The sequence below is a fragment of the Saccharothrix sp. NRRL B-16348 genome, assembly GCF_001280085.1.
GTDB lineage: Bacteria > Actinomycetota > Actinomycetes > Mycobacteriales > Pseudonocardiaceae > Actinosynnema.
Genome location: NZ_LGED01000211.1, coordinates 1 through 112,541, shown reverse-complemented (window position 1 = coordinate 112,541; position 112,541 = coordinate 1). Strand labels below are relative to the sequence as shown.

Annotated in this window: 109 protein-coding genes, 2 tRNA genes, 2 pseudogenes and 1 riboswitch (1 of these 114 running past the window's edge); of the genes and pseudogenes, 50 read left to right on the top strand and 63 right to left on the bottom strand. The window is 71.7% G+C overall.

Annotated features, from left to right (window positions below):
* From ADK67_RS27095 to pth, 5 genes are all read left to right on the top strand, one after another.
* Positions 1 to 678, top strand: partial view of a ribose-phosphate diphosphokinase gene (locus ADK67_RS27095; protein ID WP_082403879.1) — the 3' portion only. Its footprint begins 294 nt before the window's first position; the window shows 678 of its 972 coding nt (coding positions 295-972); its start codon lies beyond the left edge, outside the window; it ends in the stop codon at positions 676 to 678.
* A gap of 31 nt (positions 679 to 709) precedes the next feature.
* On the top strand, positions 710 to 5,038 hold the full coding sequence (locus ADK67_RS27090) for a hypothetical protein (RefSeq protein WP_053719331.1): 4,329 nt from the start codon (positions 710 to 712) through the stop codon (positions 5,036 to 5,038).
* A gap of 233 nt (positions 5,039 to 5,271) precedes the next feature.
* Complete coding sequence (locus ADK67_RS27085) at positions 5,272 to 5,877, top strand: 50S ribosomal protein L25/general stress protein Ctc (RefSeq protein WP_053719330.1); 606 nt, start codon at positions 5,272 to 5,274, stop codon at positions 5,875 to 5,877.
* Positions 5,840 to 6,448: a DivIVA domain-containing protein gene (locus ADK67_RS27080; RefSeq protein ID WP_231648368.1), complete on the top strand. Its 609-nt coding sequence runs from the start codon at positions 5,840 to 5,842 to the stop codon at positions 6,446 to 6,448. Before ADK67_RS27085 ends, ADK67_RS27080 begins: the two co-directional genes overlap by 38 nt.
* Positions 6,438 to 7,007, top strand: a complete 570-nt coding sequence (pth, locus tag ADK67_RS27075; RefSeq protein ID WP_082403856.1) for an aminoacyl-tRNA hydrolase — start codon at positions 6,438 to 6,440, stop codon at positions 7,005 to 7,007. Before ADK67_RS27080 ends, pth begins: the two co-directional genes overlap by 11 nt.
* Positions 7,008 to 7,022: 15 nt before the next feature.
* On the opposite strand, the gene ADK67_RS27070 is transcribed toward pth, so the two are convergent.
* Together ADK67_RS27070 and ADK67_RS27065 are read right to left on the bottom strand one after the other, a co-directional pair.
* Positions 7,023 to 7,817: a DUF3626 domain-containing protein gene (locus ADK67_RS27070; RefSeq protein ID WP_053719328.1), complete on the bottom strand. Its 795-nt coding sequence runs from the start codon at positions 7,815 to 7,817 to the stop codon at positions 7,023 to 7,025.
* On the bottom strand, positions 7,817 to 9,466 hold the full coding sequence (locus ADK67_RS27065) for a fatty acyl-AMP ligase (RefSeq protein WP_053719327.1): 1,650 nt from the start codon (positions 9,464 to 9,466) through the stop codon (positions 7,817 to 7,819). The genes ADK67_RS27070 and ADK67_RS27065 overlap by 1 nt, the downstream gene beginning before the upstream one ends.
* Positions 9,467 to 9,573: 107 nt before the next feature.
* On the opposite strand from ADK67_RS27065, the gene ADK67_RS54770 reads away from it, so the two are divergent.
* Positions 9,574 to 10,830, top strand: a complete 1,257-nt coding sequence (locus tag ADK67_RS54770) for a DivIVA domain-containing protein (protein ID WP_063797734.1) — start codon at positions 9,574 to 9,576, stop codon at positions 10,828 to 10,830.
* Positions 10,831 to 10,854: 24 nt separating this feature from the next.
* Positions 10,855 to 11,424, top strand: coding sequence for a dienelactone hydrolase family protein (locus tag ADK67_RS27055; RefSeq protein ID WP_053719326.1), 570 nt, complete (start codon positions 10,855 to 10,857; stop codon positions 11,422 to 11,424).
* A gap of 4 nt (positions 11,425 to 11,428) precedes the next feature.
* On the opposite strand, the gene ADK67_RS27050 is transcribed toward ADK67_RS27055, so the two are convergent.
* The 9 genes from ADK67_RS27050 to metG all read right to left on the bottom strand — a co-directional run bounded on the left by ADK67_RS27050 (position 11,429) and on the right by metG (position 23,024).
* Positions 11,429 to 13,198 carry an ABC-F family ATP-binding cassette domain-containing protein gene (locus ADK67_RS27050; protein WP_053719325.1) on the bottom strand — a complete coding sequence of 590 codons (1,770 nt, stop codon included), beginning with the start codon at positions 13,196 to 13,198 and terminating at the stop codon, positions 11,429 to 11,431.
* Positions 13,199 to 13,373: 175 nt separating this feature from the next.
* Positions 13,374 to 14,339, bottom strand: coding sequence for a 4-(cytidine 5'-diphospho)-2-C-methyl-D-erythritol kinase (locus tag ADK67_RS27045; protein ID WP_053719324.1), 966 nt, complete (start codon positions 14,337 to 14,339; stop codon positions 13,374 to 13,376).
* Between the two features lie 515 nt (positions 14,340 to 14,854).
* On the bottom strand, positions 14,855 to 15,661 hold the full coding sequence (locus ADK67_RS27040) for a MetQ/NlpA family ABC transporter substrate-binding protein (protein WP_053719323.1): 807 nt from the start codon (positions 15,659 to 15,661) through the stop codon (positions 14,855 to 14,857).
* Between the two features lie 62 nt (positions 15,662 to 15,723).
* The gene (locus tag ADK67_RS27035) at positions 15,724 to 16,407 is read right to left on the bottom strand and encodes a methionine ABC transporter permease (protein WP_053719322.1); all 684 of its coding nucleotides are present in this window, start codon (positions 16,405 to 16,407) and stop codon (positions 15,724 to 15,726) included.
* Positions 16,404 to 17,414 carry a methionine ABC transporter ATP-binding protein gene (locus tag ADK67_RS27030; protein WP_053719321.1) on the bottom strand — a complete coding sequence of 337 codons (1,011 nt, stop codon included), beginning with the start codon at positions 17,412 to 17,414 and terminating at the stop codon, positions 16,404 to 16,406. Before ADK67_RS27030 ends, ADK67_RS27035 begins: the two co-directional genes overlap by 4 nt.
* 202 nt (positions 17,415 to 17,616) lie before the next feature.
* A riboswitch (SAM riboswitch) is annotated at positions 17,617 to 17,709 on the bottom strand.
* Between the two features lie 86 nt (positions 17,710 to 17,795).
* A complete protein-coding gene (gene rsmA, locus ADK67_RS27025; protein WP_053719320.1) occupies positions 17,796 to 18,674 on the bottom strand; it encodes a 16S rRNA (adenine(1518)-N(6)/adenine(1519)-N(6))-dimethyltransferase RsmA in 879 nt (292 codons plus the stop codon).
* 10 nt (positions 18,675 to 18,684) lie between these two features.
* On the bottom strand, positions 18,685 to 20,121 hold the full coding sequence (locus tag ADK67_RS27020) for a resuscitation-promoting factor (RefSeq protein ID WP_082403854.1): 1,437 nt from the start codon (positions 20,119 to 20,121) through the stop codon (positions 18,685 to 18,687).
* A 279-nt stretch (positions 20,122 to 20,400) separates the two neighbouring features.
* Positions 20,401 to 21,237 (bottom strand): TatD family hydrolase, encoded by an 837-nt coding sequence (locus ADK67_RS27015; RefSeq protein WP_053719319.1) that lies wholly within the window; start codon positions 21,235 to 21,237, stop codon positions 20,401 to 20,403.
* Positions 21,234 to 23,024 (bottom strand): methionine--tRNA ligase, encoded by a 1,791-nt coding sequence (gene metG / locus ADK67_RS27010; RefSeq protein WP_053719318.1) that lies wholly within the window; start codon positions 23,022 to 23,024, stop codon positions 21,234 to 21,236. Before metG ends, ADK67_RS27015 begins: the two co-directional genes overlap by 4 nt.
* A 154-nt stretch (positions 23,025 to 23,178) precedes the next feature.
* On the opposite strand from metG, the gene ADK67_RS27005 reads away from it, so the two are divergent.
* Complete coding sequence (locus tag ADK67_RS27005) at positions 23,179 to 23,526, top strand: DUF4234 domain-containing protein (RefSeq protein WP_053719317.1); 348 nt, start codon at positions 23,179 to 23,181, stop codon at positions 23,524 to 23,526.
* 25 nt (positions 23,527 to 23,551) lie between these two features.
* Here ADK67_RS27005 and rsmI read toward each other — a convergent pair whose 3' ends face one another.
* Positions 23,552 to 24,397, bottom strand: coding sequence for a 16S rRNA (cytidine(1402)-2'-O)-methyltransferase (rsmI, locus tag ADK67_RS27000; protein ID WP_053719316.1), 846 nt, complete (start codon positions 24,395 to 24,397; stop codon positions 23,552 to 23,554).
* A gap of 24 nt (positions 24,398 to 24,421) precedes the next feature.
* Between rsmI and ADK67_RS26995 the strand changes: the two genes are divergently transcribed.
* Positions 24,422 to 25,993: a phospholipid carrier-dependent glycosyltransferase gene (locus tag ADK67_RS26995; RefSeq protein ID WP_053719422.1), complete on the top strand. Its 1,572-nt coding sequence runs from the start codon at positions 24,422 to 24,424 to the stop codon at positions 25,991 to 25,993.
* A gap of 117 nt (positions 25,994 to 26,110) precedes the next feature.
* Entirely contained in the window at positions 26,111 to 26,509 is a 399-nt protein-coding gene (locus ADK67_RS26990; protein ID WP_053719315.1) for a hypothetical protein, read from the top strand.
* Here the strand turns inward: ADK67_RS26990 and ADK67_RS26985 are convergent.
* On the bottom strand, positions 26,490 to 26,948 hold the full coding sequence (locus ADK67_RS26985) for an Lrp/AsnC family transcriptional regulator (RefSeq protein WP_053719314.1): 459 nt from the start codon (positions 26,946 to 26,948) through the stop codon (positions 26,490 to 26,492). The genes ADK67_RS26990 and ADK67_RS26985 overlap by 20 nt on opposite strands.
* A 104-nt stretch (positions 26,949 to 27,052) precedes the next feature.
* Here ADK67_RS26985 and ADK67_RS26980 point away from each other — a divergent pair, with 104 nt between their 5' ends.
* Together ADK67_RS26980 and ADK67_RS26975 are read left to right on the top strand one after the other, a co-directional pair.
* The gene (locus ADK67_RS26980) at positions 27,053 to 27,445 is read left to right on the top strand and encodes a DUF2000 domain-containing protein (RefSeq protein ID WP_157620867.1); all 393 of its coding nucleotides are present in this window, start codon (positions 27,053 to 27,055) and stop codon (positions 27,443 to 27,445) included.
* Between the two features lie 11 nt (positions 27,446 to 27,456).
* On the top strand, positions 27,457 to 28,575 hold the full coding sequence (locus ADK67_RS26975; protein WP_157620866.1) for an APC family permease: 1,119 nt from the start codon (positions 27,457 to 27,459) through the stop codon (positions 28,573 to 28,575).
* Here ADK67_RS26975 and ADK67_RS26970 read toward each other — a convergent pair.
* On the bottom strand, positions 28,526 to 30,448 hold the full coding sequence (locus tag ADK67_RS26970) for a serine/threonine-protein kinase (protein WP_082403852.1): 1,923 nt from the start codon (positions 30,446 to 30,448) through the stop codon (positions 28,526 to 28,528). The genes ADK67_RS26975 and ADK67_RS26970 overlap by 50 nt on opposite strands.
* 16 nt (positions 30,449 to 30,464) lie before the next feature.
* A complete protein-coding gene (locus ADK67_RS26965) occupies positions 30,465 to 31,025 on the bottom strand; it encodes a TetR/AcrR family transcriptional regulator (RefSeq protein ID WP_231648367.1) in 561 nt (186 codons plus the stop codon).
* A gap of 67 nt (positions 31,026 to 31,092) precedes the next feature.
* On the opposite strand from ADK67_RS26965, the gene ADK67_RS26960 reads away from it, so the two are divergent.
* Positions 31,093 to 31,800: an SDR family NAD(P)-dependent oxidoreductase gene (locus ADK67_RS26960; RefSeq protein WP_331459343.1), complete on the top strand. Its 708-nt coding sequence runs from the start codon at positions 31,093 to 31,095 to the stop codon at positions 31,798 to 31,800.
* Between the two features lie 95 nt (positions 31,801 to 31,895).
* On the opposite strand, the gene ADK67_RS26955 is transcribed toward ADK67_RS26960, so the two are convergent.
* The 5 genes from ADK67_RS26955 to ADK67_RS26935 all read right to left on the bottom strand — a co-directional run bounded on the left by ADK67_RS26955 (position 31,896) and on the right by ADK67_RS26935 (position 38,410).
* Positions 31,896 to 33,212, bottom strand: coding sequence for an alpha-lytic protease prodomain-containing protein (locus tag ADK67_RS26955; RefSeq protein ID WP_053719311.1), 1,317 nt, complete (start codon positions 33,210 to 33,212; stop codon positions 31,896 to 31,898).
* Between the two features lie 194 nt (positions 33,213 to 33,406).
* Positions 33,407 to 34,015, bottom strand: a complete 609-nt coding sequence (locus ADK67_RS26950; protein WP_157620865.1) for a hypothetical protein — start codon at positions 34,013 to 34,015, stop codon at positions 33,407 to 33,409.
* 45 nt (positions 34,016 to 34,060) lie between these two features.
* Positions 34,061 to 34,756 (bottom strand): Crp/Fnr family transcriptional regulator, encoded by a 696-nt coding sequence (locus ADK67_RS26945; protein WP_269436033.1) that lies wholly within the window; start codon positions 34,754 to 34,756, stop codon positions 34,061 to 34,063.
* Between the two features lie 220 nt (positions 34,757 to 34,976).
* The gene (locus ADK67_RS26940; RefSeq protein WP_053719308.1) at positions 34,977 to 35,396 is read right to left on the bottom strand and encodes a VOC family protein; all 420 of its coding nucleotides are present in this window, start codon (positions 35,394 to 35,396) and stop codon (positions 34,977 to 34,979) included.
* 44 nt (positions 35,397 to 35,440) lie between these two features.
* Positions 35,441 to 38,410: a UvrD-helicase domain-containing protein gene (locus ADK67_RS26935; protein WP_053719307.1), complete on the bottom strand. Its 2,970-nt coding sequence runs from the start codon at positions 38,408 to 38,410 to the stop codon at positions 35,441 to 35,443.
* 84 nt (positions 38,411 to 38,494) lie between these two features.
* Here ADK67_RS26935 and ADK67_RS26930 point away from each other — a divergent pair, with 84 nt between their 5' ends.
* The 3 genes from ADK67_RS26930 to ADK67_RS26920 are packed head-to-tail and all read left to right on the top strand — an operon-like array spanning position 38,495 to position 42,099.
* Entirely contained in the window at positions 38,495 to 39,181 is a 687-nt protein-coding gene (locus ADK67_RS26930) for a response regulator transcription factor (protein WP_053719306.1), read from the top strand.
* Positions 39,178 to 40,860 carry an ATP-binding protein gene (locus ADK67_RS26925; protein ID WP_053719305.1) on the top strand — a complete coding sequence of 561 codons (1,683 nt, stop codon included), beginning with the start codon at positions 39,178 to 39,180 and terminating at the stop codon, positions 40,858 to 40,860. The genes ADK67_RS26930 and ADK67_RS26925 overlap by 4 nt, the downstream gene beginning before the upstream one ends.
* Positions 40,861 to 40,908: 48 nt before the next feature.
* Positions 40,909 to 42,099: a serine hydrolase domain-containing protein gene (locus ADK67_RS26920; protein WP_053719304.1), complete on the top strand. Its 1,191-nt coding sequence runs from the start codon at positions 40,909 to 40,911 to the stop codon at positions 42,097 to 42,099.
* Positions 42,100 to 42,152: 53 nt separating this feature from the next.
* Here ADK67_RS26920 and ADK67_RS26915 read toward each other — a convergent pair whose 3' ends face one another.
* The 6 genes from ADK67_RS26915 to ADK67_RS26890 all read right to left on the bottom strand — a co-directional run bounded on the left by ADK67_RS26915 (position 42,153) and on the right by ADK67_RS26890 (position 46,867).
* Positions 42,153 to 42,611: a hypothetical protein gene (locus tag ADK67_RS26915; RefSeq protein ID WP_053719303.1), complete on the bottom strand. Its 459-nt coding sequence runs from the start codon at positions 42,609 to 42,611 to the stop codon at positions 42,153 to 42,155.
* Between the two features lie 425 nt (positions 42,612 to 43,036).
* Positions 43,037 to 43,109, bottom strand: a tRNA-Ala gene (locus tag ADK67_RS26910).
* A 63-nt stretch (positions 43,110 to 43,172) separates the two neighbouring features.
* Complete coding sequence (gene sepX / locus ADK67_RS26905; RefSeq protein WP_053719302.1) at positions 43,173 to 43,880, bottom strand: divisome protein SepX/GlpR; 708 nt, start codon at positions 43,878 to 43,880, stop codon at positions 43,173 to 43,175.
* 161 nt (positions 43,881 to 44,041) lie between these two features.
* Positions 44,042 to 44,698: a GNAT family N-acetyltransferase gene (locus ADK67_RS26900; RefSeq protein WP_053719301.1), complete on the bottom strand. Its 657-nt coding sequence runs from the start codon at positions 44,696 to 44,698 to the stop codon at positions 44,042 to 44,044.
* 34 nt (positions 44,699 to 44,732) lie between these two features.
* Positions 44,733 to 45,971 carry a molybdotransferase-like divisome protein Glp gene (glp, locus tag ADK67_RS26895; protein WP_053719300.1) on the bottom strand — a complete coding sequence of 413 codons (1,239 nt, stop codon included), beginning with the start codon at positions 45,969 to 45,971 and terminating at the stop codon, positions 44,733 to 44,735.
* A 14-nt stretch (positions 45,972 to 45,985) separates the two neighbouring features.
* On the bottom strand, positions 45,986 to 46,867 hold the full coding sequence (locus tag ADK67_RS26890; RefSeq protein ID WP_053719299.1) for a UTP--glucose-1-phosphate uridylyltransferase: 882 nt from the start codon (positions 46,865 to 46,867) through the stop codon (positions 45,986 to 45,988).
* 38 nt (positions 46,868 to 46,905) lie between these two features.
* Here ADK67_RS26890 and ADK67_RS26885 point away from each other — a divergent pair, with 38 nt between their 5' ends.
* From ADK67_RS26885 to ADK67_RS26855, 7 genes are all read left to right on the top strand, one after another.
* Positions 46,906 to 47,472: a 5-formyltetrahydrofolate cyclo-ligase gene (locus ADK67_RS26885; protein WP_053719298.1), complete on the top strand. Its 567-nt coding sequence runs from the start codon at positions 46,906 to 46,908 to the stop codon at positions 47,470 to 47,472.
* A gap of 101 nt (positions 47,473 to 47,573) precedes the next feature.
* A complete protein-coding gene (locus ADK67_RS26880; protein ID WP_053719297.1) occupies positions 47,574 to 47,855 on the top strand; it encodes an FmdB family zinc ribbon protein in 282 nt (93 codons plus the stop codon).
* A 91-nt stretch (positions 47,856 to 47,946) separates the two neighbouring features.
* Positions 47,947 to 48,459 (top strand): SAF domain-containing protein, encoded by a 513-nt coding sequence (locus ADK67_RS54765; protein ID WP_157620864.1) that lies wholly within the window; start codon positions 47,947 to 47,949, stop codon positions 48,457 to 48,459.
* A 403-nt stretch (positions 48,460 to 48,862) separates the two neighbouring features.
* Positions 48,863 to 49,282 (top strand): glyoxalase superfamily protein, encoded by a 420-nt coding sequence (locus ADK67_RS26870; RefSeq protein WP_053719295.1) that lies wholly within the window; start codon positions 48,863 to 48,865, stop codon positions 49,280 to 49,282.
* Entirely contained in the window at positions 49,282 to 50,223 is a 942-nt protein-coding gene (locus ADK67_RS26865; protein WP_053719294.1) for an RNA polymerase subunit sigma-70, read from the top strand. The genes ADK67_RS26870 and ADK67_RS26865 overlap by 1 nt, the downstream gene beginning before the upstream one ends.
* Before the next feature lie 52 nt (positions 50,224 to 50,275).
* The gene (gene mscL / locus ADK67_RS26860) at positions 50,276 to 50,674 is read left to right on the top strand and encodes a large-conductance mechanosensitive channel protein MscL (RefSeq protein WP_053719293.1); all 399 of its coding nucleotides are present in this window, start codon (positions 50,276 to 50,278) and stop codon (positions 50,672 to 50,674) included.
* Between the two features lie 176 nt (positions 50,675 to 50,850).
* On the top strand, positions 50,851 to 51,084 hold the full coding sequence (locus ADK67_RS26855; protein ID WP_053719292.1) for a hypothetical protein: 234 nt from the start codon (positions 50,851 to 50,853) through the stop codon (positions 51,082 to 51,084).
* Between the two features lie 12 nt (positions 51,085 to 51,096).
* Here the strand turns inward: ADK67_RS26855 and ADK67_RS26850 are convergent, their stop codons facing one another.
* Positions 51,097 to 51,321: a hypothetical protein gene (locus tag ADK67_RS26850; RefSeq protein ID WP_053719291.1), complete on the bottom strand. Its 225-nt coding sequence runs from the start codon at positions 51,319 to 51,321 to the stop codon at positions 51,097 to 51,099.
* Positions 51,318 to 51,818 (bottom strand): MogA/MoaB family molybdenum cofactor biosynthesis protein, encoded by a 501-nt coding sequence (locus tag ADK67_RS26845; protein WP_053719418.1) that lies wholly within the window; start codon positions 51,816 to 51,818, stop codon positions 51,318 to 51,320. The genes ADK67_RS26850 and ADK67_RS26845 overlap by 4 nt, the downstream gene beginning before the upstream one ends.
* A 95-nt stretch (positions 51,819 to 51,913) precedes the next feature.
* Here ADK67_RS26845 and ADK67_RS26840 point away from each other — a divergent pair, with 95 nt between their 5' ends.
* Positions 51,914 to 52,933 carry an NAD-dependent epimerase/dehydratase family protein gene (locus ADK67_RS26840; protein ID WP_053719290.1) on the top strand — a complete coding sequence of 340 codons (1,020 nt, stop codon included), beginning with the start codon at positions 51,914 to 51,916 and terminating at the stop codon, positions 52,931 to 52,933.
* On the opposite strand, the gene ADK67_RS26835 is transcribed toward ADK67_RS26840, so the two are convergent.
* Genes ADK67_RS26835 through ADK67_RS26825 form a run of 3 tightly spaced genes read right to left on the bottom strand, consistent with a single transcriptional unit; the run spans position 52,902 to position 55,867 of the window.
* Entirely contained in the window at positions 52,902 to 53,921 is a 1,020-nt protein-coding gene (locus ADK67_RS26835; RefSeq protein WP_053719289.1) for a sensor histidine kinase, read from the bottom strand. The two genes, ADK67_RS26840 and ADK67_RS26835, sit on opposite strands and share 32 nt — an antisense overlap.
* The gene (locus ADK67_RS26830; protein WP_197289630.1) at positions 53,921 to 54,616 is read right to left on the bottom strand and encodes a response regulator transcription factor; all 696 of its coding nucleotides are present in this window, start codon (positions 54,614 to 54,616) and stop codon (positions 53,921 to 53,923) included. Before ADK67_RS26830 ends, ADK67_RS26835 begins: the two co-directional genes overlap by 1 nt.
* Positions 54,617 to 54,625: 9 nt before the next feature.
* Positions 54,626 to 55,867 carry a hypothetical protein gene (locus ADK67_RS26825; protein ID WP_197289629.1) on the bottom strand — a complete coding sequence of 414 codons (1,242 nt, stop codon included), beginning with the start codon at positions 55,865 to 55,867 and terminating at the stop codon, positions 54,626 to 54,628.
* Positions 55,868 to 55,998: 131 nt separating this feature from the next.
* Between ADK67_RS26825 and ADK67_RS26820 the strand changes: the two are divergent.
* The 5 genes and pseudogenes from ADK67_RS26820 to ADK67_RS26800 form a co-directional block, all read left to right on the top strand.
* A pseudogene (locus ADK67_RS26820) lies at positions 55,999 to 56,655 on the top strand (glycosyltransferase family 2 protein); the annotation flags it as partial.
* A gap of 131 nt (positions 56,656 to 56,786) precedes the next feature.
* Positions 56,787 to 57,449 carry a TIGR04282 family arsenosugar biosynthesis glycosyltransferase gene (locus ADK67_RS26815; protein WP_053719288.1) on the top strand — a complete coding sequence of 221 codons (663 nt, stop codon included), beginning with the start codon at positions 56,787 to 56,789 and terminating at the stop codon, positions 57,447 to 57,449.
* 88 nt (positions 57,450 to 57,537) lie between these two features.
* Entirely contained in the window at positions 57,538 to 58,158 is a 621-nt protein-coding gene (locus ADK67_RS26810) for a class I SAM-dependent methyltransferase (protein ID WP_053719287.1), read from the top strand.
* Entirely contained in the window at positions 58,155 to 59,201 is a 1,047-nt protein-coding gene (locus tag ADK67_RS26805; protein WP_053719286.1) for a molybdopterin-dependent oxidoreductase, read from the top strand. Before ADK67_RS26810 ends, ADK67_RS26805 begins: the two co-directional genes overlap by 4 nt.
* Positions 59,198 to 59,596, top strand: coding sequence for a hypothetical protein (locus ADK67_RS26800; protein WP_053719285.1), 399 nt, complete (start codon positions 59,198 to 59,200; stop codon positions 59,594 to 59,596). Before ADK67_RS26805 ends, ADK67_RS26800 begins: the two co-directional genes overlap by 4 nt.
* 68 nt (positions 59,597 to 59,664) lie before the next feature.
* Here ADK67_RS26800 and ADK67_RS55120 read toward each other — a convergent pair whose 3' ends face one another.
* The 4 genes from ADK67_RS55120 to ADK67_RS26780 all read right to left on the bottom strand — a co-directional run bounded on the left by ADK67_RS55120 (position 59,665) and on the right by ADK67_RS26780 (position 65,605).
* On the bottom strand, positions 59,665 to 61,644 hold the full coding sequence (locus ADK67_RS55120) for a trypsin-like peptidase domain-containing protein (protein WP_197289628.1): 1,980 nt from the start codon (positions 61,642 to 61,644) through the stop codon (positions 59,665 to 59,667).
* An 88-nt stretch (positions 61,645 to 61,732) separates the two neighbouring features.
* A complete protein-coding gene (gene galT, locus ADK67_RS26790; protein WP_053719284.1) occupies positions 61,733 to 62,812 on the bottom strand; it encodes a galactose-1-phosphate uridylyltransferase in 1,080 nt (359 codons plus the stop codon).
* Positions 62,809 to 63,606, bottom strand: coding sequence for a DeoR/GlpR family DNA-binding transcription regulator (locus ADK67_RS26785; protein ID WP_053719283.1), 798 nt, complete (start codon positions 63,604 to 63,606; stop codon positions 62,809 to 62,811). The genes galT and ADK67_RS26785 overlap by 4 nt, the downstream gene beginning before the upstream one ends.
* A 1-nt stretch (position 63,607) precedes the next feature.
* Positions 63,608 to 65,605 carry a beta-galactosidase gene (locus ADK67_RS26780; protein WP_053719282.1) on the bottom strand — a complete coding sequence of 666 codons (1,998 nt, stop codon included), beginning with the start codon at positions 65,603 to 65,605 and terminating at the stop codon, positions 63,608 to 63,610.
* 157 nt (positions 65,606 to 65,762) lie between these two features.
* Here ADK67_RS26780 and ADK67_RS26775 point away from each other — a divergent pair, with 157 nt between their 5' ends.
* The 4 genes from ADK67_RS26775 (at position 65,763) to ADK67_RS26760 (ending at position 69,805) form a co-directional block, all read left to right on the top strand.
* Positions 65,763 to 67,061, top strand: coding sequence for an ABC transporter substrate-binding protein (locus ADK67_RS26775; protein ID WP_053719281.1), 1,299 nt, complete (start codon positions 65,763 to 65,765; stop codon positions 67,059 to 67,061).
* A 4-nt stretch (positions 67,062 to 67,065) separates the two neighbouring features.
* A complete protein-coding gene (locus ADK67_RS26770) occupies positions 67,066 to 68,052 on the top strand; it encodes a carbohydrate ABC transporter permease (protein WP_082403847.1) in 987 nt (328 codons plus the stop codon).
* On the top strand, positions 68,049 to 68,912 hold the full coding sequence (locus tag ADK67_RS26765) for a carbohydrate ABC transporter permease (protein ID WP_053719279.1): 864 nt from the start codon (positions 68,049 to 68,051) through the stop codon (positions 68,910 to 68,912). Before ADK67_RS26770 ends, ADK67_RS26765 begins: the two co-directional genes overlap by 4 nt.
* An 83-nt stretch (positions 68,913 to 68,995) precedes the next feature.
* Positions 68,996 to 69,805 (top strand): hypothetical protein, encoded by an 810-nt coding sequence (locus ADK67_RS26760; protein WP_053719278.1) that lies wholly within the window; start codon positions 68,996 to 68,998, stop codon positions 69,803 to 69,805.
* A gap of 216 nt (positions 69,806 to 70,021) precedes the next feature.
* Here ADK67_RS26760 and ADK67_RS26755 read toward each other — a convergent pair whose 3' ends face one another.
* From ADK67_RS26755 to ADK67_RS26730, 6 genes are read right to left on the bottom strand one after another with little or no spacing between them, the layout of a single operon-like run.
* Entirely contained in the window at positions 70,022 to 71,428 is a 1,407-nt protein-coding gene (locus ADK67_RS26755; RefSeq protein WP_053719277.1) for a sensor histidine kinase, read from the bottom strand.
* Positions 71,425 to 72,114 (bottom strand): response regulator transcription factor, encoded by a 690-nt coding sequence (locus tag ADK67_RS26750; RefSeq protein ID WP_053719276.1) that lies wholly within the window; start codon positions 72,112 to 72,114, stop codon positions 71,425 to 71,427. The genes ADK67_RS26755 and ADK67_RS26750 overlap by 4 nt, the downstream gene beginning before the upstream one ends.
* 58 nt (positions 72,115 to 72,172) lie before the next feature.
* On the bottom strand, positions 72,173 to 72,787 hold the full coding sequence (locus ADK67_RS26745; RefSeq protein ID WP_053719275.1) for a trimeric intracellular cation channel family protein: 615 nt from the start codon (positions 72,785 to 72,787) through the stop codon (positions 72,173 to 72,175).
* Between the two features lie 11 nt (positions 72,788 to 72,798).
* Positions 72,799 to 73,929, bottom strand: coding sequence for a GNAT family N-acetyltransferase (locus tag ADK67_RS26740; protein ID WP_053719274.1), 1,131 nt, complete (start codon positions 73,927 to 73,929; stop codon positions 72,799 to 72,801).
* 10 nt (positions 73,930 to 73,939) lie between these two features.
* Entirely contained in the window at positions 73,940 to 74,773 is an 834-nt protein-coding gene (locus ADK67_RS26735; protein WP_053719273.1) for a 3-hydroxyacyl-CoA dehydrogenase family protein, read from the bottom strand.
* Complete coding sequence (locus tag ADK67_RS26730; RefSeq protein WP_053719272.1) at positions 74,770 to 75,090, bottom strand: EthD family reductase; 321 nt, start codon at positions 75,088 to 75,090, stop codon at positions 74,770 to 74,772. Before ADK67_RS26730 ends, ADK67_RS26735 begins: the two co-directional genes overlap by 4 nt.
* Positions 75,091 to 75,144: 54 nt before the next feature.
* Here ADK67_RS26730 and ADK67_RS26725 point away from each other — a divergent pair, with 54 nt between their 5' ends.
* Positions 75,145 to 75,798 carry a histidine phosphatase family protein gene (locus ADK67_RS26725; RefSeq protein WP_053719271.1) on the top strand — a complete coding sequence of 218 codons (654 nt, stop codon included), beginning with the start codon at positions 75,145 to 75,147 and terminating at the stop codon, positions 75,796 to 75,798.
* Here the strand turns inward: ADK67_RS26725 and ADK67_RS26720 are convergent.
* Complete coding sequence (locus ADK67_RS26720; RefSeq protein WP_053719270.1) at positions 75,795 to 76,847, bottom strand: MerR family transcriptional regulator; 1,053 nt, start codon at positions 76,845 to 76,847, stop codon at positions 75,795 to 75,797. The two genes, ADK67_RS26725 and ADK67_RS26720, sit on opposite strands and share 4 nt — an antisense overlap.
* A gap of 72 nt (positions 76,848 to 76,919) precedes the next feature.
* Positions 76,920 to 77,237: a hypothetical protein gene (locus ADK67_RS26715; protein ID WP_053719269.1), complete on the bottom strand. Its 318-nt coding sequence runs from the start codon at positions 77,235 to 77,237 to the stop codon at positions 76,920 to 76,922.
* An 85-nt stretch (positions 77,238 to 77,322) separates the two neighbouring features.
* Between ADK67_RS26715 and bluB the strand changes: the two genes are divergently transcribed.
* Both bluB and ADK67_RS26705 read left to right on the top strand, forming a co-directional pair.
* The gene (gene bluB / locus ADK67_RS26710; RefSeq protein ID WP_053719268.1) at positions 77,323 to 77,955 is read left to right on the top strand and encodes a 5,6-dimethylbenzimidazole synthase; all 633 of its coding nucleotides are present in this window, start codon (positions 77,323 to 77,325) and stop codon (positions 77,953 to 77,955) included.
* A 73-nt stretch (positions 77,956 to 78,028) separates the two neighbouring features.
* The gene (locus tag ADK67_RS26705) at positions 78,029 to 79,543 is read left to right on the top strand and encodes a GGDEF domain-containing protein (protein WP_053719267.1); all 1,515 of its coding nucleotides are present in this window, start codon (positions 78,029 to 78,031) and stop codon (positions 79,541 to 79,543) included.
* A 403-nt stretch (positions 79,544 to 79,946) separates the two neighbouring features.
* On the opposite strand, the gene ADK67_RS26700 is transcribed toward ADK67_RS26705, so the two are convergent.
* Both ADK67_RS26700 and ADK67_RS26695 read right to left on the bottom strand, forming a co-directional pair.
* The gene (locus tag ADK67_RS26700) at positions 79,947 to 80,594 is read right to left on the bottom strand and encodes a response regulator (protein WP_053719266.1); all 648 of its coding nucleotides are present in this window, start codon (positions 80,592 to 80,594) and stop codon (positions 79,947 to 79,949) included.
* A gap of 141 nt (positions 80,595 to 80,735) precedes the next feature.
* The gene (locus ADK67_RS26695) at positions 80,736 to 81,365 is read right to left on the bottom strand and encodes a peptidoglycan recognition protein family protein (RefSeq protein ID WP_082403868.1); all 630 of its coding nucleotides are present in this window, start codon (positions 81,363 to 81,365) and stop codon (positions 80,736 to 80,738) included.
* A gap of 163 nt (positions 81,366 to 81,528) precedes the next feature.
* Here ADK67_RS26695 and ADK67_RS26690 point away from each other — a divergent pair, with 163 nt between their 5' ends.
* Complete coding sequence (locus ADK67_RS26690) at positions 81,529 to 84,732, top strand: penicillin acylase family protein (RefSeq protein WP_053719264.1); 3,204 nt, start codon at positions 81,529 to 81,531, stop codon at positions 84,730 to 84,732.
* A 107-nt stretch (positions 84,733 to 84,839) separates the two neighbouring features.
* Here the strand turns inward: ADK67_RS26690 and ADK67_RS26685 are convergent, their stop codons facing one another.
* Positions 84,840 to 85,586: an FkbM family methyltransferase gene (locus tag ADK67_RS26685; RefSeq protein WP_053719414.1), complete on the bottom strand. Its 747-nt coding sequence runs from the start codon at positions 85,584 to 85,586 to the stop codon at positions 84,840 to 84,842.
* An 18-nt stretch (positions 85,587 to 85,604) separates the two neighbouring features.
* Positions 85,605 to 86,459 carry a hypothetical protein gene (locus ADK67_RS26680; protein WP_053719263.1) on the bottom strand — a complete coding sequence of 285 codons (855 nt, stop codon included), beginning with the start codon at positions 86,457 to 86,459 and terminating at the stop codon, positions 85,605 to 85,607.
* 200 nt (positions 86,460 to 86,659) lie between these two features.
* Here ADK67_RS26680 and ADK67_RS26675 point away from each other — a divergent pair.
* A tRNA-Arg gene (locus ADK67_RS26675) sits at positions 86,660 to 86,732 on the top strand.
* Positions 86,733 to 86,856: 124 nt separating this feature from the next.
* Here ADK67_RS26675 and ADK67_RS26670 read toward each other — a convergent pair.
* Both ADK67_RS26670 and ADK67_RS26665 read right to left on the bottom strand, forming a co-directional pair.
* Positions 86,857 to 87,150, bottom strand: a complete 294-nt coding sequence (locus tag ADK67_RS26670; protein WP_157620862.1) for a hypothetical protein — start codon at positions 87,148 to 87,150, stop codon at positions 86,857 to 86,859.
* Between the two features lie 58 nt (positions 87,151 to 87,208).
* Positions 87,209 to 87,541, bottom strand: a complete 333-nt coding sequence (locus ADK67_RS26665; RefSeq protein ID WP_197289627.1) for a helix-turn-helix domain-containing protein — start codon at positions 87,539 to 87,541, stop codon at positions 87,209 to 87,211.
* Between the two features lie 165 nt (positions 87,542 to 87,706).
* Between ADK67_RS26665 and ADK67_RS26660 the strand changes: the two genes are divergently transcribed.
* Both ADK67_RS26660 and ADK67_RS26655 read left to right on the top strand, forming a co-directional pair.
* Complete coding sequence (locus tag ADK67_RS26660) at positions 87,707 to 87,937, top strand: hypothetical protein (protein ID WP_053719260.1); 231 nt, start codon at positions 87,707 to 87,709, stop codon at positions 87,935 to 87,937.
* Positions 87,938 to 88,045: 108 nt separating this feature from the next.
* A complete protein-coding gene (locus ADK67_RS26655; protein ID WP_157620861.1) occupies positions 88,046 to 88,939 on the top strand; it encodes a tetratricopeptide repeat protein in 894 nt (297 codons plus the stop codon).
* 105 nt (positions 88,940 to 89,044) lie between these two features.
* Here the strand turns inward: ADK67_RS26655 and ADK67_RS26650 are convergent, their stop codons facing one another.
* Positions 89,045 to 90,223 carry a Fic family protein gene (locus ADK67_RS26650; protein ID WP_082403843.1) on the bottom strand — a complete coding sequence of 393 codons (1,179 nt, stop codon included), beginning with the start codon at positions 90,221 to 90,223 and terminating at the stop codon, positions 89,045 to 89,047.
* Between the two features lie 432 nt (positions 90,224 to 90,655).
* Between ADK67_RS26650 and ADK67_RS26645 the strand changes: the two genes are divergently transcribed.
* The 5 genes from ADK67_RS26645 to ADK67_RS26625 are packed head-to-tail and all read left to right on the top strand — an operon-like array spanning position 90,656 to position 94,950.
* Complete coding sequence (locus ADK67_RS26645) at positions 90,656 to 91,147, top strand: toxin-antitoxin system HicB family antitoxin (protein ID WP_053719257.1); 492 nt, start codon at positions 90,656 to 90,658, stop codon at positions 91,145 to 91,147.
* A 56-nt stretch (positions 91,148 to 91,203) separates the two neighbouring features.
* Positions 91,204 to 92,043, top strand: a complete 840-nt coding sequence (locus ADK67_RS26640; protein ID WP_053719256.1) for a DUF4097 family beta strand repeat-containing protein — start codon at positions 91,204 to 91,206, stop codon at positions 92,041 to 92,043.
* Between the two features lie 27 nt (positions 92,044 to 92,070).
* Complete coding sequence (locus ADK67_RS26635; RefSeq protein WP_053719255.1) at positions 92,071 to 93,240, top strand: cytochrome P450; 1,170 nt, start codon at positions 92,071 to 92,073, stop codon at positions 93,238 to 93,240.
* 13 nt (positions 93,241 to 93,253) lie between these two features.
* Positions 93,254 to 94,180 carry an ATP-binding cassette domain-containing protein gene (locus tag ADK67_RS26630; RefSeq protein WP_053719254.1) on the top strand — a complete coding sequence of 309 codons (927 nt, stop codon included), beginning with the start codon at positions 93,254 to 93,256 and terminating at the stop codon, positions 94,178 to 94,180.
* Positions 94,177 to 94,950, top strand: coding sequence for an ABC transporter permease (locus ADK67_RS26625; protein WP_053719253.1), 774 nt, complete (start codon positions 94,177 to 94,179; stop codon positions 94,948 to 94,950). The genes ADK67_RS26630 and ADK67_RS26625 overlap by 4 nt, the downstream gene beginning before the upstream one ends.
* A gap of 128 nt (positions 94,951 to 95,078) precedes the next feature.
* Here the strand turns inward: ADK67_RS26625 and ADK67_RS26620 are convergent, their stop codons facing one another.
* On the bottom strand, positions 95,079 to 95,621 hold the full coding sequence (locus ADK67_RS26620) for a peroxiredoxin-like family protein (RefSeq protein ID WP_053719252.1): 543 nt from the start codon (positions 95,619 to 95,621) through the stop codon (positions 95,079 to 95,081).
* A 78-nt stretch (positions 95,622 to 95,699) separates the two neighbouring features.
* On the opposite strand from ADK67_RS26620, the gene ADK67_RS26615 reads away from it, so the two are divergent.
* Entirely contained in the window at positions 95,700 to 96,308 is a 609-nt protein-coding gene (locus tag ADK67_RS26615) for a TetR/AcrR family transcriptional regulator (RefSeq protein WP_053719251.1), read from the top strand.
* A 216-nt stretch (positions 96,309 to 96,524) separates the two neighbouring features.
* Here the strand turns inward: ADK67_RS26615 and ADK67_RS26610 are convergent, their stop codons facing one another.
* From ADK67_RS26610 to ADK67_RS26600, 3 genes are all read right to left on the bottom strand, one after another.
* Complete coding sequence (locus ADK67_RS26610) at positions 96,525 to 96,836, bottom strand: hypothetical protein (RefSeq protein ID WP_053719250.1); 312 nt, start codon at positions 96,834 to 96,836, stop codon at positions 96,525 to 96,527.
* A complete protein-coding gene (locus ADK67_RS26605; protein ID WP_053719249.1) occupies positions 96,820 to 97,059 on the bottom strand; it encodes a DUF397 domain-containing protein in 240 nt (79 codons plus the stop codon). Before ADK67_RS26605 ends, ADK67_RS26610 begins: the two co-directional genes overlap by 17 nt.
* A 129-nt stretch (positions 97,060 to 97,188) precedes the next feature.
* A complete protein-coding gene (locus tag ADK67_RS26600) occupies positions 97,189 to 98,064 on the bottom strand; it encodes a helix-turn-helix domain-containing protein (protein WP_053719248.1) in 876 nt (291 codons plus the stop codon).
* Between the two features lie 213 nt (positions 98,065 to 98,277).
* Between ADK67_RS26600 and ADK67_RS26595 the strand changes: the two genes are divergently transcribed.
* Positions 98,278 to 99,111, top strand: coding sequence for an SAM-dependent methyltransferase (locus tag ADK67_RS26595; protein WP_053719247.1), 834 nt, complete (start codon positions 98,278 to 98,280; stop codon positions 99,109 to 99,111).
* 63 nt (positions 99,112 to 99,174) lie between these two features.
* Here ADK67_RS26595 and ADK67_RS26590 read toward each other — a convergent pair whose 3' ends face one another.
* From ADK67_RS26590 to ADK67_RS51215, 7 genes are all read right to left on the bottom strand, one after another.
* Complete coding sequence (locus ADK67_RS26590) at positions 99,175 to 99,969, bottom strand: alpha/beta fold hydrolase (RefSeq protein ID WP_053719246.1); 795 nt, start codon at positions 99,967 to 99,969, stop codon at positions 99,175 to 99,177.
* A 15-nt stretch (positions 99,970 to 99,984) separates the two neighbouring features.
* A complete protein-coding gene (locus tag ADK67_RS26585) occupies positions 99,985 to 100,617 on the bottom strand; it encodes a DUF998 domain-containing protein (RefSeq protein WP_053719245.1) in 633 nt (210 codons plus the stop codon).
* Positions 100,614 to 101,330 (bottom strand): SRPBCC family protein, encoded by a 717-nt coding sequence (locus ADK67_RS26580; protein WP_053719244.1) that lies wholly within the window; start codon positions 101,328 to 101,330, stop codon positions 100,614 to 100,616. Before ADK67_RS26580 ends, ADK67_RS26585 begins: the two co-directional genes overlap by 4 nt.
* 2 nt (positions 101,331 to 101,332) lie before the next feature.
* Complete coding sequence (locus ADK67_RS26575) at positions 101,333 to 101,917, bottom strand: ArsR/SmtB family transcription factor (protein ID WP_197289626.1); 585 nt, start codon at positions 101,915 to 101,917, stop codon at positions 101,333 to 101,335.
* Between the two features lie 244 nt (positions 101,918 to 102,161).
* A complete protein-coding gene (locus ADK67_RS26570) occupies positions 102,162 to 102,653 on the bottom strand; it encodes a methylated-DNA--[protein]-cysteine S-methyltransferase (RefSeq protein WP_053719243.1) in 492 nt (163 codons plus the stop codon).
* A 15-nt stretch (positions 102,654 to 102,668) separates the two neighbouring features.
* Positions 102,669 to 104,126, bottom strand: a complete 1,458-nt coding sequence (locus ADK67_RS26565; protein ID WP_053719242.1) for a DNA-3-methyladenine glycosylase 2 — start codon at positions 104,124 to 104,126, stop codon at positions 102,669 to 102,671.
* Positions 104,127 to 104,264: 138 nt separating this feature from the next.
* A complete protein-coding gene (locus ADK67_RS51215) occupies positions 104,265 to 104,450 on the bottom strand; it encodes a hypothetical protein (protein ID WP_157620860.1) in 186 nt (61 codons plus the stop codon).
* Positions 104,451 to 104,744: 294 nt separating this feature from the next.
* Here ADK67_RS51215 and ADK67_RS26560 point away from each other — a divergent pair, with 294 nt between their 5' ends.
* Both ADK67_RS26560 and ADK67_RS26555 read left to right on the top strand, forming a co-directional pair.
* A complete protein-coding gene (locus ADK67_RS26560) occupies positions 104,745 to 108,803 on the top strand; it encodes a WD40 repeat domain-containing protein (RefSeq protein ID WP_053719241.1) in 4,059 nt (1,352 codons plus the stop codon).
* A 222-nt stretch (positions 108,804 to 109,025) separates the two neighbouring features.
* Positions 109,026 to 109,505, top strand: coding sequence for a DUF2165 domain-containing protein (locus tag ADK67_RS26555; protein ID WP_231648365.1), 480 nt, complete (start codon positions 109,026 to 109,028; stop codon positions 109,503 to 109,505).
* A 66-nt stretch (positions 109,506 to 109,571) separates the two neighbouring features.
* On the opposite strand, the gene ADK67_RS26550 is transcribed toward ADK67_RS26555, so the two are convergent.
* Together ADK67_RS26550 and ADK67_RS26545 are read right to left on the bottom strand one after the other, a co-directional pair.
* Positions 109,572 to 111,026, bottom strand: a complete 1,455-nt coding sequence (locus ADK67_RS26550) for a carboxylesterase/lipase family protein (RefSeq protein WP_053719239.1) — start codon at positions 111,024 to 111,026, stop codon at positions 109,572 to 109,574.
* Between the two features lie 75 nt (positions 111,027 to 111,101).
* Positions 111,102 to 111,677 carry a TetR/AcrR family transcriptional regulator gene (locus ADK67_RS26545; protein WP_063797740.1) on the bottom strand — a complete coding sequence of 192 codons (576 nt, stop codon included), beginning with the start codon at positions 111,675 to 111,677 and terminating at the stop codon, positions 111,102 to 111,104.
* Between the two features lie 90 nt (positions 111,678 to 111,767).
* Here ADK67_RS26545 and ADK67_RS26540 point away from each other — a divergent pair.
* Positions 111,768 to 112,541: pseudogene (locus ADK67_RS26540) on the top strand (IS481 family transposase); the annotation flags it as partial.

Below are 112,541 nucleotides of genomic sequence, written 5' to 3'. Positions count from 1 at the left end.
TACGCGCGGCAGGACAAGAAGCACCGCGGCCGTGAGCCGATCTCGGCGCGCCTGGTGGCGGACATGTTCAAGACCGCGGGCGCGGACCGGCTGGTGTCGGTGGACCTGCACACCTCGCAGATCCAGGGCTTCTTCGACGGCCCGGTGGACCACCTGTGGGCCATGCCGCTGCTGGCCGAGCACATCCGGGGCAAGTACGCGGGCCGCGAGATCACCGTCGTGTCGCCCGACGCCGGCCGCACCAAGCTGGCCGAGAAGTGGGCGGACACTCTGGGCGGCACGCCGATCGCGTTCATCCACAAGACCCGCGACCCGCTGCGGCCGAACGAGGTCGTGGCCAACCGGGTGGTCGGCCAGGTCGAGGGCAGGCTGTGCGTCGTCATCGACGACATGATCGACACCGGCGGCACGATCACCAAGGCGGTGGACCAGCTCCTCTCCGAGGGCGCGTCGGACGTCGTCATCGCCGCCACCCACCCGGTGCTCTCGGGCCCGGCCGTCGACCGCCTGCGCGACTGCGGCGCCCGCGAGGTCGTCTTCACCGACACCCTCCCGATCCCGGCCGAGAAGCGCTTCGACGCGATGACCGTCCTGCCGATCGCCCCCCTCCTGGCCCGCGTGATCCAGGAGGTCTTCGAGGACGGCTCGGTGACCTCCCTGTTCGACGGCAACGCCTGACACCTCGCGCGCTCTGCGGGATGATCCCCGGATGGCGCTCGACTCCGAAGGGCCCGGCACGCGTGACGTGCCGGGCCCTTCGACGTCCAACTCGGTGTCAGGCACCGTGCACGGCCCGGTCGCGCAGATCGGCGTCGTGCACGGCGACGTGAACCTCGTGACCGGCGCACCGGTGAAGACCCGGTACCGCGAGCAGGTGCGCCGGATCGCGCCACCGAGGTTGATCGGCCGCGAGACGGAGCTGGCCGACCTGGCGGACTTCTGCACGTCGTCGCCCAGTCCTTACCGCTGGTGGAGGGCACCGGCGTGGTCGGGCAAGTCAGCCCTCATGTCGACGTTCGTGCTGTCCCCACCGACGGGTGTCCGCGTGGTGTCGTTCTTCATCACCGCCCGGCTGGCCGCCCAGAACGACCGCAACGCGTTCATCGAGAACGTGCTGGAGCAACTGGTCACGATCCTCGGGCAGGACCTGCCCCCGTTGCTGACCGAGTCGACCCGCGAGGCCCACCTGCTCGGCCTGCTGACCGAGGCCGCCGAGGCGTGCCGCGACCGCGGCGAGCACTTCGTGCTGCTGGTGGACGGCCTCGACGAGGACCGCGGCGTGACGACCGGCCCGGACGCCCACAGCATCGCGGCACTGCTGCCGGTCGACCCGCCGGCGGGTCTGCGGGTGGTCGTCGCCGGACGCCCGAACCCGCCGATCCCGACCGACGTCCCCGACCACCACCCGCTGCGCGACCCGGATGTCGTCCGGCCGCTGACCACATCACCGGCGGCGCAGGCGGAACGCGCCGACATGGAACGCGAACTCAAGCGCCTCGTGCACGGCACACCAACCGAACAGGACCTGCTCGGCCTGCTCACCGCGGCGGGCGGCGGCCTCACCGCGCCTGACCTGGCCGAGCTGACGGGCTGGTCGGCGTGGGACGTGGACGACCACCTGCGCACCGTGACGGGCCGCAGCTTCAGCAGGCGCAACGCCCACTACGCGCCGGACCGGTCACCGGACGTATACCTCCTCGGCCACGAGGACCTGCACGTGAAGGCCATCGACATGCTCGGCCCCGGCCGCATGCGCGAGTACCGCGACCGCATCCACGACTGGGCCGGGCGCTATCACGACCGGCAGTGGCCCGCCGATACCCCGGAGTACCTGCTCCGCGGCTACTTCGCGATGCTGAGCGCCACCGGTGACCTGGACTCGATGATCCGGTGCTGCACTGACCCCCACCGGCACGACCGCATGCTGGAAGTGTCCGGTGGCGACAGCGCGGCGCTGGCCGAGATCGCCGCCACGCAGCAGGTCGTGCTGGCCGCCGAGGAGCCGGATCTGGTCACGATGAGCAGGCTGGCCGTGCACCGCGACCACCTCACCGGCCGCAACAAGTGGCTGCCCCTCGACCTGCCCTCGCTCTGGGCCGGCGTCGGTCACGTCGACCGGGCCGAGGCGCTGGCGACCTCGTTCAGCGACGGCAACCAACGTGACCGCGCGTTGCGGACCACCGTCGAAGCGGTGATCCGACTCGGTGACCTGGACCGCGCCGTCGACCTGGCCTCGGCCATCAGTGGGATCGACTACTACGGTGACGCTTTGGAGTCGATCACCAAGGCGGCCGTAGAAGGTGGCGACCTCGATCAGGCCCGAACGCTGGTCGCACGGGCCGAAGGGACCTTCCGGCTGGTGAAGGACGCCCGTCGGCAAGGCAGGGCGATGGCGGCTCTGGCCCGGTCGATGATCCGTCTGGGAGATCACCTCGGCGCCGAACGGCTGGCCGCGTCGATCGCGGACCGCCGGTTCCGAGGCGAAGCGCTCCGTGCCGTGGTCGAGGCCGAGCGGGGTGACCTGGCGCGGGCAACCGACGTGGCCCGCTCGATCGAGGACACCCGCAGCCGTGGACGAGCTCTGCAAGCCGTGGCCGAGGCCGACGACCTCGACCGTGCGCGGGCCCTGGCGTTGTCGATCGCCGACTCCGCGGCTCAGGGGCGGGCGCTGGACACGGTGGTCCGCCGCCTTGTCGAGCGTGGCGAACTACAGAGGGCTTTGGCCGCGGCGCAGCAGATCGTGGACACCGCGCGGCGCGGCTACGCCCTGGTCCGCGTGGCCGGGGCGGCGTCCGGGCACGTCTTGGCCGCTCGGGTGTTCGACCTGGTCCTGACGACCGCGCGGTCGACCACCGACGCCACCGCCCCGGGTCAGTCGCTCACCACCGCAGTGCGCGAGGTGATCCGCAACGACGACCCGGAAGAAGAGGCCGACTTCCTCACCCACACCGGCAGCCTGGGCACCGAGGTGGCCGCTATGCACCAGGGCCGCGTGCTGCTCGCAGCGGTCTACGCGGCGATCACAGCCAGCGACCTCGACCGCGCCGACGCGCTGGCCGACAGCATCACCGAGGTGCGGCACCGCAGCCGGGCGTTGCACGCCCTGACGGAGGCGGCGCTCCGCCTCGGGGCCGCCGACCGGGCCGCCGGCTACCTCGACCGGGCCGAGGCGCTCGTCGAGTTCACCGGTAACCCGATCCGCCACGGCCAGGCGTTGGCGTGGGCGCTGCGCGCGGCGATCACCGCCGACGACCGGGATCGGGTCGAACGGCTCTTCGCGCGGGCCGAGAGCTCCGCCCGCGCCCTGCCGGACGCGAGTGCGCAGAGCCAGGCGCTCCACGCCGTGGTCCAGGCCGCAATCGCGGTGGGAGAGGCCGACCGCGCCCGACGCCTGGCCGGTTCGATCATCGACGCCGACTCCCGGGACCAGGCATTCGTCCTGGTGACGCGTGCCTTGGTCGACGGCGCCCCCGACCTGGCCGAATCGCTCGCCGAGTCGATCCTGACGCCCGCCTACCGGAATCGGGCCCTCGTCGCCGTCATCAGGGCGGCGACCGGGCGCGGCGACGTGAAGACAGCGCGACGGGCGCTGCGCCAGGCCATCGCCGTCGCGCGACACGCCGCCGACGCCACCCGTCAGAGCCGGGTGCTGGCCGCGCTGATCGACGAAGTGGTCCGGACCGGCGACATCGGGCAGGCCGAGGCCATGGCGGACTCCATCGCTGAGCCGGACAGGCGCAGCGAAGTGCTGGCCAACCTGTCCGCCGCCACGCGTCAGAACGATCCCGAACGTGCCGACGTACTGCTCGACAAGGCCAAGGCCGCCGCGTTGGGCATCACCAACCTATTCGGACGCGACGCCGCGATCTCCGCTCTCATCCGGCACCTCGGCGCGGCGGGCAGGGGCGCCGAAGCGGAAGCGCTCGCCTACTCAGTGATCCAACCCATCTTCCGCAGCGGGGCACTCGCGCGAACGTCGGACACATCCCGCCTGCGGGCTCGACGGCGCGGTTCGGCAGAACCGGAGCCGGACAACCGGGCGGCCGCGTCACAGGTCCATGCCGCGGCGGCCGAAGGCGACTTCGAACACGCCGAGGAACTGGCCCTCTCCATCCCGGACCCGGACTACCGCAGCCACCTGCTGGAGTCGCTCGTGCGGGACGTGATCCGCGACGGTGACCTGGAGCGGGCGGTGAGCCTGATCGCCCGGATCCCCCAGCCAGCCCGTCAGCGGTTCGCGGTCGCCAACGTGGTCCGCGCGGTGGTCGCCACCGGCGACCTGGCCCGGGCGGCGGAACTCGTCACCGGTTGGGAGGCCGACCACCGGGAGACAGCGGCCGAGCTGACCGTCGAGATCGCGATCGCGTCCGGCGACCTCGATCGGGCCGAGGCGCTGGTCGGCTCCATCGCCACGCGCTACTCCCGCGACGACATGACCGGCCGGGTGGCGGATGCCGCCATCAGAGCCGGTGACCTCGACCGTGCCGAGGCGATCGTCCTCTCGCTGATCGGGTCCGGGCGCTCCAGCTGGCAGATCAAAAGGGTGATCACCGCGATGGTGGCCGCGGGCAACCCCGACCGGGCAGGACGGTTGCTGGACCGTTCCGAACTCGCAGCCCGTTCAGCGGGCGAGGCGCATGCCGAAGCGATAGCGCTCATGGCGGTGACCGAAGCCGTCATAGCGTTCGGCGACCACGACCGGGCGCTCGAACTCGCCCGGTCGATCGTGTATCCGTGGTGGCGCGGCAACGCACTCGCCGCCGTCGCCTCGGCGTTGCTCAAGTCTGGCGACCCGGACCGCGCGGGTGCCCTCGTCGACTCGATCACCACAGCCGACGAGCCGGCCAGGGCGTTGCACCTGGTTGACGCCGTCGAACCAGGGCCGGGTCGACGCCTGCTGGCCCGCGTCCTCGCGTCCGAGGGACGGGTGTCGGACTGGACGTCAAGCATCCGCGTCCTCTGCCGGGTGGCTCCGGAAGCGCTCCCGGCCATGCTCGGGGAACTCACCGCCATCGAGCGGGCAAGTGGCCCGGCCTAGTGCCGGATCGGCGCGTTGGCAACCCCGATTAGGCCTCGTCCCCGAGGTCGGCCTACACTGGCCAGGTTGCCTCGGCGAGGGCGAGCATCACGCTCGGCGTGATCGACGCGGCGGTTGTGATGCCGCGCGTGTTCACCCTCCGCGCCGCCCGCCGCCGCAGGCCAACCCCCGCTTCGCCCCGCCCGACGTACCCGCCGACGTTTACCAGGCCAGACCGTTAGGAGAGCCCCACCGTGTCCGAGGTCCGTCTCGCCGCAGAGCAGCGCACCGAGTTCGGCAAGGGCGCCGCCCGCCGCACCCGCCGCGCCGGCAAGATCCCCGCGGTGCTCTACGGCCACGGTTCCGACCCGAAGCACCTGGCCCTGCCGGCGCTCGAGTTCGCCCGTGTTGTCCGCGAGCACGGTCAGAACGCAGTTCTCACGCTGGACATCGAGTCCTCCACCGAGCTGGCGCTGACCAAGACCGTCACCACGCACCCCATCAAGAACTACATCGAGCACGTCGACCTGCTGCTCGTGCAGCGGGGCGAGAAGGTCACCGTCGAGGTGCCGATCGTCCTCACGGGCGACGCCGCCGCGGCGACCCTGCTCACGCAGGACCTCACCACCGTCCAGGTGGAGGCCGACGCGCTCAACATCCCCGAGCAGGTCGAGTACTCCATCGCGGGTCTGGGTGCCGGCACCCAGGTGCACGCGTCCGACCTGGTCCTGCCCGCCGGCACCACCCTGGTGACCGACGGTGAGGCGATGGTCCTCGCGATCAACGCCGCGCCGACCGCCGCCGAGGTGGCCGGAGACACCGGTGAGGCCGTCGAGGCCGAGGCCACCGAAGAAGGCTGAGCCCATCACGTCGGGCAACTCGGACGGCACGCCTCCCCCGCCGCACGGCTGGGGCGGCGTGCCGTTCCCGTTTCTGAGCCCGGCGCAGGTGCGCGCCACCCGCTTCCCCCGCAAGAAGGGCAAGGGCTACGACCCCGCGCAGGTCGACGCGTTCGTGGTGCGCATCGCCGACGCGCTCGCCGGACGCGCGCCGCTGCCACCCGACCGGGTGCGCACGATCGTGTTCACGGAGATCGCCGGCGGGTACGACCAGCGGACCGTGGACGACTTCCTGGCCGCGTGCGAGCACCAGCTGCGGTCCGGGCACGTGCCGCCGACGACGTTGCAGACCGGCGAGGCGGTGCTGGCGGTGAAGCTGCCGCGCTCCCCGAACGGCTACGATCGCGGCGAAGTCGACGCGTTCCTCGGCCGGGCCGCCGCGGCGCTGGACGGCCGGGGGCGGATGACCTCCAGCGAGGTGCGCCACACCAGGTTCACCACCACGTCCGGACTGCGGCGGGGCTACCAGGTGCGCGCGGTGGACGCCTTGTTGGACGAGCTTGAGCAGGAGTTGCGGTTCCGTGGTCGATGACGTCGCCCTGGTCGTCGGGCTGGGCAACTCCGGCCCCAAGTACGAGGGCAACCGGCACAACGTCGGCTTCCTCGTGCTGGACGAGCTGGCCGCGCGCGTGGGCGGGAAGTTCAAGGCGCACAAGGGCGGCGCCGAGGTGGTGGAGGGCCGGTTGGCCGGACGCCGGGTCGTGCTGGCGAAGCCGCGCGGCTACATGAACACCTCCGGTGGCCCGGTGGCGGGCACGGCGAACTTCTACAAGGTGCCGCCGGCGTCGATCATCGTCGTGCACGACGAGCTGGACCTGCCGTTCGGCACGGTGCGGCTCAAGATCGGCGGCGGCGAGAACGGGCACAACGGGCTGCGGTCGATCACGAAGTCGTTGGGCACGAAGGACTACCACCGGGTGCGGTTCGGGGTGGACCGGCCGCCGGGCCGGATGGACCCCGCCGACTACGTGCTGCGCGACTTCTCGCTGGTGGAGCGCAAGCAGCTGGCGCTGGAACTGGACCGGACGGCGGACGCCGTGGAGGCGTTGCTGGAACTCGGGCTGGAAGCGGCCCAGAACAAGTTCCACTGAGCCTCACGGAGCCCTTCAAGCACGGCCGAAGCGGGCGAGCAGGTGCCAGACCTTCTTCAGGTCCTGCTGGTCGTGGTGGTCGTGGGCGTCGCCGATGACCTTCGGCGTGAGCACGCCGTCCACCGCGACCTCCACGCCGAGGTCGACGTACTCGGGGCCCCGGAAGTCCGGGTGACGGCGCAGCTCGTCCACGTGCAGCCGGAACCCGGCGTGCCACTCGACGGCGCACGGCAGGCGGTAGGCCGCCTCCTCCACGTCCGTGCCCCGGTAGCCGGGGTCGAGCACGAGCGCCTCCACGTCGGCCTCCACCGACACGGGACCGTGCACGTGCGCCTCGATGTAGTCGTCCAACAGGTCGCGGTGGTCCGCGCGGGCGATCTCGATCAACGCCATCCGGTCGGCCGTGCCGAACGTTTCCGGCTCCAGCACGCTGTCCGGATAGCAGAACGTGGTCCGGTCCAGGACGTCCTCGGTCAGCCGCAGGTGCGACGACCCGAACCGCGGTGACGCGCCGTAAGGGCTGAGGCGGAAGTTCAGCCCGCCGTACACCGGCCTGTCGTGCGGCGACGCGTCGTCGTACACGCCGCCGAACATCCGGTTCTCCCACCGCCACCGGTCACCACCGGCGAACGCGGTCAAGCCGCCGTTGCCCGTCCCGGTGACGAACTGCGAGACGTAACGGCCGGAGTCCGCGAGGGCGGCGACCACTCGTTCGGGGTGGAAGTTCAGGGTGACGCGCAGGGCGCGGTCGAGCGGCACACCGGTCGACCGCGCCCTCACGTGCTCCAGCGCGCGCTCTGCCGGTGACATCACACGGTGGGCACCAGGCCCGCGGCGGCGGAGCGGCGGAGCTTGCCGGACGGCGTCTTCGGCAGGCTGCCCGGCTTGAGCACGACCACGGAGAACGGCCGCAGCCCGACCGCGTCCACGACCCGCGCGCTGATCTCCTTGCTCAACGCGCGCACCGCGTCCTCCTCCCCCGCCAGCTTCGACTCGACCACCACGGCGAACCGCTCACGGCGCGTCCCCGCGTCCAGCCGCACGGCCACCGCGTTGCCCGCGCGCACGCCCTCGACGGCGGTCGCGGCGCGCTCGATGTCCGTGGGGTAGATGTTGCGCCCACCCATGATGATCACGTCCTTGCGCCGCCCGCAGACGACGACCTGGCCGTCCACCACGTACCCCTCGTCGCCGGTGTCCAGCCAGCCCTCGGCGTCCTGGGTGTCCCGCGGCCCGGTCACGGTGAGGTAGCCGGGCGTCACGGCCTCGCCGCGCACCCGCAGCTGACCGACCTCGCGTTCACCGAGCACCTTGCCCGACTCGTCCACCACCTGCACCTCAAGTCCCGGCAACGGCGGCCCGAGCAGCGGGAACGCCCGCGCGTTGGGGCTGTCCGCCGCCACGGGCACGGCGCGGTGGCCCGCCTCCAGCTGCTCCGGGTCGACCACGTCGACCGAGAGGCCGGTGAACACCGGCGCGAACGCCACGCCCAACGTCGTCTCGGCCATGCCGTACGCGCACAGCACGCACTCCGGGCGCAGCCCGAACCGCGCGCCCGCGTCGGTGAACGTCTTCACCGCGGCCGGGTCGATGGGCTCGGCGCCGTTCAGCGCGATCCGCAGCGTGGACAGGTCGAACGCGCCGTCGTCCACGCCCTGCATCCGGCGGGCGGCGATGGCGTAGGCGAAGTTCGGGGCGGCCGTGATGGTGCCCTGGTAGCGGCTGATCAGGTCCGGCCACAGGGTGGGCCGGCCGAGGAAGTCGGGCGGCGTGACCTTGACCAGGTCGATGCCGAACAGCATGGGCACGGTCAGGAACCCGACCATCCCCATGTCGTGGAACAGCGGCAGCCAGGAGACCATCCGGTCGGTCTCCGGGTCGAGCTCGGCGGCGATCTCCATCGCCTTCGCGTTGGACCACAGGTTGCCGTGCGTGATGCGGACGGCCTTCGGGTCGGCCGTGGAACCGCTGGTGAGCTGCAGCAGCGCGGGCAGGTCCTCGTCCACGTCGACGGGCGCCGCCAGCGGCTCGCCGTCCAGCTCGGCCAGCCTCCGGTAGGAGACGCCGTGCTCGTCCAGCACGCCCGACAGCGCGTCGAACGGCGCGCCGAGCAGCACCAGCTTCGCGCCGATCATGGTGAGCACGCGCAACGTGTCACCGGCCCACTCGGCCAGGTCGGTGCGCGCCGTCGGCTGGTGCAGCATGGTCGTGCTGCCGCCGGCCAGCCACACCGCCTGCACGGCGGGCGCGATCTCGGCCGGGTCGCCCGCGAGGACCGCGATCGACTCGCCGCGCGCCACCCCGTCCGCCACGAGCGCGCCGGCCATGCGGGTGGCCTGCTGGTGTACCTCCGCCCACGACCTGCGGACCGGGGCGTTCGGCTCCCCCGTGGTCATGCCTCGCGTCTGTCCCCCGGCGCCCGAAGCGGTTGCCACCATCGTGTCCACGAACCGGCTCATGTCCGCCAGGGTAGAGCGATCTTCCGGCGCATTGAGCCGATAGGGCGAAACATCGGGCGCATCATCCGGCGATACTCCCCGGTACACCACACGAAGGAGGTAATTGGGTGGCCGGGTTCGAGGCTCGCCAGCACATGCCGGCACATCCGGCGCCGCTGTTGGGCGCGCAGGATCTGCGGCAGGTCGCCTTCCACCGCCCCCCGCCCGGCCAGCCCGGGTACGACGAGGGTCAGGTGGACGCCTTCCTGGACCGCATCGAGGCAACGCTGCTCGGCCGGGACGACGTGAGCGAGCAGGACGTGCGAGAGGTGCGGTTCAGACCCTCGCGGCCGGGCTACTACGCGGCCGAGGTCGACGCGTTCATGGACCTGGTGGCCGAGACGCTCGGCTCGACGCCCCAGCGGCGCCAGGCCACCGCTCCCGCGCAGGGCGCGCACGCCACGTCGACCGGGATGCGCCCGGCGGCCAGGCTGACGCCGCAGGACGTGCGCGGTGTGCGGTTCCACAAGCCCAGACCGGGGAACCGGGGCTACCACGAGGGCGAGATCGACGCGTTCCTCGACCGGATCGAGAACACCCTGGCGGGCCGTGACGACCTGACCGCCCGGGAAGTGCAGGACTACGAGTTCAGCTTCGCCCCGCCGGGTCGGGCCGGGTACGACGAGGACGACGTGGACACGTTCCTCGACCTCGTCGTGGTGACGTTGGAGCGGATGCCGGCCCGGCCCGTGGCCACGCCGCCCGTCTCCCTCGTTCCCCCCGCTCCTCCCGCCTCTCCCGCTTCTCCCGCGCCGCCTCCCCTGCGCCCCCGCCCGGGCCCCGGCACGCGCCCGTTGACCGCCCGTGACGTCCGCACCGCAGCGTTCGGCAAGCCGCCGCGCGGCCGGCGCGGCTACCAGGAGTCGCAGGTCGACAAGTTCCTCGACCGGATCGAGAACACCCTGCTCGGCCAGGACGACCTGACCGCCCGCGAGGTCCGCGAGGTCCGCTTCAGCCGCCCCATGTTCGGCAGGCGCGGGTACGACGAGACCGAGGTGGACGCGTTCCTGGCACGGGTGGAGAAGCAGCTGGGCGACGGGCCGCCGCGGCCGAGCGCGATCCCGCCGATCACGTCGTGGAAGCAGCTGCGGTTGATCAAGATCCCGGTGGCGGGGCCGGCGCAGCGCGGGTACCGGACGTCCCAGGTGGACCGGGTGCTGGAGGAGGTCGGCATCGCGCTCGACGGCATGGTCGGCGCGTCGTCGGCGGAGGTGGCGAAGACGAAGTTCGCCTCGTCGTTGATGGCGGGGCAGGGCTACGACTGCGCGTTCGTGGACGAGCTGATGCCGTTGCTGGTGGCCGAGCTGCGGCGGCGCGGCCGTTAGGGTGATCGTGCGATTGGAGGAGAGATGGCCGGTGTCCTGCTGTTCCACCACGTGCAAGGGCTGACGCCCGGTGTGCGCGAGTTCGCCGAGCAGCTGAGGGCGGCCGGCCACACCGTGCACACACCCGATCTGTTCGACGGACGGGTCTTCGACAAGTTCGAGGACGGTGTGGCGCACGCCGAGGAGATCGGTTTCGGCACGATCCTCGACCGCGGCCGGGCCGCCGCCGACAACCTCCCGCCCGACCTCTTCTACGCCGGTTTCTCGCTGGGCGTGCTGCCGGCGCAGATGCTGGCCCAGACCCGGCCCGGCGCCAAGGGCGCGCTCCTGTGCGGCGCGTGCATCCCGGTGTCGGAGTTCGGCTCGGGGTGGCCCGCGGACGTTCCGGTGCAGGTGCACGCCATGGAGGACGACGCGGTCTTCGTCGGCGACGGCGACTTGGAAGCGGCCCGCGCCCTCGTCACGGCCACCCCGGCCGCCGAGCTGTTCCTCTACCCCGGCGACCAGCACCTCTTCGCCGACCCCGGCCTCCCCGGCTACACGCCTGCCGCCGCCGACCTCCTCCTGACCCGCACCCGGACTTTCCTGTCCTGACGGGTCAGGCTTCGGCGGACTCGGCGGCGGCCAGCCACTGCGCCTCGACGTCCTCGGCCTCGGCCAGCACGGCCTTCAGCTCGGCGTCCAGCGCCAGCAGGCGTTCCGGGTCGGTGGCGGCCTCGGCCAGCGCCGCGTGCAGCTGCGCTTCCTTCTTCTGCAACGTCTCCAGGCGGCGTTCCAGGCGGGACAGCTCCTTGCGCGCGGCGCGCTGGTCCGCGGCGGACGACGGGGCGGACGTGGCCTTCGCGGTCGGCACGGCGTCGGCTTCCTTCTGCCGGTCGCGCCGCCGCAGGTACTCCTCGATCCCGCCGGGCAGGTCGGTCAGCCCGCCGTCGCCGAACAGCGCCACCACCTGGTCGCACACCCGTTCCACCAGGTAGCGGTCGTGCGAGATCACCACCAGCGTGCCCGGCCACGAGTCGAGCAGGTCCTCCAGCTGCTGGAGCGTGTCGATGTCCAGGTCGTTCGTCGGCTCGTCCAGCAGCAGCACGTTCGGCTCGGCCATCAGCAGCCGGCACAGCTGCAACCGCCGCCGCTCACCGCCGGACAGGTCGCCCACCGGCGTCCACTGCTTCTGCGACGAGAACCCGAACCGCTCGGCCAGCTGCGACGCCGACATCTCCTGCTTGCCCAGCACCACCCGCCGCGCGATCTCCTCCACGGCCTCCAGCACCCGCATCGACCCGTCCAGGTCGTGCAGCTCCTGGCTGAGGTGCGCGAGCTTCACCGTCTGCCCCTGCACGCGCTTGCCGCTCTCCAGCTCGCGCTCACCGGCCAACGCCCGCAGCAACGTCGTCTTGCCCGACCCGTTCACGCCCACGATGCCGACCCGGTCGCCCGGCCCGATCCGCCACGTCAGGTCGCGCACCAGCACCCGGTCGGGCACGGTCAGCGTCGCGTCCTCCAGCTCCAGCACCGTGCGCCCGAGCCGGCGCTTCGCGAACGCCAGCAGCTCCACCGAGTCGCGCGGCGGCGGCACGTCGGAGATCAACGCCTCGGCGGCGTCGATGCGGTAGCGGGGCTTGGACGTGCGGGCGGGCGCGCCGCGGCGCAGCCACGCCAGCTCCTTGCGGGCCAGGTTGCGGCGCTTCTCCTCGATCGTGTCGGCCAGTCGGGCGCGCTCGGCGCGGGCGAAGATCCAGTCCGCGTAACCGCCCTCGTACTGCTCGACCTTGCCGTTCACGACCTCCCACGTGCGGCTGCACACCGTGTCCAGGAACCACCGGTCGTGTGTCACCACGACGAGTGCCGTGCGACGGGCCAGCAGGTGCTCGGCCAGCCACCGCACGCCCTCCACGTCGAGGTGGTTGGTCGGCTCGTCCAGCACGACCAGGTCCAGGTCCTGCACGAGCGCCGCCGCCAACGCCACCCGCCGCCGCTCGCCACCGGACATCGTGCCGACCGGCGAGTCCAGCCCGAACCCGGTGATGCCGAGGCCGTCCAGGATCGACCGCACCCGTGCGTCGGCGGCCCACTCGTGCTCGGCGTCGAACCCGAGCGGGTCGATCACGGCGTTGCGCACCGTCGACCCCTCGGCCAACTCGGTGCGCTGCGTGACCACGGCCATGCGCAGCCCTCGGTTCTGGCTGACGCGCCCCTCGTCCGGCTCGGCGAGCCCGGCCAGCACTTCCAGCAACGTCGTCTTGCCGCCGCCGTTGAGGCCGACGACCCCGATGCGGTCGCCTTCGCCGACGCCGAGGGACACGCCGTCGAGCAGCGGACGCACGCCGAACGACTTGGAAACGCTCTCCAAGTTGACCAAGTTGGCCATGTACCAGCACCTTCATCGAGAACGGGGTGACAACGCAGTACGCCAGCCTAGCTATCGCGCCGACGACAACCGCCCGCCCGTGCTCGACGCACCAGCCCTCACCACCCCAGCGAGTCCGACGTCACAGCTCAAACAGACCCTCACCGCGCCGAAGCCACCACGGAACGTGACCGGGTCAGGCGTGCACTTCGGGCGGAATGGGCCGGGGCGCTTCCTCGGTGCCGATGACGCGTGCCCCGTGCACCGGCCCCTGCGCCACGCGCACCGTCCGGCAGACGCCCGCACCCGCCAACTCGGCCGCCACCCGCACCGCCGAGTCACCGTCCGTGCAGAGGAACGCGCAGGTCGGCCCCGAACCGGACACCATCCCGGCCAACGCACCCGCGTTCACGCCCGCGCGCAACGTGCGGCGCAGGTTCGGCCTCAGCGACACGGCCGCCGCCTGCAGGTCGTTGCCCAGCAGCAGCGCGAGCTGACGCGGATCACCGGACGACAGGCCCTCCAGCACGGCCTCCGCCTCGCCGACCCGGGGCGGGTCACCGTCGGCGCGCAGCCGGTCCAACTCGTCGAACACCTCGGGCGTGGACAGCCCGCGCCGGTCGAACGCCAGCACCCAGTGGAACGTGTGGCGGGACAGCACGGGCACGATCCGGTCACCCCGGTCCGTGCCCAGGGCCGTGCCGCCGTAGATGGCGAACGGCACGTCCGCCCCGATCTTGCCCGCGATGCCGGCCAACTCGTCCCGGCTGATCTCCAACCGCCACAGCGAGGCCAACCCGACGAGCGTCGCCGCCGCGTCCGCGCTGCCACCCGCCATGCCACCGGCCACCGGGATCGACTTTCGGATGACTACCCGGACCTTCGGGTCGTCCGGATCGCGGCCGACGTGCTCGGCCAACACCCGCACCGCCCGCCACGCCAGGTTGGACGGCCCGGTGGGCACCGCGTCGGCACCCTCGCCGTGCACCTCGACTCCGGGATCCTCGGCGATGGCGACCGTCACCTCGTCGGTCAACGACAAGGCCTGGAAGATCGTCACCAGGTCGTGGTAGCCGTCCGCGCGGGAGTCGCCTACGGCCAGGTGGAGGTTGACCTTGGCCGGGACGCGGACGGTGACCGGGGGTGGGACGACAGCGAGCACGCCATGAAGCGTACGGGCGATCCCGGGTTGCTCGCTCCTACCAACCCCTGACCTGCGACGGAACCCACTTCACCCCCGCACCTTCCCCCAAATAAAGGAGGGCTTCGTGTCATCCCGCCGACCTGGCGCAGCCCTACCGCAATCCCGCCGACCTGGCGCAGCCCTACCGCACGTGTCAAGGGGGCGGCGTTCACCAATGCCTGCCACATCCACTGTTGTCGCCCCCTTGACACGTGTGGTCGCCCTTGTGGAGGTCGGCGGGATGACACGAAACCCGGACCGACAACGGACCCGGCGCTGAACCACCAAACCAGGCGTCATCCTGCTGATCTGCCCGTCCGGCGAGGACTCTTTGCTCTTTCTCGGGCTTTGCTCTTTCTTGGGCTTTTCTCGTCCTCGACGTCCCGAACGTTGAACTCACCCGTCCTGAACGTAGGACACGCGCGTTCCGAACGTAGGACACGCGCGACCTGAAGGTAGGACTCTCGCGACTTGAACGTAGGACTCTCGGTGGTTCAGACGGACAGGACCGAGCCCGCGAAGGTCTCCTTGATGTAGTCTTTGACCTCCTGCGACTGGAGCAGTGCCAGCAGGTCGCGCACCCGCGGGTCGTCCTTCAGCTCCGCCCGCGTGACCAGGCCGTTCGCGTTCGGGTTGCCCTCGGCCTTCTCCAGCGCCAACGCGTCGGACGCGGGCTTCAGCCCGGCGTCGATGGCGTAGTTGCCGTTCACCACGGACGCGTCCGTGTCGTCCAGCGAGCGCGGCAGCTGCGCCGCCTCCAGCTCGACGAACTCCAGCCCGCGCGGGTTCTCCGCGATGTCCCGGATGGTCGCCGTCTTCTCCGCGCCCGGCGTGAGCTTGATCAGCCCGTTGTCCTGCAGCAGCTTCAGCCCGCGCGCCTCGTTCGTCGCGTCGTTCGCCACGGCCACCTTCGCGCCGGACGGCAGGTCGGCCAGCGACTTGTGCTTCTTCGAGTACACGCCGAGCGGTTCGAGGTGCACCGGCCCGATCCACTCCAGCGACGCGCCGCTCTCCGCCTTGAACGTGTCCAGGTACGGCACGGTCTGGAAGTAGTTGGCGTCCAGCGACCCGTCCACCAGCGCCGTGTTCGGCTGCACGTAGTCAGTGAACTCGACGACCTCGATCTTGAGGCCCTTCGCCGCGGCCAGATTGTCGGCCACGTACCGCAGCACCTGGGCGTGCGGGACCGGGCTCACCCCGACCTTCAACGGCGCGTTCGGGTCGGACGCGGCGCCGTTGTCGCCACTACCGCAGCCCACTGCGGTCAGCAGCACGGCCAGCAGGGCAGCACGAATACGCATTTCATTCCTTAGCTGAGGTGCGAACGATCAGACAGAAACAATCAAACAGAAACCAAGAACGATCACACAGACGCAGTACGGCGCCGGTCGACACCACGGGCCACCCGGTTGGTGGTGAACTGGATCGCGGTGGCGATGATCGCCAGCACGACGACCGTGCTCCACAGGTACCGGTCGTTGAACCGCTGGTAGCCCATGCGCACGGCCAGGTCGCCGAGCCCACCACCACCGACCACCCCGGCCATCGCCGAGTACCCGAGCAGCGCGATCGCGGTCACGCCCACGGCGTTGACCAGCGCGGGCGACGACTCGCGCAGCAGCACGCTGCGCACGATCCGCACCGTGGACGACCCGGTGGTGACGGCGGCCTCGACCACCGACACGTGCACCTCGGCCAGCACGTTCTGGACCAGCCTGCCGACGAACGGGATGGCTCCGACGGCGAGCGGCACGATGGCCGCCGTGGGTCCGATGGTGCTGCCCAACAACAGCCTGGTCAGCGAGGTGAGCACCACCAGCAGGACCAGGAACGGCATGGAACGGCCCAGGTCCACGACGAACCCGAGCACCTTGTGCAGCACCGGCCGGGGCTTCAGCCCACCGGGGGCGGTGAGCTGAAGCCAGATGCCGACGGGCGCGCCGAGCAGCACAGCGATCAGGGTCGAGACGACCACCATGTACAACGTCTCGCCGGTCGCGACCAGCACGTCGTCGAACACGATGGACCAGGGTGTGGCAGACCTCACGCAGCTACTCCCTGCGGACCCGAGAGGGTCCGGCGCACCGAGCCGCCCGCCTCCGAGATCCACTCCAGCGCCGAGTCGGCGCGCTCGCCCTTCAGGCCGACGCGGAAGCGCGCCACCGGGGTCTCGCCGAGCCTGGTCAGGCCGCCGCCGAGCAGGTTCAGCTCCACGCCGAACCGGCTGGTGGCCTCGGGCAGCAGCGCGCCGACGGCGGCGAAGCCGATCAGCACGACGTCCGCGACCCGGTCGAACGAGCCCTCCAGGGCCGGGTTCTGGTCCACGCCGGGCAGCAGCGACGCGGCCGTGCGGCTCGCGGCGTCCGACACCAGGTCGAGCACCTTGCCGTGCTCCACCACGCGGCCGTCCTCCAGCACCGCGACGTCGTCGCAGATCTTCCGGACCACGCCCATGTCGTGCGTGACCACGAGCACCGTCACGCCGAGTTCGGCGCGCGCCCGGTCGAGCACGGCGAGCACCGAGCCGGTGGTGTCGGGGTCGAGCGCGGACGTCGGCTCGTCGGCCAGCAGCACGGACGGTGACGCGGCGAGCGCCCGCGCGACCGCGATCCGCTGGCGCTGGCCGCCGGAGAGCTGGTCGGGGTACGAGCCCGCCTTGTCGGTCAGGCCGACGAGGTCGAGGAGTTCGGCGACGCGGGTGCGGCGCTGCGGCCCGGCCACGCCCGCGGCCTCCAGCGGCAGCGCGACGTTGCCCGCGGCGGTGCGCTGGCGCAGCAGGGAATCCCCTTGCGGCACGACGCCGATCTGCCGGCGGGCGGCACGCAGCGCGGTGCCGTCGAGGGAGACGAGGTCGGTGCCGTCGACGCGGATCGCGCCGCTGTCGGGGCGCTCCAGGAGCGCGACGCACCGGGCCAGGGTGGACTTGCCCGCCCCGCTGGGGCCGACGACGCCGAGCACGGTGCCCGCGGCGACGTCCAGGTTCACGCCGTCCAGCGCGCGAACCTGCCCGGTACTCCCGGGGAAGGTCTTGGTGAGGTTCTCGACAGTGATCACGTTTCGCTCCACGACGGCATGCGGCGGCACACGCTCAGGGCGTGCGCGACCGACGGCTCAGCTCGGAAAGGTGTCCTCGACGGAGGACGCGGGGACTCGGCGGCGCCTGGGGCTGCTCAGCAGCTGCGACAGGCTGACGACGTGCGACGGCCGTGGTCGACGACCCGCCGGCGGGTGAGCGTTCGCATCCTGGGCACGTGATCCTCCATCGTTCCTGGCGGAAGCACCTGCCCCCGTGGAGGGGTGGTTGCTGCGGCGTCGTGGAGCCAGGTCTCTCGGCCGCTCGGGATGGCACCACGAGTAGACCTGACCAGGACCGGCTGACGCAAGCCCGAAACAGGATCGTCCGGCAAATCACACTTTCGGCCGAAAGATCAACGACTATCGAGTGGACGCGGCCTCGGCTATCCGGATGAAGTCCCCGACGGCCAGTTGTTCGCCGCGCACCGCCGGGTCGACGCCCGCGGCGACGAGCAGCCGCTGCGCCTCGGCGGCCGAACCCGCCCAGCCGGACAGCGCCCCGCGCAGCATCTTGCGGCGTTGCGCGAAAGCCGCGTCCACCAAGGCGAACAGCCGCTTCGGGTCCACAGTGGACAGCGGTTCGTGCCGGTCGAACGCGACCAGCGCCGAGTCCACGTTGGGCACGGGCCAGAACACCGAGCGCGGCACGGGACCGGCGCGGCGGGCGTCGGCGTACCAGGCGAGCTTCACGCTGGGCACGCCGTAGACCTTGCTGCCGGGGCCCGCGGCCATCCGGTCGGCCACCTCGGACTGCACCATCACCAACCCGGTGCGCAACGACGGCAGCACGGCCAACAGGTGCAGCACCACGGGCACGGCCACGTTGTACGGCAGGTTCGCCACCAGGGCGGTCGGCTCGACCGGGAGCTGGTCCGGGGTGACGCGCATCGCGTCCGCGTGCACGACGCTCAGCCGGTCGGCCAGCCGAGGCGCCCGCTCGGCCACCGTGACGGGCAGGCGGTCCGCGAGCACCCCGTCGATCTCCACGGCCACCAGCGCGCGACAGGAGGGCAGCAACGCCAACGTCAGCGAGCCGAGGCCGGGCCCCACTTCGAGCACGACGTCGTCGGGGCGCAGGTCGGCCGCCGACACGATGCGCCGCACCGTGTTCGGGTCGTGCACGAAGTTCTGCCCCAGCTTCTTCGTGGGGCGGATGTCCAGCTCGGCGGCCAGCCGACGGACGTCGGCCGGACCGAGGAGCTGGCTCCCCGACCCGGCCGACGTCGAATCCTCAGTCACCCGTGCATTCTTACGGCAGGCCCAGCTTCTGCTGGCAGTGGGGCCACGCCGAGTAGCCGCCGCGCGCGTCGCGGAGCTTGGTGGCGATGGCGATCTGCTGCTCGCGGGTCGCCTGGTGCGGGTACGCGGCGTACTGGCTGCCTCCGTAGGAGTCCCAGGTGCCCTTGGCGAACTGGAGGCCGCCGTAGTAGCCGTTGCCGGTGTTGATGGCCCAGTTGCCGGTCGCCTCGCACTGCGCCAGCGCGTCCCAGACCGCGCCGTCGGGCGGGAGCTTCGTGCCGACCTTGACCTTCTTCGGCTTCGGCTCCTTGGTGACCTTCGCGCCCAGCTTCTCGCGGCCGATCTCGGCGCCGTTCTTCACCGTGACGCGGTAGGTGACGATCTGCTCGCCGGCCTCGCCCGGGTCCAGGACCTCCTTCTGGCCCTTCATCATCGTGTCGTCCTTGACCTCTTCGACGGGCGGCTGGATGGCCTCCGTCGCGTTGATCACCGACACGCCGGTGCGCGTGATGTGGACCTCGGCGCCGTTCGTGACGCGCAGGTCGATCGCCGTCTCGAGCTTGTCGTCGGCGCCGAGCGTGAGGTTCTCGGTCTTCAGCAGCTCTTCGACGGTCACGGCCGTCGTCTGGATCTGCCGGGGCGCGTTGCCGCCGTCGTAGAGCGTGATGGTCTTGAGGCTCTTGACCTCGAGCGAGAGGCCGTTGAGGGGGACGTCCATGCCGCGGTCGTGGGAGAGCCACGCGCCCTCGTCGTTCACCTGCAGCTGGTCCAGCGCCTCGTCCACGGTGACCGAGCGGACCCAGCCCTCGCGCTGCTCGCCGTCGACCGTCATCTTCACCAGCCGGCCGCGGTCCAGCGAGATCTTCCCGCCGTCGCTCACCTTCGCCTGGGGTGACGGGCTCAGCGCGTCGTGCTCGCCGATCGCGATGCCCTCGTCGGCGAGGATCTCGCCGACGGTCGACTCGTACGTGCGGACGGTCGTGGCCTCGCCGTCGACGTCGACCGTGACGGACTTGTCCATCGCGATCGCGGTGGCGCCGCCGCCGGAGATGGTCACCAGCACGGTGAGCACCGCGGCCTTGAGGAAACGCCGCTTCCACTTCCCCGCGGCTTCGACCAGCGCGGCGGGCGGGGCGCTCGGCCGCTCGGCGGCCAGGCTGCCCGCGACCCGGTCCTGGGAGACCTCGTCGGGGATGATGATCGGGGGTAGGAGCGTGGTCTCGGCGTTGATGAGCCGGATCAGCTCGTCGACGTCGACGTTCGCCCCTGCGAGCAGTTCGTCGGCGTCCGGGCCCAGCACTTCCAGCACGTCGTCCGGGGTGATGGTGAACACCGCGGTGTCCCATTCGGACGGCGGCAGCCCGGGTCTGTCCAGGACGTCGACACCCGCCGCGGGTGTCGACTGCACGGGCGTAAACCAGTCGGTGTCCTCGTTGAACGAGTTCACGGGGTGCCATACCTCCTGAAGGCGCGAAGTCCGGCGACGCGCACGATCGGTGTCGGTGGTCAGCTGGTGATCTCCGGCAACTCCTGTGCGTGTTCGGCTTCTCGCTTCTGGTGTCAACGTGACCCGCCCCGACTGCGGGTGCGCCCCGAATCACGACTCGGGGCACGGTCACGGGACCGTAACGGGTTCACGGGGGTTGTGCCAACACCCCGACAACCCTTGTGAGTTCAGTCACTCCGTCAGGGGAGCAAGTCTGTCCGCCATTCGTCGTAAGTGGTATTACGACTTCACCGCGTCACGAAGGCCGAAGACACGTTCGGCGTTTCGGGTGATCTCCGTGGCCAACTCACCCAGGTCGATCTCACGCAGCGTCGCTATGTCGCGGAGGGTGTAGTTCGCGCAATACGGCTCGTTCGGGCGACCTCGGTACGGGTGGGGCGTGAGGAACGGCGCGTCCGTCTCGACGAGCATGTGGTCCTCCGGCACCCACAGTGCGGCTTCCCGCAGGGCGTGGGCGTTGCGGAACGTCGCCGTGCCCGCGAACGAGAGCACGAACCCGCGTTCCACGCACGCGCGCGCGAAGGAGAGATCGCCGGAGAAGCAGTGGAAGACCACAGTGGACGGCGCGCCCTCGGCGTCGAGCACCGCGAGGATGTCGTCGTGCGCGTCCCGGTCGTGGATCATCAACGGCTTGCCGACCCGTTTGGCCAGGTCGATGTGCCAGCGGAAGGCCTCGTGCTGGGCCGGTTTCGGCGCGTAGTCCCAGTAGTAGTCCAGGCCGGTCTCGCCGATCGCGACGACCCTGGGCTGCTCGGCGAGCCGGGCCAGCTCGGTCTGCTCGACCTCGCCGAACGTCGACGTGCGCGTGGGGTGCAGGGCGACGGCCGCGAACACCCGGTCGTCCCACGTGGCGGCTTCGGCGGCCCACCGCGCGGCGTCGAGGTCGTCGGCGACCGTGATCACGCGGTCCACGCCCGCCTGCGCGGCCCGGTCGACGATCGCGCGGACCTCGTCGGGCGTCCGCGCGCCGCACGCGTCGAGGTGGGTGTGGGCGTCGACCACCGGCGCCGGAAGGGTTTCCGGGACCGGTGGCCGCTCGCCGCGACGCTTGGTCACTTGACGATCGGGGCCCACTCGGGGCCGGTCTCACCCAGTTCGGGGTCGAGCTTCGCGAACAGCGGCGCCGGCTTGGCCAGCGGCCTGCCGACCTCGATCGGGGTCGACGCCCACGTCGCCTGCTCGGCCGCGTAGTCGCCGGTCAGCACCGGGTACTCGCGGTCGGGCACGTCCAGGTCGGCGACGTCGGTCAGCTGCGGCTGCGCCGCCCACACGCCCGTGCCGCCGAGCGCCTCGTGCACCTTCTGCGCCGAGTGCGGCAGGAACGGCGTCAGCAGGGCGTTGGCGTCCTGCACGACCTGCAACGCGGTGTGCAGCACGGTGTCGCGGCGCTCCGGGTCGTCCTTGAGCTTCCACGGCTCCTGGTCGGACAGGTAGCGGTTGGCCGCGCCGACCACCTTCATGGCCTCGGACGACGCCTGCTTGAACCGGGAGCGGCGCAGGTTCGCGCCCACCACGTCGAACGCCTTGCGGGACAGCTCCAGCAGCTCGTGGTCGGCCTGCGTGGGGCTCGTCGGCCGCGGCACCGCGCCCACGTTCTTGTGCGCCATCGAGATGGACCGGTTGACCAGGTTGCCCCACTCGTTGGCCAGCTCGAAGTTCGTCCGGCGGACGAACTCCTCCCAGGTGAAGTCGGTGTCCTGGTTCTCGGGGCCGGCGACGGAGATGAAGTAGCGCAGCGCGTCCGGCCCGAACTCCTTGAGGAAGTCCGTGACGTAGATGACGGTGCCGCGCGAGGTGGAGAACTTCGAGCCGCTCATGGTCAGGAACTCGCTGGAGACCACTTCGGTGGGCAGGTTCAGCGTGCCGAACGAGCCGGGCTCGCCGCCCTTCGCGCCCTGGCCGTTCTGCCCGAGGAGCAGGGAGGGCCAGATCAGCGAGTGGAAGACGATGTTGTCCTTGCCCATGAAGTAGTAGCCCTGGGCGTCGCCGGTCCAGAACTCCTTCCAGGCGTCGGCGTCGCCCGTGCGGCGGGCCCACTCGACCGACGCGCTCAGGTAGCCGATGACCGCGTCGAACCACACGTAGAAGCGCTTCATCGGCTGCTCGCTCCAGCCGTCGAGCGGGATGGGGATGCCCCAGTCCAGGTCGCGGGTGATGGCGCGCGGGCGCAGGTCGCTGATGAGGTTCTGGCTGAACTTGAGCACGTTCGGCCGCCACTCGGTGCGGGTCTGGAGCCAGCCGCCGAGCGCGTCGATGAACTGCGGCAGGTCCAGGAACAGGTGCTCGGTCTCGACGAACTTCGGCGTCTCGCCGTTGATCCGGCTGCGCGGGTTCTTCAGGTCGACGGGGTCCAGCTGGTTGCCGCAGTTGTCGCACTGGTCGCCGCGGGCGCCGTCGTAGCCGCAGATCGGGCAGGTGCCCTCGATGTAGCGGTCGGGCAGCGTGCGGCCGGTGGAGGGGCTGATCGCGCCCATCTCGGTCTTCGGGATGACGTAGCCGTTGCGCCAGAGGGCGAGGAACAGCTCCTGGACCACCTTGTAGTGGTTGCCGGTGGTGGTCCGGGTGAACAGGTCGTAGGACAGGCCGAGGCCGTGCAGGTCGTTCGCGATCACGCGGTGGTACTTGTCCACGAGCTCGCGGGTGGACATGCCCTCCTTCTCGGCCTGCACCGAGATGGGTGTGCCGTGCTCGTCCGAGCCGGAGACCATCAGCACCCGGTTGCCCGACATGCGCATGTAGCGGGAGAACACGTCGGAGGGGACACCGAAACCGGAGACGTGACCGATGTGGCGGGGGCCGTTGGCGTAGGGCCACGCCACCGCGGTCAGCACGGAGGCACTCATGGGCCAAGCCTACGGAGCCGCTCCCAGCGGGTTTCCGCGGGTTGGGCAGTGCCGGGGCAGGCTGCGGATCTCCGTTCGGAGTCGGCGGTTAACGATCTACGGCGGCGGCTCGATGCACAGCGGTACCCACCGCCCAGCCTTCCCGGAGCGCCCCGTGTCGAACCCCCACCAGCCGCCGTTCCCCGCCGACGACCAGGCCGCTCAGGGGTGGCACGACCCGGCCGGCCCGCAGTCCGGTCCCTACCCGGTGCAGCCGTACCAGCAGCCGACCCAGCCGTACGCCCCGCCGCCGTACGCCCAGCCCTACCCCCCGCAGCAGCCCTACGCCCAGCCCTACCCGCCACCGCCCTACGTCCAGCACGTGATGCCGCAGCAGAACGTGCAGGTCAACGTCATCGCCGGCCGACGCGGCGTCAACCACGGGCTGCACCTGATCCTGACGATCCTGACGTGCGGCCTGTGGGCGATCGTCTGGATCATCGTGGCGATCTCGAACAGCTGACCGCCGGGCGTGCGGCTCGTGCGGGTCAAGAACCGCTGATCACGGCGTCGTACAGGGCCTTCTTGCTCACCCCCGCCGCCTCGGCGACCTCGGCCGCCGCCGTCTTCGTCCGCTCGCCGGCGGCCACGCGCTGCCTCACCTCGGCCACCAGCGCCTCGATCGGCGGGGCCTCGCGGGCCTCGGCGGGCGCCAGCACGACGGTGACCTCGCCGCGCACGCCCTCCGCCGCCCACTCGGCCAGCTCGCCGAGCCCACCCCGCTTGACCTCCTCGTACGTCTTCGTCAGCTCCCGGCACACGGCGGCACGGCGGTCCGCACCGAGCTCGTGGGCGGCGTCGGCGAGGGTGTCCGCGAGCCGATGGGGTGATTCGAAGAAGACGCACGTGCGGGGCTCGTTCGCCAGCGCCGCGAACCACCGCCGCCGTTCGCCCTGCTTGCGCGGCGGGAAGCCGTCGAAGCAGAAGCGGTCCGACGGCAGGCCCGACACGGCCAGCGCGGTCGTCACCGCGGACGGCCCGGGCAGGCACGTGACCTGGATCCCCTCCTCGACGCACGCCGCCACGAGGCGGTAGCCGGGGTCGGACACGCTCGGCATGCCGGCGTCGGTCACCAGCACCACCGTCCGACCGTCCCGCAGCGCCTCCAGCAGGCCGGGCAGCCTGGCCGTCTCGACCTGGTCGTAGAAGCTGACCACCCGGCCCTTCGGGGTCACGTCCAGGGCCGAAGCGAGCGACCGCAGCCGTCTGGTGTCCTCGGCCGCGATCACCTCGGCCGTGCCCAGGGCCTCGACCAGGCGCGGTGAAGCGTCCCGGACGTCGCCGAGCGGAGTAGCCGCCAGCACCAAACGGCCTGATCCAGATACAGGTCTCACGTGTCTCACCCTACGATCGTGCGCGTGAGCCTGATCGCACCGCAGTCCGCAGACGACGTGGTCGACGCCGGCGAGGTCCCGCCGACGAGCCCGCCACCGGGCAACGACCGCGAACAGCGGGCCCGCCAGCTCGAACCCGGCACGATGAGCGACGCCCTGAGGGGCTGGCTCATCACGTTGACCGTGGCGTTGATCGGCGGTGTGGTCCGGTTCTGGAACCTGGGGTTCCCGACCGACAAGGGCACGCCGGTCTTCGACGAGAAGCACTACGTGCCGCAGGGCGCGCAGGTGCTGCGCAACGGCGGGTACGAGGACAACCCCGGCTACGAGCTGATCGTCCACCCGCCGCTGGGCAAGCAGCTCATCGCGGTCGGCGAGTGGCTGTTCGGCTACGACGGCGTGGGCTGGCGGTTCGCGTCGGCGCTCGCGGGCACGCTGACGATCCTGCTGGTGATCCGGATCGCGCGGCGGATGACGCGGTCGGACCTGATCGGCGCCATCGCGGGCGTGTTGCTGATCGCGGACGGCATGAGCCACGTGCAGTCGCGGATGGGGATGCTGGACGCGTTCCTGACGTTCTTCGTGGTGGTGGCGTTCGCGTGCCTGGTGGTGGACCGGGACCAGGTGCGGTCGCGGCTGGCCGTCGCGGTGCGCGAGGGCTGGGTGACGAACTCGCCGTTCGGCCCGTGGCTGGGTTTCCGCTGGTGGCGGTTCGCGGGCGGGGTCGCGTTGGGCCTCGCGTGCGGCGTGAAGTGGTCCGGCCTGTGGTACATCGCGTTCTTCGGCGTGCTGTCGGTGTTCTGGAGCGCGCTGGCCCGTCGTTCGGCGGGCGTGGAGCGGCCGTGGGCGGGGGCGTTCGCGAAGGACCTGCTGCCGTCGCTGTTCGCGCTGCTGGTGATCCCGCTGCTGGCGTACCTGGCGACGTGGTGGGCGTGGTTCGCGTCCGAGACGGCCATCGACCGGCACATCGCGGGCACCAAGATCCCCGAGGACGGCTGGATCCCGGCGCCGCTGCGGGCGCTCTGGTACTACAGCGGCAACGTGCTGGAGTTCCACACCAAGCTGGTGACGCCGGAGTCCAACCCGCACCCGTGGGAGTCGAAGCCGTGGACGTGGCCGATGGGCCTGCGGCCGATGCTCTACTACTTCGAGGGCGCCGTGCAGGGCTGCGGCGGGCCGAGCTGCGTGGGCGCGATCATGCTGATCGGGACGCCCGCCCTGTGGTGGCTGGCGTTCCCGGTGCTGGCGTGGGCGATGTGGCAGTCGATCGCCAAGCTGGACTGGCGGTACGCGGCGGTGCTGGTCGGCTACGGCGCGGGCTTCCTGCCGTGGTTCATCAACGTCGACCGGCAGATGTACTACTTCTACGCCATGCCGATGGCGCCGTTCCTGGTGCTGGGCATCGCGCTGGCGCTGGGCGAGATGCTGGGCAGGCGGACCGACGGCAAGGAACGCCGGGGCACCGGCCTGCTCGCGGTGTCGCTGTACGTGGGCCTGGTCGTGGCCAACTTCGTGTGGCTGTGGCCGATCCTCAACGGCATCCCGATCACCCCGGAAGTGTGGGACGCCCAGAAGTGGCTGCCGTCCTGGAACTGATGTCCGGGCCGTCCCGGAACTGACCCGCGGTAACGGACAGCACCACGACGGGGATGACAGGTGAACGGCGGAGAACACCTCTCCGACCCGGTTCGCCTGGATAGCCGTGGGGGTTCGATGGGACTGTTCAACAAGACGCCCGAGGAATTGGCCGCGAAATCGGCAGCCGCCGCCGTGGCGAAAGCCCGGCAGGACGCGGCCCGCTTCGCGGCCTCACCGGCGGGGCAGGCGCGGACGGCGAAGGAGGAAGGAGCGCAGCTCTTCCAGATCTCGATCGACCTGGAGAGCACGTCGGCGCGTTCGAGCCTCGGCGCCGCCACGGTCCAGCGGCGCAGCAACGACCACACGCAGATCTTGAACGAGGTCGTGGCCGAGGGCTGGAAGTTCGAGGCGATCTCGACGACGTTCATCCCGACCACCACGACCACCACCGAACGCTGGTACACGAACGGCACCCGGGAAGCCACGGCCGGGGTCGTCCTAGCCACCTACGTGTTCAGTGCGGCAGTTCGGTGAGCACCGGGTTGCGGATGCTCTCGTAGATCACCGAGCTGCGGAAGCTGATGACTTCGCGGCGTTCGCTCAGGCGGTCGATGAGGAACGCGTGCAGGTGTTCCAGGTCGGGCACGGCGAGGTGGATGAGGAAGTCGTCGTCGCCCGCCACGACGTACATCGCGGTCACCTCGGGCAGGGCGCCGATCGCCGCTTTGAAGTTGGCGATCACGGCACGGCTCATCGGGCGCAGGCGGGCGGCGACGAAGGCTTGGACGGGGCGGTTGAGGGCGCTCAGGTCGACGTCCGCGTGGTAGCCCCGGATCACGCCGCGTTCGCGTAGCGCGCGCACGCGTTCCAGGCACGTCGACGGCGCGACGCCGAGGCGCCGGGCCAGTTCGCGGTTGGTCAGCCGCGCATCCAGTTGCAGATTCCTGATGATCGCCGAATCAAGTTCGTCCACGTCCCGATCATGCCAAACCCTGCCGAACGAAGTTCGGCGACGCTGGATCAGGCCGTTCAGGTGGGTAATTCTGAGTCCAATCCACCGAACGAACGGACCGGAACGTGCTGCCCACCAAACTCGCGTTGATCCTGCGTGACGACCTGCCGCCCAACCTCGCCGCCAACGCCGCCGTCGTCCTCGGCCTCACCCTCGGCGCCCGCCTGCCCGACCTGCTCGGCGAGGACGCCAAGGACGCCGACGGCACCCTCCACCTCGGCCTGAACACCCACCCGGTGCCGGTGCTGACCACGTCCGCGGACCACCTCAAGGCCCTGCACCGCGCCGACGGCGTGCTGAAGATCGGCTTCACCGAGGTCGCCCGCCGCTCCCGCGCCTACCCCGAGTACCTGGAAGCCCTCGCCCTCGCCGAGGACCCGGAGTTCGTCGCCGTCGCCCTCTACGGCCCGCGCGCGGAGGTCACCCGGTTGACCCGCAAGCTCCCGTTGATGTCGTGAGGCTCGACGGCATGAGGCTCACCGCGATGTACGTCGGCGCGGTGCTCGGTCCCGGCGTGCTGGTGCTGCCCGCCCTGGCCAACGACGCCGCCGGGCCCGCGTCCGTGCTGGCGTGGGCCGCGTTGCTGGTGTTGAGCGTCCCGATCGCGGTGTCGTTCGCCCGGCTCGGTGAACGGCACCGCGGCGGGGTGGTCGGGTTCGTGCGCACCGCGTTCGGCAGCCGCGCGGCACGGCCGGTCGCGTGGTGGTTCTACCTGGTCGGGGTGCCGTTCGGGGTGCTCGGCGGTGCGCTGGTCGGCGGTCGGTACATCGCCTACGCGCTCGGTGGCGGGGACCCCGTGGTGATCGGGGTCGTGCTGCTGGCCGCCGCGTTCGCCGCCAACTACGCGGGGCTGCGGGTGTCCGCGGTCGCCCAGGTGCTGCTGGTCGGGCTGCTGGCGGTGCTCCTGGCCGTGGCGATCGCGGGCAACGCGCCGAACGTGGCGCGAGACGACTTCGAGCCGTTCGCGCCGCACGGGTGGCTCGCCGTCGGGCACGCCGCCGTGGTGCTGTTCTTCGCGTTCTCCGGCTGGGAGGCGGCGAGCAACCTCGCCGACGAGTTCGGCGACGTCCGCCGGGCGACGTGGCGGACGCTGGCCGTCGTCGCGGTGCTGTACCTCGGTCTGGCGGTCACGACGGCGGGCACGACGAGCGACGTCCCGCTCGCCGACCTGCTGGAGCGCGTGTTCGGCCCGTCCGCCCGGCTGGTCACGGCGGTGGCCGCGACGCTGCTGACGTTCGGCGCGATCAACACCTACCTGGCGGGCGGCGCACGCCTGGGCGGACGGCACGGCCTGACCGGCTTGCTGGTGCTGTGCGCGCTGGTCACGGCCGTCACGCTGCGCCTGCACGTCGAGCTGGACACCTTGATGCGCGTCGCGTCGACCACGTTGGCGGCGGTGACGGCGGCGGGACTGGCCGCCGCCGTCAAGCTCCTCCGCAGCCGCACGGCCGCGTTCGCCCTCGGCTGCACGTCGCTGGTGCTGGCGTTCTCGGGCGTGCTGCTGGCCGTGCCACTGGTGATCGGGGTCGCGGCGCTGGTCAGCGCACGGGTCGGGTCGGCGGTTCCGGCCGGTCGATCATCCTCGTGACCGGGCCTTCCTTGCTCAACCCCGCCTGCGAGAGCCACGTGCTCAGCTCGGTGCGGATCGCGGCCAGCGCGGGCCGCTTGGCCGGGTCGGCGTCCAACGCGCTGGTGAGCAGCCGGGCGTGGGCGCTGTGCTGGGGCAGCTTCACGCACGGTTCGCCCTGCGCGGCGGCCATCAGCGACGAGATCGGGTTCTCCCGCGAGCCGCGCGGCGGGTGGCCGGTGAGCGCGTAGCTGACCGTCGCGGCCAGCTGCCAGGCGTCCGACGCGGGGCTCGCGGCCTCGCCGCGGGCGGTCTCCGGCGCCAGGAAGTCGGGCGTGCCGACCATCATCCCGGTGGCGGTGAGCGTGCTGTCGCCCTTCGACCGGGCGATGCCGAAGTCGATCAGGTGCGCGGTGCCCTGGGTGTCCACGATGACGTTGGACGGCTTCACGTCCCGGTGCAGCACGCCCTGCTCGTGCGCGGCGGCCAGCGCGTCCGCCATGTTCACCCAGAGCCGGGCGGCGAGCGTGTCGGCGAGCAGACCGCTGGTGAGCACGACGTCGGACAGCGGTTGGCCGTCGATGTACTCCATGACGATGGCCAGGCCGTCCGGGTCCTGCACGATGTCGAACACGCGCACGCAGTTCGGGTGGCGCACGGCCGCCAGAGCGCGCGCTTCACGCAGCATGCGCTGCTCGGTGTCGTTGTCGGGCGCGTGCGCGAGCTTCACCGCGACCGTGCGCGCCAACTGCTCGTCCACGGCCAGCCACACCGTGCCGAACCCGCCGCGGCCGAGCTGGCGGATCCGCCGGAACCGACCGCCCGCCGGGTTCCAGACCTTGCCGGAGTCGGGCGCGGGCGTCGGCGCGCTGGAGCCGCCGCTGCCCGGGCCGAACGGCAGCGGGCCGGGCGTGTCGGCCAACGGCGCCGGCTGCTCGGGCCTGGTCGGCCTCGGCGACTCGACGGGCACGTCGGCGACCCGCGTCGGCGGGTAGTGCCGGGCGGGCGGCGTCGGCCGGTAGGGCGGCACCGGCTGGTACGGCGGGATCTGCGCGGGCTGGTAGGGCGGCGGCTTCTCCACCTTGTAGGGCGGCGGCTTGTGCGGCTGGTGCGGTGGCGGCTGCTGCTGGGACGACTGCGGCAGCGACTGGTGCGGCTGCTGCGACGGCGAGGGCGGTGGCGTTCTCGACACCGCGGGTTGCGGGCTCGGGTTCCCGCGATCGCGACCGGGGCGGTTCAGCATGGCGGTAGTCAACCCGAAAACCCGCACGACGAGGGAGCCCAACACCGCGATCGGGAAGAACCCGAGCAGCAGGTGGCCCACGAACGCGACCGGCAGCGCGGACGTCGCCAGCAGCAGGACCAGGAACGGCGGCCAGAACACCCGGCGCGGCCAGCTCGGGCCGAGCCGGAACGCCGAGCCCGCCTGGAGCATCACGAACAGCAGGCACAGCAGCGCGAGCAGCGCCGCGGCGCCGGCCGCGATCACCTCCGCCACCCCGGCGCTGCCGGAGATCGCGGTGACGAACGAGCCCGAGGTGACCAGGTAGTCGTACTGGCTCAACGCCAGGCACGGCGACTCGTCCAGCGTCTCCATGCCCGGCAGCGCGCGGGTGCGCAGCAGCTTGTAGGCGGCCGAGAACGCCACCCACGGCAGCACCAGCGTGCTGACCACGCCGAGCACCGCGAAGATCGCGCCGGTGAACGGGCCGTAGGAGTTGCCGACGACGCGGCGGACGGTGATCGACAGCAGCGCGGCGATCGTCGGCAGCACGCCGATCAGGGCGCCGAACGCGGTGACGGTCCAGGCCCAGTCGCCGGGGCAGAGGGGCACACCGGACCAGCCGTGCAGCCACGCCAGCAGCGACTCGGCCAGCTCCACGACCCGCACCACCCCTTCTCGTCGCCTCTCAGGGTACGGGTGCGGGCCACACCGACAGCGCCGTCCGGGCAACATCGTGCAGTTCAGCCCGCGTGGCGCCGTCCCGGGCCAGCGACGACATGCCCCGGACGGTGGCGGCGACGAACACGGCGAGGCGGTGCGCGTCCGTGCCCGCGGGGAGCGCGCCGGTCGCGACGTCGTGCCGGATCTTGTTCTCGACGGCCTGTCTGGCCTGGTCACGCAGGCCGTCCAGCTCGGGGGCGCTGAGCACCAGGCAGCCCTTGGGCCGGTCGGGGGTCGTGTACTCGACGGCGGCTTCGGTGAGGATCCGCTCGACGGCCTGGCGCGCGGTGGGTTCCTCGTCGAGGGCTCGCGCGGTGAACGCGCCGTAGGTCTGCTGGTAGCGGGCGACGGCTTCGGTGAAGAGGGCCCGCTTGTCGCCGAACGCGGCGTAGAGGCTCGGCGGGTTGACCCCGGTGGTCGCGGTCAGGTCGGCGACGGAGGTCGCTTGGTAGCCGTCGCGCCAGAAGGCGCGCGTGACCTGGTCCAGCACGTCGTCCCGGTCGAACCCGCGTTTGCGCCCCACCATGGCGCTCATTTTATAACGTCCGCTACAGTTCGCGCTTGTGTAGTGGTCGTTACAGATTGGAGCGCTGGTGAAGACGGCATTGGTGACCGGGGCGAGTCGTGGGATCGGGCGGGCGATCGCACTGCGGCTGGCGGCAGACGGGATGCGGGTGGTCGTGCACTACGCGCGGGACGCCGACGCGGCGGAGGCCGTGGTGGAGGAGGCCGGCGGTGGGGCTTTCGCGGTGCGGGCGTCGTTGCCCGCCGAGCTGGACGAGTTGGTGGCCGCCCTGCCGCCGTTGGACGTGCTGGTGAACAACGCCGGGATCGGGCTGCCGGCACCGATCGAGGAGGTGACGCCCGCGGCGTTCGACGAGGTGTTCGCGGTGAACGTGCGGGCGCCGTTCTTCCTGGTGCAGCGCGCGCTTCCGTTGCTGCGGGACGGCGGGCGGATCGTGAACATCTCGTCCGGGGCGACGCGCATCGCCATGCCGGTGGGCATCGCGTACTCGATGACGAAGGGCGCGCTGGACACGTTCACGCGCACCCTGGCCCAACACCTGGGGCCGCGCGGGATCACGGTGAACACCGTCGCGCCGGGCGTGGTCGACACCGATCAGAACGCGTCCTGGCTGCGCGGGAACCCGGCGGCGGAGGCGGCGATGGCGGCGCGTTCGGCATTGGGCCGGATCGGTTATGCCGGCGATATAGCCGATGTGGTCTCGTTCGTGGCATCGGACAAGGCGCGGTGGATGACGGGGGCGTGGCTCGATGCGACCGGAGGAGCGCACTTGTGACCGCACTACTACACCGGTAGGTCGGCACGGCGTCGAGGGGAAGGGTCCGGCTCACAGGGTGCGAGCCGGACCCCGCGCGTGCGCTCGCCGCTAGCTCACACGCGCTCCCACAAGGCGGGCACCGTCGGCGGATCCCAGCCTGGTTGGGACGTGTGCCCCTGCAAGCACCTGTACCCGACGCCGTCGTACGTCACGAGGGAGCCGGTCGCGTACGCGACGCCTGGCTGCCAGGTGGTCTGGCCGGGGTCCGTGGAGGTCGTCGTGGTCGGCGAGGTGGTGCTGGTTGGCGTGCCGCCACTGACGATCAACTGGAGGCCGTAGACCTGGAGGATCTCGTTGACCGGCTGGAAGTAGATCGTCCCGCCGGACGTGCAGTTCCCGGAGCCACCGGAGGTGACGCCCTGCGCCTGGTCACCGGTCAGCCACGAGCCGCCGGAGTCGCCGGGTTCGGCGCAGGCGTTCGTGCGGGTCAGGCCGGTGATCGTGCCTTCGGGGTAGGTCACGGAGGTGTTCTTCTGCTGGATGGTGCCGCAGCGCCAGCCCGTGGTGGAGCCGGAGCGGCAGACGGAGGCGCCCACCGGCGCCTCGGTGGAACCGGCGACCGGCACCGTGCCGGGGTAGCGGTTGACGAGGGCGCGGCCGGTGTTGCCGGCGGCCGTGCGGACCCAGGCGTAGTCGTTGCCGGGGAAGCTGGAGCCGGCGAACGTGCCGCTGGGCTGGGTGGTGCTCGCGCCCGTCCGGCCGCAGTGCCCTGCGGTGACGAAGCCGCCGTTGACCGCGAACCCGACCGAACACCGCGAGCCGCTGCCGATGTAGTAGGCGTTGCCGCCGATCACGTCGATCAGCGGGCGCGGCTCCTCGGTGGACGGCTCGATCCGGACGTCGGTGGTGGTGAGGCCGCTGGCGTGCGCGAACGCGGTCGCGGCGGCGACGTCGCGGGCGAGGACGACCACGGTGTTGGTGGGCGCGTCGACGTACCAGCCGGGCACGGACCGCGGCGCGTTGCGCGCGTTCCGGTCGAGCTTCACCTTGAGGGCGTCGAGCTGGGCGAGGGACCGTGGCACCAGCTCCGCCCGCGCGCCGGCCGCTTCGACGGCCTGGATCTGCGACGCGGCCGTGACGCCGACGACGAGTTCGGTGGCGTCGGAGTTCAGCCAGGCGCCCGCGAAACCGGGGCCGAGCCGTGCCTTGAGCGTGCTCTCGGTCCGCGCCGCGCCCGCTTCGCGCTCGATGCGGGCGCGGGCTTCGTCGGGGGTGAGATGGAGGTCGCGCGCCATCGCGGCGACCATGCCGCCGTCAACGGCGAGCTGGGGCGGTGGTGGACCCGCGGTCGCGGTGGTGGCCAGCGCAGCTGCCAATCCGGCAGCGCTCAGGACCGCCACGGCGACCGCGGCGACACTACGTCGGGTCATCCGCTGTCTCCTTGCAGGGGTGGTGACACGGGATGCGGGGCCGTGCACCCGACGCTAGCCGGCGGAAACGTCCGGCGGATATGCCAGTCCAGTCATAACGCCACGTTATGGTCCAGTCCACTTCCGATCTTGAGCACGACGGAACGGCAGGTCAGGCCCATGCCTGCCGACGACCGACACCGGGCACCGGTCCGTCAGGCGACCCGGCGCTCCGGACTGACGTCGGGCTGGAACAGCCACCCGACCTGGCGGAAGTCCTTGACCTCGACCTCGACCCGGTCGAACACCAGCCGGTCGAGGCCGCGGACGCCGCTCGTCACCACGTCCTGGTAGTAACGGTCGGAGATGATCAGGGCGAGATCCCGCGCGGGGTGGCGCTCGACGAACTCCCGGAGCGGTCCGGCGTCGACCAGCCTCGCCGTGGTGACCACGGCCGGTCCGCCGAGGTGCGGCGCGTTGACCGTGATCTCGCCGTGGTCCAGTGCCGCCCGCACCTGGAGCCGGTGCTCGGGGTCGGCACGGCGGTTCACGTCGTGCAGGGCGATGGCCAGTTCGCGGAGCACGAAGTCCGCCAGCAGCCACGCCTTCGGCACCTCGGGCCCGATGAGCAGGGTCATGCTGTCACCGTCGGGACGGGTGTGCATGGCGGCGTTCGGGAACAACAGGTGCAGCCCGCTTTCGGACGCCCTCTCCACGACGGACTTCAGCTGCGCGTCCAGGAAGGTCTGCCGATCGGGTCCGCGGGAACTGGAGCGGACGATGTCCACCCGCAGGACGCTGCGGGGTACGGGAAGTGAGTCCACGTGCGTCTCCGACGTTCAGGTGTCGAGTGTGCGGCTTGTGCGCACTCACCCTCGGGGACAGACGCCAGAACCACCACATCCGATGATGATTTGTCCGTAGATTTGCGTTGACATGACGTCGTCGGCCGCCGCGCGCAGGCACCGGACGCACGGCACCACCACCTTGCGGTACTGGGAGAACGCCAGCCGCCACTCCTTCAGGTCGACCAGGACCCGGTGCGCGGTCATGGGTGACACGTGGGCGAAGCCGGCGATCGTGTGCTGCGTGTACGGCACGATCGCGCCACGAGCCCCGTTCGAGTGCCGGTCCGTCAGCGTGGCCACGGCGCGCAGCACCCGGATCGACTTCCGGTCCGTCTGCCCTTCGGCGGCCCGCAGCAGCGCGGTCACCCGTCGCATGATGCCCAGCCACAACGCCGGGTGGTCGTGGAGGAAGCGGACGAACGCGTCCTTGGCGATCCTGATCGCCGCCACGGAACTCTGGGCGACCACCGAGGCGGAGCGGCGCCCGTTCTCCTCGACGCAGGCGATCTCACCGAGCAGTTCACCGCTGCCGCAGATGTTGAGCAGGTGCTCCTTCCCGTCGACGTCGCTCTTCACGATCTTGACGTCACCGGAGTCGATCACGAGCACGTGATCTCCCCGATCGCCCTCCCTCATCAGCATTTCGCCGGTTCGGTAGGACACCTTCCTCCCGGTCCGGTACAGCTCGTTCCGTTCAGCAGTGCTGAGTTGTGCCATGAAGTTGGTCATGCCCCGCCGACTCCCTGACGCATTCCACCCGAGCGGTGAAAACCGCCCGACCACCCCGGACGTAAAGATCGAATTCCATGCGAGCCAGCCTGCCGAATGGCATCCGATTGGGCTACTTTGCCTCGTCACTGACGAATTTTCCAGTGAGGGAGACGGATGGTCGCCAGGCGTCGCCGAACGGCCGCGCGGCGACGGTGTGCGGCCGGGATCAGCAGACGCAGAACTCGTTGCCCTCCGGGTCGGCCATCACCACGTGGTGTTCCGGGTACTCCTGCATCACGCTCCCACCCGCCGCCAGCAGCAGTCCCACCTTGGCCTTGACCGCCGACCAGCGCTCCTCCGCCGGCACCTCCAGGCTCACCCGGACATCCAGGTGCAGCCGGATCTTCTCGGTCTTCGGCTCCCGCACCTGCTGCAGGAACAGCTTCGGGCCCACGCCGGCCGGGTCGTGCAGCCAGGCGCCGTCGTCCTGGTCGTCGTCGGGGTCGTCGTAGTGGGCCACCCACTCCGCCCTCGTCTTGAACGGCGGCGGCGGTGGTTCGTCCTCGTAGCCCAGGGCGAGTTTCCAGAACTCCGCGAGCTGCGTCGGGTGGTGGCAGTCGAGTGCCAAGCCGATGGTGTGCGCCATGCCGCCGACCGTAGCCGGCAGGTCCGACAATGTCCGGGCGAGCGTCACAGCAGGCTGAGCTGGGTGCCCTTGCGCTTCCGGCGCGGCTGGGCGTCGCCCCATTGCTCGTAAGCCTTCAGCGCCGCCAGGAACGGCGACTTCGGTCGCCCGGTCGTGTGACTCAGGAACAGGTGCCGCTGAGCCCTGGTCATCCCGACGAAGAACAGCCGGCGCTCCTCGTCCACCGCCTCCGCGTCGTCCGACCCCGGCCAGCGCAGCGGCAGCAACCCGTCCTCGCACCCGACGATGAACACGACCGGGAACTCCAGGCCCTTCGACGCGTGCAGCGTGAGCAGCGAGATCCGGTCCGCCCGCGGGTCCCACGTGTCCACCTCCACCCCCAGCGCGAGAGCCGTGTGGAAGCGCTCGAAGTCCGTCCCGCACTCGGCGGCCAGAGGTTTCAGCAGCTCATAGGCAGTGTGGTCGTCGCCCGCCACGGCACGCACGCGCTCCAGGACCGTGTCGCCGGCGGTGAACTTCAGGTCGTGCGCGATCCGCGCCACGCCGGGCCGATCCGCCAACCGATCGTGTGAACGCTTCTGGAACGGCAGACCGGACTGCGTCAACGCCTCGACCAGCGCCCGCGACTGCCGATCCGTCCGGTACAGCACGGCGAAGTCCGAGAACCCCAGACCCTGCGTGCCGTCGCCCACCACCCGACCGCTGTCGAACGCGTGGAACGACGCCCCGCCCAGCACCTGCTCGATCGTCCGCGCCACGAACCCCGCCTCGGCCGCCTCCGACGACGCGTGGTGCACCCCGATCGGCGCGGCACCGTGGTCGATCATCGGCCGCAGCTCCCGCCCCGGCACGAGCGACGACGGCGCGATCACCTCCAGCGCACCCGTCACGACCGCCGCCGACGACCGGTAGTTCCTGGTCAGCTGCACGGTCCGGGCCCCGGGGAAGTCCTCCCGGAACCGCAGGAAGAACCCGACGTCGGCGCCGCGGAACCGGTAGATCGCCTGGTCGGGGTCGCCGATCGCGGTCAGGTTGCCGTCCGGCGGCACCAGCAGCCGCAGCAGCCGGTACTGCTGCTCGTCCACGTCCTGGTACTCGTCCACCGACACCCACCGCCACCGCGCCCGGTAGCCGTCGACCAGCGCGGGCGACTCGGCCAGCAACGACAGCGGCAACGAGATCAGGTCGTCGAAGTCCACCAAGTCCTGCGCCCGCAACGCCTTCTTGTACCGCGCGTCCCCGGCGACGATCAGCTCGCGCGCCTCCTTCTCGTCCGCGACGACGGACAGCGCCACCTCCAACTGCCGATCCGGGTCCGCCACCCCGAACGACGCCGACAGCCCGAAGTGCGCGCTGTGCTCACGCAGGATCAGCACCCCGAGCGAGTGGAACGTCGCGATCGTCAGCTCGCCGACGGCGTCGGGCGCCAGCCGCGCCAGCCGTTCCGCCATCTCCTCCGCCGCACGCCGGGTGAACGTGATCGCCAGGCACTCCGACGCCGGCACGCCCCGTGACGTCACCAGGTCCGCGATCCGGTGCGTCAACGTCCGAGTCTTCCCCGTGCCCGGCCCGGCGATGATCAGCAACGGCCCGCCGGCCACCTCCGCCGCCGCCCGCTGCTCCGGGTCGAGACCGTCCAGCAACGACGACCCGGCCGGCTCCACGACGGGCGCCGGCACGGCGACCGGAGCGGGCGCGGGCCGAGGACGCTCCACAGTGGACGGAACAGGGGCGGCGTAGTCGAACAGCGCGAACGCCGAACGCCGACGCTCCAGCTCACCAGGCTCGAACACCCGGATCACGCCGTACTCTCCGTCGTACCCCGAGTCGCGCACCACCTCGCCGCGCCGCAGCCGGGTCACCGCCTCGGCCAGCAACGGCGAGTGCACGCCGATGTCGTCCACCGGCACGTCCCGCAGGATCACCAGCTCCGGCCCCAGCGCCGCGGTCAGCTTGTCGATCTCCGCCAGCACCTTCTTGCTCTTCGGCCCGGTGCCCACGATCTCGCTGACGATCTCCGGCAACGGCACCAGGCTGGTGAACCCGGCCGCGCCCGAGGGCCGCGCGCCGTGCGGCCGGTCGGCCAGCTCCTCCACCCGGCTGAGCACACCGACCGTCAACGGCTTGCCGCACTCCGGGCAGATGCCGTGGTGCGCCAACGTCTCCTCGGGCTCCATCCGCACACCGCACTTGCGGTGCCCGTCGACGTGGTACTTGCCCTCCTCCGGGAAGAACTCCAACGACCCGGCGAACCCGTCGCCGGTCTCCAGCGCCGCCCGCACCGAGTAGTAGTCCAGCTCCGTGTCGAACAGGGTCGCCTCACGCCCCAGCGCCGGCGGCGAGTGCGCGTCCGAGTTGCTGACCAGCCGGTACTTGTCGAGGCTCGACACCCGCCAGTTCATCCCGGGGTCCGAGGACAGCCCGGTCTCCACCGCGAACACGTGGGACGCGAGGTCGGCGTAGCAGTCCTCGATGGCGTCGAACCCCGACTTCGACCCGAGCACCGCGAACCACGGCGTCCACACGTGCGCGGGCACGAGGTAACCGCCGCACTCCAGCGTGATCTCCAGCAGGTCGCGCGAGTCGAGCCCGAGGATCGGCCGCCCGTCCGACCCGAGGTTGCCGATCTTGGCGAGCCGGGCGTTGAACCGCGCCGCGGACGACAGGTCGGGCATGTAGATGAGGTGGTGCACCTTGCGCGTGCGGTCGCCGCGCTTGTAGATGGTGGAGATCTCCACCGAGAGCATGAACCGCACCGGCGCGGTGGCCAACGACGGCGGCAGCGTCCGGTCGATCTCGCGGTCGAGGTCGTCGCGCAGCCGGAACAGGCCCGGCGAGGCCTCGACCAGGTTCTCGCTGAGGTGGTCGTACCAGGCGGGGTAGGTGAAGTCGCCCGTGCCGACCAGCGAGATCCCCTTGCGGCGGGCCCACCAGGTCAGGTGTTCGAGGTCGCAGTCACGGCTGCAGGCCCGGGAGTACTTGGAGTGGATGTGGAGATCCGCCACAAAGCGCACCGGCCACAGGGTAGTGAGTGATCGACTCGTGCCCCGCGCGAGGTCTCACAAGGAATCCACAGCCGAGCGGTCCACACTTCCGCCATGCCCGCCCGGATCCTCATCGCCGAAGACGACCCCAAGCAGGCGGACGTGCTGCGGCGCTACCTCGAACGCGACGGCCACATCACGGCGGTCGTGCACGACGGCCGCACCGCGCTCGAGCTGGCCCGTCGCCGCTCGCCCGACCTGCTGGTGCTGGACTTGGCCCTCCCGGGCGTGGACGGCCTGGACGTGTGCCGCGCGCTGAGGTCCGAGACCGCCGTCCCCGTCATCATGCTCACCGCCCGGACCAGCGAGGACGACCTGCTGCTCGGCCTGGCCGTCGGCGCGGACGACTACGTCACCAAGCCGTACAGCCCGCGTGAGCTGGTCGCCCGGGTGCGCACGGTGCTGCGGCGGGCCGCGCCGGTGCCGCCGGGGCTGTACCGGGTCGGCGGCCTGGTGGTCGACGTGGCGCGGCACGAGGTGCACGTCGACGGCGTGCCGGTGGACACCACGCCGGCCGAGTTCACCGTGCTGAGCTGCCTGGCCGCCGCGCCGGGCCGGGTGTTCACGCGTCAACTGCTGCTGGAACGCGCCACCGGCTTCGGCCGGGAGGCCACCGCGCGCACGATCGACATGCACGTGCTGAACCTGCGCCGCAAGATCGAGCCGGAGCCGACCCGGCCGCGCCGCCTGCTCACCGTCTACGGCGTCGGCTACAAGCTCGCCGAGCCCGGTGAGCCGTGAGCCTCCTGGCCCGGCTGCTCGGCCTTTCGCTGGCGGTCGCGGCGGTCGCGGTGGTGGCGACCGCGTTGCTCGCCGTGCACGACACCGGGAGCCGGTTGCGGGACGAGGTCCCGCTGCTGGAAACCGACGGCGACATCCGCGCCGCCCTGCTGGGTCACGCCCGGCAGCACCGCGACTGGACCGGCGTCGGACCGCTGGTGCGGGACCTGGCCGAACGCACCGGCCGCCGCATCGCCCTGACCACCCCGGACGGCACGCCGATCGTCGACTCGGCCGTGCTGCTCGGGCAGGGTGACGTCGGCCTGCCGTCCGTGCCGTCGGTCGGGATCGACGCGACCGAGCCGGTCACCGCCGCCCTGGAGCCGACCGGCGGTCCGGGCCTGCGCTACCGGGGCTGGCGGCTGACCGACGAAGAACGGGCGCACCGGGACGCGCTCGTCGCCGAGGCCGTCGACTGCCTGCGCCACCAGGGCGACCTGCCCCGTCAGGTGGGCGTCAACGGCCCGTTCGCGACCGGGCCGAGCCGGCACGGTGACAGCTGCGTGCCCGCGGAGCTGTCCGCGCCGAGCGCCGCCGCACGCGAGGTGAACGACCGTGCCGCCGAACGCACCGCCGCCTGCCTCGACCACCTCGGACTGGCCCGCGAAACGTCCACGAGCACCCGCAAGGGTCCTGAGTGGACACAGTGCGAAGAGGACGGACGCAAGGACGCGCTGCGGCCTCACGTCGCGCCGGTCGCCGACCTCTACCTGGGCACCAGCGACCGGTTCGACCCGCTGTCGGCCGACGCCTGGTGGCGCACGGCGGGCACCGTCGCGGTGGTCCTGCTGGTCGCGGCGGCCGTCACGGTGCTCGCCGGACGTCGCCTGGTCCGGCCGATCCTCACCCTCACGACCGCCGCGCGGCGTATGGCGGCGGGCGACCGGGGCACGCGGGTGCCGGTGCGCGGCAACGACGAGGTGACCCGGCTCGCGCACGCGTTCAACGCCATGGCGCAGGCCGTCGGCGCCGGTGAACGCCAACGCCGTGACCTGATCGGGGACGTCGCCCACGAGCTGCGCGCGCCGCTGGCGAACGTCCGCAGCAGCCTGGAAGCGGCCGAGGACGGCGTGCTGCCGCTGGACGCCGCGCTGCTCCGGTCGCTGCACGAGGAAGCCGCGTTGCTGGAACGCCTGGTCGCCGACCTCCAGGACCTGGCCCTCGCCGACGCGGGCGAGCTGCGCGTGCACCCGGAGGACCGTGACGCGGCCGACCTCGCCCGCCAGGCCGTGACCGCGCACCAGGCACGCGCCGAGGCCGCCGGGATCACCCTGCGCGTCGACGCGCCGCGGCCGGTCACCGTGTTCGCCGACCCCGCGCGACTGCGCCAGGCGTTGGGCAACCTGGTGTCCAACGCCGTGCGGCACACCCCGCCGGGCGGGCTGGTGGAGGTGACCGTGCGCGGCGACGGCGGCGAAGTCGTCCTGACCGTCACCGACACCGGCCCGGGCATCGCCGCCGAGCACCTGCCGCACGTGTTCGACCGGTTCTACCGGGCCGGACCGTCCCGCGGCAGCGGTCTGGGCCTCGCCATCACGAAGCACCTGGTCGAGGCGCACGGCGGCACGGTCGAGGTGACGTCCGGCGGCGGGTCGACGTTCACCGTCCGCCTGCAAAGCGCGAGGCTGACAGGATCTTGACCGCTCCTCGGCACGCTGGCGGCACCCGACCCCTTCGAGGAGCCTCCGATGACCCCAGCCTCCCGTTCCCGCCGTGACGTCCTCGGCCTGCTCGCCGCCACCCCCGTGGCCACCGTGCTGGCGTTCCCCGAGCCCGCCCGCGCGGACGCCGACACCGCCGTCGTCGTGCCGAAGGACCTGCGCCCCGGCGGCGCGTTCGACCGGTACGTCGCCGACCAGGCCGCGCAGGGCCGGTTCACCGGCACCGTCCTGCTGGCCCACCGCGGCCGCCCGGTGCTGAGCCGGTCGCACGGCCTGGCCAACACCCGGCCCGAGATCGCCAACGGCCCGGACACGATCTTCGCCCTGGCGTCCGTCGGCAAGATGATCACGGCCGTCGCCGCGGTCCAGCTCGCGCAGCAGGGCAAGTTGCGGCTCCACGACAAGCTCGGCACGTACGTGGACGGCTTCCCGGCGCAGGCCGCCGACACCATCACCGTCCACCAGCTGATCACGCACCGCGCCGGCCTCGGCGAGTACCAGCACACCGACGCCTACCGGCAGGAATCGCCGAAGTGGGCGAGCGCCGAGGAGGTCATGGCCGGCATCACGGCGATCATCAGGCAGCTGCCGCCCGCGTTCGTCCCGGACGCGAAGACCGCGTACAGCAATTCCGGGTACCACCTCCTCGGCGAGGTCGTGGCCCGCGCGTCCGGGATGCCCTACCACGACTACGTCCGCCGGCACGTCTTCGCGCCGGCCGGGATGACCACCGCGGACTTCTGCACCAAGGCGCAGTGGCGCGACGACCCACGGATCGCGCACCCGTTCACCGTCACGCCGACCGGCGAACGGGTGGACGTCGTGGAGCAGAAGAACTTCATCGGCACGCCGGCGGGCAACTCGTTCGCCTCGGCGCCGGACATGGTGGCGTTCATGCGCGCCCTGGTGGGCGAGAAACTGCTGAACCGGGCCCACACCGCGCTCGCGCTGAGCGGGAAATGGGCGTCACGGTGGACCGACTCGCGCGAAGTGCCCGCGATGGACGTCTTCGGCGGCTATGGACCCAACAACGCGATCGTGAACAACCACCGGATCCTCTTCCACAACGGCGGGATCATCGGCCAGTCGACATTCGTGGAGCACTACCCCGACCTCGACCTGACGACGGTCGTCCTGGGCAACTCCGACGCCCTCGGCACCTCACCGATCGTCCACTTCGCCCGCCGAATCATCACCGCCGAACCGGCCCGGCACTGAAAGGACCGGTCGGCGGCTAACTGGTCGTGAACCCACAAGAGGCCTGTTCACCGTTAAGGATTGTGCGAAACGGTGACCGGGAACTGCTGCAGTTGCGCGACGACCTGATCGGGGGAGCCCACCGGCGCGAGATCCACCGGCTCCTGCAGCTGGTACACGTCGCCCTGCGGCGGGAAGTTCGTCAACCTGGGGCTCACCAGCGCCGCGGTCTTGGTGTTCGACAGCACCAGCGGCCCGTCCCCGGCCGGCGGCCTTTCCACGGTGACCGTGAAATCGAGGAACATCGTCTGCCGGAACACCGGCGAGTTCCCGACGATCTCCAGCAGGCTCAACGGGGTGACGTCGATGTCGGCCTGGGAGATCGTGACCTTGCCGAAAACCGGGGAGTCGGCACTCACCTCGTGGCCGATCACCTTCAGCCGGACACCACCGAGCCCCGCGCTGATGTTCCCCTCGACCCTGACCTTGATACCACCCTTGAAATCCAGGGTGACCAGACCGAAACCCTCCACGCGCAACGGCGTATCGGCAGCATGGCAGCTACACGGAATCTCCAGGCCGACCGACGGCAAGTAACGGCTTCCGGGATAAGTCACGAATCAGCCTTCCCTGTACGACAACCGAACTCGGTCAACGTATCCAGCGGACTGCCGTTCGGATCAGATCCAACAGGGCGTCACCCACCGTCACCCACATGGGCTCACCCGATGACATTCCGTCAAGACCAGCCCGAAGCCACCGCTCGTCACGGAACCGGCCTTGGTCTTCGGTGGAGCCGACCACCGACTACTCCAACCCGGACCACCCGACGCAACCACGTACGGATGGGGGTCCGGGGGCGAAGCCCGCCCGGGCGGGGCGTGGGGGTTGCACCCCCCACAAAAAACAACGGACGAGGCGGTCGACGCTTTCCGTCGACACACCTCGCCCGAGTCCGTGGAGCTGAGGGGAATCGAACCCCTGACCTACTCGATGCGAACGAGTCGCGCTACCAACTGCGCTACAGCCCCGTGTTCTGTTGTCGTGCGGGAGGAAGCATATCAGTAGTCGGGGGGTGGTTTTGCCACCCCCCTCTACTCGCCCGACGCCCGTCGGTACGGGAGGGCCTCGGGGCCGTCCAGCTCGACGAACAGCGGGTCCTCGTCGTCCGCGTCCACCACGACGGTGCCGGGGCGGAGCTGGTGCTGGAACCTCGGCTGCGGGGGCAGGCCCGCCTGGTCACGGGACGTCTCGGCCTCGGACGAGGGCGACGGCCCGGACGACGGCGTGGCGGCGGTGTGCGGCTGCGCGTCCGGCGCCTGCCGGGCGGTGGCGCGGCGGCGGGACTGGGAGTGCCTGGCCAGGCGGCGCGCGCGGATCTCCTCCTCGATCCGCACCTGGCGGCGCAGGTAACCGAGGTAGGAGACGAGCGTCACGTCGACCGCGGCGTGGCCCCACCAGACGAGCGGGTAGAGCACGCCCGCGACGACGCCCGTGACCAGGGCGAGCAGCAGCAGCGCGCCGACGACGCGGCGGCGGAAGGCGTACTTCGCCTGCGCCACGATCGCCGCCGTCTCCGGGTCGTAGCCACCCCGTCCCGGGCGGAACGGCCGGTGGTCGACGAAGTCGTCCGGCTCGTCGTAGTCGTCGTACTCCTCGAAGTCCGTGTCTGCCTCGGGCATGGCGTCGTACTCCTCCTCCATGCTGCCGCGCGACGCGTCGGCGCGCTTGCGCGCGACCATCGGCACGAGGACGACCAACCAGGCCACGACCAGTCCCACGACGATCAGCGAGCTCGGCATCCCCGTCACCTCCCCCTACCCCGCGGCGCGCTCGGTGGTGCACATGCCACGCTAGTCACAACAGTCACACCTGTGTCGGAGGCACGCCGACCGGCGTACGTACCAAAGTGTGGTGTATCACCCACTTTCGGGTGATCCGAATAAGCCGCTCGGCGTGCAGATCAGGCAGTTCGGGCGTATCCCTGTGCGACCAAACGGCGTACGAGACCTTCCGGCGAGGTCTCCTCGGCGGTCATCGCGAAGCACAGGTGGTCGCGCCAGTCGCCCGCCACGTCGAGGTACCGCAGGAACAGGCCCTCCTCCCGGAAGCCGGCCTTGGTGAGCACCCGGAGGCTGGCCCGGTTCTCCGGCCGGACGGTCGCCTCCAGCCGGTGCAGGCCGCCGTCGCCGAAGCAGTGGTCGACCACGAGCGCCAGCGCCGCCGTGGCCACGCCGCCGCGCGCCCGGTCGGCCGCCACCCAGTAGCCGACCCACGCCGAGCGCAGCGAGCCGCGCACGATGTTGCCCACGGTGATCTGCCCGGCCAGCTCGCCGTCCACGGTGATCACGAACGGCAGCGCCTGGCCGCGCCGGGCCAGCGACTTCAGCGACGACCACTGCGGCGGCCACGCCAGCGGCGCGTTGCGCTCGTGCCACCCCTCGGCCGCGGTGGGTTCCCAGTCCTCCAGGTACGCCCGGTCGCGGAGCCTGGCCCGCGACCACGCCGACGCGTCGAGCAGCTTCGGCGGCCGCAACGCCACCAGGCCCGCGTCGACCCTCAGCGGTCCGAGCCGCGCGGGCCAGCCGGGGTGCCGACCGCCGTCACCCGCGAAACTCATCCATCCCCACCGTGCCCCATTCCCCGTCGGGGTCTCATCCCCGTTGGGCGAGGAAGCTGACCACGACCTCTTCGCCCGCCGCCACGTCCGTCACGTCCTCGTCGACCATGACCAGGCAGTTCGCCTCGGCCAACGACGCCAGCAAGTGCGACCCGGAGGTACCCAGCGGCTGCACCAGGTACTCGCCGTTGTCCGCGTCGCGCAGCAGCTGGCCGCGCAGGTAGCCGCGCCGGCCTTTCGTGGACGTCAGCGGCGACAGCAGCCGCGCGCCGACCGCCCGCCGGTACGGGTTGCGCTTGCCGAGCGCGGCCCGGATCAGCGGACGCACCAGCACTTCGAAAACGACCAAGGCGCTCATCGGGTTCGCGGGCAGCAGGAACGTCGGCACCGCGTCCGGTCCGAGCCGGCCGAAGCCCTGCACCGAACCGGGGTGCATGGCGACCCTGGTCACGTCCACGTCGCCGAGGTCGGCCAGCGCGGCGCGCACCTCGTCGCCGATGACGCCCCCGACGCCACCCGCGACGACCACGATCTCCGACAACAGCAACCTGCCCTCGACGACCTCGCGCAGCCGGCGCGGGTCCGACGACTGGATGCCGACCCGGCTGACCTCGGCGCCCGCGTCCCGCGCGGCGGCGGCCAGCGCGTAGGAGTTGACGTCGTAGACCTGGCCCTGGCCGGGGGTGCGGTCGACGTCGACCAGCTCCTCGCCGATCGAGATCACCGACACCCGCGGCCGGGGGTGGACCAGCACCTTGTTGCGGCCGACCGCGGCGAGCAGGCCGACCTGGGCGGCGCCGATGGACGCGCCGCGGCGCACCGCGACGTCACCGGTCTGCACGTCCTCGCCGGTGCGCCGCACGAACGCCGCGGACGGCACCGAGCGGTGCACGGTCACCTTGGCCGCGTGCCGGTCGGTGTCGCCCCGGTTGGTGTAGGCGCTGGGCACCACGGCGTCGGCCAGCGTGGGTAGCGGCGCGCCGGTCGCGACCCGGACCGCCTGGCCGGGTTGCAGCCGTCTGGGCTGGCGGGACCCCGCGGGGATCTCGCCGACCACCGGGAGCGTGACCGGTTCCTCGTTGGCGGCCTGCACGTCGACGCTGCGCACCGCGTAGCCGTCGACAGCCGCCTGGTCGAACCCGGGCAACGCGCGCTCGGCGACGACCTCCTCGGCGCAGAGCAGGCCCTGCGACTCGGAGATCGCCACCCGCACGGGGGCGGGCCGCACGGCGGCGGCGACCACCCTGGCGAGCTGCTCGTCCACTGACCTCATGTGTTGACCTCGTTTTAGGAGTTGGCGAGGCGTGCCCGCAACCACTCCCCCAGCTCGGGCCCGTAGTCGGGGTGCTCCAGTGCGAAGTCAACCGCAGCTTTGAGGAATCCTCCCGGATTGCCCAGGTCGTGTCGTCCACCGCGGTGGACGACGACGTGCACCGGGTGACCCTCGTTGATCAGCAGCGCGATGGCGTCGGTGAGCTGGAGCTCGCCTCCCGCGCCCGGCGTGATGCGCTTGAGGGCGTCGAAGATCGCCCGGTCGAGCAGGTAGCGGCCGGCCGCGGCGAACGTGGACGGCGCGTCCTCGGCCTTGGGCTTCTCGACCATGCCGACGACCCGCTTGACGTCGTCGTCACCGGTGTCCCGGACGTCGAAGACGCCGTAGGCGGAGATCTGGTCCTTGGGGATGTCGAACGCGCACAGCACGCTGCCGCCGAGCTTCTCGCGGACCGCGGCCATCTTCGTCAGCACGCCCGTCGGCAGCACGAGGTCGTCCGGCAGCAGGACGGCGACGGCCTCGTCCGCGCCGGTCAGGTTGCCCTCGGCGCAGGCGACCGCGTGGCCGAGGCCCAGCGCCTTGTCCTGGATCGCGGTCTCGACGGTGAGCAGGTTCGACGCGCGGCGGACCTTGGCGAGCAGGTCGGTCTTGCCGCGCTCTTCCAGGGTCGCCTCCAGCTCGGGCTGCGGGCGGAAGTACTCGGCGACCGCGTCCTTGCCGGGTGACGTCACGATGACGAGCTTCGTCGCGCCCGCCTCGGCGGCTTCGGTGGCGACGAGCTCGATGCCCGGGGTGTCGACGACCGGCAGCAGCTCCTTGGGCACCGCTTTGGTGGTGGGGAGGAAGCGCGTGCCCAGGCCTGCCGCCGGCACGATTGCTGTCTGGAAGGCGCTCATGGGCTGCGAGCGTAACGGCGCGCTTAGGGTGACCTGCCATGACGTCCGGTGAACGTGATCGGAAGACGACTCTGCGCACACGGCTGCGGGCCGGGCGGCGCGGCGCGGTGATGCCCTCGATGGCGGCCGAGGTGCTGTCGGCCGTCGACGATTTCGGCGTTTCCGCTGGTGAGATTGTGTGTGCCTATGTCGCTTCGGCGGCGGAGCCGGGGTCGTTGGCGATGGTGGAGGCGTTGCGGGCGCGCGGGTTGCGGGTGCTGCTGCCGGTGGTGGTCGGGGACGGGTTGGACTGGGCTCCGTACGACGGGCGGTTGCGGGTGGGCGCGTTCGGGCTGCGGGAGCCGGTGGGGCCGCTGCTGGGCGCGGAGGCGGTGGGGTCGGCGGCGTTGGTGCTGGTGCCGGCGTTGGCGGTGGATCACTCCGGGGTGCGGTTGGGCAAGGGTGGCGGCTACTACGACCGGGCGTTGGGGTTGTCCACAGGTCCGGTGGTGGCGGTGGTGCGGGACGAGGAGTTCGTGCCGTCGTTGCCGGCGGAACCGCACGACGTGCGGGTGGACGCGGTGCTGACGCCCGGGCGGGGTGTCGTGCGGCTGCCGTTGTTGTGACTTTGACCTGTGATGTTTGCGCCACATATGCCGGGTGGCGCATCATCGGTGTTGGCACTCGTGACGGAGGAGTGCCAACCAGGACTCGTGGAGGGCTCACCGTGCCGACCTACCAGTACGCCTGCACCGAGTGCGATCACCGGTTCGAGGCGGTGCAGTCCTTCTCGGACTCCGCGTTGTCCGAGTGCCCCGAGTGCTCCGGCAGGCTGCGCAAGCTCTACGGCGCGGTCGGTGTCGTGTTCAAGGGCAGCGGCTTCTACCGGACCGACAGCCGTTCGTCTTCTTCCGCCGCTCCGGCGTCGTCGAAGTCGGAGTCGACGGCTGCTCCCGCTCCTTCTACGTCTTCCTCCACGCCGAGCGCTCCGGCAGCCGCCGCTTCCTGAGCCGGCGGGAGTTGTCCACAGGCCCCCGAGTTGTCCACAGCTCGGGGGTTCCTGCTGTCCGGAGGCGGGTTCCGTCCCTACCGTCGGAACCATGCTCCTCCACCTCAGAAGGATCCTGGCGGGCCTGTTGGCCCTGGTAGCCGTGGGTGTGGCCGTGCTGCCGGACGGCTCGACGGTCGCCGTCCTGGTGGCGTCGCGCGATCTCGCCCCCGGCGTGCCGCTCGGTGCGGATGACGTGCGCTCAGTCGCCGTGCCACCGGCTCTCGCGCCGGCGGGAGCTCTCGCGCGGGGTGACGACGCGTTAGGCCGCAGCTTGGTGAGCGCGGCCCGTTCCGGCGAACCCCTGACCGACGCCCGCCTGACGTCGGCCGACCCGGGCGTGTCGTCGGTGGCCGTGCGCCTGGCCGACGCGGGGGTGGCCGGTCTGCTGCGACCGGGGAGCCGGGTCGACGTCGTGGGCACGGAGTCGGCCGTACTGGCGGCGGACGCCTCAGTGGTCGCCGTGCGCGAGGGCGAAGTGGTCATCCTCTCCGCCGACCGTGCCGCAGCCCACCGCCTGGCCGCCGAATCCCTGGCCGGCCCCGTCGCCGTGATCTTGCGCTAACCCACCTCACCTCGGGCGGCCAGGCGGGCACCCCACCGCCGCCTCGCTGCCCCGCCCGCCAACCCGAATCCGTTCCAAGCTGGTGCGAGCCGGCCGCGCGGTCCCGCCACCTTGCTGACAGCAGCCCGCCAGCCCTGCCCGCCCTCACGCCGGTCGCTCTCGTGTGGCCCAGCTCCGACCTGCCGACCCAACCCAGCCGACCCGAATGCCGCCGGGCTCGCCTGGCCATCGCGAGGCCGTCGTGAGGCCGTCGCCGGGGCGTCTGCGGTGGAGGTGGTGGGTGGTGAGCTGGGAGGACCGGGTTTTCATCGGGGGACCGATGAGTTTTCGGCGCGCCTGTCGTTCCACCCGACACAAGGCAATGCAGGGTGGGCCGGTTGGCCCCGTCACAAAGGAGAGCACCGTGGACTGGAAGCTGGAAGTCGTGATCGTCCCCGTGTCCGACGTCGAACGCGCCAAGACCTTCTACACCGACACGTTGGGCTTCACGCTCGACACCGACCACAGCTCCGGCGACGCCTTCCGGGTCGTCCAGGTCACCCCGCCCGGCTCGGCGTGCTCGCTCGTCTTCGGCAAAGGCCTCGGCGACAGCGGCGCGCCCGGCTCGCTCAAGGGCTGCCAGCTGGTCGTCTCCGACATCCAGGCAGCCCACGCGCACCTCGAAGCGAACGGTGTCGTGAACTCGGGGCCGCAGCACTTCGAGAACGGCGCGATGACGCCCGGGCCGGATCCCGCCGGGGCCGACTACAACTCCTTCATCTTCTTCGACGACCCCGACGGCAACACGTGGGCCGTGCAGCAGGTCGGGAAGTCCGAGCGCTGATGTTCGAGCAGGCCACCCGGCAGCACCGCCGAGAGCTGCACGTCCACTGCTACCGGATGCTCGCCTCCTACGAAGAAGCCGAGGACGCCGTGCAGGAGGTGTTCCTGCGCGCCTGGCGGGCGTGGGACACCTTCGACGGCGGCAACGTCCGCGCCTGGCTCTACAAGATCGCCACCAACACGTGCGTCGACCTGATCCGGGCCAAGGCACGCACGCCCAGGACCCAACCGGAGGTCAGCTGGCTCACCCCGTACCCGGACCGCCTGCTGGACCAGGTGGCGCCGACCGACGACGAACCGGACGTGGTCGCCGTCGCACGGGAGACCGTGGAACTCGCCTTCCTGGCCGCCCTCCAAGTCCTCCCCGCGCGGCAGCGGGCGGCGTTGCTCGCGCGGGAGGTGCTGGGCATGACGGCGCAGGAGACGGCCGGCCTGCTCGACATCAGCGTGGCCGCCGCCAACAGCGCGCTCCAACGCGCCCGCGCCACGATGCGGCAGCACCTGCCCTCCCACCGCAACGACTGGACGGCGCCGGAGCCGAGCCCCCGGGAACGCGAGCTGCTGAGCCGGTTCATCGACGCCCACCAGCGGTGTGACGCGGCGGCGGCCGTGGCGATCGCCGCCGAGGACCTGAGGGTCACCATGCCGCCCGCGCCGCTGTGCTTCGACGGCCTGGACCAGGTCGCCACGCTGCTGGAACGCGCCCTCGGTCCCGACCGGGAAGGCGACTGGCTGCTCGTGCCGACCCGCGCCAACCGGATGCCGTCCGCGGCCAGTTACCTGCGCCGACACGGCGACACGGTGTTCCGGGCGTTCAAGTTGGACGTCCTGCGCGTCGAAGACGACCGGATCGTGGAGATCACCACGTTCGGGCCGGGGATGTTCGAGCTGTTCGGCCTTCCCGCGACACACGTACCCGGAGCGTCACCGACGCGGCCCTGAGCGGTTACCCTCCGCTGGCCCCCACCCATACCCCCGAACGGAGGAGCCAACCGTGATCAAGGGCTTCAAGGACTTCCTCATGCGCGGCAACGTGATCGACCTCGCCGTGGCGGTGGTCATCGGCGCCGCGTTCACCGCGATCGTCACCGCGTTCACCACGAACCTGATCAACCCGATCATCGCGTTGTTCGGCGGCAACAACGTCAACGGCCTGGCCGTGCAGCTGGGCAGCAGCGACAAGACGATCATCGACTTCGGCGCGATCATCACCGCGGTGATCAACTTCCTGATCGTGGCCGGGATCGTCTACTTCATCTTCGTGCTGCCGATGAACAAGCTGAAGGAACGGCGCAAGCGCGGCCAGGAGCCCGGCCCCTCGGAGCCGACCGACGTCGAGCTGCTCAAGGAGATCCGCGACCTCCTCGCCTCCCAGCGCCAGCGCCAGGAGTGACGGCCCGGGCCGCGAGCACGAGCGCCGAGAAGTGACGGACCGCCGGCCCCGACACCCCGGACCGACGGCACGAGTCCCGGCGTCGGTGCCGGAAAAGGGGTTGTCCGACCGACAGCGGGTGTGACCGGGCGTGCCTAGCATCACCCGGTCATCCGCCGACGATCCCGGAGGTCCTCATGTCCATCACCGTGCGCGGCGCGGCAGCCGCCCTGGCTGTCGCCGCCGGGCTCTCGCTGGCCGCCGCGCCCGCCGCCCAGGGCGCCGTGAGGGTCCTGCACTTCTACGACCTCGACCGGTGTCGGGTGGCGCAGCTCAACTACGCCCGCGTCGGCACGCCGATCATCCAGGGATGCACCGCCGACGTGTACACCGACGGCCAACCGTCGCGCTGGCGGCTGATGCTCGGCTGACCCGCGAAGGCGCTACCCGCCGTGGTGCGGCGGCCGGTTCTCCTCGTACCACCGGTCGTCGCGCCCGGTCGGGTGCGGCTCGTCCGACGAGCCCTCCGGCAGCACCTCGCCGAACACCTCGGCCAGCCGACGACGCCGCGCCGCCTCCTCCGCGGCCGACGCGGCAGCGGCCGGAGCAGCTGGTGCGGCGGCAGCCGAGGTGGAGGCGTCGTCGGCGTCGTCAGCCGGCTCGGTCATGACTCATCCAACCCCGAGAGCTGCTCGATCACGTACGGCACCAGCGCCGACAACGTCGCCATGCCGTCGCGCACCGCCGACCGCGACCCGGCCAGGTTCACCACGAGGGTGCTGCCGGACACGCCGACCAGCCCCCGCGAGATGCCCGCGTCCACCGCTCCCGCCGCCAGCCCCGAGGCCCGGAGCGCCTCGGCGATGCCGCTGATCGGCCGGTCGAGCACGCCCTGTGTGGCGTCCGGCGTCACGTCGCGCGGCGACACCCCTGTGCCGCCGACGGTGACGACCAGGTCGACACCGCCGATCACCGCGGTGTTCAGCGCGGCGCGGATGCCCACGACCTCACCCTCCACCGCGACCGTGCCGTCGACGATGAACCCTGCTTCCTCCAGCAACTCGGTGACCAGCGGTCCTGTGCTGTCGTCGTGCTCACCGTGCGCCACCCGGTCGTCCACGATCACGACAAGGGCGCGTCCCAGTCGCTGCGCGCTGCGTTCCATGAGCGTCACCGTAGCCAATCGGAGGATCTGACGGTTCCGTGACGTCACGCTGTCGCACCGCCCGTTCCCGCCGAACCACCCCTAACTTCGGTGACGTGCGCGTTCTCCTCACCGGCGGAGCCGGGTTCATCGGCTCACACATCGCCGACCAACTGACCGCCCGGGGCGACGACGTGGTCGTGCTCGACGCCTACCTGCCCCAGGCCCACCGCGACCGGCCGCCGGACGTTCACGACGTCACCGATCTCGACACGGTGAAAAATCTCCTCGATGGAGTGGACGTGGTCTGCCACCAGGCCGCTGTCGTCGGCCACGGCCTCGACCCGTCCGACGCACCGCTGTACGCCCGCAACAACGACCTCGGCACCGCCGTGCTGCTCGCCGCGATGCACGAGCGGGGCGTGGAGCACCTGGTCATGGCATCCTCGATGGTCGTCTACGGCGAGGGCCGGTACGAGTGCGCCGAGCACGGCGTCGTCCGGGCCGCGCCACGCCGCCAGGCCGATCTCGACCAGGGCCGCTACGAACCGCCGTGCCCGCACTGCGGCAGCCCCCTGGAGCCGCGCCTGGTCCCCGAGGACGCCCCGCTGGACCCCCGCAGCACGTACGCCGCCAGCAAGCTCGCCCAAGAGCACTACGCGGCGGCGTGGGCGCGCCAGACGGGCGGCACGGTGTGGGCGCTGCGCTACCACAACGTGTACGGCCCGATGATGCCCAAGGACACCCCGTACGCGGGCGTGGCGAGCCTGTTCCGCAGCGCGCTCGAACGCGGCGAGGCGCCCACGGTCCTCGAAGACGGCCGGCAGCGCCGCGACTTCGTGCACGTCACGGACGTGGCGCGGGCCAACGTGCTGGCCATCGGTCGACCGGGCGAACCCGGCACGTTCACGCCGCTCAACGTCTGCTCCGGCGAGCCGCACACCGTCGGCGACCTGGCCGCCCACCTGGCCGAGGCGTGCGGCGGCCCCCAGCCGCGCATCGTCGGCGGCGCACGGCCCGCGGACGTCCGGCACGTCGTCGCCGATCCCGCCCGAGCCCGCGACCTCCTCGGCTTCCGGGCCGAGACGACCTTCGCGGCCGGGGTCAAGCAGTTCGCAACGGACCGCCTGCGCTGAGCGGCAGCCGCACCTCGAACCGGCAGCCGCGCCCGTGGTTGCGGGCGTCGATCGTGCCCTGGTGCGCCTCCACCAGGCCGCGCGCGATCGCCAGCCCCAACCCGCCGCCGACCGGCTGCCGGTGCGGCGTGCCGCGGAACGCCACGTCGAACACCCTGGGCAGGTCGGCTTCCGGGATCCCGCCGCAGCCGTCGTCCACGCGCAGCAGCGCCGACGGGCCGTCCACGTCCACCTGCACGGCCACCGTGCCGTCCGGCGGGGTGTGGCGGATCGCGTTGGACAGCAGGTTGCGCACCACCCTGGCCAGCTCGGGGTCGCTGCCCAGCACCACGGGCCACGTCGCCGCGTCCGCCCGCAGCCGCACGCCCTTGCGCGACGCCACCGGGCTCTCCGCCGCCACCACCTCGCTGACCACGTCCGCCAACGGCACCTCGGACAACGTGAGCCGGAGCGCGCCGGCGGTGATGCGGGACAGCTCGAACAGGTCGTCCACCATCCCGGACAACGCCTCCGCCTCGGTCGAGATCCGCCCCGCGTACTCGGAGACCTCGTCCCGCCGCGACACCACGCCGTCCGCCAACGCCTCGGCCATCGCCCGGATCCCGGCGAGCGGCGTGCGCAGGTCGTGGCTGATCCACGCGACCAGCTCGCGCCGGGACGCCTCGGCCGCGCGTTCCCGTTCCCGCGCCTCGCTCTCCCACACGCTGCGACGCGCCAGCGCCCGACCCAGCAGCACCGCCGTCGGCACCGTCACCAGCGCCACGAGCAGGCACACCAGCACGGTCGTGGTGAGGATCGGGGTGAACATGAACCCGCTCACCGCGAGCACGCCGCCGATGGTCGCCACCACCGGCACGATCGCCAGCACGGTCAGCGCCGTGGCCAGCGACCCGTTCTGCAACCGCCGCAGCAGCACCGCGCCGAGCAGCGCCAGCGGCAGCGAGAACAGCACCGCGTAGGGCAGGATGTGGTAGATCTCGATCAGCATCACGCACCGCCGTCGTACCGGTAGCCCACGCCCCACACGGTCGCGATCCGCACCGGCCGGGCCGAGTCGACCTCCACCTTCTCCCGCAACCGTCGCACGTGGACGGTCACGGTGGACTGGTCGCCGAACTCCCAGCCCCACACCCGCGACAGCAGCTCGCCGCGGCTGAACGCGGTGCCCCGGTGGGTCAGGAAGAACACCAGCAGGTCGAACTCGCGGGTGGTCAGCGACATCTCGCGCCCGTCGAGCCACGCCGACCGCGCGCCCACGTCCACCCGCAGCCCGCCGTCGGTCAGCACGGACGGCGACCGCGACGCCGCCACCCGCGACCGGCGCAGCACCGACGTCACCCGCAGCGCCAGCTCACGCGGGCTGAACGGCTTGGTCACGTAGTCGTCCGCGCCGAGCTGGAGCCCGGCGATCCGGTCCTCCTCCTCGCCCAGCGCGGTCAGCATCACGACCGGCACGGCGCTGCGCACGCGCAGCCGGCGGCACACCTCCAGCCCGTCGACGCCGGGCAGCATCAGGTCGAGCACCACCAGGTCCGGCTCACGTTCGGCGAACCGGCGCAGCGCGCTCTCGCCGTCGCCGACCAGCTCGACCTCGTGCCCGGCCAGTTCCAGGTACCGGCGCACCACGTCGCGCACGGTCACGTCGTCGTCCACGACGAGGACCCGCCCGGTCGTCTCACCCATGTCCGCGCCTCACCAGTCGCCCAGCAGGAGGTGGTTGACCGCGAGCGCGGTCACCGCTTGCGCCGCCAGCCACAGCCGCCGCCGGTCCGGCACGAGCACGACCAGCCACACGGTGAACGGCAGCCAGATCCGTTCCACCTCGGCCTTGCTCAAGCCCGACACGTCGGCCACCAGGATGGCCACCGCGGCCGCCGCGGCCAGTGTGACCGCACCGCGGGCCGTTTCGGGCAGTTTTCGCCACCGCGCGGCGAACGGCGCGAACCCGCAGGCGAACACGGCGGCGGCCAGGTTCGCCCACACCCAGTAAGAGTAGGCGCGGGGTGTCGCGATGCCCTGGTAGTACCGCTCGACGACCAGGTGGTAGCCGTCCAGCCACCAGAACCCGAGCGCCGCGAACACCGCCACCACCGCGGACGCGCCCAGCACGGCCACGCCGACGCCCCGCCAGTCGCGTCCCCGCGGACCGGACAGCAGCACCGCGAGGGCGAGCACGCCCATCAGCACCAGCCCGTACGACAGGAACACGCTGAACCCGAGCACCACCCCGCCGGCCAGCGCGCGTCTCGTCGCCAGCAACGCGATGCCGCACGCCGCGACGGCCGCGAACAGCCCGTCCGCGGACACGCCGATCCACACCGCGCCGGGGAACAGCGCCACGAACGGCAGCACGGCCCGCGCGTGCTCCTCGGAGACGTACGCACGCACCGCCACCGGCACCGCGACCGCCGTCAACGCGCCGACGAGCACCACGAACGCCGAGGCCCACGCGCCGCCGGACAGCCCGATCCGGTCCAGCCCGATGAACACCAGGAACGCGCCCGGCGGGTGCGCGGAGACGTGCGTGGCCCACGAGTCGGGCTGGTAGTCCAGGATGCGGGAGGTGAACTCGCGCAGCATCGCGCCGACGTCCGTCACGCCGGGCACCTCGTCCAGGTACTCGTGCTCGGTGGTCAGCCGGCCGGCGAAGCCGCGTTCCCAGCCGTCCACCAGGGCCAGCGAGAACGTCCACGCCAGGGCGGTCCCGTAACCCGCGCCGAGCGCCGCGCGCCACGACAGCCGCCCGGCCAGGCTCGGGCCCCACACGACGACCGACAACGCCACCAGCACGGCCAGTGGCGTGCCGATGCCGACGTGCGGCAGCCAGTGCGCGAACAGCGGCGGGGTGGGCGCGTGCGTTCTGTCTTCGGGGAGGAGCACGCCGGCCACGAAGGCCGAGGCGACCAGGGCCGCGGCGGCCAGGACACGGAGCACACGCCCACCGTAAGGCCGGTGAGGGGCGTGCCGCGCGGTCGCGGCGGTATCCGTCAGAGGTCCGTAAGAACTGGCGCACACGTCATGATTCGGTAAGCGGCACAACGGTTTTCGACCGTCCACGACGGCCCATGCTGTGGTGCGTGGACGAAATCGACGTGGTGCTCCCCTGCCTCGACGAGGCGGCGGCGTTGCCGGGCGTGCTGCGGGCCATGCCCGCCGGCTACCGGCCCTTGGTGGTGGACAACGGATCGCGTGACGGCTCGCCGGAGATCGCCCGCTCGTTGGGCGCGGAGGTCGTGCACGAGCCCCGGCCCGGGTATGGCGCGGCCGTGCACACGGGCATCGAGCGCGCGCGCTCCGAGGTGGTGTGCGTGCTCGACGCGGACGGTTCGCTGGACCCGCGCGAGCTGCCGGAGCTGGTGACGTTGCTCGGGCGGGCCGAGTTGGCCGTGGGGCGGCGGGTGCCAGAGGCGGGCAGTTGGCCGTGGCACGCGCGGGCGGGCAACGCGGTGCTGGCCGGGTTGCTGCGGCGCAAGGGGCTGCCGGTGCGGGACATCGCGCCGATGCGGGCGTTCCGCCGGCGGGAGCTGCTGGAGCTGGGGGTCGAGGACCGGGCGTTCGGCTACCCGTTGGAGCTGCTGCTGCGCGCGGCGGCGGCCGGGTGGCGGGTGGTCGAGCGGGACGTGCGGTACGGGCCGCGCGCGGCGGGCACGAAGTCGAAGGTGTCGGGCTCGGTGCGCGGGACCGTGCGGGCGGTGCGGGACATGGCGGCGGTCGTCCAGCGGGGCGTCACCCGGCCGGACGTGGCTGAGCAGGACGTGGCCGAGCAGGACGTGGCTCGACGGGACGTGGCTCGGCGGCACGTGGCTGAGCAGGACGTGGCCCGGCAGGACGTGACTCGGAGGAACGTGCGCTGATGACTCACTCGGCAAGCCTGCTGGTGGTGGCCAAGGCGCCGGTGCCGGGCCTGGCCAAGACCCGCCTCTGCCCGCCCGCGACCCCGGAGGAGGCGGCCGACATCGCCGCCGCCGCACTGCTCGACACGCTCGACGCCGTGCTCGGCACGCCGCGCGTCCGGCCGGTGGTGGCGTTGACCGGGTCGCTCGGCGACGCGCGCCGGTCGGCCGAGCTGCGCGCCGTGCTGCGGCACGTCACCGTGCTGCCGCAGCGGGGCGGGTCGTTCGCCGACCGGCTGGCCAACGCGCACGCCGACTCGCACCGCGCGCACGGCCTGCCGGTGTTCCAGATCGGCATGGACACGCCCCAGCTCACGCCGGCGTTGCTGGCCGAGTCGGTCGACCGGCTGGCCGCGCACGACGCCGTGCTGGGGCCGGCGGCCGACGGCGGCTGGTGGGCGCTCGGCCTCGTCGACCCGGCGGTGGCCGCGAACCTCCGGGCGGTGCCGATGTCCCGGTCCGACACGGGCGCGCTGACGCTGCGGGCCTTGGGCGACCTGGACACCGGCCTGCTGCCCGTGCTGTCCGATGTGGACGACATGACGACGGCACGCGAGGTCGCCGCCACCGTGCCGCACACGCGGTTCGCCGCAGCGCTCGCGCACCTGGGAGCCCTGCGATGACCGTCGGCACGCGACTCGGCACGCGACACCGGCCCGACCCGGCCCGCACCCGCCCAGCCGCCGCGCCCACCCGTCCCGGAGCACTGCGATGACCGCGTTCGACCTCGGCCTCAGCGGCGCGGAGTGCCGGCTCGACCTGGCCGACGGCAGCCACCTGCCGCTGCCGGTCGACCGGTGGCACGAGGACGCCGACGACGCCGACCACGTGCTCCTCGACGCCTGCCACGGCCCGACCGTCGACCTCGGCTGCGGGCCGGGGCGGTTGGTCGCGGCGCTCGTCCGGCGCGGGGTGGTGGCGTTGGGGGTGGACAACTCGCCGCTCGCCGTCGCCCTCACCCGGGCCAAGGGCGGGCCCGCGCTGCACCGCGACGTGTTCGGCCGGTTGCCCGGCGTGGGCCGGTGGGCGCACGTGCTGCTCGCCGACGGCAACATCGGCATCGGCGGCGACCCCGTCGCGCTGCTCCGCCGTGCCCGGCACCTCCTGCGCCGGCACGGCAGCGTGCTGGTCGAGGTGGAGCCGCCCGGCTGCGGGGTGCGCCGGGAACGCGCGCGGGTCGCCGGCGGTCCTTGGTCCGCCGGCGGTCCTTGGTTCGACTGGGCGCGGGTCGACGCGCGGGCCGTGGGGCGGACCGCCGAACGGGCCGGCCTGACGCCGCGGTGGGTGGTCGAGCGCGACGGGCGCTGGTTCGCCGAGTTGGTGCGGTCGTGAAGCGCACGTCCAGCCCGCACACCGCCACCCGCCTCGGCCTGTGGCTGGGCGTCGCGTTCGGCCTGTGCTTCGTGACCGGGCTGCTCAGCCACTACCTCCAGCACCCGCCCGGCTGGTTCGCCTGGCCCACCCGCCCGGTCTGGCTCTACCGGTTCACGCAGGGCGTGCACGTCACCTCGGGCGTGGCCGCGATCCCGCTGCTGCTGGCGAAGCTGTGGACGGTGTACCCGAAGCTGTTCGAACGGCCCGTGGTGAAGTCACTGCCGCACGCGCTGGAACGCGGTTCGGTCCTCGTGCTGGTCGGCGCGTCGTTCTTCGAGCTGGTCACCGGCCTGTTCAACGCCACCCAGAACTACCCGTGGCAGTTCTTCTTCCCGTCCGCGCACCACGCCGTGGCCTGGATCGCGGTCGGCGCGCTGCTCGTGCACGTCGCGGTCAAGCTGCCGCTCATGCGCACACCCGCCGAAGAGGTCCGCCGCGGCACGCTCAGCAGGCGCGGGTTCCTGCTCACCACGGGCGGCGCGGCGGCGGTCGCGGTGCTGGCCACGGCGGGCGGCACGGTGCCGTGGCTGCGGACGGTCTCCGTCCTCGGCACGCGGTCGGCCGCGCTGCCCGTCAACCGCACCGCGGCGGCAGCCCAAGTGTCCACTGTGGACGACGGTTGGCGGCTGACCGTCGGCGGACGCCGGTTCTCCCTCCGCGAGCTCGAAGCGCTGCCCCAGACCACGGCCGAGCTGCCGATCGCGTGCGTCGAGGGCTGGAGCGCGTCGGCGCGCTGGACGGGCGTGCCCGTGCGCGACCTGCTGGCGCTGGCGGGCGTCGAGGACGGCGACGTGCGGGTGGAGTCGTTGGAACGCGACGGCCTCTACCGCGCGAGCACGCTGCCCGCCGCCCACGCCCGCGACCCGTTGACGCTGCTCGCGCTCCGGGTGAACGGCGAGACCCTGCCCCTGGACCACGGCTACCCGTGCCGGCTGATCGCACCGAGCCGACCGGGCGTGACGCAGACCAAGTGGGTCACCCGACTGGAGGTCATCCGATGAGGTGGGCGATCGGCGCGGTGGGGGTCGTGATGGGCCTGTGGGGCGCGGTCCTCGTGCTGCCGGTGGTCTCGGTGGACCTGCTGCTGTGGTTCGTCGCGGGCCCGATCGTGCACGACGTCCTGCTCGCGCCCCTCTTCGCCGGCCTCGGCCTGCTGATCGCCCGCTGGGTGCCGCAGCCGTGGCGTGCGGCGGTACAGGTCGGCGGCACGTTCACCGGCGTGCTCGTGCTGCTCGCCGTGCCGCTGCTCTGGCGCCCGTTCGCGGGCGGGCCCAACCCCGGCCTGGTCGACCGGGACTACTGGACCGGGCTCCTGGTGGCGGTCGGCGTGGTCTGGCTGGGCGTGCTCGTGACGACCCTGGCGGGACGGCGCAAGAGACCGCACGCCGACAGGTGAGGGGCGGTCACCTGCCGGTATGCGGCCTCCACAACCGGCTCTGGCACGGGAGCCGGTGGTTCCCGGGGCTAGCGGACCTCGACGGGCTGGCTGCCGAGCGTCACCTCGACCGTGCGGTCCTCGCCGATGGTGAGCTGCACCTTCTCGCCCGGAGCGCGGGACCGAACGGCCGCGACCAGCGAGTCGGAGGCCTCGATGGGCCGGTCGCCGAACTTGGTGATCACGTCGCCGGACTTGACGCCCGCCGCCTCGGCCGCGCCGCCGGCGGTCACGTCGCGGACCACCGCGCCGCCCTCCGGCGCGTCGCCCACCTGGACGCCGAGCACGGTCTGGTTGGCCTTGCCGGTCTCCGACAGCTCCTTGGCCGTGCGGCGGGCCTGGTCGATCGGGATCGCGAAGCCGATGCCGACCGAGCCGCCCTGCGCGGACTGGCCGGAGTTCGGGCTGTAGATGGCCGAGTTGATGCCGACGACCTGGCCGCGCATGTTCACCAGCGGGCCGCCCGAGTTGCCGGGGTTGATCGCGGCGTCGGTCTGGATGGCGTTGAGCACGGTGTCCACGCCGCCCTGCTGCCCACCGGCGCGCACCGGGCGGTTGAGCGAGCTGACGATGCCGGACGTGACCGTGCCGTTGAGGTCGAACGGCGAGCCGACGGCGACGACGTCCTGGCCGATCCGCAGGTCGCCGGAGTTGCCCAGCTCGGCCGTGGGCAGGCCGGAGACGTCCTCCATCTTCAGCACGGCCAGGTCGGACGTCGGGTCGCGGCCCACGATCTTCGCGTCGAACGAGCGGCCGCCCTGGAGCTGGACCTTGATCGGCCCGCCGTCCGCGGCGCTCTCGACGACGTGGTTGTTGGTCAGCACGAGGCCGTCGGAGCTGAGCGTGAACCCGGACCCGGCGCCGCCGTTGACCTGCACCTGCACCACGGTCGGCAGCACCTTCTGGGCCACCTGCTCGATCGAGCCCGCCGGGGCGTCGGAGCTCTGCTGGGCGGGCGGTGTCTGGTCGAGGGCGTTGGTCACGGGCCGGGAGTCCTCGGCGGCCTGGAAGCCGACGTACCCGCCGACACCGCCCGCGACGCCGCCGACGGCGAGCACGAGCGCGGCGACGCCCGCCACGACCTTGCCGCGGCCCCGTGGCGGACGGGGTGCGGCGGAGACCGATCCGGGCGGCGCGTAGTACGGGCCCGGCACACCAGGCTGCGCCGACCCTGAAGGGGAGTGGGCCGGCGAGCCCGGGTAGTCCGCGGCGCCGGTCTGCGGAGCGCCGTGCGGACCGGTGTGCTCCGGGCGGTGGAAGCCTCCCTGCCAGGCCCCCGGCCCGGATCCCGGTAGTCCGGCGCCGCCCTGCACGGCGCCGGGACCACCGGTTCCGGTCTGACCGGCGCCGCCCTGCACAGCGCCGGCCACACCTGCTCCGATCGGGCCGGGGCCGCCCTGCACGGCACCCGCCTGACCGGTTCCCGGCACGCCGGCGGCACCCTGCGAGGCGGCCGGCGAACCGAAGTCATCCGAGTGGCCGGGGCGCTTCCACGCGTCCGACGACCCGGGCACGGGCTCGGCGCCGCTCACAGCTGAGGCGGGCGCGGAGCCGAAGTCATCCGGGTGGCCGGAGCGCGACGGCGCGTCCGACGACCCGGGCACGGACCCGGCGGCGCTCGCGTGCGGAGCGGCCGGCGAGCCGGGGTTCGAGGTGGCAGCGGTGGGCGTCACGCTGTCCGGGTACAAGTCGGCCGGGTGGCCGGTGCTCCCCCGCGGAGCACCCGCCGACCCCGCCTCCGGCCGGTCGGCCCCTACAGCCGACCCGCCGGTCACGTCCTCCGGGCGCGCCGAGGCTCCCTGCCAGGCACCTCCCGCGCCGGTGGACTGCGACGACGCACCGGTGCCGCCCTGCACGGCACCGGTGTCGCCGCCGTCCGGCCGACCAGCACCCTGCTGCTGGAAGCCGGCGTCGTCATGACCGGGCCCGGCGCCCCCACGCGCCCACGGGCTCTGCGGCTGAGGCGGCTGCGACTGCGAGGGCTGCTTCGGCTGCTCGTCTTCGGTCATGTCCACCACTCTGCGGTGCCCGCCTGAGAGCAGCCTTAAACGAAACTGGGCATCACTTGTGAGTAAGCCCGAATTTCGGCCGGGGGGCTCAGCCGCGCAACCGCTCGGCGATCTGCTCCGGCGTGGCGTCGTTCACCCACACGCCCATGCCCGACTCGGAGCCCGCCAGGTACTTGAGCTTGTCCGCGGCGCGCAGCACCGAGAACACCTCCAGGTGCAGCCAGGCCAGGTCACGGCCGGTGCGCACGGGCGCCTGGTGCCACGCCGCGATGTACGGCAGCGGGCGGTCGTAGAGCGCGTCCAGTCGGTGCAGCACGGTCAGGTAGAGGCCCGCGAAGTCGTCCCGCTCGACGTCGGAGAGCGCGGGCAGGTCCGGCACCTGGCGGTGCGGGACCAGGTGCACCTCGACCGGCCAGCGGGCCGCGGCGGGCACGAACGCCGTCCAGTGCTCACTTTCCGCGATGACGCGCGTGCCGACCGCACGTTCAGCGGCCAGGATGTCACCCATCAGCGGACGACCGTGTGACGCCTGGTAGTCCGCCGCGACGGCGAGCATCCGTTCCGTCTTCGGGGTCACGAAGGGGTAGCCGTAGATCTGCCCGTGCGGGTGGGACAGCGTCACGCCGATCTCTTCGCCCCGGTTCTCGAACGGGAAGACCTGCTCGACGCCCGGTGTCGCGTTCAACGCCGCCGTGCGGTCCGCCCACGCGTCCACGACCGTGCGCACCCGCGACGCGGGCAGCGAGCCGAACGACGTGTCGTGGTCGGACGTGAAGCACATGACCTCGCACCGGCCGCGCCCGGCCGCCCGCGCCACCATCGGCATACCGTCCACAGTGGACGGCAGCTCCGGCACGCCCTGTGCGAACGACGGGAACCGGTTCTCGAACACCACCACGTCGTACGACGACTCGGGGACCTCGGTCGGCTTGCCGGGCGTGGACGGGCACAGCGGGCACAGGTCGGCGGGCGGCTTGTACGTGCGGGTCTGCCGGTGCGCGGCCATCGCCACCCACTCGCCGGTCAACGGGTCGCGCCGCACCTCCGACAGCGGCTGCGTGCGCGGCAGGTCGCGGGTGTCGACCGCGTCGCGCGGCGGCGCGTCCGGGGTGTCGTCGAAGTAGATGATCTCGCGACCATCGGCAAGCTTCCCCGCCGTGCGCCTCACGCCAGTTCCTCTCCGCGGCCCGGCACGTGCGCCAGGACCAGTTCGCCGACCTGCTCGCCGAGCACCGTCCGCGCGGGCTCGGCCAATCCCTCGTCCGTCACCAGCACGTCCGCCTCGTCCAGCGCGGCGATGGTGGAGATGCCGACGGTGCCCCACTTGGTGTGGTCGGCGACCACGACGACCCGCCCGGCCGCGTCGACCAGCGCGCGGTCGGTCTCGCTCTCGTTCAGGTTGGGCGTGGTGAAGCCGGAGCGCTCGGCCATGCCGTGCACGCCCAGGAACACCACGTCCAGGTGCAGCGACCGCAGCGCCTGCACGGCCACCGGCCCGACCAGCGCGTCCGACGGCGTGCGCACCCCGCCGGTGAGCACCACCGTGCGGTCCGTGCGCCCGCTCTGCTGCAGCACGTCGGCGATCCGGATCGAGTTGGTCACCACGGTCAGGTCCGGGATGTCGTCCAGGAACCGGGCCAGCGTCCACGTGGTGGTGCCCGCCGACAGGCCGATCGCGGTGCCGGGGCGCACCAGGCCCGCGGCGAACGCGGCGATGGCCTCCTTCTCCGGCAGCTGGCGCACCGACTTGGCCTCGAAGCCCGGCTCGTCGGTGCTGCGGCCGACCACGGACGTGGCGCCGCCGTACACCTTCTCCACCAGGCCGCGGGCGGCCAGCACGTCGAGGTCGCGGCGCACGGTCATGTCCGAGACGCCCAGCCGGACGACCAGGTCGCTCACCCGCACCGCGCCGGTGCGGCGGACCTCTTCCAGGATCACCGCTTGTCGCTGGCGTGCCAGCACGTCACACCTCTTCTTCCCGGATCACGACCACGCCGCCGGCGGGCACGACCACGCTGCCGGACGCACGCGCGCCGGACAGCAGCTCGACACCCGCCGCGGGCAGCTCGGCGTCGCCGTCGCCGTGGTTGACCGCGACCAGCCACGATACGGCGGAGCCCGCCACCTCACCGCGCCGGCGCACCACCTCGACGTCACCGCCCGGCCCGACCGGGACGCCCGCCTGGTCGAGCGCGGTCCGCAGCAGCCGCTCCAGCCCGTCGCCGGCCAGGCCGCACGCCACGTACCAGGCGACGCCCTCGCCGCGCTCGTTGCGGGTCACGGCGGGCACGCCGGGCAGCGGGCCGTCGGAGTAGGAGGCGAGCACCTTCGCGCCGTCGACGTGCAGGTGCTCGGTCCAGACGGCGGCCGACGAGCCGTCGTCCAACGCCACGGTCCGGCCCGCGCCCAGCGGGTGGAACTCCTCGGTCCGCACGCCGAGCAGCTCGCGGAACGCGCCCGGGTAGCCGCCGAGGTGCACGTGGCCGCGCGTGTCCGTGACGCCGGACAGGTACGTGACCAGCAGGTGGCCGCCGCCGGCGACGTGCTCCTCGTACGGCGTCGCGTCGTCCACCGCGTACAGCGCGGGCACGACGACCAGCCGGTAGGGGGACAGGTCCGCGCCGGGCGGCACGAAGTCGACCGTCACCCCGGCCCGCCACAGCGCCCGGTAGTACGCGAAGACGTGCTCGGGGTAGACGAAGTCGCTGGTCGGGTGGCCGGACTGGCTCAGCGCCCACCACGACTCCCAGTCGAAGACGACGGCGACCGCGGCGTCCACGGTGGAGCCGACCAGCTCGGCGATCCGCTGGTACTCGGCCCCGACCTGCTCGACCTCGCGGAACACCTTCGTGTCCGGACCGGCGTGCGGCACCATCGCGGAGTGGTAGCGCTCCGCGCCCGCCCGCGACTGCCGCCACTGGAAGAACAGCGTGCCGTCCGCGCCGCGGGCCATGTGCGCGTAGGAGTTGCGGCGCAGCTCGCCGGGCAGCTTGGCGATGTTGCGCGGCTGCCAGTTCACCGCGGACGTGGAGTGCTCCATCAGCAGCCACGGCCGGCCGGCCGCGAGCCCGCGCACCAGGTCGGCGGAGTACGCCAGGTCGACGTGCCGCTCGGCGTCCTCGCCGCGGGTGTAGTGGTCGTTGGAGACGAAGTCGACCTCGGCGGCCCACTTCCAGTAGTCCAGCGCGGAGAACGAGGCGGCCATGAAGTTCGTGGTCACCGGCACGTCCGGGGTGACCTCGCGCAGCACGTCCCGCTCGGCCTTGAACAGCTCCAGCAGCGCGTCCGAGGAGAACCGGTCGAAGTCGAGCACCTGGCCGGGGTTGTGCAGCGCGGGCGTCGCCCGCGGCGGCAGGACCTGCTCCCACGAGGTGTAGCGCTGGCTCCAGAACGCCGTGCCCCACGCCTCGTTCAGCACGTCGAGCGTCCCGTGGCGGGCGCGCAGCCACTCCCGGAACGCCACCGCGCACCGGTCGCAGTAGCAGCGCTGGACGTGGCAGCCGTACTCGTTGTTGACGTGCCACGCGGCCAGCGCCGGGTGGTCGCGGTACCGCTCGGCGAGCGCGCGGGCGAGCGCGACGGCCTTGGTCCGGTAGACCGGCGAGCTGGGGCAGTACGACTGGCGCGAGCCGTGCGCGAGCCGGACGCCGTCGGCGGTCTCCGGCAGCATCTCGGGGTGCGCGGTGGTCAGCCACGGCGGCGGCGCGGCGGTCGCGGTGGCCAGGTCGACCCGGATGCCGCCCGCGTGCAAACGGTCGAGCACGCGGTCCAACCAGCCGAACTCGTAGCGCCCCTCTTCCACTTCCAGCAGTGCCCAGGAGAAGATCCCCACGCTCACCAGGTTCACCCCGGCCCGGCGCATCAGCTCGACGTCGTCGTCCCAGACGTCCTCCGGCCACTGCTCGGGGTTGTAGTCGGCGCCCCAGGCGAGGCCGCGCACACGGGTGGGCCAAGTCGTCATGTCACAAGAGTGGTCGATTTGCCACGCAAACGTCAACACAGTCCAACAACAACCGTCGGATAGCTTGACTTTTGATGTGTCTCACACCACATTGTGAGTCCTCTTGTTGACTCTTTGTTCACTTGGTTGCGGCCGAGTGTCACCCGGAGGAGCGACGATGACGAGGTTCTCCGCCAGTCCTCACCCCCTGCTGGGCCGCCGCGCGCTGTTGAGGGCGATGGTCGCGGGCGCGGGCATCGCGGCCCTGCCCGGCCTGGCCGCCTGCGGCTCCGACGGCGGAGGCGCCGTCACCGACACGGTGTCGTTCGGCAACAACCAGTCCGACCAGGTGCCGAAGGACGCGATCACCGCCGTGCTGAAGGCGTTCGAGGGCGAGTCGGGCCTCAAGGTCGCGATCAACACCAAGCAGCACGAGCAGTACCAGGAGCAGATCAACAACTACCTGCAGGGCAAGCCGGACGACGTGCTGTCGTGGTTCGCGGGCTACCGCATGCGGTTCTTCGCCGAGAAGGGCCTGACCGGCGACCTGAGCGAGGTGTGGTCGAAGGTCTCCGGCGGCTACGAGCCCGCGCTGAAGGAGGCGTCCACCGCCTCGGACGGCAAGCAGTACCTGATCCCGTTCGTCCAGTACCCGTGGGGCGTGTTCTACCGCAAGAGCGTCTGGCAGCAGCGCGGGTACGAGCAGCCGAAGACGCTGGACCAGCTCGTCGCCCTGTCCACCAAGATGCAGGCCGACGGGCTCGTGCCCATCGCGTTCGCGCAGAAGCAGGGCTGGCCCGGCATGGGCACGTTCGACCAGCTGAACTTCCGGATCAACGGCTACCAGTTCCACGTCGACCTGATGGCCGGCAAGGAGGACTGGCAGGGGCCCAAGGTGCGCGAGGTGTTCGACACCTGGAAGCGGCTGCTGCCGTTCCACCAGGAGAACGCGCTGGGCCGGGAGTGGCAGGAGGCCGCGCAGGCGTTGCAGCAGGGCAAGGCGGGCATGTACCTGCTCGGCTCGTTCGTGGCGCAGCAGTTCAAGGGCCCCGACGTGGACGACCTGGACTTCTTCCCGTACCCGGAGATCAACCCCGAGCACGGCCAGGACACCGTGGAGGCGCCGATCGACGGCTTCATGATGTCCCGCAAACCGGGCAATCCCGAAGGCGCGCGCAAGCTGCTGGAGTACCTGTCCACGCCCGCCGCGCAGCTCGCCTACGTCAAGGCCGACCCGAGCCAGGTCGCCGCGTCGAACAAGGCCGAGACCACCGGCTACAACGCGTTGCAGAAGAAGTCGGCGCAGGTGATCAAGGAAGCCGCGCACATCACGCAGTTCCTCGACCGCGACACCGACCCGCGCTTCGCCAGCGACGCGGCGACCAACGGGCTCAACGCGTTCATCCAGAACCCCGACGACCTCGACACGATCCTCAAGGGCATGGCCGACCAGGCGAAGACGATCTTCACGGGGTGACGGCGTGACCGCGTTGCAGTCCCCCCAGTCCCCTCGTTCTCCCGCGGAGCCCGCCGGGACGTCGGCCCCCTCCCCGACGTCCCGGCGCGGCAGGCGTCGCCGTGCCACCGCGTTGGCGCCACGCGACAAGCTCGTGCTCGGGCTGATGCTCGGCATCCCGTCGCTGGTGCACATCGCGCTGGTGTGGGTGCCCGCGCTCGGCTCGGTCGGGCTGTCGTTCAGCTCGTGGGACGGGATCGGCGGGTTCGCCGACATCGAGTGGGTCGGCTTCCAGAACTACGTCGACATCCTCACCCGGTACCCCCGGTTCTGGCCCGCGTTCCGGCACAACCTGATCTGGCTGCTGTTCCTGCTCGTCGTGCCGACCGTGGCGGGGCTGCTGCTGGCCGTGCTGCTGGACCGCCAACTGCGGTTCGGGCGGATCTACCAGAGCGCGCTGTACCTGCCGATGGTGCTGTCGCTGGCGTTGGTCGGGTTCATCTGGCAGCTGATCTACCAGCCCGAGCAGGGGCTGCTGAACAACGTGCTCGGCACCGCGTCGACGGACCCGGTGAACTGGCTGGGCGATCCCGACATCAACCTGTACGCGGTGCTGGTCGCGGCCGGGTGGCGGCACACCGGCTACATCATGCTGCTGTACCTGGCCGGGCTGAAGTCGGTCGACCCGGCGTTGAAGGAAGCCGCCGCGCTGGACGGCGCGAACGCGTGGCAGACGTTCTTCCGGGTGACGTTCCCGGTGCTCAAGCCGGTGAACGTGGTCGTGCTCGTGGTCACCGTGATCGAGGGCCTGCGGGCGTTCGACATCGTGTACGTGATCAACAAGGGCCGCAACGGGCTGGAGCTGCTGTCCGTGCTGGTGACCGACAACATCATCGGCGAGTCGAGCCGGATCGGGTGGGGCTCGGCGCTGGCCGTCGTCCTGCTGCTGATCTCGCTCGGGTTCATCATCACCTACCTGTTCCAGGTGTTCCGCGAGGAGGACCGGGCGTGACGGCCGCTTTCCGACCTGGGCGCATCGCCCTGCACGTGTTCCTGGTCCTGACGTGCCTGGTGACGTTGTCGCCGCTGCTGTGGGCGTTGTACGCGTCGCTGCGGACGTACGACGACACGGCGCGCAACGGGTACTTCTCGATCGCCGAGAGCCTGACGTTCGACAACTTCACGTCGGCGTGGACGACGGCCGACCTGCCGCACTACTACCTGAACACGTTGATCGTGACGGTGCCGGCGCTGGTGCTGGTGCTGCTGCTCAGCTCGATGGTGGCGTACGGGGTGTCGCGGTACAGCTTCAGGTTCAACCTCGTGCTGCTGATGCTGTTCACGGCGGGGAACCTGCTGCCGCAGCAGGTGATCGTGACGCCGCTGTACCGGCTGTACCTGCTGACGCCGTTGCCCGCGTGGCTCAGCGACAGCGAGTTGCTGCTCGACTCGCAGCTCGGGCTGGTGCTGATCCACGTGGCGTTCCAGTCGGGGTTCTGCGTGTTCGTGCTGAGCAACTACATGAAGACGATCCCGGCGGAGCTGGGTGAGGCGGCGCGCGTGGACGGCGCGGGCGTCTTCCGCCAGTACTGGCAGGTGATCCTGCCGCTGTGCCGACCCGCGCTGGCCGCGTTGGCGACGCTGGAGTTCACGTGGATCTACAACGACTTCCTGTGGGCGCTGGTGCTGATCCAGACCGGCGACAAGATGCCGATCACGTCGGCCCTGCAGAACCTGAAGGGCACCTTCTTCGTGGACAACAACCTCGTCGCCGCCGGTTCGCTGCTGGTCGCCCTCCCCACGCTGGTGGTCTTCTTCACCCTGCAACGCCAGTTCATCGGCGGCCTGACCCTGGGGTCCACCAAGGGTTAGGCGTGACGGCGGTCATAGGGCGGTATCAGCGGGGCGCGGGCGTGATCCGACAGAGCAGAAGGCCCCGCTGAGAGGACGCCCCGATGCCCATCCGTCGCACCTTGGTCGCCTGCACCGCCGCGGTCGTCGCCGCACTCGTGGTGGCCCCGTCCGCGCAGGCGAGTCCGGCCACGCTGTACGCCGAGGTGGCCGAACTCGCCGACGAGCTGAACGCCCTGGCGTGGCCGGGGCAGGACACCTACAACTACTACCCGGGCGAGCTGGGGCACCCGGACGGCGCGTCGACCGTCGTGTGGGGCACGCCCGGCAGCCCCACCACGTACGAGAACAAGGCCAAGTGCGCGCCCCTGCTCACCCACGCGCTCAAGCACACGTTCGCGTGGGCGACCGACGGCTACCTGACCACCGAGTTCGGCAGCACCAGCCCCACGTCCGGGCAGTACTACGACGGGTTCCAGGCGGGCGCCGACCACTTCACCGCCAAGTCGACCGTGCCCAGCCTCGTGCAGGGCGACGTCATCGCGGTCAAGTACACCGACTCCGCGGGCGGCACCGGCGACGCGACCGGGCACATGATGGTCGTCGCCGGCGCACCGCAGCCGTACAACCGCGACGGCAACGCCTCGACCCGCGAGTACGCCGTGCCGGTGATCGACAGCACCAAGGAGCCGCACGGCGTGCCCAGCACGTGGGCCGGGTCGCCGGTCCACCTGTTCCCGGACACGCGCCGGACGGGCACCACCGAGTACACCGGCGTCGGCCGCGGCTGGATCTTCATCAGCACGGGCTCCGACGACGTCCCGACCGGCCACTGGTGGGGCGCGAACGAGAACCTGACCGGCGAGTACAAGCCCACCACCACCCGCCCGATGACCTTCCGCACCCCCACCTGACCAACCCGCGTGTCGAACCTCCAAGTCGCGCGTGTCGAACGCTCAAGACGCGCGTGTCGAACCTTCGGGTCCCGCGTGTCGAACCTCCAGGACTCCCGAGTTCAACGTTCGCGTTCTCGACCGAGCCGACGCGAGTGGTGAACCCGGGGGTCCTGAGCGTTCGACACGCGGGACCCGAGCGTTCGACACGCGGGACCTGAGCGTTCGACACGCCGGTTAGTGGTGGTGGGGGTTCGGGGGGACGGGGGCGGGGCGGCCCGGGAGGCGGATGCTGAACATGGCGCCGCCCTCCGGGGCACGGCCCACGTAGGCCAGGCCGCCGTGGCGTTCCGCCACCTGCTTGACGATCGCCAGGCCGAGGCCGGAGCCGGGGAGGGTGCGGGCCTCGGAGGAGCGGTAGAAGCGCTCGAAGACGTGCGGCAGGTCGGCGTCGGCGATGCCGGGACCGGAGTCGGCCACCTCGACCACCGCGCTGCCGTCGCCCAACTGCTTGAGCGAGAGGCGCACGACGCCGCGTGCCGGGCTGAACTTCACCGCGTTGTCCAGAAGGTTGAGGACAGCACGTTCCAAAGCGCTGGAGTCACCCAGAAGAGACCACGGCTGCACCTCGACCACGAAGTCCACGTCGGTCGCCCGCCGCTTCGCCCGGTCCAGGGCGCGTTCCACCACCTCGACCAGGTCCACCGGCTCGTGCACGACCTGCGGCGCGTCCTCACGCGCCAGCTCGACCAGGTCGCCGATCAACGTCGTCAGCTCGTCCAGCTGCGCCCGCACGTCGGCGTTGATCTCCGCCTTGTCCTCGTCGGACAACGTCGGCGCGTCCGGCCGCTCCGAGGCCAGCAGCAGCTCCAGGTTCGTGCGCATGGACGTCAACGGCGTCCGCAGCTCGTGCCCCGCGTCCGCGACCAGCCGCCGCTGCCGCTCCTGCGACTCCGCCACCGCGCCCAGCATCGCGTTGAACCGCTGCGACAACAACGCCAGCTCGTCGTCACCCGACACCGGGATCGGCCGCAGGTCACCGGTCAGCGCGACCCGCTCGGTGGCCTCCGTCAGCCGCTGCACGGGCCGCAGCCCGGTCCGCGCCACCGCCGTCCCCGCCGCCGCCGCGACCAGCACACCGAGCCCGCTGATCACGAACAGCACCACGGACAGCTTGCCCAGCGTGACGTTCAACGGCTTGGTGGACTGCGCGATCACCATCGCCTGACCGTCGCCGTACGGCACCGCGATCACCCGGAAGTCGGTGCGCAGGTCGGTCCAGATGTTCTCCAACCGCGACCCGCGCGCCACGTCCAGGTCCGCGGGTTGGGTCGGCGGCGCGATCGTGCCCTTCGGGTACAGGATCTGCCCGCTCACGTCCAGCACGCCGATCCGGATGTCGCCCGCCGCCAGGAACGCGCCGGGGATCTCGGTGACGTCGTAGTTGACCTTCGGCGCGTTGACCGCGGCCTGGGCGCGCTGCCGCAGGTTCTCGTCCATCTGGTCGTGCAGGTTCTGGCTCACCGTCATGTACGCGCCGAGCGACACGACGGCGACGGCTCCGGCCACGCAGAACGCGGCCAGCAGGGTCACCCTGGCCCGCAGCGACACCCGCTGGAGCCGCCCGTTGGCGGCACCGATCACGGAGGGGTCTCCCGCAGCACGTAGCCGACACCGCGCACCGTGTGCAGCAGCCTGGTCTCGCCCTCCGCCTCGGTCTTGCGGCGCAGGTAGCCGACGTAGACCTCCAGCGCGTTGCCCGAGGTGGGGAAGTCGTAGCCCCAGACGTCCTCGAGGATCCGGCCGCGGGTCAGCACCTGCTTCGGGTGCGCCAGGAACAGCTCCAGGAGGGCGAACTCGGTCCGGGTGAGGCTGATCGCGCGCTCGCCGCGGCGCACGTCCCGGGTGCTCGGGTCGAGCTCCAGGTCCGCGAACCGCAGCACGGCGCCCGCGGGCTCCTCGGCGTCCGACGCCGCCCGCCGCAGCAGCGCGCGCAGCCGGGCCAGCAGCTCCTCCAGCGCGAACGGCTTGGGCAGGTAGTCGTCGGCGCCCGCGTCGAGCCCGGACACCCGGTCGGACACCGCGTCACGGGCGGTGAGCACGAGGATCGGCAGGTCGTCGCCGGTGCTGCGCAGCCGGCGGCACACCTCCAACCCGTCGAGTCGGGGCATCATCACGTCCAGCACCATGGCGTCGGGGCGCTGGGAGACGACGGACTCGAGGGCCTGCTGGCCGTCGCCGGCAAGGTCGACCTGGTAGCCGTTGAACTGCAGTGAGCGACGAAGCGACTCACGCACGGCCCGGTCGTCGTCGACAACGAGGATGCGCATGCGGTCAGTCTTGCCGCTGGTCCTGAGAGCCGCCTGAGAAGCCGGTGTGAGCTACCCGTCAAGTTTCCGGGCCGTTGCGGGCCACCGGGGCGTTCCAGCGACGCCACAGCGCCAGCAGCCGCAGCCCGACGATGACCACCGACCCGACCAGCGTCACCGGCACGGCGGGCAGGCCGAGGTAGTCCCCGAACGCCACCACGACCGCGCCGCACAACGCCGCCACCGCGTAGATCTCCCGGCGCAGGACCAGCGGGATCTCCCGCAGCAGCACGTCGCGCAGCGCGCCGCCGCCGATGCCGGTGGTCATCCCGACCAGGCACGCCGCGTACGGCGGTGCGCCGAGCGCGAGCGCCGTCGTGGTGCCCGCCGTGACGAACAGGCCGAGCCCGATCGCGTCCAGCAGCAGGACCGCCCGCCACAGCTTCGCCACGGTCGGGTGAAACCAGAAGACCACCAATCCGGTGACACCGGCCACCGCCAGGTACGGCCAGCTCACCAGCGCCGCCGGCGGGTGCACGCCCAGCAGCACGTCCCGGATGATCCCGCCGCCGAGCGCCGTGGTCAGCGCCAGCACGATGACCCCGAACACGTCGAGCCGCGCGCGCACCGCCGCGACCGCCCCGGAGGCGGCGAACGCGGCGATGCCGACCAGTTCCAGCGCGGCGAGCAGCACGGCTGGTCAGGTTAGAAGTAGTCCGCCAGCCGCGGCACGCCAGGTGCGCCGACCAGCCGGTCGAGCAGCGCGGCGTCACCGTCGAGCAGGCCGGCGCGGCGCAGCGCGTGGCTGTTCTGCATCCCGCTGAACCACGGCCCGAGCGCACGCGCGTGCAGCCGCACGGCCCCGCTGCCACCGGCTTCGACGCGCACCGCGCCGTCCTCGACCACCAGCCGGCACCGTCCCGCGTGCCACGGCGCGTGCTCGTCGATCACCTCGAGGTCCACCGCCGCGGGTTTCAGCCACGCCGCCGCGGGCCAGCCGCGCGCCGCCACCGCCGCCGGCAGGTCCACCACGCGCAGCAGCCACGACGACGTGGTCACGGTGTACTCGATCGCCTGGTTCGTCAGCAGGCCCGTCACGGCCGGGTCGGTGACGAGCAGCCGCGCCTTGTCGAGCACGCCGGCCCAGCCGCCCAGCTCCCGCAGCAGCCCCAGCTGGGTCGTCACGTCCCGGCCGACGAGGTCGTGCACCCGCAGCCCGGCGGCGTCGCGCTCGGCCGCGAGGTACCCGCGCACCTCGCCGTCGTGGCCGGGCGCCACCGACACCACGGCCTCCTTGAGCAGGTCGTCCGCGGCGATGGTCGGCGGGCTGCGGTCCACGAGCCCGTCCACGGTGGACGCGACGTCCAGGTAGCACGCCTGCAACGCCGGGAGGTCGCCCTCGACCACGGGCCGGGTGGCGATCCGCGCGCCGGCTGGCATCCGGTCCAGCGGGAACTCCAGCCACTCGAACACCCCGGACCGCTCCCACCCGCGCGACCGGTACACCGCGGGCACGGTCGCGTACAGCGCGGACAGCGCCTGGCCGCGTTCCCGCATGTCCCGCAACGCCGCTTCGAGCAGCGCGCCGGCCACGCCGCGGCCCCGTGCCCAGGAGTCGACGGCCACGCCGCCGACACCGCCCATCGGCACGGTCGAGCCGCCCCAGAACTGGTGGAAGTCCTTGATCGTGAGCAGGCCCGCCGCGTGCCCGTCCACCTCGGCGAGCAGCCCCCGCCGACCGGGCCGCAACGACGGCTCGCCGATGCCGCCGAACGCCACCCGGCGCAGCCGGTCGGCCTCGCCGACGTCGTCCTGGGTCAGCTCCCGGATCCGCACACCGTCCTGCTTACCAGGTGAAGAAGCCCTGACCGGTCTTCCGGCCGAGGTGTCCCGCCGCGACCTTCTCCCGCAGCAACGACGGCGGCGCGAAGCGCGGGCCCAGCTCCGCCGCCAGGTGCTCGGCGATGGCCAGCCGGACGTCCAGCCCGACCAGGTCGGTCAGCCGCAGCGGACCCATCGGCCACCCGTACCCGAGCCGCATCCCGGTGTCGATGTCCTCGGCGCTCGCCACACCTTCTTCGAGCATCCGGATGGCCTCCATGCCGACCGCGACCCCGAGCCGCGACGTGGCGAACCCCGGCGCGTCCCGCACCTCGATCACGGTCTTGCCCAGCTCCTCGGCCCAGCCGCGGACCCGCGCCACCACGTCGGCGGCCACCCCGGCGTGGTGCACCAGCTCGACCAGCTGCTGCACGGGCACGGGGTTGAAGAAGTGCATCCCGAGCACGCGTTCACCGGGCAGCCCTTCGGCCAACGCCGAGATCGACAACGACGACGTGTTCGACGCCAGCACCGCGTCCGGGCAGGCCCGGGCCGCGTCGCCGAGCACCCGCCGCTTCAGCTCGACGTCCTCGGGCACGGCCTCGACCACGAGCGCCGCGCCCCGCCCTACCTGCGTGTCGAGCCGCTCGACCACGGTCAGGCGCGTCAGCAGCTCGGACGGCGCCGCGTCCAGCTTGCCCCGGTCGGCGGCCTTGGCCAGCGACGCCTCGACCGCGCGCCGCGCCGCCGCCACCCGGTCGGCGCCCGCCTCCACCAGCACCACGTCGTGCCCGCCGGCGAGGAACAGGTGGGCCACCCCGGCGCCCATCGTGCCGCCGCCGATCACCACCGTGATCATCGGTCGACGACCTCCGCGGCGAACATCGCGACCAGCTCGACGCCGCCGATCTCGGACAGGTTCGCGCCCGCGGCCTGCCACTCGGGCGTGCGGAAGGCGTCCTTCATGGCCTCGGCGGACTCGAAGTACATCTCGGCCACGATGTGCAGCTCGTGCTCGCCGAGGAAACCGGGCACGAAGACGCGTGAGACCTTCGCCACCTCGGCGCGCAGCAAACCGGGCGTCTGCTCGACCAGCGGCAGGTGCGAGGCGAAGTAGGCCTCGTCGAACGCCTCGACGTCGGCCGGTTTCCGGTACAGGGCGACGTACTTGACCATGTGACACCTTCCGTCCGGTTTCGCCTGCGAATGTAACACCGGCACCATGGAGCGGTGCGGATCATCCTGCTGCGCCACGGACAGAGCCTGGGCAACGTCGACGAGTTGGCGTACTGCCGCGTCCCCGACCACGCCCTCCCGTTGACCGAGCTGGGCGAACAACAGGCCCGGGACGCCGGGCCGCGGATCAAGGCGCTCCTCGACGGCGACCCGGCGGCGGTCTACGTCAGCCCGTACGTGCGGACCAAGGCCACCCTGCGCAACCTCGACCTCGGCGACCAGCTGGAGCGCACGGTCGCCGAGCCGAGGCTGCGCGAACAGGACTGGGGCAACCTCCAGGACCCCGTGCAGCAGGAGGTGCTCAAGCACCAGCGGCACGCGTTCGGGCACTTCTTCTTCCGGCTGCCCAACGGCGAGTCCGGCGCGGACGTGGACGACCGCCTGGCCGCGTTCCTGACCGACCTGGAGACCCGGATGAAGGACCCGGCGCACCCGGGCACGGCCCTGGTGGTCTCGCACGGCCTCACCATCCGGCTGCTGTGCCGTCGCCTGTTCGGGTGGAGCATCGAGCTGTTCGAGTCCCTGTCGAACCTGGAGACGTGCGAGCACCGGGTCCTCACCCACGACGGCCAGGCGTGGCGCCTCGACCGGCCGTTCGACCAGTGGCGGGCGTCCCCGGACGGCGAGACCCAGGGACCGCTCGCCTAGCCGGGCACCACGTCCGCGACCACGCACACCACGTTGTCCGGCCCGCCACCGGCGTTGGCCAGGTCGACCAGCCGCCGCGTCGCCTCCTCCGGCTCGTCCACGGACCTCAGCACCTCCCGCAGCTCCTCTTCCGGCACCACGGTGTGCAGCCCGTCCGAGCACAGCAGATAACGATCACCGGGCACCGCGTCGTGCAGCGCCAGGTCCGGCTCCACCTCCTTGCCGTGCAGGGCCCGCACCAGCATCGACCGCTGCGGGTGGCTGACCACCTCCTCCTCCGTCAGCCGCCCCTCCGCGATCAGCGACCGCACCACCGTGTGGTCGTGCGTGATGCGGAACAGCGCGCCGCCGCGCAGCAGGTACACCCGCGCGTCGCCGACGTGCACCAGGCCCAGCCGCGACCCGGACAGCACCAGCGCCGTCAACGTCGTCCCGCTGCACTCGTCGGCCGGGTTCGCCGCGAGGTACTCCCCCACCGCCGTCCCGGCCCGCCGCACGGCGTCCGCCAGCGCGTTGAGCAGCTCGCCCGCCGGTATCGCGGTGTCCAGCCGCGCGAGCGCGTCGATGGCCACCGAGCTGAGCGGCTCGCCCCGCGCGCCGAACCCGTCGGCCACGGCCAGCAGCCGATCGCCCGCGTAGCCGACGTCCTGGTTGGACTCGCGGACGAGCCCGCGATCGGTCCTCAGCGCGTACCGCAGCGTCACGGTCATGGTGGTGTCCTCCCCGGAGAGTTGCTCCACGAGGAAGGAGGCGAGGCTCCGCCGTGCCGCGGTGTCAGCCTCGACCTGCGCCCAGTAGGCGCGCACCTCGGCCGCCGCGTCCGCCGGCGCCAGCTCGCACACCCCTCGGATGCGGGCCAGCGGCATCCCGAGCCGGCGCAGCCACGCCACCAGCCGGGCCCGCTCGACCTGGTCCGGCGAGTACAGCCGGTACCCCGACAGCGGGTCGACCCGGGCGGGCGTCAGCAGGCCCAGCTCGTCGTAGAGCCGCAACGCCTTCGGCGACAGCCGGACGGCCCGCGCGAACGCACCGATGGTCAGCAGTTCCACGCCTGCCCCCTCCCTCGGCCGGACCACGCGGCCCGACCGGGGACCACCGTGCGGCTTCACCCAGGGTGAAGGTCAACCCACCGCGGAATCCACAATGGAGGCGCGATCGCGCACCAGTCCGCTGAGCGACACCGTGCCCGCCACGGCCAGCACCGCCAACGCCGGCCAGTCCGCCACGAGGTGGCCCTCGTCGCCGACCACGAAGCTCCCGTACAGGCCCCAGCACTGCACGGCGGTCAGCGCCGCGCCGAGCACCGTCGTCCACCACGAGACGACCACCACGACCACCACCAGCAGGAGCAGGGCGAACACCGGCCAACTCCCCGCCAGCGCGGTCACCACCACTCCGCCCGCGAAACCCAGCGCGGACCCGTGCACCGTTCCGACCATGACCGGCCATTCAACGCCCAGCTGAGACGCACACCACCCCTCTCCCGGCCAGGTTCACCGGAACGCGTGAGGCACGATCGTCCGAATGAGCTTCTACGACGTCCTGCACCGCCGACGGGACACCCGGGGTGAGTTCACCGGCGCCCCGATCCCGCCGGACGTGCTGCGCCGGGTGCTCACCGCCGCGCACGCCGCGCCCAGCGTGGGACTGTCCCAGCCGTGGGACTTCATCGTCGTGCGCGACGAGCACACCCGCCGCGCGTTCCGCGACCACGTCCACGCCGAGCGCAGCGTCTTCGCGTCCGAACTCGACGCGCCGCAGGCCGAGCTGTTCTCCCGGATCAAGGTCGAGGGCATCCTGGAGTCCACCGTCGGCATCGTCGTGACCTACGACCCGGACCGCGGCTCGCCCGCCGTGCTCGGCAGGCACGCCATCGCCGACGCCGGCCTGTACTCGGTGTGCCTGGCCATCCAGAACCTGTGGCTGGCCGCCACCGCCGAGGGCCTGGGCGTCGGCTGGGTCAGCTTCTACCGCGAGGACGTGCTGCGGCGGATGCTGGACGTCCCGCAACCCCTGCGCCCGGTGGCCTGGCTGTGCGTCGGACCGGTCGAGTGCCTACCGGACACCCCGGACCTGGAGCGGCACGGTTGGCGCAACCGGCTGCCCCTGGAGGAAGTCCTGCACGAGGACCGGTACACACGGCGTTCCGGCCGGTAGCCTGTGGTAGCCGTGCCGGCGGCGAGCGGTCCCGCGTACCGCATCGCCGAGTCGGAATGGAGTGTCAGCACGAGTGGAGCAGCGCGACCGGCTGGTAGCCGGACAGGTCCCGCAACTCGACCTTGAGGTCAAGGCGTTGCTGAACGCTGGCCGCCTGCCGGAGGCCAACACCCTGTTCGACCAGGTCGTGAGCCGCGTGCCACCGGGCGCCGACCGCTGGCAGCGCTCCGCCGTCCTGGTCAACCGCGCCAAGCTCGCGTGGCGCCTCGGCCGCATCCCGCTCGCGCTCGAACTGGCCGCCGAGGGCTGGACCGACCTGGAGGGCGAGCACAGCGACAACCCGGCCGCGGCCCAGGCGATGCACGCCCTGGCCTACCTCTTGGAGGGCATCGGCAACCGCCGTGCGGCCGTGGACATGCTCCGCCTGTCCGTCCAGGTGGCACGCCGCGCCGCCGAGCACTCGCCGTCCGCCGTCGAGATCCTGGGCCACTGCCTGCAAGGCCTGGGCGGCACGCTGAACTTCCGCGCGATCTCCTCACCCCCCGACCACGCCCGCGCGATCTTCGAAGAAGCCCGCGGCTACCTCAAAGAAGGCCTTGACCTGGCCGAAGAGAAGCAGATGCGCCGTGCCCTGCTCGCCGCCTACAGCCGTTCGCTGGCCGGCGTCGGCGAACTGGACGAAGCCGAGGAGAACGCCCAAGAGGCACTGCGCCAAGCCCACGAGACCGGCGACAAGTGGACCTCGGCGGTGGCCGGCTGGGTCCTCGCCGTCGTCCGACGCGAACAAGGCGACCTCGTCCAGGCCCGCACCCTCGCCAGCCGCGCCGTCGCCGCCTCGGAGTCCATCAACGACCCGTCCCTGCTGCTCCGCTTCTCCCTCGACCTGGCCGACATCTGCGCCGAGATGGGCGACCACGTGGGCGAGGCCACCGCACTCCGCTGCTCCGTGGCCGCCGGCCGCACCGCCACCGAGACCCTCCAGGAAGGACTCGGCCAGGCCCTGGAACAACGCCGCGTCGCCGTCCAAGCCCAACGCCTCGCCGTCGCCGCCCAGGAAGCCGCCGCCCGCGACCCCCTCACCGGCCTCGCCAACCGCCTGGGCCTCGAACGCGCCGCCGCCGGCCTACTGGAAAGCACCGCCGCCCGCGGCCGCGTGCCGTGGCTCGTCCTGGTCGACGTGGACCGCTTCAAAGGCGTGAACGACGACGCCGGCCACGCCGCGGGCGACGCCACCCTGCGCGAGATCGCCCAACTACTCCGCCGCGAGTGCCGCGCCGCCGACCTGGTCGCCCGCTGGGCCGGCGACGAGTTCGTAGTCCTCCTCGGCGACGCCGACGGCAACACCCTCGAAGTGGGCCCGACCGTCGCCGAACGCATCCGCGCCGCCGTGGACAGCCACGACTGGACCGTCGTCCTGGGCACCACCCGCCGCCCCACCGTGAGCATCGGCGTCGCCGCCGGCCCCGCCAAACTGGACCAACTCTTCGCCGCCGCCGACATGGCCCTCTACCGCGCCAAACGCCACGGCCGCAACCGCGTCGAAGTCGAACCCCACCTGGTCGTCCCAGAAGCCGTCTCCGGCAACTGACAACCACCACGACCACTACACAAACCCACCGCCCACAACGGACCCGCAACCCGCCGCCCAGCCCTTCGCCCAACGGCCGCACATCGGACCCGTAGCCGATGCACCGAGGCCCGATTTGACATGGGTTCGGGTGCCTTAGGCTGGTCGAAGCCGGGCAGGCTTGGCGGATTGGCGGACGCTCTTCCCGCCAGGCCTGCCCGGCTTTGGCCTGCCTGGGGTGCCCGTAAGGGCCCCATGTCAAATCGAGCCGGAAGTGACCACCGCGCCTAGCTCAGGTCACCTGAGCGTTGAACTCACCAGCTCCGAACGTAGGACTCTCGCACCGCGAACGTAGGACTCTCGCGCCCTGAACGTTCGACACGCACGACCCGAACGTTCGACACGCGCGGCCCGAACGCGGGGCTCAGGCGATCAGCCCACCCCGGAACGCGACCAACGCCGCCTGCACCCGGTTCACCGCCCCGATCTTGCCCAACACCGACGACACGTACCCCTTGACCGTCGCCTCCGACAGGTGCAACGTCCCACCGATCTCGGCGTTGGACATCCCCTGTCCGATCAGGACCAACACCTCGCGCTCCCGTTCGGACAACGAGGCCAGCAACCGCCGCGCGGGCTCAGCCGCCCGTTCACCGTCGGCCACCGCCGCCAGCACCCGCGCCGCCACACCGGGGTCGAGCACCGCGCCACCCACCGCGAGGTCGCGCACGGCCCGGACCAGCTGCTCCGGCTCGGTGTCCTTGAGCAGGAAACCCGAGGCGCCCAGCCGCAGCGCCTCCGAGACGTACTCGTCCACGTCGAACGTGGTCAGCATGGCGATCTTCGGCGGGTCGGGAATGGCGCGCAGCCTGCGCAGCGCCATCAACCCGTCGGACGACCGCATCCGGATGTCCAGCAGCACGACATGCGGGCGGTGCCTGCGTGCCAGGTCGGCCACCAGGTGCCCGTCGTCACACTCGGCCACGACCTCCATGTCGCCTGCGCTGCTGAGGATCATGCGAAGGCCGGACCGGACGAGGTCTTCGTCATCGGCCAGCATCACCTTGATCACGACGCCTCCCCGCGTTGGCGTTTCGTGTTCGTACCCGCCCAGCCTCGTGCACGAACACGCAAGCTGACGTTAATTCCCCGTTATCTCACCACGGAAGGACGCGGGTTCCGCCTGTTCACAGTTGCCAGGAAATAACCGAGGTCAGCTCAGGACCTGCGCCACTTCCTGTCGCAAGCGCGGCAGCAGGGCGTAGAGCTTGTCGCCCGGGCAGAGGGTGTCCCGGTAGTCCCGGTGGCCCTGGATCGCCGTGGGCGGGATGCCGTACTGCTCGCACGTGTACACGCAGAACGACACCAGCGAGTCCCACTGCGACTTGGGCGGCTCCACGTCCATGTAGAGGCCTTCGTTCTCGATTCCGATGGCCGCGGTGTTCTGGCCGGGGCAGTGCGCGCCGACCACGACCCGGTCGCCGGCGCGCAACGCGGCCAGGCTGCCGTGCCTGCCTTCCATGAGGAATCCGCCGCGGCTGTTGGTGAAGTGCTGGCCGGAGTCGATCCAGCCGTTGGTGTCCATGTGGAGGTTCTGGATCCACCGGGCGTTGGCGTACGCCGCCGCCTGCGAGTAGTCGGTGACGTTCGCCGACGCGGTGTGGTGGATCAGGATCCGGACCGGCCGCTCGTTCACGACGGTCGTCGGCTGCGCCGGCGGCCTCGCGCCCCAGTCGGCGCAACTGCGGATGGGCAGGATGGGCGAGCCCGAAGCCGGCGAGGCGCCCAGACCAACGAGCACCCCCGCGCCGGCGAGACCGGTGAGCAGCGATCGACGTCGCATCATGTTGACTGTTTTCCCAATATCAACCCAATAGGTCAAGCTTCCACACTCGAACGGCTGAAGCCGACGACCACCCCGCAGCCAAACGCGAAGGTCTTTCGCGAATCCGCAACCTGCCAGTAACGTGCGTCACACGATCCCTGCCTGGAAGGAGCTTCGCGTCATGCGGAGAGCCGCCCGATCGCTAGCCGTGGTCGCACTCCTCGCCACCGCGGCCATCACCGTCCCAGCCACCGCCCCGGCCCCCGCCGCAGCCGCCCCTGCCGAGGTCAGGACCACCGCGTTCACCCCGGACGACCACTGCCTCGGCCAGTGCCACGACGTGCTGCCACCCGGCCAGAACGGCAACGCCACCCTCGCCGAGATCCTGGCCCACCGCGCGCTCGGCACCCGTCCGGCGCACTCCGCCGACCAGCTGGGCCGCTACGACTCGCTCGTCTCCGGCTACGGCGGCCTGACCAACGAGCAGCTGGGCGCGTTCTTCAACGACGCCTCCTTCGGCGTCCCGGCCGACCAGGTCGAGAGCACGATCAAGCCGCGCGCGGACGTCACGATCGTCCGCGACAAGACCCTCGGCATGCCGCACATCTACGGGACGACCCGGTCCGGCACCGAGTTCGGCGCCGGGTACGCCGCCGCGCAGGACCGGCTCTGGCTGATGGACCTGTTCCGCCACCTCGGCCGCGGCCAGTTGTCCGGGTTCGCGGGCGGCGCCGAGGGCAACCGGGTGCTGGAGCAGAGCTTCTACAACCAGATCCCCTACACCGAGGCCGACCTCCAGGCGCAGATCGACCAGGTGGCCACGCAGGGTCCGCGCGGCGCTCAGGCGTTGCAGGACGTCAAGGACTACATCGCGGGCATCAACGCCTACCTCGCCACCGCCGTGTCGAACCGGACGTTCCCCGGCGAGTACGTGCTGACCGGGCACGCCGACGCGATCACCAACTGGAACGACATCAAGCCGTTCCAGTCGACCGACCTGGTCGCGATCGCCGCCGTCGTGGGCGGGCTGTTCGGCGCCGGCGGTGGCGGCGAGGTGCAGAACGCGCTGGTCAAGCTCGCCGCCCAGAACAAGTACGGCGCCACCCTCGGCGACCAGGTCTGGCGGTCGTTCCGCGAGCAGAACGACCCCGAAGCCGTGCTGACCCTGCACGACGGCCGGCGCTTCCCGTACGGCACGACGCCCGCCGCACCCCAGGGCGTGGCGCTGCCCGACAACGGCGCCGTGACGCCGGAACCGATGGTGCACGACCAAACGTCCACCGCGCACTCCACAGTGGACACACCGTCCGACCTCAAGCCGTTGGAAGGCCTCTTCGCCGACGGCGTCCTCCCGCCCGACCTCCTCACCAGGAAGCAGGGCATGTCGAACGCGCTGGCGGTCTCCGGCCGGCACACCGACACCGGCAACCCGATCGCCGTGTGGGGCCCGCAGACCGGCTACTTCGCCCCGCAACTCCTGATGCTGCAAGAACTCCACGGCCCCGGTCTGCGCGCTCGCGGCGTGTCGTTCGCCGGCGTGTCGATGTACGTGCAGCTGGGCCGCGGCGTCGACTACTCGTGGAGCGCGACGTCCGCCGGCCAGGACATCACCGACACCTACGCCGTCGAACTGTGCGAACCGAGCGGCGGCACGCCCACCGCGAACTCCCTCCACTACCGCTACCACGGCCAGTGCCTGCCGATGGAACGCCTGGAGCGCAAGAACTCCTGGAAGCCGACCGTCGCCGACCCCACGCCCGCCGGCTCGTACGCGCTCGTCATGCACCGCACCAAGTACGGCCTGGTGCAGAGCCGCGCGAAGGTCGGCGGCAAGTTCGTCGCGTACACCTCGCTCCGCTCCACCTACCTGCACGAGGTCGACTCGATCATCGGGTTCCAGGAGTTCAACGACCCCGACGCGATCAAGTCGGCCGCCGACTTCCAGCGCGCCGCCGAGCACGTCGGCTACGCGTTCAACTGGTTCTACGCGGACTCCCGCGACACCGCGTACTTCAACTCCGGCGCGAACCCCGTGCGCAAGGCGACCGTCGACCCGCACCTGCCCGTCAAGGCCGAGCCCGCGTACGAGTGGGAGGGCTGGAACGCCGACCGCAACACGGCCACGTACACGCCGTTCGCGCAGCACCCGAACTCGATCAACCAGGACTACTACGTCAGCTGGAACAACAAGCAGGCGCTGGACTACTCCGCGTCCGGCTACGGCATGGGCTCGGTGCACCGCGGCGACCTGCTGGACGACCGGGTGCGGGCGCTCATCGCCCGCAGCAAGGTCACCCGGTCCTCCCTCACGCAGGCCATGGCCGAGGCGGGCGTCGCCGACCTCCGCGCCGAACAGGTGCTGCCAGACCTGCTCCGCGTCCTCGACACGACACCGGTCACCGACCCGGCGCTCGCCGCCGCCGTGACCAAGCTCCGCGACTGGCAGCGATCCGGCTCGCTGCGCAAGGAGACCTCGCGCGGCAGCAAGACCTACGCGCACGCCGACGCCATCCGGCTGCTCGACGCGTGGTGGCCGCGGCTCGTCGAGGCGCAGTTCAAGCCCGGCCTCGGTGACGCCCTCTACGGACAGCTCACCCGTGCCGTCCAGGTCGACGAGCCGCCGTCGGACGCGCACGGCGCGGCACCGCACAAGGGCTCGTCGTTCCAGTACGGCTGGTGGAGCTACGTCGACAAGGACCTGCGGGCCGTGCTCGGCGATCGCGTGGACGGCGCGCTGGGCGCCCGCTACTGCGGCAACGGGAACCTGGTGTCCTGCCGCCAGGCACTGCTCGACACCCTCGCCACCGCCGCGGCGACACCACCGTCCACCGTCTACCCCGGTGACGACTCGTGCGCGGCCGGCGACCAGTGGTGCGCGGACACCATCGTCCACCGCGCCATGGGCGGCATCACGCACGACAAGGTGCACTGGCAGAACCGGCCCACCTACCAGCAGGTCGTGCAGTTCCCGTCCCGCCGCGGTACGGACCTGACGAACCTCGCCGCCGGCGCCACGGCCACCGCCAGCAGCCACGAACGCGGCTGGTACAGCTCACCGCCGTCGCACGTCGTGGACGGCAAGCCGGACACCCGCTGGGCCAGCGACTGGTCGGACCAGCAGTGGGTGCAGGTGGACCTGGGCGCGACGCGCACGGTCGGCCGGGTCGTGCTGTCGTGGGAAGCGGCTTATGCCAAGGCGTATCGCATAGAGCTGTCCACCGACGGCAGCACGTGGCGGACGGCCTACGCGACTTCCGAAGGAGATGGTGGCCGGGATCTTGCGTCGTTCCCACCTGATGCGGCACGATTCGTACGAATGACGGGTATCCAACGGGCCACCGGATACGGATACTCGATTTACGAACTTGAGGTCTACGTCTCGTAGACCGGCCCACAGGAAGACCCCGGTCCACCCCCAGGGACCGGGGTCTTCCGCTGTTCCGGGGTTCTTCGGCGGTACCGGGCCTGACCTGGCCCTACGGCGAGCCGCCGCTACCGCGCGACGAACAGGTAGTTGCGCACGCGATCGTCGATCCGGTCGACCTGCCGCCAGGTGTTGCGGTGCCAGGCGTGCATCCGATAGCCGCGTTCGGCCAACCAGTCCTGCACGTCGTGCGCCCGGTAGCCGAACCGCAGCACGTGCCGTTCCTCGATCTCCAGGAGAAGTTTCGGTCGAAACCTCTCGATCGTCTCCGCACCGCCTTGCAGCACGCGCAGTTCCGCGCCTTCCACGTCGGCCTTGACGAAGTCGACGCGGTCGATGGCGTTGGCCGCGCAGAACCGGTCCAGCGTGTCCGTGCGGACCAGGACTTCGAGGTGCTCGGCGAACTCGGCGTTCGAGCCGAGCCCGTCCGCGCCCGACGTGAGGAACGAGCGGCCGGTGACCGGTGTGCCGTGCCGGACCGGGACGCTCATCACCTCACGGCCTTCGCTCACCCCCAGCGCGACGGAGTGGCGGACGACGTTGCGGCCCTCGCGCGGGCGGAGCAGGTAGGACAGCGCGGGGTGCGCGAACACGAGCGGCTCGATGCTGTGCACTGTCCCGTGTGGACCGACCAGGCGGGACAGCGAGACGGTGTAGAGGCCGAGCGCGGCGCCGATGTCGACGCACACGTCACCGGGCCGCACCACCTCGCGCAGGCCGATCAACTCGGGTTCGACGAACGGCGTGAGCCGGGCGAGGACGCGCAACGCGCCAGCCACGGCCGCGCCGCGCACCTCGGTCAGGTTGTGGGTCACGATCACCACATTAGGGAATCACGTCAGGGGCTTGGCGCCGTTCTGGTTCTGCTGCAGCTGGGGTGGCAGGCCCACCTGCTCGGCGAACTCCGCGGCGACCGTCGAGCCGCCGTAGATGCCGAGCGCCTTGGCCAGGTGGAGGCGGACGTCGGCGCGGTGCCCGTCGTCCAGGCGGGGCAGCGCGCTCTCGAAGGAGGTGACGAGCGTGTCGGCCCAGTGCTGGTCGCGGCGCTGCGAGGCGATGCCGACGAGTTCGGCCAGGTGCCGGCTCAGCACCACCGCCTGCTCGACCTCGTAGCCGTTGCGGACGAGCCACCAGATGGTCGCGGTGGACAGGTCGGTCAGCACCTCGTCGCGCAGGTACTTGATCTCGGCGCGTTCGGCGTCCCGTTCGGCCTGGCGCATCGTGGTGGTCTGGAGCAGTTCGATGTGCTTGCGCGCCATCGCCAGGTCGTTCTCGTCCACGGTCAACTCGACCCCGTCCGCGCGTGCCCACACGTGCGTGCCCTCGACCTGCCGTTCCGCCGCCAGTTCCGCGCCGAGCTGGTGCTGGAGCGGGGCGTGGTGGACGAGCATCGCCCGTTCGGTGAGGGCTTTGGCCCGGTGGATGATGTCGTTGACCGCGGCGCTGCGCGGCGCGTTGTGCCGCGCGCCCGTCGTCAGGTCCACGCGCCAGTGGATCGTCATCTTGGCGTGGAAGTCGAGCCCGTAGACGGCGCTGGGCAGCGGCGACTCGAACGGGTGTTGGTGGGAAGTCGAGGCCGGCACGAACGTGTACTGCTCGGCGTTGGGGCGGGCGCGGAGCCGCCGCCACCACGCGCCGACGGAGCCCAGGGGGCCGGGACGGAAGTCAGGCCAGGGTCGGCTGCTCATGGGATGGCTTTCGTCGGAGGGGGATATGGCCCCTTCTGTACCTCACTGGACCGATCCGGAACAGGTGTGGTCGCCCACTTCGCCCGTACAGCCGACCCGAGGGGCCCCACCCCCTAACCCAAGGTGCACGTTCCTAGGCCCACCGAGTGACAACCCCACCACCGGAAGCCCGACCCCCGACCCGGTAGGCTCACCCCCGCGCCCTCGTAGCTCAGGGGATAGAGCATCGGTTTCCTAAACCGTGTGTCGCAGGTTCGAATCCTGCCGGGGGCACTCACCTTTCGCCGGGTGAATCAGGCCCTGAGCAGCGGCAACGCGCTCGGGGCCTGATCTTTTACCTCAGTCGCCGGCAGTCGCCGTTCCCGGCCGCGAGAGCGGTCGAGACCCGGCCATGTGGTCACTCCTCGCCCCAGAGCATGAACGGCACCTCGCGAGCCCGCTGGGCGTGTCCGTTCTCTCCCGACGTCTCCGCGATCCGCTCCAGGACCAGCCGGAACTCCGCCCGGTCGGCTTGGCTCAAGGCGTCCAGCTCATGACCGATTACCTCGATGCCGCGCACGGCCGCGTCAGGGTCGATCTCGTCGTCCCCGGCGTGTTCGAGGAACATCAGGGCCTCGACGATCGCCCGAACGAGCGGCGTGTTGTCCATACCGGGATTGAACCCTTCCTCCGCATGCGGCGACGTGATCACGTGCCCGGCGGTGCCGCGGTCGACCGGCCCGTGGGGTTGCCGCGGGCCGGTCGTGGGGTCAGGGCTGGAGTTTCAAGCGGCGGCTCAGTTCGGACACCAGTTGTTGATCTGTCAGGGCGCTCGGGTCGGGGCTGGAGACGCCGCGCAGGTCCGCTTCGTCCGCGGTGATCAGTTTGGCGGCCACCATGACTTCCAGTGGGCTCATGCCGAACGCCTTGGCGACCACGCGGGCGGTGTCCAGGTTCGGACGTTCGCCCTTGCGCCACGCCGTCAGCCGGCTCCGGTCGAATCCGGTCTTCTCGGTCAGTTCTCCTGTGCTCATCCCGCGGTCGTCCATTTGCTTCTGGACGAAGTCCGACCAGGACGAGTCCGCACTCTCGGCTTTGGTCACGCCGCACATGGTACGTGTGCGCACGCAACGTTCGTTGGGCACTCCCCCCAGGTGGCGGCTGACCTGCACGTTGTCTGTACACAACGTTAGTTGCGCGTACAAAACAAACTGCCTAGCGTTGTGACCACACAACATGCGTTGGGCGTGCACAACACGAGGCAGGCCATGCCGAACACGATCAAGCTCCGCGCCGACGTCTTCGCGAAAGCCGCCCGGCTCGCCGGGTTCCGCTCGGACTACGCGCTGGCCAAGGCGATGGACGTCAACCGCTCCACCGTCGCGCGCGTCCTCAGCGGGGAACTCCAACCCGGCCCGGCCTTCATCGGCGGCGCGTTGACGGCGCTCGCGCCGATGCAGTTCGACGACCTCTTCGAGATCGTCACCACCCAGCGGTGATGACGGTCCGTGGCGCCGCCGTCCCGCGCTCGTGTGACCCGGTCCGCCGGCAGTCGGCCACTTCCAGCGGTGTGCGGGCTCACCCGTCTGGTTGACACTCGTGATCAAGTGACGACGAGACCAGACGACCACGGGGACGCGGAAGGGCGGCACGAGGTGAGCGACGAGCCACGGCACGCGGTCGCGCGGTTGCGCCAGGAGCTGCGGACCACCGGGCACGAGTGGTTCGACGCGCACCGGGACGGGCTGCCGGCGACCCTCCGCGCCGCCGAGCCGGAGGCCGCCGTCGCGCTGTTCGCCGACGTGTGGCCCGCCCTCCCCGCCGACGTGGACGAGACGTGGGCGCGCGACCTGCTCGACGTCGGCGCCGAACTCGCCACCGCGCTGCCGACGTCCTTGTTGCTGGCCACCGGTTTCCGCCGGGCCGCGGAGCACTTACGCGGGCAAGGGGCGCTCCGCCTCGCCACCGTCGCGGGCATGCGCGAGCTGGCGATCCACCGCCTCCGCGACGACGACCCGGACGCCGCGGCCGACGCGTTGCACGACCTGGCCGCCACCTACCGCGCCCAGGGCCGGATGCACAAGGTCGTCGGGTGCGCCGACGAGGCGCTGGAGTTGTACCTGCTGCACGACGACCGGCCCGGCGCCGCACGCGCGCTGGCCCACCTCGGTGAGTTGATGATCGAGGTCGGCCGGTACGACTCCGCGATCAAGTACCTGTCCCGGGCGGACAAGCTGTCCGAGGACTCCGCCGACCCCGCCGCACGGGCGCGCACCCTGACGTCGCTCGGCCGGGCGCTGTGGCTGTCCGGCGACCGCGCCGTCGCCTACCGGCGGTTCAACAGGGCGCTCGCGCTGCTCATCGGGACCGACGACGCCGCGGCACAACGAGTGCGCGACCTCGTCGCCGAACTGGAGTCAGTCGCGGAACCAGTGCAGCAGCGCCACGCCGACCTGGATCAGCAGGCCGACCACGAGGCGGACCCGCGGCAGGCTCCCTGAGCGGTGGCGGCAGTGGCGTCGGCGGCAGCCGGCACGCCGGCAGCGGGAAGACGGGGACGGTCGGTCGGGGGAGGTGCTCATCGTCGTCGCGTTCTTTCCGGGTAGTCACACGGTGGTGTCGGGGTGGTCGGCCAGCAGGCGCAGCACGTCCCGGCACAGGAACACCCGGCGGTAGCCGAGGAACTCCCACGGGACGAGCACGCCCAGCTCGACCAGGCGGGCGGTGAGGTCGGTGGCGGCCTTCGCGGACACGCCGTAACGCTCGCGCAACGACCGGTTGTCCACCACGGGCAGGCCGATCAGCTCGGCCGCCACCAGGGGCAGCTTCCCCTTACGTGGCAACCGGACCGCGTAGTCGGCGGCCAACTTCTCCAGGTGGCCGATCAGCCGCAGCTGCGCCAACGCCTGGTCGCGGACAGCGGTGGCGAAGAACTCGACCCAGCGGTCCACCCGGCCGGTGTCGACCACGGCGCGGATCTGCCGCTCGTACTCGGCCAACGCGGTGTCCAGCCACGCGGACAGCGGCAGCACCTGGTCGCGCACCAGCCCGGACCGCACCATCTCCAACGTCGAGAACGTGCGCGCGACGTGCCCGTTGGCCGTGGGGAACGGCTGCAGCACCTCCAGCTGGTAGTGCGCGAGCGCGATCTTGGCGATCCTCGGCTGCTCGTCCTCCTCGCGCACCCACGTCGACCACTGCTCCACCAGCGCCACGAGGTGCGCGCCGGTCGCGGTCAGCAGGTAGGCCCGCTCGGAGCTGACGCCCAACCGGCCGGGCGCGTCGCGCAGCACGTCCGACAGGCGGCGTCCGGGCGTGCCGCCGGTCATGATCGCGGCGACCTCGCCGACCAGCTCGGCGTCGACCGCGGCGCCGGCGCGGACCCGTGCCAGACCGTGGTCGCACGCCCGCAGGAACGGCGCCACCAACTGGGACGGCGCGGCGCTGTCCGTGGGCGGCGGACCTTCCTGTGCCGCCAGCAGATCCGCCGCGAACGTCTCGCGCAGACCGACGGCGAGGCCGGACAGCCCTGCCGAGCTGTTCGCGTCGCGGACCTGCGTCGCCCGGACGAGCGCGGGTCGCACGCCCAACCGGTCGGCCGCCTCGTCCAGCCGGCCGAGCGCGTGCTCGGCCTCGGCGCACCGGCGGTAGGTCGACACCGGCAGCGCCAGGTCCGAGGGCAGCGGCGGTGGCAGGTAGGCGCCTTCGCGCCGGAGTGCTGCGGGGATGCCGGGCAGGTCGGGCACCGGCGACCACTGCCCGTCGGGCAGAGGGCGAAAATTCATGGGCGAACATTGGCACGGCCGCCGACGCGTTGGCAAGGCATTCCCAAGTCGATGTGAAGCGATCGCACCCTTCACTATACATCTGTCCACATAGCTCCACTAGACCATTCGAGTCACCACCCCGGTAGCGATCCGCAAATTACGGTTGCGCCACCAGATCACCACATATGCCCAGCTCAGCGGCTATCTTGACACCATTCGACCACCATCGCCCATGATTCCCCCACCCACGGCCCCGAGCTGCGTTATTCCACTCGAAGCTAACACCGCGAGAAATGATCACGACACCACGTCACGGTCCGAAATGGACCACTGGTCTCATCGAAGCGCAATTTCATACGAACGAGTGATGCACCGACCCCGGACCGCCACCCGCCACCGTGGCACCACGACCGGGTTGCGGTGGTGCCACCGTAGTGCCATAGTGGTGCCATGGACTTGACGCCGTACGTCGACAACCTCCGCCGGGAGCTCGCCACCGCCGCCGAGGCGGGCGGCGCGGAGGCACGGGCACTGGCCGAACGACTCGTCGCCCCGCTGGAGTCGGCGGTGCGGTTGACGCTGTTGGAAGCCCTTTCCACGGCCGTGGACGAGATCACGCGCGACCTCGCGCCGGGATCGGTCGACGTGCGGTTGCGCGGCCGTGACCCCGAGTTCGTCGTCTCGGTGCCGGACGACGCCACGTCGAGCCAGGATGATGCCATCGAGGTGCCACCGGTGGTGTCCGAAGAGGGCGCGGTGGCGCGGATCAACCTGCGCCTGCCCGAGCACCTGAAGCTCCGGGTCGAGGAGGCCGCGGCCCGCGAAGGCGTCTCCGTCAACGCCTGGCTGGTGCGGGCCGCCGCGGCCGGGCTCGGCCACGGCGGCGGCCGGGCGACCGGACGGGGCTCCTCCGCCCAGCGCTACACCGGCTGGGTCCGCTAGCCCGCAACACCGCTACCAGCACAAACACCGATCAGACTCACTCCGAGGGGACAGCCATGCCTTCTTTCGCCACGCCCGGACCCATCACGCTCGACGTCGACATCGCCGCCGGCAGCGTCCTCATCGCCGCCTCCGACCGGGACGACACCGTGGTCGAGGTCCAGCCCGCCGACCCGGACAACACCAAGGACGTCACGACCGCCGAGGGCACCTCGGTCGACTTCGCCGCGGGCCGCCTCACCATCAAGACACCCCGATCACGCGGCATCTTCGGGAAAACCGGCACCGTCGACGTCGTGGTGCGGCTGCCGACCCGCTCCCAGGTCGTCGCGAACGGCGGGCTCGCGGACTTCCGCGCCGAGGGCACGTTGGGCGAGTGCCGCCTCAAGACGTCCGCCGGCCACATCAGGCTCCAGGACACGGCCGCGCTCAAGGCCTCCACCTCGCACGGTGACGTGGCGGTCGAGCTGGTCGCCGGTCGCGCCGAGCTGACGACCGGCTCGGGCGAGCTGCGCGTCGACCGGCTCGACGGCTCCGGCACGGTGAAGAACTCGAACGGCGCGACCCGGATCGGCGAGGTCACCGGCGACCTGAAGGTCGGCGCCGCCAACGGCGACATCTTCGTCGGCCACGCCGGCGGGGACGTGCACGCCAAGACGGCCAACGGCCGCATCCGCGTCGACGAGGTCGTGCGCGGCTCCGTGGTCATGGAGACCTCGGCCGGCGAGCTGGCGGTCGGCATCCGCGAGGGCACGGCCGCCTGGCTGGACGTGCGCGCCATCGCCGGCCGCGTGCGCAACGAGCTGACCAGCGCCGACGCGCCGGGCGAGGCCGAGGAGCGGGTCGAGGTGCGCGCCCGCACGTCCCTGGGGGACATCGTCATCCACCGCGCGTAAACACAACACCATTGGGGGAAAACAACAATGTGGGACACCAACCCGCAGCAGTTCTGGCTGCGCGGAGAACGGCCGGAGCACGTCGTGTCGTACGACGAGCAGCTCGGCTTCTGGAACGTCTACGGCCACCCGGAGTCCGTCGAGGTCCTCGGCGACTGGGCCCGGTTCTCGTCCGACACGACGCGGCTGCTCCCGGCGACCGACGAGTCGCTGACCGAGGGCAACATCATCCAGCTCGACCCGCCGACGCACCGCAAGCTGCGCCGCCTGGTCACGCACGCGTTCACGCCGAAGGTCGTGGCCGACCTCGAAACCCGCATCACGGAACTCACCGGCGAACTGCTCGACGACGTCACGGAGCACGACTTCGAGCTGGTCCGCGACCTCGCCTACCCGTTGCCGGTGATCGTGATCGCCGAACTGCTGGGCGTGCCGAGCAGCGACCGCGGCCTGTTCAAGCTGTGGGTGGACAAGATGTTCGAGAGCACCAACCAGTTCTCGCTCAAGGACGACGAGGCCAAGCAGCAGGAGGAGTTGCGCGACAGCGTCGAAGCCATCCGACCGCTGCTCGACTACCTGGGCGAGCACGCCGCGCAGTGCCGTCGCACGCCGCGCCCCGGCCTGCTCAGCGACCTCGTCCACGCCGAAGTGGACGGTGAGCGCCTGACCGACGCGCAGGTGGTGAACTTCGCGGCCGTCCTGCTGGTGGCGGGCCACATCACCACCACCATGCTGCTCGGCAACACCGTGCTGGCGCTCGACGCCCACCCGGACCAGTTCGCGATGGTCCGCCGGGACCGCGCGCTCGTCCCGGCCGCCATCGAGGAGTCGCTGAGGTTCCTCACCCCGTTCGCGGCGGTCGCCCGCGTCACGAACAAGCCGGAGACGCTCGGCGGCGTCGAGATCCCCGCCGACCAGATGCTGTTGCTGTGGGTGGGCGCGGCCAACCGGGACGCGCGCCAGTTCGCGAACCCGGACGTCCTCGACATCACCCGCGATCCCAACCCCCACCTGGGCTTCGGCCGCGGCATCCACTTCTGCCTCGGCGCGCCGCTGGCCCGGTTAGAGGGTCGGCTCGCGCTGAACGTCCTGTTCGACCGCTTCCCGAAGCTGCGCACGGACCCCGACCGGCGGCCGACGTTCATGCCCTCGCCGAACCTCACCGGCGTGCAGTCCCTGCCGCTGCTCACCGACTAGAAGGAGACGACCCATGGCGATCACCGCCACCGGTCTGCGCAAGTCCTACGGTGACCACGTCGTGCTCGACGGCCTCGACCTGCGGGTCGAGCCCGGCACGGTGTTCGCCCTGCTCGGCCCCAACGGCGCGGGCAAGACCACGACCGTCCAGATCCTGTCCACGCTCATCACCGCCGACGGCGGCCGGGCGGAGGTCGCGGGCCACGACGTCGCCCGCGAGCCGGCCGGTGTCCGCGCGGCCATCGGCGTCACCGGCCAGTTCTCCGCCGTGGACAACCTGCTCACCGGCGAGGAGAACCTCCGGCTGATGGCGGACCTCGCCCACCTGGACCGCCGGGAGGGACGCCGCCGCACCGCGCGGCTGCTGGAGCAGTTCGACCTCGTCGAGGCGGCGAAGAAGCCCGCCGCCACCTACTCCGGCGGCATGCGACGGCGCCTGGACCTGGCGATGACGCTGGTCGGCGACCCGAAGCTGATCTTCCTGGACGAGCCGACCACCGGCCTGGACCCGCGCAGCAGGCACGCCATGTGGCAGGTCATCCGCGGCCTGGTCGCGAACGGCGTCACGATCTTCCTCACCACCCAGTACCTGGAGGAGGCCGACGAGCTCGCGGACCGGATCGCCGTGCTCAACGGCGGCCGGCTCGTCGCCGAGGGCACCGCGACCGAGCTGAAGCGGCTGATCCCCGGCGGGCACGTGCGGCTGCGGTTCGCCGACGCGCACACGCTCGACCTCGCCGCCAAGGCGCTCGGCGACTCCTCCCGCGACGACGAGGGCCTGACCCTCGACGTGCCCGGCGACGGTGGCGTGCACCAGCTGCGGGCGCTGCTCGACCGGCTGGACGACGCCGCGGTCGACGTGCAGGACCTGTCCGTGCACACGCCGGACCTCGACGACGTCTTCTTCGCCTTGACCACCGAGAGGACCGTGCGGCGATGAGCACCATGGCCATCCGCGACACGACCACCATGCTGCGCCGCAACCTGCGGCACATGCAACGCTTCCCGATGATGTCGATCGGCACGATCGGCATGCCGGTGCTGATGATGCTGCTGTTCGTGCACGTGTTCGGCGGCTCGCTCGACACCACGATCCCCGGCGGCGCGTCCTACGTGGACTACCTGGTGCCCGGCATCCTGGTGATGGCCGTCGGCGCCGGCGCCGCGTGGACGTCGGTGAACATCAACACCGACATGGGCGAGGGCATCATCGCCCGGTTCCGCACCATGGCGATCTCCCGCTACTCGGTGCTGACCGGGCAGGCGCTGAGCAGCCTGCTCAACACGGTCCTCAGCCTGGCGCTGGTGATCGGCGTGGCGCTGCTCAACGGGTTCCGCCCGTCGGCGGGCCTCACCGACTGGCTCGCCGCGACCGGGCTGCTGGTGCTCATCGCGTTCGCGTTCACGTGGCTGGGCATCGCCTTCGGCATGGGCGCGAAGACGGTCGCCGGCGCCAACAGCTCCGCGCTGCCGCTGCAGTTCCTGCCGTTCATCAGCAGCGCGTTCGTGCCGACCGACTCGATGTCGAGCGGGCTGGCGTGGTTCGCCGAGCACCAGCCGTTCACGCCGATCACCGACACCCTGCGCGGGCTGCTCATCGGCACGCCGATCGGTGACAGCGGGTACTGGGCGGTCGGCTGGTGCCTCGTGCTCAGCGCCGTCGGCTACGCCAGGGCGCGGGTCCTGTTCAACCGCGACCCGTCGCGCTGAGCCTCCGCCGGCCCGGCTCGGCCCCGCCCGGCTCGGCCCCGCCCTGCTGAGGGCGGGGCCGAGCGCCGTGACCCGTGGTCGAACGCCTGTTCGATCCGTCCACACCTGGGGACAACCCTGTGGACAACTCAGTTCTGGCTGGTCAACGCCTGTGCATGGGCGAGCAGTTCGTCCACCGACCACTGGTCGTACGCGTGTTGTCCACGCTTCTCCGCGACGACCGTGCCGTCCGGCGCGATGAGGAAGTCGGCGGGCAGGCCGAGCCGACCGCCTTCCGGCTTGGGCAGCGGACGGCGACCGCGCAGCACCGGGCCGAGGTCGCGCACGACGCCGCGGACGATCGCGCCCCACGCGCGCGGGTCGAGCACCGAACGCGGCGCGGACTCCACGCCGAACTCGACGTACAGCCGCTTCTCCGGGTCGCCGACCACGGCGAACGGCAGGTCGGCGGCGTGCGGGCGCAGCTCGGCGGCCGAGGAGTGGAACACGACCACCTCGGTGACGCCGCGCGCGGTGATCTCGTCGTGCCGCTGGACGATCGACCGCAGGTGCAGGTTGCACACCGGGCAGCCGGCGAAGCGGCGGAACTGGAGGTGGACCAGGTTTCGCGGGTCGGGCACCCGCACCGTGCCACCGAGCACGGCTTCCCATTCACGTGCGCTGACTTTCACGGCATCCCCCTCGGCGACGTAAGCGTGCGCTGTACGCTCACCCAAGCTATGCGCGTAACTTGTACGCTGTCAAGCGCCATGCCACGCCCGAAGTCGCTGACCACGTCCGCGCTCGCCGCCGCCACGCTCACCGTCCTGGACCGGGACGGGCTGGCGGCGCTGTCGATGCGCGCCGTCGCCGCCGAGCTGGGCATGGGCACGATGTCGCTGTACCGGTACGTCGCCGACCGGGACGAGCTGGAAGCCCTCGCGGTCGAGCACGCGGTGTCCGGAGTGGACACCGTGCCGCCGAAGGCGTTGTGGGACAAGCAGATCGCGGTCCTCGTCGAACGGGTCCGCGCGGCGATCGCCGAACACCCCGCCGTCGTGCCGCTCACGATGGCGCACCGGCACCGGTGCCCGAGCCTGCTGCGCTGGGCGGAGGCCGTGCTGGGGGTGCTGACCAAGGCCGGTTTCACCGGCGAGCAGCGGGTCATCGCGTTACGCGCGCTGCTGAGCTACCTCATCGGCGCGACCGAGACCGAACACCGCAGCCCGCTGTCGGGCCTGGGCACGGACGCGATGTCCAGGATGGGCGAGGCGTACCCGCTGCTGGCCGAAACCGCCGCCACCGCGCGGGCGATCCCGCCGGACATCGAGTTCCGCCGTGGCCTGGACGTGGTGCTGAGCGGCCTGCGCCGCCCGTGAGCGGCCACATTTCCGCTGGTGTGGCCGGTGCGGAGGCCGAAGCCGACCTCGACCTCCGCACCGAACGCGACGAACACGGAGTTGCGCTCCGAGCGTGGCGTCGACGCCTCTTTCCGGCGCGGAGTCGACTCCCGCTGCGTCTCCAGGTCAGGTTCGCCGATGAGAGGGCTCGCCCCTCTCGTCCCGTCCACCACCGCGGATGTGGACGGGAAGTCTTCACGCGGTCCGCTCGTCCTCGTCGGGCAGTTCGAGCAGTTCTTCGAGCACGTGCGTGGCCGGGCCGTGCCGACGCCACGAGAAACGGCTGGGCGACAGGACGTTCACCTCGTCGGCGGGCATCCGCATCGCCACCGCGTCGTCCTCGGTGTGCAGGCGCACGACGTCGATCACCGCGTCGTGCGCCCGAACACCGACCACCGCCGCCAGCTCTCCCCTGGCATCGCGCGGGTGGAGGAACTGGAACCCCCGCGCGATCAACTCGCGAAGCTGGAACGTCGTCCGCGAGGGGTGGTCAGTCGACGAGGTCATCGAACTCCCCGTCCCGGGCCCCGGCCACGAAAGCGGCCATCTCCGCTCGGGTGTAGACGAGCGCCGGGCCTTCGGGGAACCGGGAGTTGCGCATCGCGATCTCACCGCCGTCCGTCACGGCGAACTCGACGCAGTTGCCGATCGCGTCGCTGTAGGAGCTCTTGGTCCACGTGACGCCGGTCAGGTCGGCCGCGGACATGCCGTTGTGAACCTTGGTGGCCATCGACTCACCTTCCAAGCCAGAGATGCATCTGCACGTGCATCCGGTTGTGCACGGACGGTAGCACCGGCTGGTGCACGGGTAAATGCACGTGCAGATGCAGAGCGTGAATCCCACCCGGACGGACGACAACTACAGCTCAGCCCGCCGTTTTGCGAGCATTTGTCGACTCCGGTCCGGCGTCTCCGCGTCCACCGTCAGCCGGTCGAAGACCCGGCTGTAGATCTCCAGCTCTTCGAGTTTGTCCAGGTAGAGGGCACCGGCGAGGTGTTCGAGGTACACGATGTCCGGCAGGTCGGGCTCACCGAAGCGCAGCATCGCGAAGGGACCCTTCGCCGCGTAACCGGCCAAAGGGAAAGGCACTATCTGGAGGGTGACGGGCCCGTCTTTGGTCACGCTGAGCAAGTGTTCGATCTGGTTGAGCAGGACTTGGCGGCCGCCGATCGCCCGATAAAGCACCGATTCGTCGATCACGGCCCACACTCTCGGGGCACCCGGCCGCGCCAGGATCTTCTGCCGCTGCATCCGCAACGACACCCGCCGCCGCACCTCGGGCGTCACCAGCTCCGACCGGCCGTGGCTCGCGATCGCCGTCGCGTAGTCCTCGGTCTGCAGCAGACCGGGCACGAACTGCGTCTCGTAGATCAGGATCCGCGCCGCCGCCTCCTCCAGGCCCACGTAGTCGTGGAACCAGTCGGGCATCAGGTCGGTGTAGCGGTGCCACCAGCCCGGCGAGTTGGACCGGCGGACCATGTCGAGGAACTTCGCCCGCTCGCCCGCGTCGTCGACGCCGTACATGGTCAGCAGGTCGTTCACGTCGCGTTCCTTCAGGCCGACGCGACCCAGCTCCATCCGGCTGATCTTCGACTCCGAGCCGCGGATCGCGTAGCCGGCGTCCGCCCGGCTGATCTCCGCCGCCTCGCGCAGCCGGCGCAGCTGGGCGCCGAGCACGATGCGCAGAGCGGTCGGACCGCTCTCCCTCTCCGGCGTCGACTCTCCCGTCGCCATCGCCGTTCCTCCCGACCGTCGTGCCTGTCCCACCCGATCAGCGGTTGCGCCCGGGGAGGGCCGACTCGCATCGTCACTGAACGTACACCCATGATCTTGCCCGGTCAGATGCACGAGGCTCACTCACGCGTTGAGCCCATACCCTTACGCTGAGCGGACTGTGACGCGGTGCACACAACATCACTCCCATCCCCGTAATGCGAGGTCACCACAATGCCGGGTACGTCCTCGGACGCCGCCGCCCCCGTCTACATCGACACCACCAAGGCCAGCATCGCCAGGGTCTACGACGCCTTCCTCAACGGCAAGGACAACTACGAGATCGACCGCGAGGTGCTGCGTCGCGTGCAGCAGATCGCGCCCGAGGCGGCCACCCTCGCGGTGGACAACCGCAGCTTCCTGATCCGCGCCACCCGGTTCGTCGCGAGCCAGACGGGCATCAACCAGTTCCTCGACTGCGGGTCCGGGCTGCCCACCGCGGAGAACACCCACCAAGTGGCCCAGCGGATCAACCCGGATGCACGAGTCGTGTACGTCGACAACGACCCGGTGGTGCTGGCGCACGGCCGCGCGCTGCTGGAGGAGAACGACCAGACGCACTTCTCCGCCGCCGACATCTTCAACCCGCACGAGATCCTGAACGACGAGGTCGTGCGCAAGCACATCGACTTCACCGAGCCGATCGCGCTGTTCCAGATGGGTACGCTGCACCACTACAACGGCGACACGCCGTCGTCGGCCGAGATCATGGCCGAGTACATCGAGGCACTGCCGTCCGGCTCGTACGTGGCGATCTCGCACTTCCTCGACCCGGAGACCGAGGAGCACTCCGCCATCGCGCGGCGCATGGAGCAGACGTTCCTGCACTCGCCGATGGGCAGCGGGCGGTTCATCACCAGGCGTGAGATGCACGAGCTGTTCCACGGCCTGGAGCTGGTCGAGCCGGGGCTGGTCATCTGCGCGGACTGGTGGCCGGACGGGCCGCGGCTCAAGGAGCTCGACTCGGTGAGCTACTGCATCGCGGGCGCGGTGGGCCGCAAGCCCTGAAGCCGTCGCGCGCGACGGTGGTGGACGGGGAAGTCCTCGCCCACCACCAGGTTCCGCCTGCGCTCAGCGCGTGAAGAAGTCGACGAGGACCGGGACCGTCGCCTTGGGCTTGACCATGTGGGTCTGGCCGGGCAGCACGGTCAGCTCGCCGTGCGGCAGGGCCGACGCCAGGTGCCGCTGCGCGTTGCGCAGGTACTCCGGGCTCTTCCCGCCGGCGATCACCAGCGCGGGCGCCTGCGCGCCGGACCACCGGTCGGCGGGCGGCGGCGTGCCCCGCTGGAACTCGCCGACCAGCGCGAAGTCGTTCGGCAACGTGTGCGCGACGCCCTTGAGCTTCCGCCACGGCGGCATGACCTGGAGCACCGCGACGAAGAAGCCCGGCGTGCCGACGTACCGCATGAACAGCTTGACCGCGTCGCCACGGCGTCCTTCCGCGACCGCGCGTTCCACGCGTGCGGGCAGATCCTCGGCCATCGGCTCGCGCGTCCGGTCGATGGTCATCGGCGACTCGTAGATGGCGATCCGCTCGGCGTTGACGCCCCGGTGCGCGGCCTCGGCGACCAGCGTGCCGCCGGAGGACATGCCGAACAGGTGCGCCGACCCGCCCGCCTCCTCGATCAGCGCGGCGATGTCCTCGACCTCGCGCTCGACGTCGTACGGCGTGCCGCCGCCGCTCTCGCCCCGGCCGCGCCGGTCGTAGGTGTAGACGGTGAAGTGCTCGGACAACGCCTCGGCCACCGCTTTCGAGGGCCCGAAGGCCCGGTAGCACAACGCGCCGTCCACGATGATCAACGCCGGTCCGGAACCGATGCGCGAGAACGCGATCGCGGTGCCGTCCTTGGATACGACCTGTCCCATGATGTGCTCTGTCCTTCAGCTCTCGGAGCGCAGCTTCGCCGCGACGGCGGACACCCACAGCCAACCCACCACGGCGCCGCCGTACAGCAGGACCGTGCCCGATCCGGTGCCCAGGAAGGGCATCGGCGCGAGCGACAGCACGCCCGCGGCCACGCTCGCCCGCGCCCACGGCCCCGTCCACTTCCGCGCCAGCACGAAGAACGACGCCACCAGCGCCGGGAACGCGACGAAGAACGCCACGCCGTGCAGCACGCCGTGCCACGACAGCTCCGCCGGCTGGCCCTCCGGCGCGCCGGCCGGGAAGCCGAACGCCGGGTCGGCCACGAACACGCCGCCGCCGATCATGCCGACCGCGAAGACCCCGATCAGGACCGGCACGACCCGGCCGACCGCGCCGGTGCGGTGCGCGCCCACCGCGGCGGCCAGGAACATCAGTCCGGTGAGGACGAAGTTCGCGATCTGGAGCCAACCGCCGTCGCCGAGGGAGAGGAAACTGAACGGGTGGCGGATCAGGTCGAAGCCCTCGCGGGTGAACGCCTGGGCGAAGCCGGTGACCAGGTAGAGCGGGCCGGCCAGGACGCCGCAGCCCAGCAGGAGCCTGGTGGTGGCGGCGCGGGTGTCGTTGTGCCGCAAGGTGGTCGTGCTCATGCCAGGTCTCCCATCCAGGTCGACCAGGTCCGCTCGTCGCGGTGGTCGGCGGTGAACACGTGGTGCATGGCGGTGAGGACGCCGGGCAACCCCTGGAAGAAGCGGTACATCGCGTTCTCGGTGCGGACGCCGGCGGTCTGGGCGTTGGCGAAGTAGACGACGCCGCGCTCGCCGTCCAGGGTGACGAGGTCGCCGGTCCTCGGCGCGTGGTCCAGGCCGAGCTTGCGGCCGAGCGCCTGCCACGTCGCCGGCCAGTCCGTCACCGGCGGGCCGAAGGCGGTGAGCGGACGGGCGGTGCGGCCCGCGAAGTGGCGCAGGTAGGTGACGAGGGTCTGCCAGAACATCTCGCCGCCCGCGGTCATGGCCTCGAACTCGTCCTCCCAGTCGTCGCCGGGCAGGAAACCGCTCGCGACCATGCGCAGGACCGTGCTGCCCTGCTCGCGGCCCTCGACCAGGAACTCGTAGGCGATGAACCGGCCGTCGGGCTCCTGCTCGCCGCCGTACGCCAGGTGCTTGCCGGGTTCCCAGGCGGTGACCCGGTGCGCGGGCTGGTAGGCGCCGAACGCCTGCCGGACGACGGCGCCCGGCTCCACCTCGTTGGAGCCCATGAACCAGGAGTCGATGCCGGGGCCGGTGGCGATGGCCTCCCAGACCTGCTCCGGCGTCACGCCGTCCAGCTCGACCTCGTTGACGCCTTCGAACGCGTGACCCATCGTCACTCCTTCGGGATGCTGGGGTGGACGGCGACGACGACGCGGTGCGCGCGTCCGCCGGTCGCGGATTCGTCGTGGTACTTGGCGACCAGGGTCGTGACGGCGGTGGCCAGCTCTTCGGCGAACGCCGCGCGGTCGGCGGCGGTGGCGAAGCGGACCTCGCCGTCCAGCGCGAAGGTGGCGACCTTCTTGTCCGCCTTGGCGGCGCCGGTGAGGAGGTTGCCGACGTCGCGGACCAGCCGTGCGGCGACGGCCAGGAGCCAGCGGGCCGACAGGCGGTCGGGCGCGCGTTCCGGGTCGGGTTGGACGGCGGCGAGCGCCGTGGGCGAGATGACGTAGGACGCGGCGGTGGCGCGCATGACGCGTTCGGTCATGTTGCCCTTGCGGCGTTCCTCGGCCAGCTCCACCAGCCCGTGCTGCTCCAGGGTGCGCAGGTGGTAGTTGACCTTCTGCCGGGGCAGGCCGATCTTGGCCGCCAGCATGGTCGCCGAGCTCGGCTCGGCCAGTTCGGCCAACAACCTCGCCCGCACCGGGTCCAACGAGACCTCGGCCGTCGCCGGGTCTTCGATCACTGCCACGTCAAGCATGGCGCAACCTTCTCACCGACAACTTCCCCCGTCAAGACAAACTTTCTTGTCGGTCCCGCGTGTCCTACGTTCGCGTCACGCGTGTCCTACGTCCAGAACACCCGAGTTGAACGTTCAGAACACGGCTGGCTGTTCTGAGCGTTCAACTCGGGGTACGCGAACGTAGGACACGCGCGTTCTGAACGTAGGACACGCGCGTTTGCGGAAGGGAAGGGTGGTGCGTGGGTGGTGCGGTGCGGAACGGTCAGAGGGGGAGTCGGTAGGTGTCTGGGCCTTGCTCGAAGTCCAGCAGGCGGCGCTTGCGCTCCAGGCCGCCGCCGTAGCCGGTGAGGTCGCCGTTCGCGCCGACCACCCGATGGCACGGCACGATGATCCCGATCGGGTTGCGGCCGTTGGCCAGCCCGACGGCCCGCGCGGCCGACGGACGGCCGAGCCGCTGCGCCAGCTCCCCGTACGTCACGGTCTCGCCGTACGGGATCTCGCCCAACGCCCGCCACACGGTCCGCTGGAACGGCGTCCCGATCGGGTCCAACGGCAGGTCGAACACCGTGCGCGTGCCCGCGAAGTACTCGGCCAGCTGCACGATCACGTCGCCGAACGGCGAGGCGTCCTCCGGCCCGAACGTGTCGTCCGCCGGCCGGTGTCGCTGCTCGGTCATGTACAGACCAGACAGCACGTCGTCGTGCGCGACCAGCGTGAGCGGTCCGACGGGGCTGTCGACGGTGGTGTGGCTCATCGGTCGAACGTCCTTTCAGGCGGGCAGCCGGTTGACCGCGTGGTCACCGGTGGCCCAGAGGTACTGGACGGCGTAGGCGCGCCAAGGGCGCCACGCCTGGGCTCGCCGCACGAGGGCGGCGGGGGTGTCGGGCAGGCCGAGGGCGCGGGCGGCGCTCCGGATGCCGAGGTCGGTCGGCGTGAACGCGTCGGGGTCGCCGAGCGCCCGCATCGCGATCACCTCGACCGTCCACGGCCCGAACCCGGGCAGCGCCAGCAGGTCGGCCCGCGCCTTCGCCCAGTCGGCGCCGACGCCGAGGTCGAGCGAGCCGTCGGCCAACGCCTCGACCAACGCGCGGAACGCGGTCTTGCGCGCCTGTGGCATGGCCAGCACGGCGGGGTCCAGGGCCGCCAACGCCGACGGCGTCGGGAACAGGTGCGTCAACCCGCCGTCCGCGATCGGCTCGCCCGCCGCGAGCACCAGCCGACCGGCGTGCGTGCGGGCGGCGGACGTGGACACCTGCTGGCCGAGCACGGCGCGCACCGCGAACTCGGCGGCGTCCACCGTGCCGGGCACGCGCCGTCCCGGACCGGCGTCGACCACGGGCGCGAGCAGCGGGTCCGAGCGCAGCTGCTCGTCCACGGCGACCGGGTCGGCGTCGAGGTCGAGCATCCGGCGGCACCGGGCGATGGCGATCGACAGGTCGCGCAGGTCGCTCAACGCCAGCGTGCACGCCACGTGGTCGTCCCGCGGCGACAACGTCACCACGGCGTGCCCGTGCGGCAGCCGCAACGTCCGCCGGTACGCGCCGTCACGCCACTCCTCCACCCCCGGCACGCCGGTCGCGGCGAGGTGGCCGAACAGGTTGTCGGGCCGCAGCGGCGCGCGGAACGGCAGCCGCAGCGACAGCACGCCCGGCGTGTCGGGCGCGGGCCGCCGGCGGGTCCGCAGGTCGGTCGGCGACAGCGCGAACACCTCGCGCACCGTCTCGTTGAACGCGCGGACGCTGGCGAACCCGGCGGCGAGCGCGACCTCCGCCATGGGCAGCGCGGTCGTCTCGATGAGCAGCCGGGCGGTCTGCGCGCGTTGCGCCCTGGCCAACGCCAGCGGCCCCGCGCCGAGCTCGGCCAGCAGCAGCCGTTCGAGCTGCCGCACGCTGTAGCCGAGGCGGACGGCGAGCCCCGGCACGCCTTCGCGGTCCACCACCCCGTCGGCGATCAACCGCATCGCCTTCGCCACCGAGTCGGCGCGGTGGTTCCACAGCGGAGAACCGGGCGACGCGTCGGGCCGGCATCTCTTGCAAGCCCGGAATCCCGCTTGTTGCGCCGCCGCCGCACTCGGGTAGAACCGCATGTTCTCGACCTTGGGCGGCACCACCGGACAACTCGGTCGACAATAGATCCGAGTGGTCAGGACCGCGGTGAAGAACCACCCGTCGAACCGGGCGTCTTTCGACCGCACGGCTCGGGCACAACGTTCCGCGTCTTCGTGCACGGCACCAGCATCGGTCACCGCGCCGGCTCGTGGCCGGCGGAAATGCGACATGGAGGGGAACATCGCCGGACCGGTCGCGCCGCACCGCGCTGTGCGGCGCTCCCGGAGGGCGGCGACGCCCTTCGGCCGGACACCGGACTAGCTGTGCGCCGGGGCGGCGAGCCTGGCCAGCAGGTCCAGTCTCACCTCGGCCCGGTCGCGGGCTTGCGCGTCGAGCACCGTCCTCAGGATCGGGCAGACCCGTGCTTCACCGGGGACACCCCGGTCCTCACGGGCCGTGACCGGCGGACGGGTGGTCCGCACCGGGTCAACTCCGGTCGGCATGGCAGGTCGCCGCGCCGTTCCACCGAGCGGGCCGGTTCGGTGCGCATCGCTGAGAAGACCCCCAGGACCCCTCAGCGACGAACGAGCTGCCACTCGCGGTAGTTGCCTGCGAAACCACTTTGACCGGTCCCTTCGCACAACTTGTCGACGTCACCGGAACGTCCCGCTCAGCTTGTCATCGCAAGTCGTTAGGGTGGACTGAGCAGAGCACCACCGGTCGGCAAACGACCTGTTCACGCGCTCACACCCGGTTTTCCGGTCCGGAACACCGGACCTCTAGGAGGCACGCCGCGGATGGCTGGTTCCGGTCAGGGGTCAGGTCCCCGTGCCGTGTTCGCGGAGCGGTTCGCGCTGCTCTACGCGGAGGCGGGCGACCCACCTCTGAAGAAGGTGACCGAGTCGGTCGGCCGCGCGCGGCGCTCCGACGAGCGCGGTAGACCGATCAGGGCGACCGCCCAGCGGGTCAGCGACTGGCGTCGCGGCCGCAACGTGCCCGCCCGGTTCTCGGCACTCTCGGTAGTCCTCGAGGTCCTGATCGGCGAGGCCAGGAAGTCGCGCCCGCAGCCGCCGGTGGCCGGGTTGTACGACCTGGACGCGTGGCGCGCGCTGTGGGAGGAGGCGCTGGCGAGCCCGGTGTCGGCGTCCGACGACGAGGACCCGCCGAGCTCCGACGAGATCGGCGTGTGCCCCTACCGGGGATTGGCCGCGTTCCAGCCCGAGGATTCCAGTTGGTTCTTCGGCCGGGAACGCAGCACGGCCGCGTTGGTGTCCCGGTTGGGCAGTGCCGCGGAAACCGGCGGAATCGTGATGCTGGTCGGCGCCTCGGGCGCCGGTAAATCGTCATTGGTGCGCGCGGGCGTCATCCCGTCCATTCGCGACGGCGCGTTGGGGATCGCCGGTTCGACGAATTGGCCGTCGGTCGTCATCACGCCCGGCGCGGACCCGGTGAAGGAATTGGTCCGGCAGGTCCCGGAATTGGCCGAGATCGTGGACATGGCGCTCTCCCTGGACGGGATGGACCTGGACCTGGTGGCCTCCGGGCACGGTCCGGACACGTTCCTCGGGCAGACGCTGATGGGCGTGCTGCGGTTCGCCGCGCAGATCCGGGCGGCGTTCGCGGCGTACGCGGCACGGCACGGCGGCGAGCGGGTGGTGGTCGTGGTCGACCAGTTCGAGGAGGCGTTCACGCTGTCCTCGGACGAGAACCGGCTGCAGGTGTTCGTCCAGGCGCTGCACGTGGCGTGCACGCCCGCGATGCCCGGCGGCACGCCGGCCGCGCTGGTGCTGGTCGGCGTGCGGGCCGACTTCTACGGCCGCTGCCTGGCGTTCCCGGAGCTGGCCGACGCGTTGCAGGACCGGCAGATGGTGCTGGGCCCGATGACGTCGGCGGAGCTGCGGGAGGCGGTGTCGCGGCCCGCGAAGGCGGCCGGCCTGCAGCTGGAGCCGGGGCTGATCGAGCTGATGCTGCGCGACCTCGGCGTGCGCAGCGGGCGGGCGCAGGCGCGGGCGGGGCAGGGCGCGTACGACGCGGGCGCGTTGCCGCTGCTGTCGCACGCCCTGCTGGCCACCTGGCAGCGCAGGCAGGCGGGCAAGCTGACCATCGCGGGCTACCGCTCGGCGGGCGGCATCCAGGGCGCGGTCGCGGCCACCGCGGAACGGGCGTGGGCCGACCTGGCGCCGGAGGCTCAGCACGCCGCGCGGCCGTTGCTGCTGCGGCTGGTGCGCGTCGGCGAGGACACCCAGGACACCCGCCGCCGCTCCACCCGGCACGAGCTGGTCGAGCAGGCCGCGAACCGGGCCGCGGGCGAGGAGGCGCTGGAGGTGCTGGCGCGGGCCCGGCTGGTCACGCTCGACGCGGGCTCGGTGGAGATCACGCACGAGGCGCTGCTCCAGGCGTGGCCGCGGCTGCGCAGCTGGATCGACCAGGACCGGGAGGGCCAGCTGCTGCGCCAGCGGCTGGAGGAGGACGCGGCGACGTGGGCCGCCCAGGACCGCGACTCGTCGCTGCTGTACCGTGGCGCCCGGCTGGAGACCGCTCGGCACTGGGCGAACGCGGCCGGTCCCGAGGGGCTGACCGGCACCGCCCAGGACTTCCTCGCGGTCTCGATGCAGTACCGCAGGCGCGCCGCGTGGGGCAGACGCGCGGCCGTGGCGTGCGTGGTCGTGCTCGCGCTCATCGCCGCGACCGCCGCCGTGCTGGCCGTGCGGCAGCGTGACGACGCGGTGTTCCGGCAGGTGGTGGCGGAGGCGGACCGGTTGCAGGAGTCCGACCCGTCGCTGGCGGCGCAGCTCGCCCTGGTCGCGCACCGGATGCGGCCCGAGGACCGGGACGTGCAGACCCGGCTGCTGTCCACGCAGACCTCGCCGCTGGCGATCCCGCTGGTCGGGCACACCGGCCCGGTGTACCTCACCTCCTACTCCCCCGACGGGAAGTTCCTGGCCACCGCGAGCTTCGACCAGACCGTGCGGCTGTGGGACCTGCGCGACCCGGACAACCCCAAGCCGCTCGGCCCACCCCTGCCCGGGCACCGCAGCTGGGTCACCTCGGCCGTGTTCAGCCCGGACGGCAGGACCCTGGCGACGGCGGGCGACGACACCACCGTGCGGCTGTGGGACGTCAGCGACCCGGAACGCCCGCGCTCGCTCGGCGAGCCGTTGCGCGGCGGGAACGGCACCGTCTACCTCCTGGCGTTCACGCCGGACTCCCGGACGCTGGTCACCGCCAACGGCGACCGCACGGCGCGGCTGTGGGACGTGACCGACCCGGCCGAGCCGCAGCGGCTGGGCGAACCGCTCGGCGGGCACACCGAGCAGGTGCGCGCGGTCGCGGTCAGCCCGGACGGCGCGCTGCTCGCCACCGGCGGCGACGACCGGACCGTGGTGCTGTTCGACGTGCGCGACCCCGCCAACCCGAAGCAGGTCGGCGAGCCCATCACCGGGTTCGACAACACCGTGCACTCGCTGGCGTTCAGCCCGGACAGCCGCCTGCTGGCGGGTGGCAGCGAGGACCACAGCGTGCAGCTGTTCGACGTGGCGGACCCGGCGGCGCCCAAGTCCGTCGGACGGCCGCTGACCGACCACGCCGAAGGCGTGTGGTCGGTGGCGTTCAGCCCCGACGGCCGGGTGCTCGCGGCGTCCGGCGCGGACGGCACCACGCGGCTGTGGAACATCACCGACCCGGCGCACGCCACCCCGCTCGGCCGGCCGCTGACGGGCCGCAACGGCATCGTGTACGCGGTGGCGTTCAGCCCGGACGGCCGCACCCTGGCCACGGGCAGCCACGACTCGGTGGTGCGGCTGTGGTCGTTGCCGAACAGCGTGCTCATCGGGCACTCGGCGCGCACCATCGGGCCCCGCTTCACCCCCGACGACCACCACCTGGTGTCGGCCAGCGAGGACGAGTCGATCCAGGTGTGGGACGCCGAGAACCCCACCGAGTCGAGGTCGACCGCGGTGCTCTCGCACGGCGCGGGCGTGTGGTCCCTGGCGTTGAGCGACGACGGCCGGACGCTGGCCAGCGTGAGCGACAAGATGGTGCGGCTGTGGGACCTCACCGACCCGCACGATCCGAGACCGCTCGGCGAGCCGATCAAGGTGGGCACCCGCTACAGCTCGCCGGTGGCGTTCCGGCACGACGGGAGGGTCCTGGTCACCGGTTCCGACGACAACTCCGTGCAGCTGTGGGACCTCGGCGACCGTGAGCACCCGAAGCCGCTGGGCGGCGCGCTCGTCGGCCACGGCGAGTACGTGCACTACGTCGGGTTCACCCCGGACGGGAAGACGCTGGTCACGGCGAGCGCGGACCAGACGGTGCGGCTGTGGGACGTGACCGACCCGGCCACCGCCCAGCCGATCGGGCACCCGTTGACCGGGCACAGCGGCGCGGTGCGCGCGGGCGACATCAGCCCGGACGGCCGGACGCTGGCCACCGCGAGCGACGACGGCACGGTCCGGCTGTGGGACCTGACCGTGCCGAACCGGGTCAAGCCGATCGGCGGGCCGCTGACCGGTCACGTCGAGGCGGCGGTGACGGTGGCGTTCAGCCCGGACGGGCGGACGCTGGCCAGCGGTGGCGAGGACCGCACGATCCGGCTGTGGGACCTGAACGACCTCCAGCGCCCCGCCGCCGCCGGCCAGGTGCTGACCGGGCACGACGGCGGGTTGCGGGACATCACGTTCAGCCACGACGGCCGCAGGCTGGCGTCCACCAGCTCCGACAGCACGGTCCGGGTGTGGGACCTCGACCTGGAGCACGTGATCACGCGGATCTGCGTCAAGACCAAGGGCGTGCTGCCGGAGGAGCGGTGGCGCGACCACCTGCCGCAGCTGGGCTACGAGCCGCCCTGCCCCTGACCGCGGGCGGCACCCCGAACCTCCGATTGGTCCGGACCGCACCGGACCCCGGTCGGCCGGGTCGGGCGGCGGCACGAGTCCGGGCACCGTCGCCGACCTGCGGTTCGAGGTGCGTTACCGGGCGAGGCCGAGGCCTGGCGCGGGCCGGCAGAGGTGAAAACCGCTCATGGACTTCCGGTGGATCGTGACTACGTTCTACAGATCATGCGTTTACTTGCCAGGGTGGGGAGCCCGCAGGCGGCGATCACCGCGCTGACCGGGATCACCGCGCTCTACATGGGACTCGTGGTGTTCGGGAACATCACCGACTACGACACCAACCACGCGTTCGTCCAGCACGTGTTGGCGATGGACACCACGTTCGGCTCGCCGAACACCTCGTGGCGCGCGATCACCGATCCGACCGTCGTGACCGTGGCCTACCTGCTGATCATCGCCTGGGAGGCGGTCACCGCGCTGGTGCTGCTGGCCGGCCTGGTGGCCTGGCTGCGCCGCCGCGAGGAGGTGGCGCGCCGGCTGTCGTCCACGGGCTGGGTGATGCAGGCGCTGCTGTTCGGCGGCGGTTTCATCGCGATCGGCGGTGAGTGGTTCGTCATGTGGCAGTCCAAGGACTGGAACGGGCTGTCGGCCGCGTTCCAGAACTTCGTGATCGCCGCGCTCGGGCTCATCCTGCTGCACGCGAGCAAGCGCGACCGCGACTGACCGCACCCGTTCCACGCCCGGCCGGAGGCCGTCTCCCCCTCCTGACGGCCTCCGGTCGGCGTCCCCCTACTTGTCGGCCCAGAAGTCCAGCCGGTGCTCGGCCCGGTAGTCGACGCCGGTGATCGCGCCCGGCGCGAGCGACTGCACGTGCCGCCCGTGCGAGAACTCCGGCCAGTGCGGCAGGCCGTTCGAGCCGTCGCCGTTCGGGTCGCCGGTGCGGGCGAAGTCGGTCCAGTACCGGATCATCGCGTCCGACAGCTCCCGCTGCCCGCCGGTCAGCTCCTCGTCCGGGAACAGGTAGCCGATGTCGGTGCTGTGGCTCGCGCCGTTCTCCGAGGCGGCCGGGTCGGCGAACTCGAACGCGTACGTCGGCACGTGCGCGGACAGCAGCTCGTGCTGCCGGAACGTCGGCCGCGCCCACACCCGGTCGGTCAGCACCGCCGCCCACGCCCGGCTCGGGCTCTCGAACGCGCTCAACGGGTACTCCCGCGCCACCTCGCCCGCACGGTCGCCGAACGCCGCCGCGAGCAGGCGCGGGTAGTCCTCGGCGGTGACGGGACCGCGGAAGATGTCGACGATGCCCCGGTGCTCGTGCCGCGTGTTCCCGGCCAGCACGGCGACCTTCGCGACCTCGCCGGCGGCGAACGCCTCGGCGGGCACCGCCGGCAGGTCGGCGTTGCCGTAGCCGACGGGCTGGAAGATGTTCATGACCTGCGGGTGGTCCAGCAGCTCCTCGGCGGGCAGGCCGCGCAGGCAGTCGACGTCCGCGCAGCCGAGCTCGGCGGCGACCGCCTGCCCGATGCCCTCGATCTCGGCCGTGTCGCGCCAGGCGAGCCACGGCAGCGCGCCCAGGCCGGGGTACCACGCCTCCGCGGGCAGGTCGACCAGCGCGAACCCGCTGTGCGCGATCACCTTGTGGAACAGGCCGCGTGACGCCGGCGAGACCAGGTGCGCCGCCGCGGCCGACGCGCCGTAGGAGACGCCGAACAGCGTGACGTTGCCGGGGTCGCCGCCGAAGCTGGCGACGTTGCGCCGGACCCACTCCAGGGCGGCGCGCTGGTCGCGCAGGCCGAACGCGCCGGAGCCGTCCAGTCCCGGCAGGCCGAAGCCGCCGAACACGCCGAGCCGGTAGTTGAACGTCACGACCACCACGTCGCCCTTGGTGGCCAGCGCGGTGGCGTCGAAGTGGTGGCCCGCGCCGATCGCGCCGTCGCCGTGCACCCAGACCATGACCGGCCTGCGGCCCTCGGTGGACGGCGTGGTGACGTTGAGGAACAGGCAGTCCTCGTCGGTCGCCTTGGTGTCCGAGTAGGACGACCCGACCTGCGGGCACGGGTTGCCCGGCCGGGTGGCGTCCCGGACCCCGGCCCAGTCCGCCGCCGGTCGCGGCGACTGCCAGCGCAGTTCGCCCTTGGGCGGCGCCGCGTACGGGATGCCCTGGAAGACGGTGTGGTCGGCGTGCGCGACGCCGCGCACCTCGCCGTTCTCCACCCGCACGGTGTCGCGTGTGTCGTGTCGCATGTCGTTCCCCCCGCATGCCGTCACGATCAGGGCGGTTGCCGCCGTGATCAGTGCCCGCGTCCCCCGACGCATGGCTCACCCCCTCGTGGTGGCGAGCTCCACCGCGGTGAGGAGCTCGCGTTCGCAGAGGTCGAGGTCGACCTCCGGGTGATCAGCCGCCCTGGCCAGCACCCCGTTGCGCAGGGCCAGGACGAAGATCGCCATCGTGTCCGCGTCGAACTCGCGGAACTCGCCGCGCCGCTGCCCCTCCCGGAGCAGGTCGGCCATCTTGCGGTGGTCGTCGTCGGCGGTGTCCGCCGTGGACGTGTGCGGGCGGACCTGCGCCAACGCCACCATGTGCGCCCGGTGGGCGCGCATGAACCGCAGGTTGGCGCTCAGGAACGCCCGCAGCTCGCCGGCGGCGGTGTCGCCGCGGTCCATCCGCTCCAGCACGAACGCGGCGAACGTCCGCCTGACCTCCGCGCAGACCTCGTCCACCAGCTCCTGCTTGCCCTTGAAGTGGTACGAGATGAGGCCCGTGCTGCTCAGGCCCGCGCGGGCGGCGATCTGCTTGAACGAGGTCGCCCCGTAGCCGAGCTCGGCCAGCACCTCGATCGCCGCGGCGACGATCTGCGCCCGTCGTGCCTGCTCGGTCACGGACTTTGCTCGCATGAGCAAAAGTTACGGATGATGTTGGAATGAGGGAGGGCCTCCGGGTTCGGTGTGGATTGCGACGTCTACACCAAGCCCACGGAGGCCCTCGTGACCCACGCTAACGCACCGCTGACCCCGGCGGGCCGGCTGCGCCTGGCCCGGTGTGTCGTGGAATCCGGGTGGCCGCCGCGGCGGGCCGCCGAGCGGTTCCAGGTCTCACCGACCACCGCGGCCCGCTGGGCCTCCCGCTACCGCGAGCTGGGCGAGGCGGGCATGACCGACCGTTCCAGCCGCCCGCACCGAAGTCCGCGCCGCCTGCCCACCCGCCGCGAACGCCGGATCGTGAAGGTCCGCCTGGCGCGGCGGTGGGGGCCGGCCCGCATCGCCTACCTGCTCGGGTTGAACCCCCTCCACGGTGCACCGGGTGCTGCGCCGTTTCGGCCTGGCCCGTCTGGCGCACCTGGACCGGGCCACCGGTCGGGTCGTGCGTCGCTACGAACACGCCGCACCGGGCGACCTGGTCCACGTCGACATCAAGAAGCTGGGCAACATCCCCGACGGCGGCGGCCACAAAGTCCACGGCCGCTCCGAGGGCGGCCGCAACAGCTCCGCCCACCGCGACCCGGACAGGCCGCGCAAGGTCCACGGCCGACCCAACCTCGGCTACTCCTACCTGCACAACGCCGTCGACGACCACTCCAGGCTGGCCTACACCGAGATCCTGCCCGACGAGACCAGACACACCGCGGCGGCGTTCTGGACCAGGGCGCAGGCGTTCTTCCGGACCGCCGGCATCACGGTCAAGCGGGTGCTGACCGACAACGGCGCCTGCTACCGCTCACACCTGTGGCGCGACACCCTCATCCAGGCGGGCATCACCCA

Coding starts and splice junctions, on each gene's coding strand:
- ADK67_RS27090 (WP_053719331.1), top strand. CDS start 710: ATGGCGCTCGACTCCGAAGGGCCCGGCACGCGTGACGTGCCGGGCCCT.
- ADK67_RS27070 (WP_053719328.1), bottom strand. CDS start 7,817: ATGTCACCGGCAGAGCGCGCGCTGGAGCACGTGAGGGCGCGGTCGACC.
- ADK67_RS27065 (WP_053719327.1), bottom strand. CDS start 9,466: ATGAGCCGGTTCGTGGACACGATGGTGGCAACCGCTTCGGGCGCCGGG.
- ADK67_RS27055 (WP_053719326.1), top strand. CDS start 10,855: ATGGCCGGTGTCCTGCTGTTCCACCACGTGCAAGGGCTGACGCCCGGT.
- ADK67_RS27050 (WP_053719325.1), bottom strand. CDS start 13,198: ATGGCCAACTTGGTCAACTTGGAGAGCGTTTCCAAGTCGTTCGGCGTG.
- ADK67_RS27040 (WP_053719323.1), bottom strand. CDS start 15,661: ATGCGTATTCGTGCTGCCCTGCTGGCCGTGCTGCTGACCGCAGTGGGC.
- metG (WP_053719318.1), bottom strand. CDS start 23,024: ATGAGTGCCTCCGTGCTGACCGCGGTGGCGTGGCCCTACGCCAACGGC.
- ADK67_RS26990 (WP_053719315.1), top strand. CDS start 26,111: ATGGGACTGTTCAACAAGACGCCCGAGGAATTGGCCGCGAAATCGGCA.
- ADK67_RS26975 (WP_157620866.1), top strand. CDS start 27,457: ATGAGGCTCACCGCGATGTACGTCGGCGCGGTGCTCGGTCCCGGCGTG.
- ADK67_RS26965 (WP_231648367.1), bottom strand. CDS start 31,025: ATGGTGGGGCGCAAACGCGGGTTCGACCGGGACGACGTGCTGGACCAG.
- ADK67_RS26955 (WP_053719311.1), bottom strand. CDS start 33,212: ATGACCCGACGTAGTGTCGCCGCGGTCGCCGTGGCGGTCCTGAGCGCT.
- ADK67_RS26945 (WP_269436033.1), bottom strand. CDS start 34,756: ATGGCACAACTCAGCACTGCTGAACGGAACGAGCTGTACCGGACCGGG.
- ADK67_RS26940 (WP_053719308.1), bottom strand. CDS start 35,396: ATGGCGCACACCATCGGCTTGGCACTCGACTGCCACCACCCGACGCAG.
- ADK67_RS26930 (WP_053719306.1), top strand. CDS start 38,495: ATGCCCGCCCGGATCCTCATCGCCGAAGACGACCCCAAGCAGGCGGAC.
- ADK67_RS26920 (WP_053719304.1), top strand. CDS start 40,909: ATGACCCCAGCCTCCCGTTCCCGCCGTGACGTCCTCGGCCTGCTCGCC.
- sepX (WP_053719302.1), bottom strand. CDS start 43,880: ATGCCGAGCTCGCTGATCGTCGTGGGACTGGTCGTGGCCTGGTTGGTC.
- ADK67_RS26900 (WP_053719301.1), bottom strand. CDS start 44,698: ATGAGTTTCGCGGGTGACGGCGGTCGGCACCCCGGCTGGCCCGCGCGG.
- glp (WP_053719300.1), bottom strand. CDS start 45,971: ATGAGGTCAGTGGACGAGCAGCTCGCCAGGGTGGTCGCCGCCGCCGTG.
- ADK67_RS26890 (WP_053719299.1), bottom strand. CDS start 46,867: ATGAGCGCCTTCCAGACAGCAATCGTGCCGGCGGCAGGCCTGGGCACG.
- ADK67_RS26885 (WP_053719298.1), top strand. CDS start 46,906: ATGACGTCCGGTGAACGTGATCGGAAGACGACTCTGCGCACACGGCTG.
- ADK67_RS54765 (WP_157620864.1), top strand. CDS start 47,947: ATGCTCCTCCACCTCAGAAGGATCCTGGCGGGCCTGTTGGCCCTGGTA.
- ADK67_RS26865 (WP_053719294.1), top strand. CDS start 49,282: ATGTTCGAGCAGGCCACCCGGCAGCACCGCCGAGAGCTGCACGTCCAC.
- ADK67_RS26855 (WP_053719292.1), top strand. CDS start 50,851: ATGTCCATCACCGTGCGCGGCGCGGCAGCCGCCCTGGCTGTCGCCGCC.
- ADK67_RS26850 (WP_053719291.1), bottom strand. CDS start 51,321: ATGACCGAGCCGGCTGACGACGCCGACGACGCCTCCACCTCGGCTGCC.
- ADK67_RS26845 (WP_053719418.1), bottom strand. CDS start 51,818: ATGGAACGCAGCGCGCAGCGACTGGGACGCGCCCTTGTCGTGATCGTG.
- ADK67_RS26835 (WP_053719289.1), bottom strand. CDS start 53,921: ATGCTGATCGAGATCTACCACATCCTGCCCTACGCGGTGCTGTTCTCG.
- ADK67_RS26830 (WP_197289630.1), bottom strand. CDS start 54,616: ATGGGTGAGACGACCGGGCGGGTCCTCGTCGTGGACGACGACGTGACC.
- ADK67_RS26815 (WP_053719288.1), top strand. CDS start 56,787: ATGACTCACTCGGCAAGCCTGCTGGTGGTGGCCAAGGCGCCGGTGCCG.
- ADK67_RS26810 (WP_053719287.1), top strand. CDS start 57,538: ATGACCGCGTTCGACCTCGGCCTCAGCGGCGCGGAGTGCCGGCTCGAC.
- ADK67_RS26800 (WP_053719285.1), top strand. CDS start 59,198: ATGAGGTGGGCGATCGGCGCGGTGGGGGTCGTGATGGGCCTGTGGGGC.
- ADK67_RS55120 (WP_197289628.1), bottom strand. CDS start 61,644: ATGACCGAAGACGAGCAGCCGAAGCAGCCCTCGCAGTCGCAGCCGCCT.
- ADK67_RS26780 (WP_053719282.1), bottom strand. CDS start 65,605: ATGACGACTTGGCCCACCCGTGTGCGCGGCCTCGCCTGGGGCGCCGAC.
- ADK67_RS26775 (WP_053719281.1), top strand. CDS start 65,763: ATGACGAGGTTCTCCGCCAGTCCTCACCCCCTGCTGGGCCGCCGCGCG.
- ADK67_RS26760 (WP_053719278.1), top strand. CDS start 68,996: ATGCCCATCCGTCGCACCTTGGTCGCCTGCACCGCCGCGGTCGTCGCC.
- ADK67_RS26750 (WP_053719276.1), bottom strand. CDS start 72,114: ATGCGCATCCTCGTTGTCGACGACGACCGGGCCGTGCGTGAGTCGCTT.
- ADK67_RS26735 (WP_053719273.1), bottom strand. CDS start 74,773: ATGATCACGGTGGTGATCGGCGGCGGCACGATGGGCGCCGGGGTGGCC.
- ADK67_RS26730 (WP_053719272.1), bottom strand. CDS start 75,090: ATGGTCAAGTACGTCGCCCTGTACCGGAAACCGGCCGACGTCGAGGCG.
- ADK67_RS26715 (WP_053719269.1), bottom strand. CDS start 77,237: ATGGTCGGAACGGTGCACGGGTCCGCGCTGGGTTTCGCGGGCGGAGTG.
- bluB (WP_053719268.1), top strand. CDS start 77,323: ATGAGCTTCTACGACGTCCTGCACCGCCGACGGGACACCCGGGGTGAG.
- ADK67_RS26695 (WP_082403868.1), bottom strand. CDS start 81,365: ATGCGACGTCGATCGCTGCTCACCGGTCTCGCCGGCGCGGGGGTGCTC.
- ADK67_RS26690 (WP_053719264.1), top strand. CDS start 81,529: ATGCGGAGAGCCGCCCGATCGCTAGCCGTGGTCGCACTCCTCGCCACC.
- ADK67_RS26680 (WP_053719263.1), bottom strand. CDS start 86,459: ATGAGCAGCCGACCCTGGCCTGACTTCCGTCCCGGCCCCCTGGGCTCC.
- ADK67_RS26660 (WP_053719260.1), top strand. CDS start 87,707: ATGCCGAACACGATCAAGCTCCGCGCCGACGTCTTCGCGAAAGCCGCC.
- ADK67_RS26650 (WP_082403843.1), bottom strand. CDS start 90,223: ATGAATTTTCGCCCTCTGCCCGACGGGCAGTGGTCGCCGGTGCCCGAC.
- ADK67_RS26645 (WP_053719257.1), top strand. CDS start 90,656: ATGGACTTGACGCCGTACGTCGACAACCTCCGCCGGGAGCTCGCCACC.
- ADK67_RS26640 (WP_053719256.1), top strand. CDS start 91,204: ATGCCTTCTTTCGCCACGCCCGGACCCATCACGCTCGACGTCGACATC.
- ADK67_RS26635 (WP_053719255.1), top strand. CDS start 92,071: ATGTGGGACACCAACCCGCAGCAGTTCTGGCTGCGCGGAGAACGGCCG.
- ADK67_RS26630 (WP_053719254.1), top strand. CDS start 93,254: ATGGCGATCACCGCCACCGGTCTGCGCAAGTCCTACGGTGACCACGTC.
- ADK67_RS26625 (WP_053719253.1), top strand. CDS start 94,177: ATGAGCACCATGGCCATCCGCGACACGACCACCATGCTGCGCCGCAAC.
- ADK67_RS26615 (WP_053719251.1), top strand. CDS start 95,700: ATGCCACGCCCGAAGTCGCTGACCACGTCCGCGCTCGCCGCCGCCACG.
- ADK67_RS26610 (WP_053719250.1), bottom strand. CDS start 96,836: ATGACCTCGTCGACTGACCACCCCTCGCGGACGACGTTCCAGCTTCGC.
- ADK67_RS26605 (WP_053719249.1), bottom strand. CDS start 97,059: ATGGCCACCAAGGTTCACAACGGCATGTCCGCGGCCGACCTGACCGGC.
- ADK67_RS26600 (WP_053719248.1), bottom strand. CDS start 98,064: ATGGCGACGGGAGAGTCGACGCCGGAGAGGGAGAGCGGTCCGACCGCT.
- ADK67_RS26595 (WP_053719247.1), top strand. CDS start 98,278: ATGCCGGGTACGTCCTCGGACGCCGCCGCCCCCGTCTACATCGACACC.
- ADK67_RS26590 (WP_053719246.1), bottom strand. CDS start 99,969: ATGGGACAGGTCGTATCCAAGGACGGCACCGCGATCGCGTTCTCGCGC.
- ADK67_RS26585 (WP_053719245.1), bottom strand. CDS start 100,617: ATGAGCACGACCACCTTGCGGCACAACGACACCCGCGCCGCCACCACC.
- ADK67_RS26580 (WP_053719244.1), bottom strand. CDS start 101,330: ATGGGTCACGCGTTCGAAGGCGTCAACGAGGTCGAGCTGGACGGCGTG.
- ADK67_RS26575 (WP_197289626.1), bottom strand. CDS start 101,917: ATGCTTGACGTGGCAGTGATCGAAGACCCGGCGACGGCCGAGGTCTCG.
- ADK67_RS26570 (WP_053719243.1), bottom strand. CDS start 102,653: ATGAGCCACACCACCGTCGACAGCCCCGTCGGACCGCTCACGCTGGTC.
- ADK67_RS51215 (WP_157620860.1), bottom strand. CDS start 104,450: ATGCCGACCGGAGTTGACCCGGTGCGGACCACCCGTCCGCCGGTCACG.
- ADK67_RS26560 (WP_053719241.1), top strand. CDS start 104,745: ATGGCTGGTTCCGGTCAGGGGTCAGGTCCCCGTGCCGTGTTCGCGGAG.
- ADK67_RS26550 (WP_053719239.1), bottom strand. CDS start 111,026: ATGCGACACGACACACGCGACACCGTGCGGGTGGAGAACGGCGAGGTG.
- ADK67_RS26545 (WP_063797740.1), bottom strand. CDS start 111,677: ATGCGAGCAAAGTCCGTGACCGAGCAGGCACGACGGGCGCAGATCGTC.